Genomic DNA, 111,695 nt, shown 5'->3' with positions numbered 1-111,695 from the left:
TAGGCGAGGGCGACGACTGGCTCGACTGGCTCGCCGGTGACCGGCTCACCGATGCCGGGGCCCAGGATGCGGCGGCAGCGCTCGCTGCTGACAACGACTCGCAGGTCCGCGATTTCGGGCCGACCGAAGTGAACGGGTTCCCCGGGTACCGGGTTTCGGTCGAGACCAACTACACGGTGGGCGACTCCGTCATTCCTGGTACGGAGTCCCAGCACGCAAAGGCTGACGCCACTGCCGTCATCAAACCGCGCTGCGACGTCGCCCCGTCGAGCGATCCCGAGAAGGTCGTGGAATTCGATTGCGACGGCGGCGAATCCTTCGAGATCGACCCTGAGGACTTCGAGCTGGGCGATCTTCCGGACGCATCCGTTCTCTTCTCTGTCCACCTGGCCGACTGACAATCGATTGACGAGAGAGGGAAGCCGTAGCGATGAACATTCGGCGTACCGCGACGACCCGTAGGGCAATGACCGCTGTGGCGATCACGACTGGACTGGTCTTCACGGTGGCCGGCTGCGGCGGTGGCGACGGTGATGGCGACAAGTCCGAGAACAAGTCGACCTCCACATCATCCTCCGAGCAAGGCAAGGGCGACGATGGAGAGGGCGAGAGTGGACAGGCGCCCAAGACCGACGAGGTACTGGCTGAAGTCAAGGGTGAGGAGAGCATCACCCTGACGGTCACCTCCGCCGTTCGGGACGACGGCGGCTTCGTGACGGTCTCCGGCAAGGTGACGAACAACGGCGGCAGGTTCTGGGCGGCCGCCAACTGGCGTGGCGAGGAACGCGAGTTGAACAAGAACGGTTCGTCCGTGGCAGGTGCGAACCTGATCGACAACGCGGGCAAGAAGAAGTACCTCGTCCTCCGCGACACGCAGGGGCGATGCCTGTGCACCAAGTTCACGGGCGGCGTCAAGCCGAGCCAGACCGCGGAGTGGTACGCGCAGTTCCCCGCACCGCCGGAGGGCACCATCAAGGTCGACTTCCAGGTGGGCGCCATGCCCCCCGCCCCCATCGAGATCTCCGAGGGCGAGTGACCCATGACCCGCCACCTCCGCCTCGCGGGCGCCGCCACCCTGACGACCCTGGTCCTCTTCGCACCCCCGGCCCTCGCCGACGACGATCCCTCCGCCCCACCCGGCAGCACCACCACCTCCCCACCCCCCGAAGTCGACTCCAACAGTCCAGGACTGAAGCTTGCCGACGGCGCGACCCTCGCGCCCGCGAAGGTGCTTGACATCAAGTCCGTCGTCGAGGACCTCGGCGGCGAGGAGCGGCGCGAGGACACCAACACCGACGTGAAGTTCGCGCTGCAGGCGGAGGTCCTGTTCCCCAAGGACAGCTCGAAGCTGAACCCGGAGGCGAACGCCCGGATCCAGGCCATCGCGGAGGAGGCCGAGAACCAGAAGGCCACGGACGTCAGGGTGTTCGGCTTCACGGACAGCCTCGGCTCCTACAGCCACGGCAAGAAACTCTCCCGCGAACGCGCGGAAGCCGTGCACGACAAGCTGGCGAGCTACCTCGGCCCGGACGTCACGTTCTCCGTGCGCGGCTACAGCGAGGACTACCCGATCGCGGACAACAGCTCCGAGGAGGGCCGCAAGAAGAACCGCCGCGTCGAGGTCTCGTTCCCACGCGGAGCGGCAGGCACCCCGGACACCCCGGACACCCCGGAGACCGCGGACGCCCCGGAAGACGACGACGCCCCGGACACGGGGACCACCGGCTCGATGTGAGAATGCCTGGATGCTCAGTGACGACGAGTGGTCCCGGCTCCGGGACGGACTGCGGCTCGGGCAGGTCTTCACCGGCACCGTGGTCCGCGTACCGAAGCCCGGGGCGATCGGCGTGTTCGTGGATGTCGGGCTCCCCGTCGGCGGCTTCGTTGACGTGCTGCTCCTGCCGTACGACATCGCACGCTGGCCGTCGGAGGGCACGGTCGCCGCATTCGAGCTGTGGTGGGCGGACCCGGACCCCCGGCGGCAGCAGATCCGTCTGAAGCCCGCCGACCCCGCCTTCCTGCGCGAGGACTTCGACGAGCTCATGGCGAGCGTGCGCCCGAACTGGCCCTCGCTGATCGGGCACCCCCTCGATCACGGACGGAACACCTCGACTTCCTGAGGCGCGAGCGGGCGCCCCCGGAATCACAACCCCCGGAAAACCCTGATGTGCCCCCGCGCCCCCGATGTCACGATTGCCCCATGAACAGCACCACAGGCCAGACCCCCCGCACCTTCGAAGACCTCGTATCCGAAGCCGAGGCCGCGCCCACCGAAGGGTGGGACTTCTCCTGGTTCGAGGGCCGGGCCACCGAGGCGCGCCCCACCTGGCGGTACGCCGAGGCGATGGCGCGCCGTCTCGCCGCCGCCTCCGCGAGCCTCGACATCCAGACCGGCGGCGGCGAAGTGCTCGCCTCCGCCACCACGCTGCCCCCGCTCGCCGTCGCCACGGAAGGCTGGCCCGCGAACGTCGCGAAGGCCACAGCCCTGCTGCACCCGCGCGGCGTCGCGGTCGTCGCGTCGCCGGAGGACGCGCCGCTGCCGTTCGCCGACGGCGCGTTCGACCTGGTCACGAGCCGCCACCCGGTCAAGGCCCACTTCGACGAGATCGCCCGCGTGCTGCGCCCCGGCGGTGCGTACTTCGCCCAGCACGTCGGGCCCGCCAGCGTCTTCGAGGTCGTCGAGTACTTCCTCGGACCGCAGCCGGAGGAGGTCAGGAACGCCCGCCACCCGGAGCAGGAGCGCGCCGAGGCCGAGGCGGCGGGCCTCGAGGTGGCGGACCTGGAGGTGGAGCGGCTGCGGATCGAGTTCCACGACATCGGCGCGGTCGTCCACTTCCTCCGCAAGGTGGTGTGGATGGTGCCGGGCTTCACTGTGGAGGCGTACCGGCCGCGGCTGCGTGAGCTGCACGACCGGATCCAGGCGGAAGGCCCCTTCGTCGCCCACAGCACGCGGCACCTGTTCGACCTCCGCAAGCCGGTAGTGTCGAACAAGTGAGTGACCGGGGCAGCACCCGGGCAAGTGACCGTGCGAGCCAGGGGAGTTGACCGTGCCCAAGGACAGAGAGCCCTACGCCTGCGGGCTGGAAGCCGCGGTGGACGTCGTCGGCGGCAAGTGGAAGCCGATGATCCTCTGGGCGTTGCACTCGGGCACGACACTGCGCTTCGGTGAGCTCAAGCGGCACATCGTCGGTGTCAGCGAGAAGGTGCTGAGCCAGCAGCTGCGGGAGCTGGAGTCCGACGGCGTCGTGCACCGCGAGGTCTATCGCGAAGTGCCGCCGAAGGTCGAGTACTCGCTGACCGCCCTCGGCGAGTCCCTCAATACGGCCCTGATGCCCCTGGGGTTGTGGGGGGACCAGCACATGCAACAGGTGGTGGCGAACAAGGCGGCAGCCGACGGCAAGGCCGATAGCGCCGCTTAACCCGCCAACCAGGGCGTAATACTCAGAGCGGTCTCATGCCCCGTACCACGACATACGCGTGACATACCCCCCGAAACTGAATCCAAGATTCCGCATCGTTATCAATACTGGCTCGTTTCGCCTCCGGGCGTCACGTAAGTTCAGACCAAGGCTAATTCGCGTGAGCAAATCGCGCGTGCGGTGCCGCGCGGTGGAGGGGGCCGCGCGGCACCGCGAGCCGTCACTCCGCACCGCCCCCGGCGTCGCCCAAGACGATCCGCGCACCCCGGCGTACGCCCCACCGGGCCATCGCCCCGGCCTCCGCCTCGATCACATGCCTGGCCCGCAAACGCGGCAGCCCGAGGCGCCCGGGGCGCATCGTCCGGACGGACAGCACGCGCCACCCGCGGTCGAGATACGCCACATCAATGGCGAACCGCATCCGCACGGTGTGCACGCCGCGCGCCGGAGTCAGCAGAAGCGCCCCCGACACGCCCGTGCGCCCGAGCAGTCCCTTCCGTCGCGCCCGTGCCGAGTCCGCGATCTCCAGAGGGATGGCCGCCGGGGGCTCCGAGGGGGCCGTCGGCCCGGGGGTCGGCGGGGGAGCGGACACCTTCATCGTCGCCATGCCCGCGAAGTTAGCGGCCCGGCAGCCCGGGACGTCAAGCACGCGTCCCCGGCGGGGTCCCTCTTGGGGGTTACCGACTCGCCCGGCCGAAAAACGCCCTCGAACCCGCAATTCCGCCGGTAGAACGGGATCGCGCAGTCGTCGGCCGGTCTCGGAGAGTAGTTGTCGGGCGCCAATGCACCCAGCAGCACTTACGAAGGGTTATGGTGGAAACCCCCCCTCGGGCCGGTCCGTCTCCCCCCCACGGACCGGCCCGATTTTTTGTGCCACGGGCGCGAAAGATCCGGACGCCACCGGAAGATCGACATCCGGTTATCGTCAGGGACATGTCGAACCAATTCCCCCCACCCTCCGCTCCCCAGCCCGGCCAGCCGCCCCACCCCGGCCTCCCCACGTACAACGGCCCCGCCCAGGACCCCGCATCCGCATACGGGCAGGGCTACGGCCAGGCCTATGGCTACGGGCAGGGCCCGATGGGTCCGCCGCGGATGCCCGGCGTCGTCCGCGCCGCGCAGATCGTCATCTGGGTGCTCGCCGGTCTCACCGTCCTCGGCAGCGTCCTCCTGATAGCCATCTCCAACCCGGAGACCGCGGGCGCCGCGCTCGGCGTGAACGTCTGCCTCCTGGTCGCGGCCGGTATGGCCTTCCGCTTCGGCACCGCGGGCCACGGCATCCGCGTCACGTGCATCGTCCTGATGAGCGTGCAGATCCTCTTCGGGCTCGGCGGCGCGGCCTCGGGCAACCCGGGCGGCCTGCTGCCGCTGCTGGGCGCCATCGCCACGGTGATCCTGCTCTCGCAGAGCATCGCGGGCGCGTGGTTCAAGCGGCCGCGCGTCTGACGGAGCGCGAAGCATCCGGGCGGCGCGCGGCAGGCCCGGACATCCGGACAGCAGAGAGCCCCGGGCCGGAACACATCCGACCCGGGGCTCTCTCGCGTCGGCCCGCCGGGTCAGCCCCGCCCGGCCCAGATGTTGGTGCCGGGCGTCGACACCGCGAACGTGTCGATCGCGGACAGCTCGGCGTCCGTCAGCTTCGGGCCCGCCAGCGCCGCCACGTTCTCCTCCAGCTGCTTGACGCTGGAGGCGCCGATCAGCGCGGAGGTCATCCGCTCGTCGCGGAGCACCCAGTTGAGCGCGAGCTGGGCCAGGGACTGGCCGCGGTCCGCCGCGATGTCGTTCAGGCCGCCCAAGCGGCGTACGACCTCGTCGCTCAGGAGCCCCGGGTCGAGGGACTTGCCCTGCGTCGCGCGCGAGCCCTCCGGAATGCCCTTCAGGTACTTGTTCGTGAGCAGGCCCTGGGCGAGCGGCACGAAGGAGATGCAGCCCATACCGGCCGCCTCCAGGGTGTCGAGCAGCCCGTCGTCCTCGGTCCAGCGGTTGATCATCGAGTACGACGGCTGGTGGATGAGCGCGGGAACGCCCATCTCCCGCAGCAGGCGGGCCGCTTCGGCGGTCTGCTCGCTGTTGTACGACGACACGCCGACGTAGAGCGCCTTGCCCTGCTGCACGGCGGAGGCGAGGGCGCCCATCGTCTCCTCGAGCGGGGTGTCCGGGTCGAAGCGGTGGGAGTAGAAGATGTCTACGTAGTCGAGGCCCATCCGCTCAAGGGAGGCGTCGAGCGACGAGAGCAGGTACTTGCGGCTGCCCCACTCGCCGTACGGGCCGGGGTGCATCAGGTACCCCGCCTTGGTCGAGATGACCAGCTCGTCGCGGTGAGCGGCGAAGTCCTGTGCGAAGAGCTTGCCGAAGTTGAGCTCCGCCGAGCCGGGCGGGGGACCGTAGTTGTTCGCCAGGTCGAAGTGGGTGACGCCCAGGTCGAAGGCGCGGCGCAGGATCGCGCGCTGCGTGTCGAGGGCCTTGTCGTCGCCGAAGTTGTGCCAGAGACCGAGCGAGACGGCGGGCAGCTTCAGGCCGCTGCGGCCCGTACGCCGGTACTCCATCGAGTCGTACCGGTCCTGTGCCGCGCGATACATAGACGTGTCGTTCATGGGTACGAAGCTACTTCAGCAGCTTAGGGCCCGACTGTGGAGGGACGCTCGAGCGGCGGTAGGGTGTCGCCCTCGGGGTTGCTCTGGGCGCACCCCTTGAGGATCGCCATCTGCTGGAGGCTGACACACGTGAACCTGCGCGACCTGGTGTACGGACTTTACGCACGCCGGGTGGAAGGCCGCCTCGACCACGACCAGGTGCCCAAGCACATCGGGGTCATCCTCGACGGCAACCGCCGCTGGGCGAAGGCCGCGGGCGGGACCACCGCAGAGGGCCACCAGGCGGGCGCACACAAGATCGAGGAGTTCCTCGGCTGGTGCGCCGAGACGGATGTCGAAGTCGTCACACTGTGGATGCTCTCGACCGACAATTTCGACCGGCCCGAGGGCGAGATGAAGCCGCTCCTCGGCATCATCGAGGCCACCGTCCGCTCGCTCGTCGCCGACGGCCGCTGGCGTGTGCACCACGTCGGCGCGCTCGACCTGCTGCCGGCCCACACCCAGATGGTCATGAAGGAAGCGGAAGAGGCGACCCGCACCAACACCGGAATACTGGTCAACGTCGCCGTCGGCTACGGAGGCCGCCAGGAGATCGCCGACGCGGTCCGTTCGCTGCTCCTGGAGCGGGCGGAGAACGGCGTCAGCCTGGAGGAGGTCGCGGAGAACGTCGACATCGACCAGATCTCCAAGCACCTCTACACCAGCGGCCAGCCGGACCCCGATCTGGTGATCCGTACGAGTGGTGAGCAGCGTCTCTCCGGATTCATGCTCTGGCAGTCCGCTCACTCCGAGTACTACTTCTGCGAAGTCTTCTGGCCGGCCTTCCGAAAGGTCGATTTCCTGCGTGCGCTGCGTGATTACGCGGCCCGCCACCGCCGTTACGGGGGATGACTCCACAGCGCTCCTGAGGTCGGGGCCACCCAGAGTTAACCAACGCGTCGTCATATGCCCTGGCATGGCTGCGCATGTTCGAGGGAATACCCCTTCCAGGTCGACGTCCGAGCAGTATCCGACAGGGACGTCGTATCTCAGCGGGCGGCATGAGCCGTCCGCCCGGGAGGCCCTTTGCACCAGGACGACCGTGTGAACAGCGCGGGCGACGTGGAGGGCCGGTGCTCGGCCCGCGCATCGCGGCCCGCGACCGGTCCGGTTCACGCCCGCCGGATCGTCCCCGGGATCCCTCCCGTCGCTCCCCGACCTCATCCGAGGGGGTACGTCCTTCCGTGGTGACCAGCACAAAGCGCCGCATGCCCGACAGGCGCACCTACGTTCTCGACACCAGCGTCCTGCTGGCCGACCCGAACGCCCTGACCCGCTTCGACGAGCACGAAGTCGTGCTGCCGGTCGTCGTGGTGACGGAGTTGGAGGCCAAGCGGCACCATCCGGAGCTCGGCTACTTCGCCCGGCAGGCCCTGCGCCTGCTGGACGACTTCCGCATCCGGCACGGCCGCCTGGACGCCCCGATCCCCATCGGGGACCTGGGTGGCTCGCTGCGTGTCGAGCTCAACCACTCCGATCCCGGCGTGCTCCCGGCCGGCTACCGGTTGGGGGACAACGACTCACGGATTCTCGCCGTAGCACGCAATCTCCAGGCGGAGGGGTACGACGTCACGGTCGTGTCCAAGGACCTGCCGCTCAGAATCAAGGCGTCGTCGGTCGGTCTCCTCGCCGAGGAGTACCGGGCGGAGCTCGCCATCACGGACTCCGGCTGGACCGGAATGTCCGAACTGACCCTCTCCGGTGAGCAGGTCGACCTCCTCTTCGAGGAAGACACGCTGTATGTCCCCGAGGCGTCGGACCTGCCCGTACACACGGGGCTGACCATCCAGTCCGAGCGGGGCAAGGCCCTGGGCCGCGTCACGGCCCAGGGCAACGTCCGGCTCGTGCGCGGCGACCGGGAGGCCTTCGGGCTGAAGGGGCGGAGCGCGGAGCAGCGGGTCGCGCTCGATCTGCTCCTCGACCCGGACGTCGGCATCGTCTCGATGGGCGGCCGCGCGGGCACCGGCAAGTCGGCGCTGGCGCTCTGTGCGGGCCTGGAGGCCGTCCTGGAGCGCAGGCAGCACAAGAAGGTGATGGTCTTCAGGCCGCTGTACGCGGTGGGCGGGCAGGAGCTCGGCTATCTGCCCGGCACCGAGGCCGAGAAGATGGGCCCTTGGGCGCAGGCGGTCTTCGACACGCTCGGCTCGGTGGCGGGCAAGGAGGTCATCGAGGAGGTCACCGCGCGCGGGATGCTCGAAGTGCTCCCGCTCACCCACATCCGCGGGCGCTCGCTGCACGACGCGTTCGTGATCGTGGACGAGGCGCAATCCCTGGAGCGGAACGTCCTGTTGACCGTTCTGTCCCGAATCGGGGCGAACTCCCGGGTCGTACTGACCCATGACGTGGCCCAGCGCGACAACCTCCGTGTGGGGCGGTACGACGGGGTGGTTGCCGTCGTCGAGAAGCTGAAGGGGCATCCGCTCTTCGCGCACGTCACGCTCACGCGCTCGGAGCGGTCGCAGATCGCGGCCCTGGTGACCGAAATGCTGGAGGACGGTCACATCTGAGGCAGTTCACGGCAGTTGCACCACACGGGACGCCGTCCGGCAAAGCGAAGGAGCCTAGCCGGGCGGCGTCTTGCTGCACCCCTGTTTCCGAAAAACTCCTGGGGCAAACGAGGTGTGAGCTTTCCCACGCAACGGAGAATTGCCTTGCGGTGTCGAGCTGGGGCAGAGTCTGGGTCCTGTCAGGCCCCGCATGCGACACACGTGTACCCCCAGCGGTACGACAACTCGAGCACCACAGAACTTCATAGTGACCGTCGCATGCCGCCCGAGCACCACGCGGCGCTCCCACAACGGGAGTTGTCCACCGGGTCCGTGCCTCCCGTGACCGATCAACAGCGGAGGCCAGCGCCAGGGGCACGATTGCGTCCGCGAGGTCACCTATGCGGGCGATGCTGGAAGGAAACCGTGTGAGCCGGATTTCGGTCCGGGGATTCGCCGTGGCTTCTGCCACCGCGGTCACCACCGTCGGCGCTGTCGTGGGTGTTGCCTCGGGCGACACCCAGCCCTCGAACACGAACGACCTCGAGGCAGCGGCAAGCGACGCGACGCTCCTCGCAGACATACCCGCGGGCCAGCAGGCCCAGGTCCAGACCGCGTCCCTGACGCAGCAGGCCGACGCGCAGGCCATGGCCGCCGACACTGCCGCGAAGAAGACCGCCGCGGAGGAGGCCCGTAAACAGGCCGCCGCCTCGGCGATCGAGAAGCAGCAGGCCGCGGAGAAGGCCGAGGCCGCGCAGAAGGCCGCGGACAAGAAGGAGCGTGAGGAGAAGAAGGCCGAGACCAAGGCCAGCCGCTCCTCCAGCCGCGACGCCTCCAGCTTCGCGCCCCAGGGCTCTTACACGGTCTCTCAGGTCCAGGCGATGGCACGGCAGATGATCCCCGGGGATCAGTTCCAGTGCTTCAGCAACATCGTCAACCACGAGTCCACGTGGAACTACAAGGCGACGAACGCCTCTTCGGGTGCCTACGGCCTCGTCCAGGCGCTGCCCGGTTCCAAGATGGCCTCGGCCGGTTCCGACTGGCAGACCAACCCGGCCACACAGATCAAGTGGGGCCTCAACTACATGAACGACCGCTACGGAAGCCCGTGCGGAGCCTGGAGCTTCTGGCAGGCGAACAACTGGTACTAGGCCGCATTCCGGCCGTACCGCGCTCAACCTTGCGAGGCCCCTCACCGTCCTACGGTGAGGGGCCTCGCCCGTGTACGGTCGGTCCGGACAGCTCCAGGGGGGAGTGGTGGGGAAAGACGGGGGTAAGGGACGGATCATGTCGCGAGTGCCAGGGTGGCTCGGCCGGCTCGGCGCCGGACTGAGTGGAATGGGCGAGCGGTTGGACGAGCGCCGCGACAAGCAGGACCGGGCGGACGCCGACGAACCGCGGGCCGGATTGCGCGTACGGACGCGCGCCGATGCCGGCGATGCCGCCGATGATGACGCGCTCGACGCGTCCTTCGCCGAGGACGAGCGCGATGGCGCGGGGGAGCACGAGTACGTGCCACCGCCGCCCGCGTACGCGCCCGATGTGGCGGCCAGGCCCGACCCCGTGAACGCCGTGCCGTGGGGCATGCGCGTCGCGGCCGAGGCGGGCTGGCGGCTGCTCGTCCTCGCGGGCACCCTCTGGGTGCTGATGAAGGTCATCAGCGCGGTGCAGCTGGTGGTGCTCGCCTTCGTGGCGGCCCTGCTGATCACCGCGATGCTGCAGCCCACCGTGTCCCGGCTCAAGAAGCTCGGACTGCCACGGGGTCTGGCGACCGCGGTCACCGCGATCCTCGGCTTCGTCATCATGGGCCTGGTCGGCTGGTTCGTGGTGTGGCAGGTCATGGACAACGTCGACGAACTGTCGCGGCAGGTCCAGGACGGCATCGAGGATCTGCGCAAGTGGCTGCTCAACAGCCCCTTCCACGTGACCGAGGACCAGATCAACGACATCGCCAAGAGCCTGCGCGACGCGGTCGGCGCCAACACGGAGGAGCTCACCTCCGCGGGCCTCGAAGGCGTCACGGTGATCGTCGAGGCGATGACCGGCATCCTGCTCGCGATGTTCTCGACGCTCTTCCTGCTCTACGACGGCAAGCGCATCTGGCAGTGGACGCTGAAGCTGGTGCCCGCCGAGGCGCGACCGGGCATCGCGGGTGCGGGCCCCAGGGCCTGGCGCACGCTCACCGCGTACGTCCGCGGGACGGTGATAGTGGCTCTGATCGACGCCATCTTCATCGGGCTCGGCATCTACTTCCTAGGCGTGCCGATGGCCGTGCCGCTCGCCGTGTTCATCTTCCTGTTCGCGTTCATCCCGCTGGTCGGCGCCGTCGTCTCGGGCGCGCTCGCGGTGGTCGTCGCGCTGGTCACGCAGGGCGTGTTCACGGCGGTGATGGCGCTGGCGGTGGTGCTCGCGGTGCAGCAGATCGAGGGCCACATCCTGCAGCCGTTCATCCTCGGGCGTGCGGTGCGGGTGCACCCGCTGGCCGTGGTGCTCTCGGTGGCGGCGGGCGGCCTCGTGGCCGGGATCGGCGGTGCGGTGGTCGCCGTTCCGCTGGTCGCCGTCACGAACACGGTCGTCGGATATCTGCGGGCGTACTCCCGGGAGGCCGCGCTGAAACAGGCGCCGCAGCCGCGGGGCGCCACGGCGGTGGACGCGTCGCCGGTGAAGGCAGCGCCGGTGAACGAGCCGCCCGTGGACGCGGCGCCCGCGGAGCAGTCGAAGTAGGCAGGTCCCACCTAGAAGTAAGCAGGTCCCACCTACACGAAACGCCGGGCGGGCTGGATGTCATCCAGCCCGCCCGGCGTGTGCGGACGAACCCGGCGGAGCCGGTGATCGACGGTGCGGAGAACTACTCCGCGAGGTGTGCTTCGGAGTCCAGCGTGACGCCGACGGCCTGGATGACCGCAGCGATCTTGAAGGCCTCCTGGATCGTCTCGCGGTCGACACCGGCCTTGCGCAGGACCTGCTCGTGCGAGTCCAGGCACTGGCCGCAGCCGTTGATCGCGGAGACCGCGAGGGACCACAGCTCGAAGTCGACCTTCTCGACGCCCGGGTTGCCGATGACGTTCATCCGCAGACCGGCGCGCATCGTCCCGTACTCCGGGTCGGAGAGCAGGTGGCGCGTGCGGTAGAAGACGTTGTTCATCGCCATGACGGCGGCGGCCGACTTGGCGGCCGTGTACGCCTCGGGGGAGAGGTTCGCCTTCGCCTCGGGCTCGAGCTCGCGCAGCACCTTGGGGGAGCGGGACGCGATGGCGCAGGCCAGCACGGTGCCCCACAGCTGCTGCTGCGGCAGGTCGCTGTTGCCGATGACCGAACCGAGGTTCAGCTTCAGGTCCTTGGCGTAGTCCGGTACGGCGGACTTCAGTTCGTCGAGTGCCATGTCAGAAGGCTCCGTTCACTCGCCGGAGAGCAGCGCGACCGGGTCGAGGGTCTCGTCGCCCTTGCTCCAGTTGCAGGGGCAGAGCTCGTCGGTCTGCAGGGCGTCGAGGACCCGGAGGACCTCCTTGGGGTTACGGCCCACGGAACCGGCGGTCACCATCGTGAACTGGATCTCGTTGTTCTGGTCGACGATGAAGACGGCGCGCTGCGCGAAGCCGTCCTCGCCCTCGATGCCGAGGTCACGCATGAGCTCGTGCTTCGAGTCGGCCAGCATCGGGAAGGGCAGGTCGGTCAGGTCCGGGTGGTCCTTGCGCCAGGCGTGGTGCACGAACTCGGAGTCACCGGAGAAGCCGAGGACCTGGGCGTCACGGTCGGCGAACTCGTCGTTCAGCTTGCCGAACGCCGCGATCTCGGTCGGGCACACGAAGGTGAAGTCCTTGGGCCACGCGAAGACGATCTTCCACTTGCCCTCGTAGGTCTTGTGGTTGATCTGCTCGAACTCCTTGCCGGTCTCCAGGGAGACACAGGCAGTGAGGTCGAACTCGGGGAACTTGTCACCGACAGTGAGCACACGTACTCCTTGCAGCAAAGAAAATCCCTTTTGGGGAGTTTCCTGTGGGGTTGGACTGATGTCGATGGTGGCACAGGGTGCATTGATTAGGGAAATAGCTAGAGTGGGTCGTGTTGATCGGAGGTGGCTATCAGTGCGAGCCATAAATAGGGGCAAGCAGCCCAGCGGCAGACAGCCGAGCCTGGCGCAGCTGCGCGCCTTTTCCGCCGTGGCCGAGCATCTGCACTTCAGGGATGCCGCCTCGGCGATCGGCATGAGTCAGCCCGCCCTCTCGGGGGCCGTGGCCGCGCTGGAGGAGGCACTGGGTGTCAAGCTCCTGGAGCGGACCACCCGAAAGGTGCTGCTCTCGCCCGCGGGCGAGCGCCTCGCGATCCGGGTCGAGGCGGTGCTCGACGAGGTCGAGGCGCTGATGGAGGAGGCCGACGCCGTCAAGGCGCCGTTCACCGGGGCGCTGCGGCTCGGCGTGATCCCGACCGTCGCGCCCTATCTGCTGCCGACGGTGATCGCGCTGGTCCACGACAAGTACCCCGACCTGGACCTCCAGGTGCACGAGGAGCAGACCTCCTCGCTCCTCGAAGGGCTCACCGCCGGACGGCTCGACCTGCTGCTGCTCGCCGTGCCGCTCGGCATGCCCGGCGTCACCGAACTGCCGCTCTTCGACGAGGACTTCGTGCTCGTCACGCCCCTCGACCACTGGCTCGGCGGCCGCGAGGGCATCCCCCGCGAGGCGCTGAAGGAGCTGAACCTGCTGCTCCTCGACGAGGGCCACTGCCTGCGTGACCAGGCCCTCGACATCTGCCGGGAGGCGGGCCGGGCCGATGCCCCCGTCACCACGACCGCCGCCGGGCTCTCCACCCTCGTCCAGCTGGTCGCGGGCGGCCTCGGGGTGACGCTGCTGCCGCGCACGGCGGTGCGGGTCGAGACGACCCGCAGCAATCAGCTGCTCACCGGGTACTTCGCGGATCCCGCGCCCACCCGGCGGATCGCGCTCGCGATGCGGAGTGGCGCTGCGCGGGGTGCGGAGTACGCGGAGCTGGCCTCCGCCTTGAAGGAGGCGGTGCGGCCGTTGCCGGTGCGGATCGTGTGATCGATCCCGCACCGGCTCCCCGCCGCCTGCCGTGGGCCGTTCTCTGCCGCGGGCCGGTGGGGGTTGGTCGCGCAGTTCCCCGCGCCCCTTGGAGTTGTCCGGCCTCGCCTTCTCCGCGGGCCGGTGGGGGCTTGTCGCGCCCACGCGGCGGAGCCGCATATGTGACGGCCCCGCGCCCCTGAGTGCCCCTGCGGGGACCCAGGGGCACTCAGGGGACTCGGGAGTTACTCCGTGCGGAGGCCGTCCGGGCGCATCATCCGCCGCAGCGGCGGCAGGCTGAGCAGGGTCACGGCAAGGACCATCGCCGCGCCCGCGCCCGTCAGCGGCACGAACGACCACCAGTCGGTGACGCCCTTGTCGATCATGCGGGTCATCACCACGCCGAGGCCGAGGCCGCCGCCGATCGCGAGGGCGAGGCCCAGGGCGACCGGGATCGCCGTCTGCCACAGGAGCGACCAGCCCATCGACGAGCGGCGCGTGCCGAACGCGGTGAGGACCGCAAGGAGCCGCTTGCGCTCGCGCAGTTGCTCGATCATCGACACCAGCATGGACGCCGCGATCAGTGCCATCGTGGCGCTCGCGCCGATCTGCAGACCGCGCGAGATGGAGGCGTACTGCTTGTCGCGGTCGACCGCCTTCAGCGAGTCCACGCCGACGAAGGGACCGATCCGGGCCGCCGCGTTGCGCACGTACTCCTCGGCGTCCGGCTCCTTCGGGTCGAGCTTGACCCAGGAGGTCGTCGACGCGTCGTCCAGCTTCTTGATGTCGACGGCGCCGGGCGTGGCGAAGACGCCGTCGATCTTCCTGCCGGACGGGTTGTTCCTGGCATCGACGGTGGGCGTGCCCTTCGGCAGCGTCCACAGGACCGGCTTGGCGCCCTTGTTGAAGTCGGGGTCGGGCCCGACGTTGATCGGCTTGCCGGGGCGTGCGGTCTCGTCCACCCAGCTGTTCTGCTCCTTGCTGCCCGTGTGGACGACGAAGGTGTCGCCGTCCTTGCAGGAGTCGAGGTGCGCCAGCTCGCGCAGGGTCGCGCAGGTGCCGATGGTCAGCTCGGTGGTCGGCGTCAGGTCCCTGACCTTCTTGCCGCCGGGCCGGGTGACGTACGCCTGCACGGTCCCGACGACCTTGGTGACGCCCTTGGTCGCGGTGAAGTCGTCGATCATCCGCTGGGCGAGCGGACCGCTGGCGGTTCCGCTGCGGACCGTGAGCTGGGCGCGCGAGGTGTCCTGGCCCGTGAGCTGGTTGAAGTCGTCGTGCATGGACGCGAACATCATCTGCAGTGCCACCGCTCCCGCCACCGCGACGGTGATCCCGCTGACCGCGCGGGACGCCGTGCCGGTGGTCAGCTGCAGCCTGCGGACGGCGAGCTGCCAGGGCACGGGCCCCCCGCGCAGCCGTCCCACGACGGCCTCGACGAGCCAGGGCAGCAGCGCGCTGAGCCCGATCAGGGAGAGCGCCGAACCCACCGCGATCGCCGTCACGTTGACGGAGTCGTTCCCCATGTTGCGGTCGATGCGGCCGGAGAAGAGCAGGATGCCGATGCCGAGGACCGGCAGCACCACCCGCCACCACAGGCGGCGCTTGCGCTGCTTGCCGCCCCGGACCACCCCGAGCGGTTCGATGGCGACCGAGCGCAGCGAGATCAGTGTCACCAGGACCGCCGACACCGGCACGGCCACCGCGACCAGCACCGCGAGGCCCGCCGACGGCACCATGTCGGACGGATAGGCGCTGACGTTCGTCAGGTCGACCACGCCCACGAGCTGGCGGAGCAGCAGGAAGAGGACGGCGCCCGCGGCGAGCCCGAGGAGCGCGCCGAACAGCGCCTCACCGGCCGCGATCCTGCGTACCGCGCGGGCGTCCGCGCCGACCAGGCGCAGGGCCGCGAGCCGCCGGTCGCGCCGGTCGCCGCCGAACCGCACGGCCGTACCGATGAAGATCGCCACCGGGGTGAGCAGGACGACGCAGATCAGGACGACGAGTGCCATCAGGAACGGGTCGAGGGGCAGCGAGTTGTCCTGCCCGAAGCTCTCGACGCGGTAGTTGTTGCCCGTCGCGGTGATCTTGTCGCTGCCCACGTAGTAGTAGAGCTCGACCGGTGAGAGGAGGCCCGCCTTGCCGATGGTGCCGGTCACGCGGAAGTCGCTGAAGCGTTCCTTCAGCAGCTTGTTCGCCGGGTCGTCGAGCAGGTCGCGCATCGCGGGCGAGACGACCATCTCGTTGGGCCCGGGGATCTTGTCGAGTCCCGGCGGCAGCGCCGGGCTCTTGCCGTCGGCGCGCAGGAACAGGCCGGTCGGGCTCTTCCCCCGGAAGGTGGTGCCGGTGTTGCGCATGACCACCGTCGAGTCGCTCGCCTTGACCGGCTCGCCGTCGAAGGAGGAGTGCGGTGTGCGCGCGACCGACCGGTCGTCGCGGTTCTGGAGCATGTTCGGCACCGACGCGGCGCCGAGCAGCAGCGCGACGCCGAGGCCGACGCCGAGGGCGGTCAGGATCGTGCGGATCCAGCCCTCGCGGCCGCCGCCCGCCGCGAACCGCACGCCCATGCTCAGGTCGCGGATCCAGACACTCATACGATCCGCTCCATGTCACGGGACTTGCCGTCGCGCACGATGACCTCGCGGTCGGAGTAGGCGGCGACGCGGGTCTCGTGGGTCACCAGGACGACGGCCGCGTTGGTCGAGCGGGCCGCGTCGGTCAGGAGCTCCATGACGCGCTCGCCGTTGAGGGAGTCGAGGGCGCCGGTCGGCTCGTCGGCGAAGATCACGCGCGGGCTGGTGGCGAGCGCGCGGGCGACGGCGACGCGCTGGCCCTGGCCGCCGGAGACCTCGCCGGGCCGCTTGGCGGCGACGTCGTCGACCTCCAGGCGCGCCATCCAGGTGAGGGCGGTGGCCTCGGCCTCCTTGCGCTTGGCGCCGTTCAGCCGCAGCGGGAGCGCGACGTTCTCGACGCAGGTGAGCTCGGGCACGAGCTGGCCGAACTGGAAGACGAAGCCGAACTCGCTGCGGCGCAGGGCGCTCAGATCGGCGTCCGAGAGGCCGGTCAGCGAGCGGCCGTTGTACGTGATGGAGCCCTCGTCGGGGCGGACGATCCCCGCGAGGCAGTGCAGCAGGGTCGACTTTCCGGAGCCGGACGGACCCATGACGGCCACGACCTCGCCGGGATGGATGGAGAAGGCCGCGCCGTCGAGCGCGGTGGTCGGGCCGTACGCCTTGCGGAGTCCGTTGGCCACGAGAAGGGAACCTGCGGGGGTCATGCGGAGCGCACCTCCAGGGCGAGCTTGCCGAGGCGCGCGGCGGTGAGCTCCAGCCAGCGCAGATCGGCTTCGAGGTGGAACAGCGCGTGGTCGCAGATGAGCTGGTCGGCGAGGTCGCCCTTGCGCTTGCGGTCGGTGAGGATGCGCATCAGGCGCAGGTGTTCGGCGCGCTGTACGTCGAGGAGTTCGGCGGCGTCGCGTTCGGTGAGGAGCGCGAGGACGACCTTGGTGTAGAGGGTCGACTGGAGATAGGGCTCCGGCTTCTCCGGGGTGGCGAGCCAGCGCTGGACATCCGTGATCCCGGCTTCGGTGATCGCGTACCGCTTGCGCTCCGGGCCGCCGCCCGCCTCTATGCCGTCGACCTCGACGAGGCCGTTCTTCAGCAGGCGGGACATGGTCGAGTAGACCTGCCCGTAGTGCAGTGGCTTGTCGTGCCCGAACTTCTCGTCGAAGGCGCGCTTGAGGTCGTAGCCGTGTCGGGGGCCGGACTCCAGGAGTCCCAGAAGGGTGTGGCCAATGGACATGCGGAGCACTCTACACGGTGTGTATACGTGCTGTGTATACGCCTCGTGTATACGGCTGACGTGGAGCACACTTGTGCGATGACGAGCAACCTTCCAGGCCCTGGGATCGTCGGTTCCTAAGGGCAGGTGCTCATTGTCACGTCCGCAAAAGACCGGATCGGCAGGAGTTTGTCCCAGGGTGCGGTGTTAGCTTCATGAGCTGACTCGACGTACGCATGTTGACTAGACCGAAGCGGAGCACTCTCAGTCATGGGCCGAGCCGAAGAACGACAAGCGCGGCAGCGCGGCGCCCGCCGGGCAGCGCGCAAGCGCCCGTCCGGCGGCAAGCGCACCGGCATACGCCGCTTCTTCACCTGGAAGAAGATCCTCGGGACGTTCTTCGCGTTCTGTCTGCTCGGCATGCTCGGGTTCGTGGTGCTGTACCTCGTGGTGGACATACCCAAGGGCAACGCCGCGGCGAAGATGCAGAGCAACGTCTACAAGTACAGCAACGGCGACGTCATCGCGCGGACCGGCGACGTGAACCGCGAGATCGTCGACCTGGACAAGGTCCCCAAGGACGTCCAGAAGACCTTCGTCGCCGCCGAGAACAAGTCCTTCTACAAGGACGAGGGCATCGACTTCAAGGGCACCGCCCGCGGCGTCCTCAACACGGTGACCGGCAAGGGCAAGCAGGGCGGCTCGACGATCACCCAGCAGTACGTGAAGAACTACTACCTCAGCCAGGACCAGACCGTCAGCCGCAAGCTGAAGGAACTGGTCGTCTCGCTGAAGGTGGACCGCGAGAAGAGCAAGGACGACATCCTCGCGGGCTACATCAACACCAGCTATTACGGCCGCGGCGCCTACGGCATCCAGGCCGCCGCCCAGGCCTACTACAGCGTCGACGCCAAGGACCTGAACGTGCAGCAGGGCGCCTACCTCGCCGCGCTGCTCCAGGCCCCGAGCCAGTACGACTGGTCGTCCGCGACGCCGACCGGCCGCAAGCTCGTCAAGGCGCGCTGGAACTACGTCCTCGACAACATGGTCGAGGAGGACTGGCTGGACTCCGGCAGGCGTTCGGGGCTGAAGTTCCCGACGCCGCACGACCCCAAGGCACCGCCCGGCCGTGAGGGCCAGATCGGCTACCTCGTGGAGGAGGCCAAGCGCGAGGTCCTGCGCAACAGCAACCTCAGCGAGGCCGAGTTCGAGGCGGGCGGCTACACCGTCACCCTGAACATCGACCCCAAGAAGCAGAAGCAGCTCGAGAAGGCCGTCGACGCCAAGCTGAACGACAAGCTCGACCGCAAGAAGAGCAAGGCGGACGCCCGCGTCCAGGCGGGCGCCGCGTCCGTCGACCCCAAGACGGGCAAGGTCCTCGCCATGTACGGCGGCGAGGACTACGTGAAGCACTACACGAACAACGCCACGCGCCGCGACTACCAGTCGGCCTCCACCTTCAAGCCCCTCATCCTCGCCGCGGCCCTGGAGAACGGCTCGAAGACGCAGGAGGGCCTGCCGATCACCGCGAGCACGGTCTACGACGGCACCAGCAAGCGCCCGGTCAAGGGCGGCGACGTCGCCTTCTCGCCGCCGAACGAGGACAACGTCAACTACGGCGACGTCACCGTCCAGAAGGCGATGAACAAGTCCGTCAACTCCGTCTTCGCGCAGATGGGCGTCGACGTGGGCATGCCCAAGGTCATGGAGACGGCGGGCAAGCTCGGCATGGACGTCAAGGGCCTGCCCGCGGTGCCCGCCCAGACCCTCGGCTCCATGGGCGCGAGCCCGCTGGAGATGGCCGGTGTCTACGCCACGCTCGACAACCACGGCAAGAAGGTCACCCCGGCCCTGGTCGGCTCCGTCGAGCACAAGGACAACACGGTCGACCTGCCGGACCCGATCGGCGACCAGGTCGTCCAGCGCGGCACCGCCGACTCCATCACCTCGGTCCTGACCGGCGTGGTCGACGACGGCACCGGCCGCGCGGTGCGCAACTCCGCGCAGGACATCGCGGGCAAGACCGGTACCTCCGACGACAACAAGTCGGCCTGGTTCACCGGCTACACGCCGAAGCTCGTCACCTCGGTCGGCCTGTTCGGCGAGGGCGTCAAGGGCGATCAGGTGTCCATGAAGGGGGCGGGCGGCTTCAAGCGCATCAACGGCTCCGGCTTCCCCTCCGAGATCTGGGCGGCCTACACGTTCGACGCCATGGGCGCGCCCAGCTCGTTCGACCTCGACACGAACATGGGCGCCGCCATCGCGCCGGTCCCCGACCCGTCGTCGAGCGTCTCGAAGGAGCCGTCGAGCACTCCGACGGAGTCCGAGGACGACGACGAGCCGACGAAGAAGCCGACGAAGACGCCGACCGCGACGCCGACGCCGACCCCGACGCCGACTCCGACGCCGACCAAGACGACCCCGCCACCCACGACCGACCCGAACCCGACGGACTCCGACGGGCCGCCGGACGACCCGGAGGACGGCCTGTTCGGCAGGGACTGACCCGCAGGCTCCGTACGAAAGGAAGGCGCCCCGGACCATCGAGGTCCGGGGCGCCTTCGCGCGTATCGGAGGGGATGTGCCGGAGCGGGCCGGTCAGCTCCGGTTCAGTTCGAACCAGACGACCTTGCCGGTGCTCAGCCGCGTGGCACCCCAGCGCCGCGCCATCTTGTTGACCAGGTACAGGCCGCGGCCGCCCTCGTCCGTGGCACGCGCCTGCCGCAGCCGGGGCAGCTGCGGCACGTCGTCGCCGACCTCGCAGCGCAGCACGTCGGTGCGGAGCAGCCGCAGGGTGATCGGCCGCGACGCGTACCGCACGGCGTTCGTCACGACCTCGCTGAACAGCAGCTCCACGGAGTCGGTCATCTCCTCCAGACCCCAGCGCGCCAGTGCGCTGCGGGCCAGCCTGCGGGCCCGCGACGGCGTCGCGCTCTCCGGTTCCAGGAACCAGTACGCGACGTCGCTCGGCGCGATCCCGTCGAAGCGGGCGGCGAGCAGCGCGATGTCGTCGTCCCGGTCGCCGGGGCCGAGCATGTCGAGCACCTCGTCGCAGAGCGCCTCCAGGGGCGGCGGATGGTCCGGTCCCGTCAGCTGGGCGGTGGCGGCGAGCCGCTCGCGCAGCTGCTCTATGCCGGTCCACACGTCGCGCAGCCGGGACTCGACCAGACCGTCCGTGTAGAGGAGCAGCGTCGCGCCCGCGGGGGCGTCGAGCTCCACGGCCTCGAAGTCGACCCCGCCCACGCCGATGGGGGCGCCCGGCGGTACGCGCAGGACCTCCGCCCGGCCGCCCAGGTGCAGCAGGACGGGCGGCGGGTGCCCGGCGTTGGCGATGGTGATGCGGTGCGAGACCGGGTCGTACACCGCGTACAGGCAGGTGGCCATGCGGTCGGAGCCGAGCCGCTGGGCCTGCTCGTCCAGGTGGTGCAGGACCTCCTGGGGCGGCAGGTCGAGCCCGGCGAGGGTCTGTGCGGTCGTCCGCAGCTGGCCCATGATCGCCGCGGAGGTCATGGAGTGCCCCATGACGTCGCCGACGACCAGGGCGACCCGGCTGCCGGGCAGCGGGATGGCGTCGTACCAGTCGCCGCCGACCCGGGCGGTCTCGGCGGCCGGGAGATAGCGCGAGGCGAGCCGCACGCCGGTCGGGCGCGGCAGTGTCTCGGGGAGCATGGTGCGCTGCAGCTCGTCGGCGATGTACGCCTCGCGGCCGTACAGGACCGCTTTGTCGATGCCGAGCGCGCTGTGCGTGGCCAGCTGGGCGGCGACCAGCAGGTCGTCCGCCTCGAACGCGGGCCGGTCGGGGCGGCGCAGGAACACGGCCGCGCCGATCACCCTGCGGCGGCCCCGCAGCGGCGCAAGGATGCCCCGCTGTCCGCCCGGCAGGGTGCGCCCCTCGCCGAGCAGTTCGGGCAGTGCGGCGCGCGCCGCCGCCGAGTCGGCGAAGACCGGGCGCACCCCGCGCAGCACCTCGGCGAGCGCGCCACCGGGCTGCACCTCGCACAGCTCGGCGCTGCCCATGACATCCGTGATGTCCGTGATATCGGGCTGCACCACCTGCAGCGCGGGCAGGGTGCTGCCGCCGTCGGTGTCCGGCTCCTCGCCGCCCTCCTCGATGGAGCGCAGCCGGTCGGAGCGGCGCAGCCGGAGGACCAGCGGGCCCGTGGGCCGCTCGTCGCCGACCGGCAGCGGATCGCGCAGATAGACCAGGATCGCGTCGGAGAACGTCGGCACCGTCGCCCGGCACAGCCCCATCACGATCTCGTCGAGGTCGATGCCGCGGGCGATGCGCCGGGTCGCGGCGCCCACAAAGCGCAGCCGGTCGCCGTCACGCCGCATCGACACCGGCCCCGAACCCGGCGGCCTCGGCTGCCCGGAGCGCCGCTCCTCGCCGTCCGGCGGGCCCACGGGCCCGGGACCCGACTGCGCGGGCACGCCGCTGTCCGGCACGGGGCGCGGCCGGTGCGGGTCGGGCTCGGCGGCCGAGTGGGCGGAGTACGCGGAGGACTGGGAGTGCTCGCCGGACGGCGGCACGTGGGCGTCCGAGGGCACGTCGCCCGCGCGTGCCTGTGCCGCCGCGGCACTGCCGCCGCCGTCCCGCGTGGGTTCGGGGGAACGCAGCAGCGCCCCGCGGGGATCCGCGGGGGCGGTCGTCCTGGCAGCTGGTGCCTTGCGACCCTCGTGGGGGGTGAGGTGCTCCGTCACGCGTTTCGAATCCGTCCGTCCGGGGCTGCGCGCGGTGCGCGCCGTCCAGCGTTGCACGTTGCTCAGCCGCGTCGGCAGTGCAGAAAGACCTGATGCTCGGGTGGTGCGTCGGTGCTTGCGGGGGCGTACGAATACGTGTCCTCGCCGGTGATCTCGAAGCCCGCGTCCCGCACGACCTGCCGCAGTTCGTCCCGCAGGTAACCCGATACCCGGATTGTGTGCCCCAGGAACGGAATTGCCGCGTCATCCAGGTCCGCCTCGACCATGGACAGCTCCATCAGGCCGCCCGGCCGCAGCAGGCCGTGCAGCAGCCGCAGCGCTTCGGGGATCTCGGCGCGCGGCAGCATCAGGAGGGCGAAGAAGCACGCCACGCCGTCGAACCGGCCGACGCCGCCCGGCCCTTCGGCCCGGAGGTCGGCGATGTCGAGTTGCCGGAACTCGGCTGCCGGGACGTTCTTTCCCGCCAGCTCCAGCATGCCTTCCGAGATGTCCGTGCCGAGGACCGAGTGGCCGGATTCGGTCAGTTGCCTGGCGGTCGGAAGGCCGGTGCCGCAGCCCACGTCGAGGATGCGGGAACCGGCCGGAAGCGCCGCCGTGAGGTGGCGTCCCGCGGCCAGTTGGCCCTCCTTGTGGGGGAAGGCGTCGTCGTAGTGCTGCCCGATGGCGTCAAAGGCCTCGGCCTGGCCTCTGCGGTCCTCGCTCACGTTCTGCCGCCCCTCGATGACTTCCTGTCAGGCACCGTGCGGACGCACGGAGTTGCTGCTGTGCGCCCTTGCGGAGGACGATCCTACGTTTGAACCACGGGGGCGCATCAAGGGTCTCATGAGGACACATGCGCGGGCGTACGGTCCCAGTCATCCGGAAGGGGCGGTACGACCCAGGACGGATCGGGACGCCAGTGCTGCCAGCCGTCCGAAAACGGCGCCCCCCAGGCGTCGATCACGTCAAGTGCGGCCCGTCCCGCCGCGCGGACGTCAGCGGCCTTGCCCGCGCCCATCAGACCCGCCCTGCGGGCCTCGGCGAACTCGTCCTCGTCGTGCCAGCGCCAGCTGCGGTCCGGGCTCACGGAGATGTCCAGAAAGTGATCCTCGGAATCGACGCCACCGGACCAACGGGCGTGCGGTTCCTCCAGGTTCACGTACCAGCTCCTGAACTGCCAGCCGGGCTCCCAGAACAGCCAGACCGACCATGGATCGCCCGGCCGGGCCAGCTTGAGGACGCCGGTGCCGAACCAGTGGTCCCTGCGGACGGTGCGCGGCTTGGTGTAGCGGGTGGCCAGCGGCTCGTCGTGGACGGACGTGCCGTCGGCGAGCACCGGCTTCACGCACTCGGTGCCGGGTGCCATCCAGACGGCGAGCACCTCGTCGGTGTCCCGCACGACGGTGACGGGGCGACAGATGTGGACGCGGCTCCCGGAGTTCTCCCGGTACCGCCACAGGATGTGGTCCCCGGGCGCCCACCGCACCGCCCCGCCGCCGGTCGTCGTCTGCCCGTCGAGGTCTGTCATGCACAGATACTAGACGCCTGCCGGGACGGGGTACGGGGGTGCGGCCTAGGGATGCGTCATGCGCAGGACGTCCAGCGCCTCGTCCAGCTGCTCCAGGGTGAGGTCGCCCCGCTCGACGTAGCCGGACGCGAGGACGACCTCACGGATCGTCTTCCGTTCGGCGAGGGACTTCTTCGCGACCTTCGCCGCCTCCTCGTACCCGATGTACTTGTTCAGCGGCGTCACGACGGACGGCGACGACTCGGCGTACTCCCTGGCCCGCTCGCGATGGGCGGTGATGCCGTCGACGGTCCGGTCGGCCAGCAGGCGCGCCACGTTGGAGAGGAGCCGGACGGATTCCAGTACGTTCTTGGCGATCACCGGCAGCATGACGTTCAGCTCGAAGTTGCCCGCCGCGCCCGCCGCCGCGACCGTCGCGTCGTTCCCCGTGACCTGCGCGGCGACCATCAGCGCGGCCTCCGGGATGACCGGGTTGACCTTGCCGGGCATGATCGAGGAGCCGGGCTGCAGGTCCGGGAGGCTGATCTCGGCGAGGCCGGTCCGCGGTCCTGACGCCATCCACCGCAGGTCGTTCGCGATCTTCGTCAGGCCGACGCCGATCGTGCGGAGCTGCCCGCTGGTCTCGACGATGCCGTCCCGCGCGCCCTGCGCCTCGAAGTGGTCGCGCGCCTCGGTCAGCGGCAGCCCCGTGGCCCGTGCGACCTCGGCGATGACGGCCGCCGAGAAGCCGGGCGGGGTGTTGATGCCGGTGCCCACGGCTGTGCCGCCCAGCGGCAGTTCGGCGAGGCGGGGGAGCGAGGCGCGCAGCCGCTCGACGCCGTACCGCATCTGGGCCGCGTACCCGCCGAACTCCTGGCCGAGCGTCACCGGCGTCGCGTCCATGAGGTGCGTGCGGCCGGACTTCACCACGTCCGCGAACTCCTCGGCCTTGCGCTCCAGGGCGGCGGCGAGGTGTTCCAGGGCGGGGATCAGGTCGTTGCCGACCGCGCCCGTGGCCGCGATGTGGATCGAGGACGGGAAGACGTCGTTGGAGGACTGCGAGGCGTTGACGTGGTCGTTGGGGTGCACGTCGCGGCCGAGGCGCTCCGTCGCGAGCGTGGCGATGACCTCGTTGGTGTTCATGTTGGACGACGTGCCGGAGCCGGTCTGGAAGACGTCGACGGGGAAGTGGTCGTCCCAGCGTCCCTCGGCGACCTCGGCGGCGGCGCCCGCGATGGCCTCGGCGACGTCCTCGCCGAGCACCCCGAGCTCCGCGTTGACCTTGGCGGCGGCCGCCTTGATCCGGGCGAGGGCGGCGATGTGGGCGCGTTCCAGGACCTGCCCGGAGATGGGGAAGTTCTCCACCGCGCGCTGGGTCTGAGCGCGCCATTTGGCGTGCGCGGGGACCCGGACCTCGCCCATGGAGTCGTGCTCGATCCGGTACTCGCCGGTCCGGCCGTCGCTGGTGTCGCTGGTCATGCGCTGAACCTACCTCTCCGCTCAAACCCCGTAAAAAGTTGAGCACTTGTCTTGTTCCAGGTATTCCCAAGCCTGCTACTGACCAGTAAAAACCCTGGGTAACACCACACCGGGGAGGCGCAATGAAGCGCATCAGACGCAGCAGCGGCCGGGGTCGGCTGCGATGTTCGTTCGCGGCGGCCGCCGCGATGACGGTCGTGCTCGGCGCGGCCGCGGCCGCGCCCGCCCAGGCAGCAGACGGGAGCGGGGCGAAGGCGCCCGCCGCGACGCCCCTGTCGCCCGAGCTGGAGAAGGTCCGGGCGGCGGAGGCCACCAAGCTCTACGGCAGCCCGGCCGAGCGCCCCATGGCCGACCGCAAGACCGGCCTGATCTCGCTCGGCGACAGCGAGATCTCCGGAGAGGGCGTCGGCACGTACGAACCGGGCACGGACGGCCCCGACAACTGGTGCCACCGCTCGCCGGACGCCGCGATCCACCGCACCGGCATCCCGGCCGACGTGACGTACAACGTCGCCTGCTCGGGGGCGCAGACCGTCAACATCAAGATCGGCGGTCAGCAGCAGTACGCCGACGAGCTGGTGCAGAGCGACAACCTCGCCGTCAAGGCGCGCAACACGAAGATCAAGACGATCCTGCTCGTCATCGGCGCCAACGACGACCTCGACTTCTCCGGGGTGATGACGGACTGCGTCACCCGCTTCCTGCTCAGCCAGGGCGCGTGCGCGGGCAAGTACAACGACGGCTGGCAGGCGCGCGTCGACGGGCTCGTGCCCAAGGTCGAGCAGTCCATCCGCGACCTGAAGACCGTCATGAAGGACGCGGGCTACCAGGAGGGCGACTACAAGCTCGTCGCCATGGGCTATCCGAGCCCGATCGGCCCGGACTTCCGCGACAACCCCAAGTTCCCCGGCAAGCTGGCCTGCGGCGGGCTCGGCTACGACTCCGACACCGAGTGGGGCCGCAACTACGCGGTGCCCGCCTTCGGGGCCGGCATGCGCAAGGCCGCGCGGAACGCGGGCGCGATCTACCTCGACAACTCGCGGCTCTTCCACGGCCACGAGGTCTGCACCGAGGACACCTGGGCGCGCGGTCTCTACGTGGACCTGTCGAACCCGTTCCCGCCGGACTCCAACTCGGTGCGCCAGTCCTTCCACCCCAACGCCCGCGGTCACGCCGCCTTCGCCTCCTGCCTCACCCAGATCTACAACTCGGGGCAGCGGGAAGCCGGTTGTGCGGACCCGGCGAGCACGGGCAGCCCGAAGCTGTACGCGGGCGCCTGGGACGACGCGTACAAGCCCCTGAAGAACGAGGCCACCGGGACCTGTGCCGACGTCGACGCCTCGAAGAGCGGCAACGGAACCAAGGTCCAGGGCTGGGACTGCACCGGCAACCGCAACCAGACCTGGTGGTACGACGACGCCCAGCGGTCGCTGCACACCGGTCTGACACAGGACCGCTGCCTGGACGTGCCCGACAGCGCGTACAAGGAAGGCACCGCGGTCACGCTCTGGAACTGCCACGGAGGCGGCAACCAGAAGTTCGTCCGTGCGGCGGGGACCGTGCGGCCCGCCGCCGCGAACGGGCTCTGTCTGACGCTGGCGGGCGCCAAGGAGCCGGTGCGGCTGCAGAAGTGCACGGGGGCGGCGAACCAGCGGTTCGCCTGACCCCGGACATGAGTAGGGGCCCTCTCCAGGAGCGGAGAGGGCCCCTACGTAGTGCTACGCCAGGCCGGGACCCCGCACCGGGATGTGCGTGAACGTCGGCTCCGGAGCCGGGTTCTGGAAGAAGTCGTTGCCCTTGTCGTCGACGACGATGAAGGCAGGGAAGTCCTCGACCTCGATCTTCCAGACCGCCTCCATGCCGAGCTCCTCGTACTCGACGACCTCGACCTTCTTGATGCAGTCCTGCGCGAGGCGCGCGGCGGGGCCGCCGATCGAGCCCAGGTAGAAGCCGCTGTGCGCGTCGCACGCGTCGGTGACCTGCTTGGAGCGGTTGCCCTTGGCCAGCATCACCTTGGAGCCGCCCGCCGCCTGGAACTGCTCCACGTAGGAGTCCATCCGCCCGGCGGTGGTCGGCCCGAAGGAGCCGGACGCGTAACCCTCGGGGGTCTTCGCGGGGCCCGCGTAGTACACGGGGTGGTCCTTCAGGTACTGCGGCATCTCCTCGCCCGCGTCGAGCCGCTCCTTGATCTTGGCGTGCGCGATGTCGCGGGCCACGACCAGCGGTCCTGTGAGCGAGAGACGGGTCTTCACCGGGTGCTTGGTGAGCTCGGCGAGGATGTCGTCCATCGGCTGGTTGAGGTCGATCCTGACGACGTCCGCGGACTCGTCCAGGTGGGAGTCCTCGGTCTCCGGCAGGAAGCGCGCCGGGTCCGTCTCCAGCTGCTCAAGGAAGACGCCCTCGGCGGTGATCTTCGCGGTGGCCTGGCGGTCCGCCGAGCAGGAGACGGCGATGGCGACGGGCAGCGAGGCGCCGTGCCGCGGCAGGCGCACCACGCGCACGTCGTGGCAGAAGTACTTGCCGCCGAACTGCGCGCCGATGCCGATCTTCTGGGTGAGCTCGAAGACCTTCTCCTCCAGCTCCTTGTCCCGGAACCCGTGGCCGGTGGCGGAGCCCTCGGCGGGCAGCTCGTCCAGGTAGTGCGCGGAGGCGTACTTCGCGGTCTTCAGGGCGAACTCGGCGGACGTGCCGCCCACGACGATCGCCAGGTGGTACGGCGGGCACGCGGCGGTGCCCAGCGAGCGGATCTTCTCCTCCAGGAACTTCATCATGGAGGCCTCGTTCAGGACGGCCTTCGTCTCCTGGTAGAGGAACGACTTGTTGGCGGAGCCGCCGCCCTTGGCCATGAAGAGGAACTTGTAGGCGCCGCCGTCGGTCGCGTACAGCTCGATCTGGGCCGGAAGGTTGGAGCCGGTGTTCTTCTCCTCCCACATGTTCAGCGGAGCCATCTGCGAGTAGCGCAGGTTCAGCTTCGTGTACGCGTCGAAGATGCCCTTGGAGAGCGCCTTCTCGTCGCCGCCCTCCGTGAGGACGTTCTGGCCGCGCTTGCCCATGACGATGGCGGTGCCGGTGTCCTGGCACATCGGGAGCACACCGGCGGCGGCGATGTTGGCGTTCTTCAGCAGGTCCAGGGCGACGAACTTGTCGTTGCCGGACGCCTCGGGGTCGTCCACGATGCGCCGCAGCTGGGCCAGGTGCGCGGGCCGCAGGTAGTGCTGGATGTCGTGGATGGCCTCGGCGGCGAGCTTGCGCAGGGCCTCCGGGTCGACCTTGAGGAACGTCCGCCCGTCGGCCTCGAAGGTGGCGACACCCTCGGCGGTCACCAGCCGGTACGGCGTGGTGTCCTCTCCCAGGGGGAGCAGATCGGAGTACTCAAACTCTGGCATTACGGCCATTCCTCACTCGGCAGACAGCGGCGCGGCCTCCATTGGCGACGCGCCAACCAGCGTAGAGCGCGCGGACCCGGGCGGGTTTGTGAGGTAAGGCTCAGTAACTGCGAGCGGGTTGTCCACTGGGTTGTCCACCCGGTTGTCCACAGGGGTAGTCGCGATCTATCGCGTTTGGGTACGCTGCTCGCGTGGACCTCCAAAAGCAGCCCTCATCGCTCCGCGCCTCCGACGCCGACCGGGACCGCACCGCGGACATCCTCCGCGAGGCCCTGGCCGAGGGCCGCCTGACCGCCGAGGAGCACTCGGAGCGGATCGACGGGGTCTATGGCGCCAAGACCATGGCCGAGCTGGAGCCGCTGGTGCGGGACCTGCCCGCCGCGCACGAGCAGCCGACCGCCCGCCGCCGCGCCCCCGAGTCCGCACCGTCCAGGCCGTCCCCGGGCGTCGTCCCGCCGGTCGCGGACGAGAACCTCGTCGCGGTGCTGAGCAGTTCCGTGCGCCGCGGCCGCTGGCGCGTGGGCCGGCGCACCCATGCGTATGCCGTGTTCGGCAGCGTCGAGATCGACCTGAGCGAGGCGATCTTCGAGCAGCGCCAGGTGGTCATCAAGGCGTTTGCGATCTTCGGCTCGGTCGACGTCCGCGTCCCGGAGAACGTCTCGCTGAGAGGCAGCGGCACCGGCATCCTCGGGAGCTATGAGGTGGACACCCTCGACTCCGCCGATCACGACGCCCCGGTCGTCTTCGTGGACGGCACGGCGATCATGGGCAGCATCGAGGCCCGGCCCAAGCGCGGCAAGATCGTCCGCGATCTCCATCAGCAGCTGCGCAAACACCTCGGACGCTGAGAGCGCACGGACGGTTACGGGGAGGCCGGACTTCCGGACTCGGAACTCAGTGCATAGGCGCGCACACAGCGGGTAGAGCTTGCTGCATCGTCTCTCGCTCGCGAAGCCGTCGTCAGGAGTAGACCGTGCTGCAACCGTCGTCGCATCAGTCTCTGCAGGTAGCCGCTGTTCCGGCCCAGCGTGAGCCAGTGCGGGATCGGGACGATGACGCCCCGTGGCACACGGAGGCCGTGTGCCGCCGTGACGAGGCGGGCCTGTTCTTCGCCCCGTCCAAGGAACCGACCGCGGCCAGGCTGTCCCGCGAGGAAGCCGCCAAGCGCGTCTGTGCCCGCTGCCCCGTCATGGTCGAGTGCCGCGAGCACGCCCTCCTGCAGCCCGAGCCGTACGGCGTGTGGGGCGGCCTCACCGCCGCCGAGCGCCGCGTGGTCCTGGCCCGCCGCCGTCGGCGCGACCTGGAGCTGCAGAAGGCGGCGCACGCGGCGGGGATAGCGGCTGCGGGCTAGAGGCCTGCGTACGACGATGGGGGCGTCCCCCGCACGGGGCGCCCCCATCGACGTACGGACTGCTCACGGACTGCTCGGCGCTCGGTGCTACTTCGCGCGGTCGAAGTCGATCGCGCTGTACGCGCGCAGCTTCGAGAGCCGGTGGTCGGAGTCGATCTTGCGGATCGTGCCCGACTTGGAGCGCATGACCAGGGACGACGTCGACGCGGTCGCCGCGCGGTAGCGCACGCCCTGCAGCAGCTCGCCGTCGGTGATGCCGGTCGCGACGAAGAAGACGTTGTCGCCCTTGACCAGGTCGTCCGTGGAGAGCGTGCGGTCCAGGTCGTGGCCCGCGTCGATGGCCCGCTGGCGCTCCGCGTCGTCCTTGGGCCACAGCTTGCCCTGGATCACGCCGCCCAGGCACTTGATCGCGCAGGCCGAGATGATGCCCTCGGGGGTGCCGCCGATGCCCATGAGCAGGTCGACGCCCGTGCCTTCGCGGACGGCCATGACCGAGCCCGCGACGTCGCCGTCCGAGATGAACTTGATGCGGGCGCCGGTCTCGCGGATCTCCTTGACGATGCCCTCGTGCCGGGGGCGGTCCAGGATCATGACCGTGACGTCCTCGGGCGAGGAGTTCTTGGCCCTGGCGACGCGGCGGATGTTCACCGATGCGGGCGCGTTGATGTCCACGTAGTCCGCGGCCTCCGGGCCGGTGACCAGCTTGTCCATGTAGAACACGGCGGACGGGTCGAACATGGCCCCGCGGTCGGCGGCGGCGAGCACGGCGATCGCGTTCGGCTGGCCCTTCGCGGTCAGCGTCGTGCCGTCGATCGGGTCGACGGCGATGTCGACCTCGGCGCCGGTGCCGTCGCCGATGCGCTCTCCGTTGAAGAGCATCGGGGCTTCGTCCTTCTCACCCTCGCCGATGACGACGACGCCGTTCATCGAGACGGTGTGGACGAGGGTCCGCATGGCCCTGACAGCGGCGCCGTCCGCGCCGTTCTTGTCGCCGCGGCCGACCCAGCGGCCCGCGGCCATGGCGGCCGCCTCGGTGACCCGGACGAGCTCCAGGGCGAGGTTGCGGTCGGGAGCCTCGGGAGAAACCTCGAGCTCGGAGGGGAGATGATGCTCGGTCATCGGAGCGCACCTTTCTGCTTGATACGACGACGGCCGGATGAGGGATTGTGAACGACTCTATCCGTAGGCCGACAAAATGAGCAGAGGGCCCCACGCATGAGCGGCGGGGGCGGCCACGGCGAGACCGGGGGAAGGCGCGAACCCGGCGCCTGAGACCATGGGGGCGTGGCAGGAAGACAAGGCACTCAGACCGTCAAGAACATGCTGTGGTCGTTGGTGGTGATCGCACTCGCTGCGGGCGTGATCTACATCTTCATCCCGCACAACGAGTCCAAGAGCTCCGTGAAGCGGGTCGACTACCGCGTGGAGCTCCTGACGGCCCGCCGGGCCGCGGCCTATCCGGTGGCGGCGCCCGAGGGCCTGGCCAAGGCGTGGAAGCCGACGTCCGTGCGGTTCAACGGCGCCGACCACGACACCTGGCACCTGGGCTTCCTCGATCCGGACGAGGAGTACGTGGCGATCGAGCAGTCGACCGACAAGGCGCGCACCTTCATAAAGAAGGTCACGCACAACGCCACGAAGACCAAGGCCACCGAGGAGATCGGCGGCCGCACCTGGCAGCGCTACGAGGGCGACAAGTACGACGCCCTGGTGACCAGCGAGAAGGGTGCGACGACGGTGGTCACGGGCACGGCGTCCTTCGGGCAGCTGACGAAGATGGTCGAGTCGCTGAAGATGTCCTGATTCCGCAGACGCGCGAAGGGCCCCCGGCACTGTGCCGGGGGCCCTTCGCATGTCGCGTGAGCGGTGCGAGCGGGGTCGCTCAGACCAGCGGGGTCGCTCAGACCGTGGTGACGACGTCCTCGTAGGAGAGGCGCGGGGAGCGCGGGAACCAGGCGTCGTCGCCCGGCTTGCCGATGTTGACGATCATCAGCGGGGTGTGGTCGCCGTCCAGGAACTCCTTCTGGACGCCCGCGGCGTCGTAGCCCGTCATCGGACCGGCGGCCAGACCGGCGGCGCGCACGCCGACGATGAAGTACGCGGCCTGCAGCGAGGCGTTCAGCTGGGCGGCCTGCTCACGGACCGGGCGCTCCGTGAAGAAGGCGTCCTTGGCCTGCGGGAAGTGCGGGAACAGCGCGGGGAGCTCGTTGTGGAACTCGTTGTCCGCGGAGAGGATCGCGACGAGCGGCGCGGCGGCCGTCTTCGGGCGGTTGCCCTCGGCCATGTGCTGCACCAGGCGCTCGCGGGCCTCGGGGGAGCGGACCAGCGTGACGCGCAGCGGCGACTGGTTGAAGGCGGTCGGGCCGTACTTGACCAGGTCGTAGATCGCCTGGACCTGCTCGTCGGTGACCGGCTCGTCGGTGAAGGTGTTCGCGGTGCGGGCCTCACGGAAGAGCAGGTCCTGGGCGGCGGGGTCAAGTGCGAGAGACATGGATCAACCTTCTTGAACGTACGGGGTGTCTGCGAAACCCGTCACCGGGCCCGCGACTACGAGAGTACGCCGCCACTGTTCAACTTTCAATCAAAACTGGAGCTGCGTGATCCGGTTCACAAACCGCAGGTCAGCGCTGTTTTGCGGAGAGCGCCGCGGAATGCGGCCTCAGGAGTCGAGGTCGGCGTGCGTGCCCTCGCCGTGCTCGCCGTCCTCGCCCCCCAGCTCCGGGCCCGCCAGGGCCGCGTCGAGGCGGGCGCGGGCGCCGTCGAGCCACCGGCGGCAGATCTTCGCCAGCTCCTCGCCGCGCTCCCACAGTGCGAGCGACTCCTCCAGGGTGGTCCCGCCGGTCTCCAGTCGGCGCACCACCTCGATCAGCTCGTCCCGCGCCTGCTCGTAGCCGAGCGTGTCCGTGGCGCCGGTGGCGCCCGTGGAGTCCGCCGTCTCGTCCGTCTTGCTGGTCATGCGCCCACCCTAAATCTCGGCATTGTCGTCATTCTTTGCGGTTTCCGTTGCCGGTACCGCTCGTACGGTGAAGGTGCCCTCGGCGACGCGGGCCTGCAGCTCGTCGTCGGCGGTCACCTCCGCGGGCGCCCGGACGACCGTGCCGTCCGGCTTCTGCAGCACCGCGTACCCCCTCTGGAGGGTCGCGGCGGGGGAGAGGGCCACCACGCGCGCGTGGGTGTGCGTCAGCTCCGAGCCCGCCCGGTCGAGAAGGTGCCCGAGCGTGCGCCGACTGCGGTCGACGAGCGCGGCGACCTGCTCCTCGCGCTCCTCGACCATGCGGTGCGGGTGCTCCATGGAGGGGCGGCCCAGGGCGTGCGCGAGGCCGCGGGTCTCCCGGTCCAGGAAGGCGTCCATGCTGCGCCGGGCGCGGTCCCGGAGCCACTGCACGCGCTCGTACTCCTCGCCGACGTCCGGCACGACCTTCTTGGCGGCGTCGGTGGGCGTCGAGGCGCGCAGGTCCGCCACGTGGTCAAGGAGCGGATTGTCCGGCTCGTGGCCGATGGCGGACACGACCGGCGTACGGCACGCGGCCACCGCGCGCACCAGCTGCTCGTCCGAGAACGGCAGCAGGTCCTCCACGCTGCCGCCGCCCCGCGCCACGATGATCACGTCGACCCCGGCGTGCGCGTCGAGCTCCTGCACGGCCTGCACGACCTGGGGCACCGCGTGCACCCCCTGGACGGGGACGTTGCGCACCTCGAAGCGGACGGCGGGCCAGCGGTGCCGCGCGTTCTCCAGGACGTCGCGCTCGGCGGCCGACGCGCGTCCTGTGACCAGGCCGATGAGCTGCGGCAGGAAAGGCAGGGTCTTCTTGCGCTCGGGCGCGAAGAGGCCCTCCGCGCCCAGGTTCTTCTTCAACTGCTCGATCCGCGCGAGCAGCTCACCGACGCCGACCGGCTTTATCTCGGCGGCCCGCAGCGACAGCTGCCCCCGCCGCTCGTACCACTCGGGCTTGGCGCGTACGACGACGCGGGCGCCCTCGGACACGACGTCCGCCACCGCGTCGAACACCTGGCGGTAGCAGGTGACGCTCACCGAGATGTCGTGGGACGGGTCGCGCAGCGTCATGAAGACGACACCGGCGCCGGGCCTGCGGGACAGCTGCGTGATCTGCCCCTCGACCCAGACGGCACCGAGCCGGTCGATCCACCCACCGATGAGCCGCGACACCTCCCCGACGGGGATGGGCGCGTCCGGGGACGTGTTGAGAGCCATGCACCGAGCGTAACGGCCCCCACAGACAACCCCCGGCACGACCGGTACCCCCCATCCCCGCCACCACGAGCCCTCACCGAAACGGCGGCCGGAGGCGGGTCGCCGCTCAGGGGCGCGGGGAACTGCGCGAGCAACCACGGACGGACCCGCACCCGACAGACGACGACTCAGGGGCGCGGGGAACTGCGCGAACGGCCACAACGGACCCGCACCCGAGACGCGTCGTCAGTCCCCCACCCGTTCCCGCCCTCGCCCCCGCCCCTGCACCACCAGGACCACCAGCCCCACCGCCAGCCACACCGCACCGACCACCTGCGCCGAGCCCGACGCCTCCCAGATGACCGCCACCACGATCGCCGCGCCGAGCACCGGGACCAGCACGTGCCGCCACCAGCTGAAGCCGTCGTCGCGGTGGCGCAGCGCGAACCAGCCCACCACGCTCGCGTGCAGCAGCAGGAACGCGGTGAGCGCCCCGATGTCCACCACCGACACCAGGTGGTCCATGCCGTCGTCCCGCCGGGCCGCCCACACCGCGGCGACCATCGTGACCACGGCCGCACACAGGAGCGCGATCCGCGGCGTCCCGGAGTCCGTCTTCGAAAGGACCTTCGGCAGCCGCCGGTCCCGCGCCATCGCGAAGAGCAGCCGACCTGCCGCCGCCTGCCCCGCGAGCGCCGCGAAGGCCGCGCCGATCGCCTTGCTGACGGCCACCAGCTTGTGCAGCCACTCACCGGCCGCGGCCTCCGACGTGTCGTAGAAGGCGGTCCCCTGCTTGCCCGGATCCGCCGCGAGCTGGGCCGAGGACAGCGGCTCCAGGAGGGCCACCAGATACGTCTGGAGGATGAACAGGAAGCCCGCGAGCGCCAGACAGACAAGCACCGCCCGCGCAACCTTCGCCGAACCGCCCGTCACCTCCTCGGCGAAGGAGGCGATGGCGTCGAAGCCCAGGTACGACAGGACGGCGATGGACACCGCGCCCACCACCGCCGACAGCGCGAACGCGCCCTGCGAGCCGTCCCCGGTCAGCGGCGAGAGCCAGTCGCGCTCCGCCCCGTCCCTGGCCAGCACGGTCACCGCCGCCACGACGAAGACCAGCAGCACCACCACCTCCATGGCGAGCACCGCGAAGCCCACCCGCGCCGCCATCCGCACGCCCCACAGGTTCAGCGCGGTCGTGATGAGCACCGCGAGCGCCGTCCACACCCACCGGGACACCGACGGCACCAGCGAGTTCATGGCGATCCCGGAGAAGAGGTACGCGACCGCCGGAATGAGGAGGTAGTCGAGCATCGCCATCCACCCGGCGATGAATCCGGGGCCCTTCCCGAGCCCCGCGCGCGCGTAGGCGAACACGGAACCCGCCTGGGGGACCACCCGCACCATCTGCGCGTAACTGAATGCGGTGAACGCCATGGCGACCGTGGCGATCAGATAGACCAGCGCGACCGCGCCGTGCGACTTCGCGTCGAGGGTTCCGAAGACACCCACCGGCGCCATGGGGGCGATGAAGAGCAGTCCGTAGACCACGAGGTCACGGAAGCCGAGACTGCGCCGCAGCCCGTCACCCCCGTCACCGCCGTCACTCCCGGCGGGCTCGGCACCCTCGGCATGGGCTCCCGTACTGGCGGACTGTCCGGACATCGTGCCTCCGTAGACCGACGCGTAGATCAACGCAGGTCACCAGTGTCCCCAACCGGGCGATCTTTGACGCGCTGGATGCGGCCTTACGATGGTGGGCATGACTGCTACGCCTGGCTCCCGCCGTGTCCTGCTCGCCGCTCCCCGTGGCTACTGCGCGGGCGTGGACCGTGCCGTGATCGCCGTCGAGAAGGCCTTGGAGCAGTACGGGGCCCCGATTTACGTACGCCACGAGATCGTCCACAACAAGTACGTCGTGCAGACCCTTGAAAAGAAGGGCGCGATCTTCGTCGACCGGACGGCGGAGGTCCCCGAGGGCTCCATCGTCATGTTCTCCGCGCACGGCGTGGCCCCGACCGTCCACGCCGAGGCCGCCGAGCGCAAGCTCGCCACCATCGACGCGACGTGCCCGCTGGTCACGAAGGTCCACAAGGAAGCGGTCCGGTTCGCCAAGGACGACTTCGACATCCTCCTCATCGGGCACGAGGGCCACGAGGAAGTCATCGGTACGTCCGGTGAGGCGCCCGACCACATCACGCTGGTCGACGGCCCCGATGACGTCGCGAACGTCGAGGTCCGCGACCCGGACAAGGTCGTCTGGCTCTCCCAGACCACCCTCTCCGTGGACGAGACCATGGAGACCGTCGACGCTCTGAAGGGCAAGTTCCCGAACCTGCTCTCGCCGCCCAGCGACGACATCTGCTACGCCACGCAGAACCGTCAGATCGCGGTCAAGAAGCTCGCCGAGGACGCCGAGCTGGTCATCGTCGTCGGCTCCAAGAACTCCTCGAACTCCATTCGCATGGTCGAGGTCGCCCTCGACGCGGGCGCCGCCGCCTCGTACCTGGTCGACAACGCCGAGGAGATCGACGAGGCGTGGCTGGAGGGCGTGACCACGGTCGGCCTGACCTCGGGCGCTTCCGTGCCGGACGTGCTGGTGGACGGCGTCATCGAGTGGCTCGCCGAGCGGGGCTACGGCGACGTGGAGACCGTCAAGACGGCCGACGAGTCCATCACCTTCTCGCTCCCCAAGGAGCTCCGCAGGGACCTGCGCGCCGAGGCGGCCGAGCTGTCACAGGGCTGACCGCGCCGTACCGTGGGGGCCATGCAGATCTTCGGCGTGGACATCGGCGGATCCGGGATCAAGGGCGCACCCGTGGACCTGGACCGCGGAGAGCTGACCCAGGAGCGGCACAAGGTACTGACCCCGGACCCGGCCACGCCGGACGCCGTGGTCGACGTCGTCTGCGAGGTCGTCCGGCACTTCGGCTGGACGGGCCCGGTCGGCGCCACCTTCCCCGGGGTGATCACGAACGGCACGGCGCACACCGCGGCCAACGTGGACAAGAGCTGGATCGGCACGGACATCCGCAAGCTCGTCTCCGACCGGCTTGGCGGTGTCCCGGTCACCGTCCTGAACGACGCGGACGCGGCGGGCGTCGCCGAGATGCACTTCGGCGCGGGCCGCGGCCGTACCGGCACGGTCATCCTGCTCACCCTCGGCACGGGCATCGGCAGCGCGCTGTTCACCGGCGGCCATCTGGTCCCGAACACGGAGCTCGGCCACGTGGAGCTGCGCGGCCACGACGCGGAGAAGAAGGCCTCCTCCAAGGCGCGCGAGGACGAGGATCTGACCTGGGAGCACTGGGCGCGGCGCGTACAGAAGTACCTCGCGCACGTGGAGATGCTGTTCTCGCCCGAGCTGTTCATCATCGGCGGCGGCGTGAGCCGCAAGGCGCACAAGTTCCTGCCGCTCATCGAGGGCATCTCGGCGGAGATCGTCCCGGCCCAGCTGCAGAACAACGCGGGCATCGTGGGGGCGGCGATGGCGGCGGCGGACGAGTGACGCGTACGGCTGGGGACGGCTAGGCGGCAGGCAGCCGCTTCCCACGGCCGGGCCCCGCCCCACCCTTGCCCGGCCCACCCCGCGCCGGACCACCCCGCCCGGGTCGGCCCTGCCGCCGCAACACCATCAGCCGAATCTTCCGTACGGTCACGATGACCCCGGCGACGAGCGTCCCGCCGTACAGCCATCCGGCGTTCAGGGCGAGCGTCGTCACGAGCCCCATGAACTGACCGCTGAGCCCGCCCGTGCCCTCCGCCACGGGCAGCACCCCGGCGGCGAAGGCGATCGGTACGCCCACCGGGGCGGTGACGAGGTCGGCCGGGCGCACCCACAGGGCCGTCAGCGCGGCGACGGGCAGGAACAGCACGCCGTACGCGACGACGGAACCGCCCGCGACCAGGCGCAGCAGACAGGCGAGCAGGAACATCACCGCCGTGCAGAAGAGGCCGCTGCCGAGCCCCGTCAGGCGGGGGTTCGGAATGCGGCGCAGCGTCCGGTACAGCGGTGTCCTGCGCAGGGCCAGGACGAACGGTGGAACGGGACGGCGCGGACGGGGCGTCGCCCGGTACGTCGTGCCCGACGCGTCGGTCCGTCCCTGCGGGGGCAGCGGGGCGGGCCGGCGGGGCCGGGCCGGGGAGGCGGGCCTGGGGCCGGACTGAGGGGGACGCGTCCTGTGTTGCTCCACTGGACCAACCTAGGCGGGGCGCGGCGCCGAATCCGTCACGGGACACGCCCTTGAGCCGACCTTGGCCATGCGTTCGATGCGGAGGCGACGGGCAGGCGGGGGCGGCGGGCGCACGCCGTAGACTGGGGGATCGCCCCACGGTCACTACGGCCCTCCGGGCCGTCCACCCACAGCCCTCACGTACGGGAAGTCGCAACGTGTCGCTCACGATCGGAATCGTCGGTCTGCCGAATGTCGGCAAGTCGACCCTGTTCAACGCCCTGACCAAGAACGACGTGCTGGCGGCCAACTACCCGTTCGCCACGATCGAGCCCAACGTGGGCGTGGTCGGTGTCCCCGACACCCGCCTCACGAAACTGGCCGAGATCTTCTCCTCCCAGAAGGTCCTCCCGGCGACGGTCGACTTCGTCGACATCGCGGGCATCGTGCGCGGCGCGAGCGAGGGCGAGGGCCTCGGCAACAAGTTCCTCGCGAACATCCGCGAGTCGGACGCGATCTGCCAGGTCATCCGCGCCTTCAAGGACGAGAACGTCGTGCACGTCGACGGCAAGGTCTCGCCCAAGGACGACATCGAGACGATCAACACCGAGCTGATCCTCGCCGACCTCCAGACCATCGAGAAGGTCCTTCCCCGCCTCCAGAAGGAGTCGCGGATCAAGAAGGACATCGCCCCGAAGGTGAAGGCGGTCGAGGAGGCCAAGGAGATCCTGGAGAAGGGCGACACGCTCTTCTCCCAGGGCATCGTCCAGGGCTCGGGCAACGAGGAACTCCTCCACGACCTGCACCTCCTCACCACCAAGCCCTTCCTCTACGTCTTCAACGTGGACGAGGACGAGCTGACGGACGACGCGTTCAAGGCGGAGCAGAGTGCGCTGGTCGCCCCCGCGGAGGCGATCTTCCTCAACGCGAAGCTGGAGTCGGACCTCGCGGAACTGGACGAGGACGAGGCCCTCGAACTCCTCCAGTCGGTCGGCCAGGAAGAGCCCGGCCTCGCCACCCTCGCCCATGTAGGCTTCCGCACCCTCGGCCTCCAGACCTACCTCACGGCAGGCCCCAAGGAGTCCCGCGCCTGGACCATCAAGAAGGGCGCGACGGCCCCCGAGGCGGCCGGTGTCATCCACACCGACTTCCAGAAGGGCTTCATCAAGGCCGAGATCATCTCCTTCGCGGACCTGGTCGCGACGGGTTCCGTCGCGGAGGCCCGCTCGGCGGGCAAGGCGCGCATGGAGGGCAAGGAGTATGTGATGCAGGACGGGGATGTGGTGGAGTTCCGCTTCAACGTGTAGCGGCTGACATATCACCACGTCGCTGATCTGGCAAACATGCAGGTCAGAGAGGGTCCGACTCTTCGGGGTCGGGCCCTTAGTTTTTTCCCGTGCTGGGATGGTGCTGGGATAGCTGACCCCTCATCACCTGTCATCACCCCTGGTCATCCCTACCGTGCTGGGATCGTGCTGGGATGGGATGAGAACGCCCGTGCTGGGTTTCGGACAGTGATCTGACAGGTGCGCGGGGTGGGTGCCCAGAGGCTCCGTCTGCACGCTTTCTTCACGGCTCCGCGGCCTCCTGCGGAAACAAATCTGCACCCGCCCGACGTTGTCGATCTCCTAGCCGAGGAGGGGAAGGTGTCGGGCCTGAAGCTGTTCCACACGACGAATAGCGGCGTGACTGAGGTCACGCCGCGTCTTGCTGCGGTCGAGGCGGATGTGCAGGATCTTGTCGAGGCACACATGGAGGCGATGCTGGGCGTCACGTTCCTAGCGAGCGAGTACGTGATCGACTGTGTCGACGGCGGGCGCATCGACTCACTGGGGCTGGACGAGAACGGTGCGCCCGTGATCGTGGAGTACAAGCGGGGCACGGATGCCGGTGTCATCAACCAGGGCCTCTTCTACATGGCCTGGTTGATGAGCCACAAGGACGCCTTCCGGAGTCTGGTCCGCGACCGGCTCGGGGGGACGGCCGCGTCCCAGATCCTGTGGAGCGCACCGAGGCTGATCTGCGTGGCCGGCGACTTCACCCGCTACGACGCGCACGCCGTACGCGAGCACCGGCGCTCGATCGACCTGGTCCGCTACCGGTATTTCGGCAGCGACCACTTCGGTCTTGAGACCGTAGCCTCGGTCACCGGGCACTCGGCAGCGGCCAAGCGGGCACGCCGTGGCACGCCCGGGGCGCAGCCGGTTCGGCAGCAGGGCGGTGCGATCGACGAGCTGGCGGCAGCGGTCGACGAGGTCCTCGTCGGGCTGGGTGACGGCGTCACCCGGGTGCAGCGCAAGCAGTACCGCGCCTATCAGCGGCTGCGGAACTTCGCCTGCCTCATCCCGCCCCAGCAGACCAAGGTGCTGGTCTACCTGAAAGCGGACCCGACGGCGGTGGACCTGGTGCCTGACTTCACCCGGGACGTGACCGGGGTCGGTCACCACGGCACGGGAGACCTGGAGGTTCAGCTGCGCACCGAGCGGGACCTGGAGCGCGCTCAGGACCTGTTCCGGCTGAGCTACGCCGCGGCGTGACGTAGCAGGAAATGCGAGCCGTGTGGCGGTGACGTTAGGGATCGTCGCGGTGCTGCCTTTCGACGGGCGGTCAGGAAGTGGCGGTGGAGCTACAAGTATTCGGCGGATCCCCGGTTTCGGTAACCGGGGATCCGCCGCTATATTGACGCCGCTTTCCGCACAGCCGCGGTTCGGTTCGCGAGTGTTCTCGTCCTTCTGTCGAGGTTGGCTTCCTGTGCCGGCCGCAGCCTTTCCCCGGCGCGAGGGCGATCCCATTCGGGGGTTTGCTATCCACGGCGGGTGACTCCGCTGGCGCGGTGCCTATGGGGTGCCTGGCTGTGCCTCGGCGTCTGTGTCGGTCACCGACTGCGGACGGTCGTGGCCCGGGGCCAACGTGATCTCGACGTGCTTCGCCCGGAAGGACAGCGGGATCCCAGCGGCCTTCCGAGCGCGCCGGTACGTCAGGGCCCACCCCATCGCCTGCTTCGGCTTCTCACCAGTGTCCTGGTCAACGCGCCACCACAGCCAGCCGAAGGGGTGGGTCCGGGAGCTCTCAAAGGGAGCCATGAAGCAGTACACCGGCAGGTCGCTGCCCTTCGTCAGGAGCTTGCCCGTCTCCGGTATGGCCCCGAACTTGATCAGGTCCTGGCGTGTGTCGGCGCGCGCCGTCCTAGCGATCCCGCGGGCGACCGCCGCGACGAACCAGCCGACGGCCGCCGCCACGATGACGATGACCACGACCCATCCGGTGCTCATCGCGTCGAGCCCCCGCAGGGGACGAGGCGCAGGCCGGAGCGCCTGAGCCCGCCCGGTGCCACGGCGTCCGCGCTGGCGGAGTCGAGACCGGCGACGAGGGCTAGGGCGGGCTGCAGCTCCCTGACCGCGTTGGTGGCTGCGGCGCACGCCTCCTTCGCCTCGGCGTACTTCGGCCAGGCGCGCACGACAGCAGGTTCCGCGTACTGGCGGGACATCTCCGTGTTGCGGTCGGTGGCGTTGGGATCGAGGCCGAACCGCCCGTTGCAGTAGTCGGTCCACGAGGACCGCAGGCTCAGGAGCTGCCGCGCTGCGTGCAGCGCAGGCAGCAGCACCGGGACCAACGCGGAGCCCGGGGCGATGGCTGCAGTCAGACGGTGCAGAGCGGTGTGCACGGCGAGGCTGTCGTACACGGCCTCGGCGATACGGGGGTCAGGATCGCGCCCCGGGTGGTCGTCGACGAACGGTGTGCGGGTGGCCACTTGAAGGTGGGCGCAGTAGGCCAACTCCCGCTCGCCCACAGTCGGCTGCTGGTCCGGCATGACGTCCTACTTCACGGGTGCGGCGCGACGGGCCTTGTCGAGGTCGGTCTGAAGCTCGTCCGCCCGCTCGATCTCTGCGGTCAGCACGCGTACGCCCTCGGTGCTCCCGGCATCCTCGGCTGCGTCCCGCTTGCGGATCAGATCCACCTTGAGCGACTGGAGCGCCTTGTCCAGGTTTTCACCGTGCTGCGCAACAAATTGATCAGGTGTCATGGCCCGACCATAGCCGCCGGGGCTGTCCTGCCCAGAGGGAACAGCGAGACCGATCAAGGGGTAGTGCTGCTCCCGGGTCCGTCCTCGGCCGGTGCTGTTCGACGGTGACGCCCACGCCCCGGGCCGAGTGCCGGTCGGTCCCACTCCGCCGGGCGCTCCTGTGCGGGCTGCGGCGGGTACAGCACGCTCTTGGCCTCGGCGAGATTGCTGACCACGGCGACCGTCTCCCACTCGGTTCCGTTCCATTCCTGGATCACACGCGGTGCGTCGGGTTCGAGGTGTTGTCCGCGGTGCCGCCCTTCGGCGAGGGGGATTGCGCGCAGTTTGCCCTTCGAGGCATCTCGACGTTCCTCTCGCCGCCGCGCCCAGTCCTCCAGCGGTTCCTGCTCTTCGTGCATTTCAGCATCGTGGCGCAGAAGGGATGGCCGCTGCCACCGCCTTGCCCAGACGTCACCGGGACCGTGCCGAGCCGGCGCGAGGAGCTAGTTGTACGACAGAGTCGTTGCGGCTCAGGGCGTTCAGCCCCTGGGGCCGGGGCGGCGCCGGTTGGCGCGTGAGCCCGTTGGCCACCTCGAAGGCGACGTCCTGGAGTACCGATGCGGCGGCGCGGGGCGAGAAGTGGAGCACCCACTGAGGCGAGTTGGCGTCACCACCGCCCCGGAATGTCCAGGCGGGCAGTCCGCTGTGAGGGGCGTGGGCGGCGAAGGCGTCGAACTGGACGCTGATGGCGCGGTCTCCTGGGGCCTGCCAGCGGATCGCGCGGCCGTCGATGGTGTGCTTCCAGCCGGCGCCGGCCAGTGGGCGGGTGGCCTCACCGATGGTCGCTTCCGATATCTGGTTGCCTTCCGCGATCTCTACGGCGTCTGCGGAGGCGAGGCTGTCGAGGACTACCTGCATGATCTCCACGGGGACCGTGGTGCTCGCGGTGGCGTGCCACACGCGTTCACCGACCGGGCTCTCGTACGCGGCGATCTTCCACTGGGTGCCGGTGGGTTCGGCCTCGTGGATGAACTCGGCGCGTAGGACGAGGGATTCGTGGACGGCGTGGGTGGTGTCGTCGGACCAGGTGCGCCAGCATTCCCACTCTCCTTGCGACTCGAGGAAGTCCTTCAGGAGCGCTTCGTGGTCGTCGAGGCTTGCCGAGCCCGCCTCTGCCGGCTCGGCCATCGCCGGGGACGCCTGGGCGTCGGCCGCATAGGGCGTGGACGGGGTGCGTGCCTGCTCGGCGTCGCGTTCGGTGCTGGTGGCTGGGGCAGGGCCGTGGCGTACGGCATCGCCGTAGAGGCGCTCGAACTCGGCGATGGCCTTGACGGGGGTGTCGTACCGGCCGGCTTCTACGCGGAGGTGGTTTACACCGTGGAGGTGGATGCTCGGGCCGTCGCGGTAGGTACCGACGGCCACGGTGGTCCAACCGTCGTGGGCGTGCGCGTGGATGATCAGCCGGCCGGAGCGTATGTCGTCGTAGATCTGCTGGGCGTCGTTCGAGACCTCGCGGATCTCCTCACGCGAGCACCACGGCATGGGGTAGTTGGCCCAGGTCCATTCGGTGTCGATCTCTTCGCGCAGCTGCGGCGTGATGTCCACCGTGACGCCCTCGGCGCGCAGGGCGCGTGCGGCCAGTTCGGCGTAATGCGGCTCCTCGCGGTCGATGCGTGCCATGACCATCGTCGCGTCGTCGAGGGGCTCGAAGCCGTGGACGGCGAGCAGGGCTCGCACGGTGTGGGTGGGGGCGCCGGTGATGGTGGCGGTGACGGCGCCGGGGCGGCCGTCGAGCAGGTCGAGGCGGAGGTGCGGGTCTACTTCAGGGGGCGGCAATCTGTTCTCGTTTCACGGCTCCGGCCGGCGTGGGGCCGGCCGGAGCGGGTGGCTTCATCGGAGTGCTCGGGTGCTGACCGCGGTGGCTCGTGGCGGCGGGCCGGCGCGTGAGGCGGCTGGGCTGCGAGGTCGGGGAGCTGCCGGCGTAGGAGGGCTGGTGCTGCGGTGCCAGCGGGTGCGCAGGGCGGTGAGGTCGGCCAGGGCGCGGCGGCTCCCGGTGATCAGCTGGTGCGGGGTGTTGGCCGGGTCCTGGGCGTAGGCGGCGATACGGGTGCCGACATCGAAGGCGCGGGCCAGCAGGGCGCGTTGAAGGACTCGCTCACCCCAGTATTCGGGTGAGCCGACGGGGGTGGAGACCAGGTCGATGAGGTCGCCGGGGGCGAGGCCGTCCGTGAGGAGTCCGCGGTGCTGGGCTTCCCAGAGCACGGTGACGGGGTCCACGGGTTCCCCGTTGTGGGCCAGGGCGGTCAGGCACTGCCAGAGGGTGGCGTGCAGCGGCAGCGTGAAGTCGTCGGGCTGCAGCCAGCGCATGTTCTTCAGCTCTGCGGGGTGTGCGGTGGCCGTGGCGAGGACGAGGCGTTCCTCGTCGAGGGCTTCCTCGCCGCGGCGTCCGCCGAGGGTGCCCGGCACGGAAGTGCGCGGCAGGGAACCGGGGTGCGGGGCGAACTGTCCGGCGAGTGTGTCCAGGAACTGTCCGAGCGTGTCGGCCTGGGCCAGGGTGGTGGCGGCCGGGTTGGGCAAGGTGGCGTCGGTGGAGGTCTGGGCGAGGCGTTCGGCGTGCATGAGCAGCGTGCGCCGGGCGTGATCGGCTCGGATCATCCGCGCATACGTCGGCGCGTGTTTCGGCCAGGGGCATACCTGGATGAGGGTGTGGAGATAGGAGGCGGTGAGCCCGGGGGCGTTGGGGCGCGCTGCGTCGAGCACGGTGTTCAGCCAGGCGGGATCGGAGCGGTGGGCTTCCTGGGCGGGTGCCGGCACCGTACGCATGGCCTGAAAGAGGGCGCCGTGCGCGTGGTTGCCGAACTGGCCCGCGTCCAGGTCGCCGATCTCGGCGAGTCGGTGCGGGTCCAGAAGGAGTGCGCCGACCAGAGCCTGCTCGGCGTAGTGCACCGGCCGGGCCGGGGGAAGGTCGTCCAGGTCGTCTTCGTAAGGGTCGGTGGGCTGGGGCATCTAGGCGGCCAGGGCGAAGTCGTCGGGGTTCAGGGTCTTGTTGAGGTGCGGGGCCAGCAGGTGGGCTGCGAGGCGAGGCGGCACGGCATTGCCGATCTGGGAGAACTGCTGGCCCTTGTTGCCGGCCCAGCGGTAGTCGGCGGGGAAGGTCTGCAGGAGACCGGCCTCCTGGGCGGTGATCCGGATGGACTCCGGAGCCGTAGGCTCCTCGTCTGTGTCACTGGGAGCGGGTTCGGCAACCCAGACGCACTCGTTCGCACGATGGCCGAAGAACAACGTGCCGGCGGGCTCGTCGGCCCGTCGCACGGTCGCGTTCGCCTGGTTGTTGCTGCGCAGCGACCACGACCATCGAGGTGCTTCGCTGGCGCAGGCGGGAGCGGCGGACGGCCGCTTCTCCCTGGCTCCGTGCCGGGCGCTCTGCGGCTTCCAGGTCCCGCGGGCACGGGCGTCGGTGAGCGTCTTACGGGAGCCGGAAGGGAAAGGCTCGGGGCCACCGCCCGGTCCCCCGCCGGCGCACACGGTCGGCACGGGCCGGTCGGTGGCGCCCCATCCGAGGGCCTCGGCCATGGACACCCACTTCTGCCGGCCCGGCCCGAACAGTGACTCGGGCTCGGCTGCCTTGGCATGTGTGGGTGGCGGCGGCTCGGCGGTGCGGGTGCGCGAGGCCATCAGGATCGCTCGGCGCCGCGTCTGGGGGACGCCGTAGTCCGCCGCGTTCAGGATGCCGGTCCATACCGAGTAGCCCCAGCTGCGCAGGATCGCGGCGTACTGGCGCCACAGCGGCAGGACGTCGGGCACCTCCTCCATCGCGACCCATTCGGGTTGGCCGTGCTGGTGCAGGGCGTGCAGGTAGCGCATGGGCTCGGCGGCGAGCAGAGAGCGTTCGTCGCGGCAGGAGGCCAGCAGCTGTTCGCGGGTGTCGCGTCCGGTGGCGAGGTCGGCGACGGCTTGGTGGATGAGCGGCTGGTCGAGCAGGCCGAGGCGCTTGCCGGCCATCGACCACGCCTGGCAGGGCGGGCTGGCGATGAGCCCGGTGGTCTTCCCGAGGAACGGCCCCACCGGGTACATCGCCACGTCGGTCCGGATCGTCAACTGCCCCTGTCCGGCACGGGTTTTGCAGGCCCATTCGTCCCATTCCAGGCCGATGTCCCGTACGCCGAGTACGGCCAGTGCGTGGCTCCAGCCGCCGGGTCCCGCGAACAGGTCGAGCACGATCACGTGGCCAGCCCGAAGTCGTCCTGCGTGGCGGCGATTTCACCTCGGCAGGTCCAGGGAGAGCACCCGTCGGTTACGCCCTCTTCCAGCTGCTGCGTCGCTTCTTCGGCGTCGAGTTCCTGTTGGAGTGCGGCCCATTCGGCGGCGGTGACGTGGTCGATCGGGGCTTCGCTCAGCGGAATGCGGGAGCGGTGCAGGAATGCCTGTCCCAGCAGCCGGTTGCCGGTGGCGTTGGCGCGGGCGTTTCCCTTGCGGATGGCAGCGTCGAACTCCACCACGTCTGCCCACTCGGCAGGGGAGTTATCGCGAATATTTCGCCACTGGGCGTTGCCGTGAAATGGGCAACCAAGGCAGCTCGATTTCGGAGTGTCGGCCAATCCGAGCGAAGACAGGTAGCGGACGCAGTCGCTGCGCGACCAGCCCATGTCGATGAGGGGGTGCCGGTTGCGCATGTACTTCACGTCCGCGTCCTTGGCGCGGTGGAATTCATCCGTCGAGATGCCCACCCACTGCTCCACGAACACGTCTCGCGGAATGCGGGCAGGGTAGGGGTAGCCGAGGAGTTCGCGAACCTTTTTCTTGATCGGCTTAATCTTATATTCGCCTGTGCATTGCCTCCTGGTCATTCCTGCCTTGCCGTCTTGATTGAGAATGTAGAGCGGCATGGAGGCGAATCTGTGATCCGGGTCTAGCGCATCATTGCGAATGTTCCCGGACGTCACGCGCAGAATTGGTATGCCTGCCGGTTTCGCTATCTCCCGCTCCAGGCGGTCGAGATGGGAATACACGGAATTTGGTTCCCACCCTGTGTCAGCAAAAATGGCGTAGTCGACTCTGGGGAGAATTCCTTCGGCTGACAGGGCGAGCATGGCGCTGGATTGAATTCCGGCGCCGAGCGAGATCGATCGGAATACGGGGTTGTCGGAAATGAGGACGTCCTAGTGGTGAATGGGGCGCTGCGTTGTCCGTGGGCGGGGCGGTCAGCGGCGGGAGGTGGAGGCGCGCTGCGCGGCGGGTGCCGGCGGAGCCGGTGCCGTGGAGGGAGCGCGAGGTGCGGCGAAGGCGGGGCGTACTTCGTCGAGACCGGCCGCGAGGTCGCGGGCGGCGGCGGTGGCTGTACGCAGCCACTCCCAGATGGGAGCGGGGAGTTGGCGCCAGTGGGCGTTGTCGCGGGCCCATTCGAGGATCTCGGCGGCGTTGTGCAGCTGCTCGGCGAGCTGGGCCAGCACGGCGGGTTGCTGGTCGCCGTCGCGGGCGGTCGTCAGGGACTGCAGGAGTTCGTCGAGGGCGGTGGGCACCGGGCCCGGGTCGTCGGGTAGTCCGTAGAGCCGGGCGTGCAGGGACTGGGCGATGCCGGTCGCGGGGCCGCCACAGGAGCGGTGGTCGTAGCGCGGTGCGGCCAGGCGGCGCAGCGTGAAGTGGACGACGACGTCGCGGGGCGTGGCGTCGGGATGCACCTGTTTGGCTAGGGCGAGCGCGATGTCGTGCGCGGTGGGGGTGTCGGAGGTCGTGAGGGCTCCCAGGGCGTGGGGTGCGGGGTGTGGGGTGTGGTTCAGCGGGCCCGGCTGACGGCAGCCGCGCGCTGGGACGCTGAGGGGCGCCTGGTACTCAGGGCGGCGGACCGGGGGTGCGCGAAGGAGGCTGCGAGATCACGGCGCCCGGCCGGGCTCAGGTGCACGCGCTCGTCCACGAGCCATAGATGGCAGTCCTCGCGCGTGATCAGCCCGCGGTTTTCCAGGGCGCGGATGGTGCTGATGCTGAAGCGGACGCCCTCGCGGCGGTGGTAGGGCCGGCCATCGCTGATGGTCACTTCCCCGCGGGCGATGGCGTGCAGCGTGCTGCTCTGGGTGCGGGACAGTGCGAGCGGCTGGTGCTCGGGCAGGTAGCCGTAGTGGCGGCGTTCGGCAACGTACTGTTCGGCGGTCCCCACGGCGTCAAAGGCGCCGAGAGCGGTGAGTTCGGAAACGAGGGTGAAGCGCCGGCCGATTTCCTGTCGTGCGTCCTGCTCGCTCGGGACGGCCAGGAAGCCGTCGCCCAGCTCCATGGGCAGTCCTGCCTGCGCGTGGATGAGGATGTCCTCGGCGTCGATGAGGTGGTCGGCCGCGTCCGTGGCCAGGTGGGCGAGCTGACGGATCCGGGCGTACACGGCGCGGATGACGGGGCTGTGGTACATCGACTCCCTGTTGAGCGTGGTGACGATGTCCAGGGCCGAGTTGGCCAGCGCTTGGGCGCCGGCCGTCTGGGTGTTCAGGATGGTGGCGGACCGGTTCCCGTTGACCGCATGTCGCAGATGCAGGTCGTGGAAGCGGGTGAAGTCGGCTGCCAGGGCAAGGAGCTGCTCGGCCGGTTCAAGGGAGGCGGTCTTCTCGGGCAGGGGTGGCTCCGGGGCAGGGGGTGGTCAGCGGCGACGGGGGCGATCGAGCTGCGCGAGGGCGTGATCGAGGTGCGGACTGATCGCGGCCCCGCGGACCGGAGTGATCAGCTCGCTGTGCTCGTACCGTGTGCTGAGGGGCACGTCGGCGAAGGCCCGTTCCACCGCCGTGGTCGTGGCGAGATGGGCGAAGAAGTTGCCGACGAGGCCCTCGGGTACGTCGCGGGTGAAGGTGGCCAGCGGCTGCTTCTCGAAGAAGGCGTGCCAGGCCCGCCAGGCGATGTCCTCATCCGGCGTGTGGATGAGTTGGCAGTACCAGTCGGGCGACGTCAGGACGTGGTCCTCGGCCGTCCACAGGTGGAGCGCCGCGATCTGGTCCAGGGGCATGCCGGCGATCGGGATACGCTCGGCGTGCCGGGTATCGCCGAGCAGTTGCGGCAGCGCCTGGGTGACGGCGGCAACGGTCTCCAGGGGGGTTTGCCGACTGAACTGCACCTCCCAGTACGGCTCGTGGTGCGTGATCGTCCACCACTGGCCGAGGGGGGCAATGGGGTCGAAGTCGACGAACATGCTGCCGTCAGGGCTGGTGATCTGGACGTGTCCGGTGGCGACGTCGTGCTGCGTGGGCCAGCCGAAGAGGTGGATCAGCGGGCCGAGCGCGTCGGCGAGCCGGTCACCCGCGCCGGCCATATATCGCGGGGAGACCATGACCCGGTCGTCGGGGCCGTACGCGCTCACCGGTGGGCTCCCTGCGCGACCGCGGTCTTGGGTGGCGTGGCGACTGTGGTGCGCAGCGCGGCGTGGGCGCCCGGCCGGGTCAGGGCTTGCTGCCCCTGCTCGGTCACGGTGATCTTCTGGCCGATGACCAGCGACGTGCCGGTGTCGCGGGTGACGAGGCCGCGTTTGGCCAAGGCCCGGAAGGTGGCGATGGAGACCCGCGTGCCGTCGTCGGCGGCAACCCGGGTCACGCCCAGCCCCCGGGTCGTGCTCTCGTACAGACGGCCTCCGCCGTTCAGGGCGGTGAGGGCGTCGTGCTGGGCGGGAGTCAGTGCGGGGGCCGTTGTCCGCTGTACGACTGCCGGCTGGTCCTTCTGCGCGGCGGCCAGGTCCTCGGTGATGCCGTGGGCGAGGTAGTGGCAGCCGATGGCGCACAGGTCGAGCTGGTGGACGGCATCGTCGAGGTGGGCGTTCATCTGCGGGATGGCCTCGGCGTGACGGACGGTGCGCACCGCGTCGTCGTCCGCCGGGTATCCGGCGAACTGCGCGCCCTCGTATGGGTTGGCGAGCACCACGTGGGCCAGGTCGGTGCCGGCGAGCGAGGACGAGGACACGATGGAGGCCATCAGTTCCAGGCCGGCCCGGCTGCCGGCGACGCTCGTGTACGTGCTGTTGTCGAGCGCGGTCAGGCGCACCAGGGCGGTGGCGGTGAGGTCCTGCGCCTGCAGGAGCAGGGGGCTGACGTGGCGCAGCGCGTCCGTGCCGGGGGTGTAGGAGATGTCGCGCGCGCGCACCTTGAGGGCGTCGAAGTCGGATGCCAACTGCCTGAGCTGGCCGACTTGTTCATTCAGGTCGAGTGGGGGCGTGGGGATGGGAGGGCTCCTGTGAGGTTCAGCGGCTTTGAGAGGTGGCCTGCGCGGCGGCGGGCAGCGGGCGGGGTGTGGCGCCGGGCGTCGTGCGCGGCCCGGCAGGAGGCGCATCGATGACCGAGGCAAGCGCCGTGATGCCGGCCGAGGTGAGGCGTACGCGGTCCAGGGGCGTGCCGCCGACGTATGCGGCGCGCGCCGTGCCCGTCGCTCTCTCGGCCAGTCCTTTCGATTCCAGGGCGCGCAGGGTGCTCATCAGCACCTTGGGCTCGCGGGAGCGGGTGAACTCGCGCCCCAGGGAGCTGCTGGCCGTGACGTGTCCGCAGGCGATCTCGGCCAGGGCGGTGCGGTGCGCGGCACTGAGCTGACCGTCGGGTGCTGGTGCCGTGGCCCAGCGCCGCCGCCTGGTCTCGGAGGCCAGCGTCACGGCGCTGGTGACGGCGGCTTCCGGGGCCAGCGCGGTCAGTTCGCGCGCTGCGAGGGTGGTTAGGTCGATCGAGGCGTCGGCGAGGATGATGAGCTGCTTCAGTCGCATGATCACCTCGGTCAACTCCTCACTCTCATAGAGTCGTTCTCCTTGGATGGCCTTGACGGCGGCCCCGGTGGCGGCGACCAGGCGGTGCGCCGAGTTGGCGTATTCATCCGGCAGCGGTGCGCCGGCGGCATGCAGGAGGAGGTCGAGCGCGTCGTTGTGCTGGGTGTACTGGTCGGCCAGCTGGAGCAGCCGCTCAACGGGCGTCGGCGGTGGCGCGACCTCGAACAGCAGGTCCTCGGCGGGCGATTCGGTCATGCGCGAGACCGGTGCGACGGAGCGGGGGTGGAGGATGCCGCCGGCGTGGCGCCGGGCTTCGATACCTTCTCGGACGCGATCTGCGAGGCCGATACGAAGGATTCGAGGACCGCGGCAACGTCTGCGATGTGCCTGGTGCAGGCCAGTGCCTGCTGGTTGCTCGCGCGGTGGGTGATGGCCCGCAGCGTGACATCAGGGTCACTGTTGCCGCATTCGAGGCAGCAGCGACAGGCGGGGTCCCAGTCGTCGGGAACGTCGTGGATCAGTGGCATAGGGGGTCCAGATGGGCTGTCGGACGGTGAGCAGAGAGAGGAGGAGAAGGAGGGCGACTGCCTTACGCGGCGGGGCCGAAGTCGGACTGCTTGGGGGCGGCCTTGGCGATGGCGCGGGCGGTGATGCCCTTGGAAGCGCGGGCGGAGGCGGCGGAGAGTGCGTCGGCGCCGGGCTCGAGATACCAGGGGCGCAGGTCGAGCATCGCGGCGCGCAAGCCGGTGGCGAACGCGAGTGCGGTCCCCTTGGGCAGCGCGCGGATGGCATCGGCGGCCAGGATGCGTTCCTGCCGCATGGACACGGAGGTCGACTTGCCGGACTCCGAGGTCGAGGTGGAAGTCGTCTCGACGTCGTGGTCGCCGATCAGCCGGGAGAGCTTGTCGGCGAAGTCCGGGTCGTCGATACCCGAGCCGATGACCTTGATAGTGGAGGCGGACCACATGGCGTCCATGCCCGCGTCGCCCCACACCTTCTGGCCCTGCCGGTAGGACTGCAGGATGGTGATCGGGATGATGCCGCGCGAGCCCAGGTGGGAGTACAGGTCCGGCAAGTCGCTGATCTTGCAGACGTTGGCGGCCTCGTCGAGGATCGCGAGCATCGGCGGGTCCAGGCGCCCGCCGGCACGTTCGGCCTGCGCGGTCGCGGCCCGCATCACGCTGTCCGCGCACGCGGCGATCAGCGCCGAGGCCCCTCCGCCGCCGTCCTTCGACAGCAGGTAGAGCGTGTCCTTCGAGGTGACGAACGTCCTCGGCGTGAACTCCGGCACGTCCTTCTGGGGAGTCACCCAGGCGGCGATCTGCGTGTTCAGCAGGGCGGCGGCGTACTGGCGGGCCGTCTCGTAGATGCCGTCCCGTGTTTCGGGCGGGCCTTCCACGGTGCCCTTGAGCTGGGCGGCGACCGCCGCGAACTTGTGGTCGCGCAGGATGTCGAGCGGCGTGCGGTCGGCGGGGAAGGCGAGCCAGGCCATCACGTCGGTGATCGGCCGCTCGTCGAGCGCGGCGGCCAGGAACAACTGGCTCAGGATGTTGCTGCCGGCCTTCGACCAGAAATCGCCCTGCGCGGACGCGTCCACGCTCGCGGCGAGGAAGTGCCCGGCCAACCGTCCCGCGCCGTCCAGGGTCTTGGCGTCGGCCAAGGGGTTCCACCACATGGCCCGCTCCGCGTGGGCGATCTGCTGCGGGTCCATCGACCAGGTCCGGCCGACGGCGGCCCGCGCATCGAGCGTCGCGGTGTAGGCATCGCCTGCGGCCTTGTTCGAGGTGAGCAGGACCGGTCCAGGCGCACCCAGGATCGACGGGATCGCCAAGCTGGTCGTCTTGCCGGAACGGGGTGCCATGATCGCGACGGCGACGTCCTCGTACCCCATCCGCACCTCGTGCTTGGTGCCCTGGAGATTGCCGAGGAGGATGCCGGTGTCGGCCGCGGCGATGTGCTTGGCGTCCTTCAAACTCGGGCGCAGCGAGCGGGCCTTGTCGGTGATGGCCTTCGCCATCAGCGGCTCGATGTCCCGCTGCTTGGCCATGCCGGCGACGCGCTTCTTGCGTCCGCTGCCGCCGCCCCGGTACCGCTTGTAGAGCAGTGCGGCGGTGATGCCGAGCGCGACGAGGACGGCGCCGGGCAGGATGCGCGCGCCGATCAGAATGGACGTTTCGCTCAGGTCCGGCCACAGCTGGTCGGGGTGTAGGAGGGCCTGAACGGGCTGGTAGGGGGCCGTGGTGGAGTCTGTGGTCCAGGCGGTGAGATTGCCGCCGAGCCAGGCGAGGTTGGACAGGGGCACGGCGACGGCGATGGCGCCGAGGAGGACCTTGAACGCTATGTCGTAGCCGTCGGTGGACGAGGAGTTGGGCTGGGGCAAGGGCTGTTCCAGGTACGGGGGAGGAAAGGGGGCCGGTCGCGACGGACAGGTCAGCGCGTGCGGCCTCGCGCCGGTCCGGGCGGCACGGGGGCGACGCCGGTCATGCGGCGGTGCCGCTCGGCGAGGGCGCTGATGCGTCGCTCCAGAGCGAAGGCGACGTCCGTCGCGGGGACGTTGCGGGTGTCCACGGTCATGCGGTCGCGAGCCCAGCCCGGGATGCGGGGAGGGTCGCGCCTGATGGGCGCGGGGTCGGCGAGCGCCTGCGTCACGGCGGCGATCAGGTGAGGTGGCGTGGTGCCGGTGAACACGGCTCGCCAGATCGTTGGCTCCACGACGAACGGAGTGGTCTCGATCATCCACAGGTCGCTGCCGGGAGTTCCGACCTGCTCGACGCGAGTGATGCCGTCGGGGGCTGCGAGCCCGCCGAAGTGCTGGGGTGTTTCCCACCCCGCGTCCTGCAACGCCGTGAAGGGGTCGGGCGGAGCCGCGGGCGGCCCGGACGGGTCGGTTAGCGCGTCGGTGAAGGCGGCGATGATCTCGACGGGGGTGCGGCTTTGGAAGGTGGCCGCCCAGGCGGGCTGATCCGCGGTACGTGCATGGCGGATGGTCCACCAGTCCGGATCATCCGGACCGCCGGGGGTCAGACGCAGTTGCGTGAGCTGGTCCGGGCTGGTGAGCAGGACGCGCGGGATGAGCGGGTCATGCCCGTAGCTCCAGCCGGAGACCCGGTGCAGCGGCTGGGTGATCCAGCCGGGATCGCCGATGCCCGCGAGGGAGCGCGGGGCGATGAACGCCTGCTCGACGGTCTCACTCACGTCCCTCACCGCTGGACCCTGGACGGTGTGGCGGCGGCCTTGTGTACGGGCGCCGTCGCGCGCAGGGACAGCGCGGATGCGGTCGAGGGCCGCTGCGCGAGTGCGTTGACGGCGAAGAGCGCCTGGCCATGGATGGCCCACTGGTCGAGGTAGGACCAGGCTTCTGCGTAGCTCTCGGCGAGCGGTTCCTCGTACGCCTTCGTACCGGGTCGTGCGCTCTCGGGCAGCGCGGCCCGTTCCGCGAGCCAGTCGTCGTGGACCGCGTAGAGGTGCTGCGTGGCATCCCGGAGTTCTCGGACCTGCCAGGCGTAGCGCCGGGTCCGGTCGGAGGGCGACAGCTCGGCGAGTTGTCGCTCGGCGACATCCACGAGTTCGTCCGCGTGGTAGTACACCCGGCCGAACGCGAAGAGGGTGTCGGCGTCGCGTTGCTGCTGGCGACGGCCGTAGGCGTCCTCGTCGTGGGGCTGGAATGTCTCGGGGTCGGAGTGCTGGTCGGAGTAGTGGTCCCAGGCGGCGAGGATCTGCCGGCTGTGCCGCAGATAGATGGCGAGCTGACTCAGATAGAGCCGGTGGGCCGGGCTCCCCGGTTCGAGTGAAATGGTCAAAGAGGGCCTTTGGGCGGGCAGTTGTGATGGAGGGCGGAGTGCGGAGCGGCCGGAGCCGCTCCACACGGTCAGCGTCTGAGGGCCGCGGGCGTGGCCGACTCGGCGGCGGGGCCTGCCGGCGGCCGGGTGCTGGGTACGGCGCTGCGGCGGGCCTTGCGGGCGGCGGCCCGGCTGGCTGTCAGCCGTGCTTCGTGGGCGGCGGCGAGCTGTTCGCCCTGGGCGCCGCGTTCAACCTGCGTGACGAGGTGGTCATGCGGAACGTCGTAGCGACCGCGGGAGACAGGCGCGGGGTCGACGAGGGCCGTGGCGAATCCGGAGATCAGGTGGCGCGGGGTGCGGTCGTCGAAGTACCCGTGCCATAGCCGGTGGTGGCCGCCGAGGCCGGTGGGCAGCGCGACCTCGGCCTTCCAACTGAAGTAGTCGCTGGTTAGCGTCGCCGACCGCTCCATGATGGTGATGCCGTCCGGATGGTGGGCGCGCTCGTTGCCCCGTTCGTCGCACTCGTACGTCCAGCCTGCTGCCTGTAGCGTCGGCCAGATATCCGGCTCAGCCGGGGGCGGGGAGCGCAGGAGGGCGTCGGTGAATCCGGCGATGATCTCCACGGGTGTGTTGCCGCCGAAGGATGCGGACCAGAGCTGCGACGAGACCCGCCACCAGGAGCCGTACGCGTTTGGGGTGGGCTCCAGGACGAGGGTGTGCTGGTAGTCGGGGCTGCCCAGAACAACGTGGGGGAAGTCGGGGTCGCCGAAGTTCTTCCACCCGCCGGCCCGCAGAGCCTGGGTGACGTGGCGCGGGTCACCGGCTCCGGCGAGGTGGCGGGGCGTGGTGTCGCACCAGATCCGCGACCAGGGATCGTCGGCTGCGCTGGCGGTATGGGGACGTGTCACGGCGCCGAGGGACCGGCGGACTCAAGCGCGTAGCTGCTCAGGCGCTGTACGTCCCAATGCAGGACGTGCCAGTCGGTGGCCTCTTGGGCGGCTTCCCGAAGCCCGGCGACGATCAGGTGGATTTCGTCGCTCCTGGTCTTCGCCTCCTGGGCGATGAGGCGTGCGGCGTTGCGAAGGATGTCGCCGAGCAGGATGGGGACGCCGGTGTCCTCGTCGAGGAGGTCGGCGAGCAGCGGCAGCGCGTCGGATACGGACGGATTGGTGTGCAGGTAGTTCTGGACCTGGGCCAGGGTGCCGGTTGCCTGCGCGACGTCGTCGGCGCTGGGGGCGGAGGGGGTGGGCAATTTGCTCCTTGGATGGAAGTGACGGGGCCGCGTTCACCAGGGCCGGACTGGGCGCTGTCCCCTGGGTATGCGTGTGACGTCCGGGGAGAAGGTGCGGAACTGTTCGTCGAGTCCGTTGAAGCGATCTCTGAGGTCGGCAAGGTCGCTGTACGCGTCGCAGCAGAGATCCTGCAGATCGTTGGCGTAGGCGTCTTGGGCAGCGAAGTCGGCGCAGGTGGTTGCGATCACGTCGAATATCTGGGCGATGAGGTGGAGTGCACCGTGACTCCGGTCGACGATCGGTGTGAGGATGTTGGCGAGATCCTCGGGGCGTCCGGATCTGTCGATTTGCTGGCTGAGGCGCAGGAGTTCGGCGGTGAGGGTCTCAACGCCACCGGGCGGGAGGTCTTGGGACTGCGTCAAGGTGATGCACTTTCGATTGGGTGGCGGGCGGACGTGAGACAGCTGCGGATGCGTGCTCCGGCTTGGGCGTACGGACGGGGCGTACGGGCCCCGGGTCAGCGGTGTCGCTTGTGGCGAGCCGGTCCGGGGGGCGGCGGAGCTGGGGCGGGTGCGCCCGTGCCGGTGCGCTGAGCGGCTTCGAGGCGCCGAAGGTGCTGCAGGCGGTGTTGCTCCGGGGTGACGGAGCTGCGGCGGGAGTCGAGGAAGCCGAAGGCGTGCCGCGGCTCCTGCCCCTCCGAGCGCAGCAGCGGGGCGGGATCGGTGAGTGCGTCGATGAACCCGGTGAGTGCTGCGGGCGGAGCGGCTTCGTCGATGGACGCATTCCAGATCCACCGATGCCGCTTCTCAGTGAGCGGTATGGAGACCTGAACTGCCCAGCGGTGGATGGGTGTTTCGGCGAGTGAGGACTCACGGGACAGGTAGGCGGTCTCGTCCGGGGACAGTGCGGCCCGCTCCCTGCCGGCCAGTCGCATGGTCCACCCGCGGCTGGCTGCGAGGCGCCACAGCTCGGCCTCTTCCGGCCGTGGTCCTGTGCTGTTCAGCGCGTCGGTGAAGCCCGCGATGATCTCCACCGGGGTGTGGATGCCGAACTGGGCCGACCATGCATAGCGGTCTTGGGCCGGGTGGACGCGCCAGGACGACATGAACTCGTCCTCTTCGGGTTCCAGCGTGAGGTGCAACCGTCGGTCGGGGCTTTCCAGCAGGACATGCGGATAGCCCGGGACCGAGTGGTTGCTCCAGCCGGACGCGAGCAGATGCTCGGTCACGTGTCGGGGGTCGCCCCCGCCGGCCAGGTGGCGCGGCGCCACCTCGTCTAGCCAGCGGACGGCGTTGACGCGGTGCAGGGTGGGTCCGTTGACGCGGGAGTAGAAGCGTTCGTGGCTCACCGCATCCGCCCGGCCTTGGCGTACGGGCGGGCTCCGGGACCTTGAGGGCGTGCCCTGTTGCTGGCGAAGGTGTTGCTGGCCCAGGTGGCGGCGCGGGCTGCGGTGATCCGGGCCTGCTGCCATGCGCTGAGTTGCGAGGGCAGCACGGACACCGACGTGGTGCGGATCTTCTGCGAGGGCGGGACGTGGCCGAGGGGCCGCATCACCGGCTGCGGGTCGGCGAGTGCGGTGCTGAACGCCTGCACCAGATGCATCGGCGTGGTTGGCGTGAACGTCGCCTCCCATACCGTCCCGTGCTCGTTGCGGGCGCCGGCCCACCAGTGGGCCTGTCCGGGGGCGTCCTGGTGGAAGCGGACGACGGCGTCGCCGTCCGGACTGCGGGCCGTGAAGTGCTGTCCGCGCTCGGTTTCCCAGCCCTGTGCCTCAAGCGGCGCCCACACGTTGGGGGCGTGGGCGGAGCGCGGCCGGGTCAGTGCGTCGGTGAGGCCGGCCACGATCTCGACGGGGACCTGCCGGCCGAGCGTGGCGTGCCATGCCCCCTCTGTCCTCGTCTGCTTCCCGCTGATTGTCCAGCCGCCGGGCTGGGTGTACGGGTCGTACCCGATACGCATGGACTTGTCGGGGCTGTCGAACGCGACGGGACCGCCGGTCTTGGACTTGTCCTTCCAGCCTGAGGCGCGCAGGTACTCGGTGACGAAGCGCAGGTCGCCGCCGCCGGCGAGGTGGCGGGGTTCGACGAGGTAGTGCTGCTGGGCTTGCTGACCGGTGGGGCCCCAGCCGGCCCACTGCTTGTTCTTCTTCACCGGCGCCGCCGGAGAACCATCGCGGAGGCGACCGGCACTGTGGCCGGCTTGCTGGATGGAGGGGTGGGCGCGGCGACCTGCTTGATGGTGCCGGTGTGCTCGTTAAGGTCGACGCCCACGCTGTTGAGTTCGTTGGCGGCGCGGCCCAGCGCGAGCCAGACCTCGGGTGGCAGGATGCCGCGCTCGGAGTGGTTCTTCGCGAAACGCGAGCCGGTTCCGACGAGTTCGGTGACTTCGCCGAGGAGGCCGGTGTCGTAGTCCGGGACATTGGCGAGGATCTGGGCGGCTTCGTGCGGTGGGGCCAGGGCGAGGTGGCGGCGGAGCTGTCCGAGTTGGGCGGTGATGGCGTTGGCGAGCTGTATGGAGGGGAGGTTCGAGTCGGTCATGGGCCTCCTGAACAGGCCGGTTCGAGGTGCTAGTTGTGGTGGCGGATGCGGTAGCTGTCGACGAGGAGGAACATGTCGCGGCGGCGGGCTTCGTCGAGGGCTGCCTCGGGGCGTCCGCCGGCCAGCGGGTTGGTGCGCTCCTTGCTGCCGACGGTGACGGCACGTAGGTAGCGGCGGAACAGGGCGGTGACCAGGCGGGGTTTGCGGTCGGTGGTGATGGGCGGGGGCGTGCGGTCGGGCTCGTGAGTGACGGTGGACTCCTGGGGAGGGTGGGGCCGGCCCCGGTGGGCCGGGGCCGGCGACGGTCGGTCAGCGCGCACGGCGTGCTGGTGCGGCGGGTGGCGGTGGTGGTCGGTGTGCTGCTTGGTCGGCGAGTGCGGCGCGGTAGGCGGTGCCGCCGAAGAGGCCCGCGTCGATGTCGACTCGGTATCCGGCGCGGGCCAACAGGGGTGCGGCCCGGTCTGCCAGGGTCTTCATGGCGATCTCGTCCATCGCGTCGGGGACTTGATGCCAGACGTCGTCCGTTGCGCCGTGCCGGTCGAGTCCGAGGCTGTCGAGCAGGGCCAGGAGGTTCTCGGGGGCATCGGTGCGGGTGTCGACGAAGATCGTCCCGTCGCGGTGGTAGAGGGTGACGTCGACGTTGTAGTCATCGGCCAGGCTCACCGGCGGTGGACTCCTGCCGGACGGCCCGTGGCGGGCACTGCGGCTGTCGCGCTTGGCGGGGCTGGGGCGCGGTGGTCGCGCACAGCCGTGGCGGCGTCGGTGTAGGCGCCGGTGTCCCAGACATCATCGGAGATGTGGACCACATATCCGGCCTTGTGCAACCAGGGCACCGCATGGGTGGCGAGCTGCTTCTTGGCGTCCTCGTCGAGGTGGGCGGGTGCTTCGTGCCAGACGTAGACGGGCCCAGGGGTGGGCAGGGTCCGGCGCTCGAAGCCGAGGTTGTCGAGGAGGACGAGCAGCGGCTCGGGCGCGCCGGTCGGGGTGTCGGCGTGCACGGTGTCGGTGAGGGGCTTGCGGTAGATCGTGACGTCGGTGCCTTGGTCATCGGCACGGTTTCCCACGTGCGGTTACTCCTGTGCGGGTCAGGGCTATCGCCGTCGAGCAGACGGCGCGGACGAGGTGGCGGGCGGTGTGACGGGGGTGGTGTCCAGGGCGGGACGCGTCGGCGGATGACGCAGCACGGTGTCGATGCCCAGCGCGGACAGTCGTTCTCCGGCGGCGCGTACGGAGGCGGCCTGGTGGGCGGTGTCGTCGCCCGACAGGACCAGGACGGCTCGGGCCGTGTCGAGGACGAAGCCGTGGTCGGTGAGTACCTGGGTGACGTCGGCGCGGTCGGGCTCCTCGACCACGAGTGCGCCGTCCGACCAGGTCATGACCAGGCGTTCTGGCGCGGACGATGCTCGCGTGAGCTGCTCGGCGTTCTTGAAGACCTGGTGGGCCGCGACGTAGTAGCGGGGCAGGAGGTCGTGTGTGATGTTCTCGGCCGCGCTGAACGGGTCGGCGTCGACCGCGATTCCGTCGGGCTCGCGTACGCCACGGAATGCCTCGGCCGGTGTGTCGTCGGGGGCCAGCGCGGCGATGAGGTATCCCTCGGCGTGGCCGGGCTGTTCCGTGACGAACAGGCGTGATCCGTCGTGCCGTTGCAGCACGGCGTAGTGGTCCACGGGGTGCTTGGCCAGGGCTTCGGCGACCTCGTTCATGTCCCAGACCGCGTCGGTGAGGTGGTGGTGGCCGTTGAGGCCGCCGCGGTCCGGGTGGTAGGTGCTGGTCCAGGTCCCGGGCAGTTCGCCGGCGAGGACGGCAGCGAATGAGCCGAGGCTGGTGTCGGGGGTGGGGTCGTGCATGGGCTCCTCGGGAGGGAAGGGTGCGATCAGCGCCGCGGGTGTGCCGGTGCGGGTGCGGTGGGCGTGGGCACCGGGAAGGTTGGACCCGCAAGCGGCGGTCGCGCGGTGGTCGGCAGGGTGGCGGCTAGAGAATCGAGACTCTGCTGGATGCCGTACAGGCGGCGGGCGACCATCTCCAGTTGGTGCGCGTTGTCGCGGCTGTGCGCATCCGGCAGCTCTTCGAGCCGGTGGGCTGCGTGCTCGATGAGGCCACGAACCGTGGCCAGCGGCCCGGTGCGTTCCTCGGCGAGCCGGCGCAGCAGTACGGCGAACTGAGAGGCGGCATCGGCGGCGGCGGCATCCTCGACGCGGCGCCCCAGGAACCGGGCTTGCTGGACGGGTTGGTGCGGATCGGGGCCGGTACGGGGCGAGATGAGGCCCAGCTCGGCCTCGATGCGTCGGCTCTCGGCGGCCAGGAGCACGGGCAACCGGTGCGGCTGTGCGGTCCAGGTGTCGTCGGGCCGGATGAGGTTGGCGATCAGATCGAGGCGGCCGGGCTGCGCCTGCACGGCGATCCAGCGGCAACCGTGCTCGTCACCGGGGTGTTGGATGCCGGCGACGCGGGCGATCCGGTGGGCGATCTCGGTCCACTCGGGGCGAGTCAGCGCCCGGTCGTCCGGGTGCAGCCGCACGTCCGCGTGCCAGATGGCGCGGTGGTCGCCCTGCGGACTGACCGCGACAGGGTGGCGCCAGTTGGGGTCGCTCAGGTGCTCGGCGAACTCGGCGGTCGTCCAACTCTGCCCTTCGTCGAGGGGGGTGTAGACGTCGAGGTTGTTCCAGTGGGCGACCACCGTGTGGTCGGTCAGGGCCTCTCGGCCGCTGACCGGGCGACCGAGGGCCTCGGCGAGCGCCTCGCTGGCGCTGAGGTCGCGCGCTCCAATACGGATGATCATGTGGTGGGTTCCGGTCGGTGGGAGATGAGGAGGCTCAGATCGTGCGCCGTCGCGATCTGGACGCGTTCGCGTACCAGGTCGGCGTGAACGGCGAGTTCGCCGGGCGGCAGCAGTTCCAGGGCGTGGTCGATGGCGGTGAGGGCCTCGGGATACTGGCCCAGACTCCGCCGGGCCGAGGCCATGCGGAACAGGGCGATCGGATCGTCCAGCCCGCCCTCGGGGAGCAGCCCCACCAGGGCCAGCAGCATGGGTGCTCGGCCGGGAAGGAAGGTGCCCAGCCACACGCCGTGCAGCAGGACGTGCAGGGTCTTGGGGTGGCCGGGTGCGGCCACGAGGACCCGGTGCAGGACGGCGAGGCCGTCGGAGCGGGACTGCCCCAACCGCGAGAAGGCGTACAGGGCTTCGCTGTACGGGTCCTCGTTCAGCACACTCACCGGCACCTTGTTCATGAGGTCCTCGATGACGCTGCAGCGGAAGTCGTAGCGCAGCGTGCTGAGGTAGAGGTGCCGGTACGTCCGCCAGATCACCGGGTCCGGGCCGGCGTCGGTGACGTGCGCGGGGCTGAGCGTGACCAGCGCGCTGTTGCCGGCGGCGCGGGCCTGCCAGGCGACGTCGGCGCACACCTCGGCCGACTCCTGCCACGTCGCCTCTATCTCGCGCAAAGCCTCGGCGAGCAGCGTCGGCCACTCGCTCCGGGTGATCGCCTCGATGGCTGCTGAAGCGGCACCCGTCAGGGCTGCGGCGCGCTCCGAGCCGAGTATCTGTGTCACCGGCCGCCCCGGGCGTCGGCGACGTGCACCACCTGGTTGAGGTGGGTGGTCGAGTACCAGCCGCAGTCGACGTCCTCGTCGGCGTCGGCCAGCCGCGGGACTAGGTAAGTGCGCAGCGCCTGCTGGTAGATGAGGCAGTCCGGGCAGCGGCTGGAGAGGTGGACCAGGTAGCGCGGGTGCGCGGTGATGTAGGTGCGCGCGCCGCCGGCCGGGTCGTACAGGCGCCAGCCGTCCTCGTCGGTCGGGGTGTGCCATGAGGGTGTGACGACCTTGTACGCGTCGCCCCACAGTTCGCTGCCGGAGGTGCCCTTGAGGATGACGACCTGGTCACCGGGCCGGAAGTGGGAATGGGTGATGTCGCGGTCGGGGGTGACGATGTCACCTGGGGCGTGCGGATGGCGGGATGCGGGCACAGCAGGGTTCCTTCCACGAGGTGCGCGGGGAGTCGGTGGGAGGAACAAGGATCCGGACGATCCCCGGTTTCGGTAACCGGGGATCGTCGGGTATAAAGCCCCGCGTCCTAGCGGAACGGGTTCTCCGTCCCGATGTCCTCCGAGGCGGCGGCGTCAAGGAGTTCGGGCAGGTCAGAGCCCTCAGCGTCCCGCTGGTCGATCCACCATCCGGCGCGGGAGACCGTGCGGATCTTGTCTTCCAGGACGGCCCAATCGGCCTCGTCCCAGGTGCCCTCGCTCACCAGCACGCTGTACGCGGCGGCGACGAGTTGGTGACGGGAGCGCTCGCCCCAGTCGAGGGCCCGCTCGGGCCCTTCGAGCGGCGGCATCTCGAACTGCTTCGCCCACTCACGGGCAGCCTGCTGCTCCTCGGCGCGCTTGCCGGCGAGCCAGGCTTCCCTGGATTCCGTGTCGGCGTCGCGGGCGGCCTTCCAGCAGTCGGTGCAGTCGCGGCCTTCGAGCCAGCGGGCAAATCCAGCGCGCCGGTCAGCGGCCCGGTCGGACAGGTTGTGCGTCACTTCGTGTCCACAGCTGTGGACAATTTTCCAGGTCGTACGGACAGCCATATTCGGGGTGATCTCCTTGCGGTGGCGGGTAGTTCAGGGGTTCAGGGCGGGTCTGTGCGGTCGAGCGGACAGATGGTGGGGTCAGCGACGCGCGGCGTGGGCTGGCTCGCGGCGGTGCCGACCCCGGCGGCGTGCGGCACTTGAAACGGCGAGACGGCGGTGGTCTCGGGGACGCTTCCGCCTTCTGCGTCGTCTCAGCGGGTCCTGCGGATGGCGTCTGTGGCCGCCTTGGCGATGGCGGCTGGAGCGCTGGAGGGCTTCGGCAGGTGCAGCAAGGTGGTCCCCGGCAGGTGCTGGGACTTGGCGGTGAGGGTGAGCTGGAGTACGGCGCAGCCGGCGGTGGTGAGCTGCTTGACGCGGGTGACGGCTTGAGCGGTTTCGTCGCTGCCGTAGTGGGCGTCGGTGACGATCACGAGGAGGCGGCCGGCGCCGGGCCGGCTGAGTTCGAGGCCGTGGTCGAGTGCGTCGATGGCGTCGCCGAGGTTGTGGGCGCCGCCGTTGGCATCGAACGTCGTCACGCGCTCTGGTGCTCGGTGCGTGGGCCGGGTCAATGCGGTCAGGTGCTGGTCGTAGGCGATGGTGGCGGTCAGAGAGTCGGGGTCGGTCAGGGCTGCTGCGCGTGCCACGATCCAGGCAGCGGACGCGACCGGCGCGCAGGCGGCATGCATGGAACCGGAGACGTCCACGGCGATCCCCACACGCAGCGGCGGGGTAGGGGAGTTGCGGCGACGGGTGTGGGTGAAGGGTTCCGCGGTGGGGACCGACCCGGCCGCGCGCTGAGCGTCGCGGGCGAGGGCCTGGCGCATGTTGAGGCGGCCGGGCGGGGTGGGGCTGGTGGACCTCTCCTCGGTCCGCTCGCGGTAGGCGGCGGCACGCAGGGCACGGCTCAGGCGCGCGGCGGCACTCTGCTCGGCGGCGGTGGGCCTGCGGGTGCCGGTGACCGGGTTGCTGCGGGGCGCCGGTGTGCCGTCGGGGTTGACGGTGGCGCCACGGGCGTTGAAGACCGACTTGGCGGTGGCAGCGGCTTTGCGTCGCTGCCCGGCCCGCTGAGCGCGGTCCTGCGCCTGCGCCTTGGACCGCGTGGCCACGGCGTTGTCCGCTGCGGCCTGTGCCGCGAGGTCGGCGGCGTCAGTGGCGGCCGTGTTGTCCATGACAACCCCCACGGCGCCGGACAGTAGATCGGCAAGGTTCGCCGGCACTGGCCGGGCGGGGGCCGCGATGTCCAGAGCGTCGCACCAGTCTTGACCGTGCGCGAGCATGGTCGTCGCGTCGTGGTCAGCGCACTGGTGGGCTGCGGTCCAGATACGGGTGAGTGTGGCCAACAGGTCTGCGCCCAGCACCTTTTCGCACAGATCGGCGACGGCCCGGGTCTCGCCGGCGTCCAGGATGCCGACGTCACGGCGGCCGAGGATCAAGGCCGCCACGGAGGCGGCCTGCTCGATGCCCTGGAGGGTGGGGTGCGCGAGGTCGGGCATGACCAGGGTTCGTGCACTGGTGCGGAGGTACGTGCGGTCTGTGGGCCGCGTGATCAGGTGTGCGCCTTCGACCCGGCTCTCCTCCAGCAGCAGCGCGGCCTCAACGACACGCCGGTTCGCTCCGGCAGGCTCCGTCCAGACGGAGTGGGCCGCGTGCGCGGCCTCGTGGACGAACACTCCCCAGGCGGCGGGATACCGCTCCTCGTCGCCCACGATCCGCGGATGGATCTCGTGGGGCTTCAGCGGGGCGAACAGGCCGGCGTCGAACTCGACCTCGCCCAGCGTGGGGAAGTACGCGGCCGGTGCGCCGCTGCGCGTGCCGGGGCGGCAGGTGACGAGGAGGTCCTGGCGGCCGGAGAGGTCGACCAGCCGGTCGCCGAGTTCGGCTCCCACGCGCAGCCACGCGGCCGGGGAGGTGCGGGGTTGCGCGGGCGGGGCGCCGTCGTCGTCCCAGCGCGCGAGGTCGGCGTCGTCGTCCCGGGCGGTTGCGGGTGACTGGACGTGGTGGTGGGCGCTCATCGCGGGCGGCCCCGGTGTGCGGAACTGTTGCTCGGGGGCTGCCGGGCGGCCGTGGCGGGGAGCTGCTTGCCGAGGGTGAGGGGCGCGATCTTCTTTACGCCGGCAGCCTTGATGACGGCGTCGGCGACGGCGTCGCGATCTTCCACAGGTGCGATGCCGACGAGGTTCGCGAGCGCGGCGTTGGTGCCGAGGACGGCCTCGGTCTTCTGGTAGCTGAGCAGCTCGCGCAGTTGGGGGGCCCAGCCCAGCTCGCCGAGTTCGACCTGGCGGGCGAGGTTGCGGGCGACCCGGACCACCCGGGCATCGATCCTCAAGGCCAGGGCGAGGTCATAGTCCGTGCCGATCTGGATCTGCACGCTGAACCGGCTTGAGAGCGCCTCTGTCAACACCGCCCCGTGGACGCCGGGATTGTGGCCCGCCACCACGTAGAATCCCGGCTCGGCCTTGATGGTCTCGCCCTTGTGGGCCTTGACCTGGATCTGCCGGCGCCCGTCCATCGCGGGGTACAGCGCCGCCAGGACCTTCGGTGAGATCAAGGTGGCATCGTCGATCAGCAGGGCGCGGCCCTCGGTCATCGCGGTGACCAGCGGACCGTACTGGAACACGTAGCCTCCGCTGTCGGCCTGCGTGTACTCGCCGATCAAGTCGCCGACCGTGGTGTCGCCGTCACCGGCGACGGTGAGCAGGTCCGGGAACGCCGCCTCCACCAACGACGTTTTGCCGGTGCCCGGAGGGCCGTAGAGCAGCACCGGCACATCCGCGTCGCGCAGGCGATTCAGCGCCTCGACGTCGGGCAGATCGGCCAGCTCCCGGGGGTGGTAGAGCTGGCCCCCCGCGCGGCGGATCGGGCCGGTCTGCTTCGGCGTGGCAGCGGCGGGAGTGGTGGTGCGGGCCGTGGTCGGCTGGGCGCGGGGAGCGTGGGTGCCCGGTGGGCTGATCACAGCGCTCTGCGCGGCTGCTGCGGTTTTCGCGTTCGCGCGGAACTCCGGTTGTCCGGTTCCGCTTTGGTCGGCCTCGCCGCGTCGCACCAGGGTGAGGGCGGCGTTGCGGACGGCGCCGTGGGAGTGACCCAGCTGCCGGGCCATGTCCCCGATGGTGAGCGTGTCTGCGGGCCGGTCGGCCAGCAGTCGGGCCACCTTGGCCCGTAGTTCACCGCCTTTGGTGCGCGCCGGACTGGTAGGCGCTCCGGGTGTAGTCAAAACGAAAGTCCTTCAACAGGTGCGGGTACGGGCGGGGTTGGCGATGCGCTGGAGAGGCCGGCCGCTCTCGGAGCGGATCACGGACTGTGCCGACATCGGCGACCGGGCCAACCGGGGCGTACCGTCGGCGCTCACCGGCCGGCCGAGGGCTCGGTACAGGTGCAGGGGATGGCCGGCGACGAGCAGCTCGCTGGCTGCCGAGCAGGCTGGTGTGTCCGCTCTGTACCGGGTTCCGTCGCTCGGCAGGCGCAGCCTGGTGCTTCTTCGAAGCCGGACTGGAGCAGGACCCGCCGGGCCGCGGCGTTGTAGCCGGTGGTGGTGATCTCGCCGGTGATGGCGTGCCGGATCGGCATGAACGGCTCTGCTGGTGCGTCGGGCAAGGCGGAACTCCTATCGGTGGTGGCGGGCAGTTCAGGGGTCAAGGGCGGGGCTGCCCGGTCGGGCGGACAGATGGTGGGGTCAGCGACGCGCGGCGTGGGCTGGCCTGCGTCGGTGCCGACCCCGGCGGCGTGCGGCACTTGAAACGGCGAGACGGCGGCGGGCGCCGAGCAGCACCACCAGGCAGGCGAACGCCCCGGCGGTCGGGAGTGCGGCGATGAAGGGGTGCGTGGAGAGCGCACCCGCGAGCGCGGTGCCTGCGGCCTGGCCGGTGCCGACGGCGGCGATCAGCCAGGCGTACGCCTCGGTGCGGGTGCCGGCGGGCGCGAGTGCATCCACTGTGAGGAACGCGCTGGTGATCAGTGCGGTGAGGAAGAGGCCCGGCAGTGCCGTGAGGGCGGTCGCGGCGATCGGGCCGGGGTGAACGGCGAGCGGAACCCAGGCGAGCGCGAACAGGAATGCTGCGGTGCGGAGTTGGGTGCCCAGCTGGCCAGGTCGGCGAAGCCGGCCGTACAGGATGCCGCCTAGGAGGCTGCCGACGGACAGCGCGGCGGGGATGACTCCGGACAGCAGGGCCATGCCGTGCTGGTCGGCCATGGTCACGGCCCACACGTTCATCGCCCCCAGCGCGAAGCCGACTCCGCAGACGGCGAGGAACAGCAGCCGCAGCCCGCCGTGCTGCAGAGGCCCCAGGATCCCGCCCGTGTGCCTGTCCTGGGGCTGCCACTGTCTGGACGGTTCGGCGCTGAGTACCGCGCTCGCCCCGAGCAGCCCGAGTACCGCGGTGACCGTCATGGCTGCGCCGGGCCCCTGGAGGGCGGACAGTGCGGCGACCAGCGGCGGCCCGGCGACGTAGATCAGCCCCTGGGCACCGGTGTCGAGCGCGAGCGCGGCACGCCGCCGTTCCGGGTCCTTCAGCACGGCGCCCCACAGGGACCGCAGGTTGGCCTCCAGCGGCGGCGTGCTCAGCCCCGCGAGGACGACCAGCCCCGCTGCGAGCCCCGGCTGGGCGAGGGCGTCTGCGTACGGCAGCAGCAGGAGGCAGACCGTGGTGACCAGGACGGCGGCCGTTGTAACACCAGTCTGGCCGCGCCGGTCGACCATGCGTCCCAGCGCCGGCTGCCCGACGGCGCTCGCGAGCCCGTACAGCGCGCACAGCAGCCCGCCGGTCGCGAGCGATCCACCCTGCTCGGCGATCAACAAGAGGATCGCCACGGGGGCCATGCCGTTGGGCAGGCGACCGAGCAGAGTGCCCAGCAGCAGCCGGGCGACATGCCGCTCGGCGAGCAACGGCCGGGAGGCAGTGCAGTCCGGCGGGCAACTGGTGTCGGAGTTCAACGCGGGGATGCTTTCCGTGGGCTTCTGGCTGGGGTGAAAGGGAGGGCTAGCGGGTGCGTCCGGCGGCGACCGCTGCCGGAGGCTTCGGTGGCGTGGCGGCGGTGATGGCCGGGCGAGCGGGCACCTCGGCGGGCCTGACGGTGGCGGTGCGGACCACATCGAGCAGGTCTTCGCCGGATTCGAGCCACAGCGCCAGGGCCGCGTCCGTGCCGTCCGCCTCGGATCCGCCGTCGGTGTCGGCCGGGGCTCGAGCGAGGAGGATCTCGAAGCGGATGAGGACGGCCGTCTCGCTGGCGGCCAGGGGCTTGATGTCGGCCCGACGGGTGGCCGCGAGCAGGTAGGGCGCGTGGGTGAGGAACCGGTCCAGCGCGGCGTCCAGGTCCACTGCGTCCACGGTGCCGGGCTCGACGCCCCGCACCCAGTCGAGGTCCTGCTGCGCTTCGCGGATCCGGGACAGATGCACCAGCTGCTCGAACTCGGGCAGCAGACGCGAGCGCACGTCGGCAGCTGCCTCGCGAGCCGTGGCAGCACTTACCGTGCGTGGCCCGGCGCCGACCACGTTCAGATGGTCCGGCGACGGCATAAGGGTGCCGATCAAGTACCGGCCATCCCTGGGACGTTCCACCAGGAGGAGTTCGGTTCCTCCGACGTCGCGGAGAAAAGCCGCGCCGGGGGTGCGGTACGCGGGCTGCGTGGACAGCGCAGGGCCGGCCTCCCACACCCAGTCGAGGACGTCGGTGGGGATGACGCCGTCGGGATAGTGCTCGATGCTCACGTCCCACGGGCCGGGCAGGGCTGCGGCGACGGCGTGCGCGATGTCGCCGAAGTAGGGCCGCTCGCTGGTGATGACCTTGGCCTGGCAGTCCTGAGCGGTCTGATGGAGCCGGGTGAGCGCCTCGCGTGCGCTGGCGTGGTCATCGAGGGACAGCCGGTGGGCGTCGTCCCGGTGCTCCCGGGTGAACCCGGCCAACTCCAGTGCGGTCGTGGCCCATTGGTGCCGTTCCCCGCTGGGGAGCGCGACGATCGTGTTGCCGGAGCTGAGGTGGAGGGAGATGGCAGCGGAGGAAGTCAGGGCGGAGGGCCTTCGTGTCGAATCGGCGGTCAGCGCCGTTGCCGCCGCGGGGTGCCGGCGGGGGCGGACTGCGTGGTCATGGCGGTCGTCGTGCGGCGCGGTGCCGATGGCGCGGACGCGGCGGGCGGGACTGCGCGCAGATCGGGGTCGAGGTCGACGCGGTAGCGGGCGGCGCCGAGCATCTCGGCCGCCCACGTGGCGTGTTCGTTCTCCCAGGTGTGACCCAGGTCGAACGGCAGCCGAATCCAGACGCCCCGCAAGGTGGGGTAGGTGTCGAACCCGGCTCGCTTGAGGACGCTCGCGGCGAAGCCGTCGACCGGGCCCTCGACGTCGACTTCGCCGCCCTGACCGCGGGTGATGCGGATCGGATCGTCGCTCATCGGCTCCGTCCCTTCCCGACTGTCTGGGCATGCCCGCCCACCGGTACGGCGCCGGGCTGGGGCAGAAACCCGGGGAGCGTGGTGGTCGGGGCGCCGCGTTGCTGCGGTGAGCGGGTGGCGGCTGCCTGCGCGATGCGGTTGCGGCGCTCCATCAGCCCGTTGCGTACGGCCGGCCGGGGCGGAGAGGCGCTGCGCCCGGGGTCGAGGCTGTAGTCGGCGTGGACTTCAAAGCCGTGACGTCGAAGGTCGTGCACGGCCTGGCGGGTGCGGCGGATCCCGTCCTGCTCGGGGTTGGTGAGCCGGTACAGGCCCGGGGTGTCGGGGACCGGCTCGAACTGCTCGCGGACGAGGAACCAGTTCGCGAGGTGCGCGGGAATGTTCGCGGTGGCGGAGGCTACGAATCCGTGGTCTGGGTGGGCGCCGAAGCGGAAGTGGTCAGACAGAGGCGAATCCTTTCTGTGAGCGGTCAGCGGTGCGTCGTGGCGGCGCGGGGAGCGGGCAGCGGCGTGGGGCGGGCGGTGAGCATGCGCGGGCTCGCAGCGGACAGGGCCGCCTGCTCGTCTGGCGCGGCAGCGCGTGCCTGGCGCTCGAAGACGTCGCTGTCGGTGAGCCACGTCTCGATCGCGGGCAGCGCAGCCAGGCCGAGCTGTGCGCGGACGTGGCTCCACTCGTGGGTGTGCAGCGTCCGTGGGATCGCGTGCAGGTCGGAACTGAGGGTGTTGCTCTCGTGCCAGGCTTCCTCGCTGTCTGCGAGCGCGGCGCGCAGCCGGATCAGCGCCGCTGCATCCTCCGGCCACGGGGTAGTGGCCGGCTGGCATCGGGCGAGCAGCTCGGGGGCGTGTTCGAGAACAACGCGGTACGAGATCCAGGCGTGGTCGGCGAAGGCGCGTTCCATGCTGTCGATCAGTCGGCTGCTGAGCGGCACGCCGGCGGTGTAGCGGCCCGAACTCTTGATGAGCTGGAAGCTCTGGTGCTCCTCTCGAATGCGTTCCAGTGCTGACAGGACCGTGTTCAAGTCCCGGTGGTGCAGGGCGCGTTGGTAGGCGGGCAGGAACGTGTGCGTGATGGCGGACGCGGCCTGGTCGGGCTCGGCGGGCAGCACCATGCTGGGAGGCGTCGTGGGGTCATCACGGACGTCCTCCTTCTCGTGGTCGGTGAGTGCGCCGAGGAGATACCCGCTGGAGTGGCCGGGCCGCTCGACCAGCAGCAGCTCGGTGCCCTTTCCGTCCTTCAGCACGGACGCGTACGGGACGCGGTGGACTTCGAGAGCGCGATAGATCTCGCCGGCTTCCCAGAGTCCGTACCAGAGGTCTTCCTGCCACAGGGGGAGGCTGTAGATCTCCAGCTGCGCGCTCCAGGTGCCCGGCAGCCGGGCGGCGATGTCGGTGCCGATGTCGCCGAGGTAGCGCCGGGGGCTGGTGACGATGGTGGCGCCGTTTTCGTGGGCGTGGGCCACCAGGGTGCTGGCGGTGCGCCGGGCGGCTTGATCGTCGGCAAGGGACGCGGTGTACGCGCCGTTGGACAGGCGGCTGAATCCGGCAGCTTCGAGGGCCTGGTTGGCCTGTTCGTAGTTCTCGCCGGAGGCGATGCCGACGAGGCCCAGCGGCCGGCTGGTGCTGAGGATGATTTCGGTGGAGGAGGTGGGCATCAAGGTCCTGGTGGGTCGAGCCACAACGTCGTCCAGGCGGACGGGGCTCAGCGGGTCTTCGGGGCGCGCTTGGGCTCGGGGCTGCGCGCTGGTCCGTCGGGTGATGGCCGCGCCGCGGGAGGCCGAGGCGACGGGACGTGCGTGATGGTCACCAGGGGCACGACGGCTTTGGGGAACGGGAACGCCGTGGAGCGCAGGATGGGCCGGGGATCGAGGGTCTTGGCGACCACGGCATGCATGAGGAAGTCGGGTGCCTTCTGCGTGAACGAGATGTCCCACAGGTGACCGAGGTCGTCCGGGGAGGCGGCCACGTGCCAGGCGATGGCAGCGTCGCCGTGGATGGGCGGCGCCGATGAGTCCGGCGGCCGGCCGATCACGGCTGCCTGCCCGTCGCGGGAGATGAACCCGGAGAGTCCGGAAGACTCGAAGTGGTTCCAGGCGTCGATGTCGACCAACAGCTCGAACTGGCCGGGTTCGGCGCCGATTCCGTAGACGACGTGATCCGGGTCGGCTTCCAGTTCGGCTGCCAGGGTGCCGAGGAGTGTGGAGACGAACTCGACCGGCACGGCGCCGCGGACGCTCGTGCGCCATCGCTCGGACGCGTCTTCGTCGCTCCGGGCCGAGACCACCAGGTGGGGGCCTCGGCCCACGGCCGTCTGGTCGTGGCGGATGGTGACGCGCCGGCAGGGACTGGTCACGGTCAACGACGTGTTGTCCGTCTGCGCACTCCACCCTGCCTCCTCGGCGAAGACGCCCAGGAATTCGTGGTGGGTGGTGGGCAGGCTGGCGGCCAAGTAGCGGGGCGAGATGAGGACCTTCTGCGGGGGGCGGTCCTGAGCGGGGGTGTCGGGCATAGGTGCCTTTGGTGGGTAGGAGCGGGGCGGGGCGAGGGCCGTCTCAACTACGCGGCGGCTGCTGCTTCGCGGAGCGAGGCGGACGCGGCGCGCAGGCTGACACCAAATCGATGGGCGAAGGCCCGCGCCCTCTCCTCCAGCTGGTCGTATGAGTCCTGCGCGGTCATCTGCCCGGCGTGCTTGCGGTACCGGTAGACCGGCACGGGCAGCACGATGCCCGGGGCGAGACAGGTGACCGCGAGGGTGCAGTAGTCCTAATCCGTAGTTAGCGGCATTCCGCAGGGGCAGGTGCTTCTCGGGATGTTCGAGTACCAGACCGTGACATCTCGAGGCAGCCGGGCGGTCAACGCCTCACCGTAGATCGTGTGCGCGGTCTGGGTGCTCATGGCGGTGGCGGTCGCGTGGGCACCGTGCGAATGCCTTCAGTAGTCCAGGCGGCAACGCCTGTGGGCGAGATCGGTGGCGCTCGGCGCCTTCGTGGCCGCCACCGCCAAAGCGATGAATGGCCGTGGGATCGAGCGGATGTCTTGTTGGCACCAGACCCGCGAGGTCTCTTCGTAGAGGGACGGCGCTCGACACCCACAGTCGTCAACACTCATCGCTTGATCACTCGTTGGTGTTGGTGGTGCGAGCCGACCGCGCGGTGACCTCTTGTGATGCCCGAGCCCGTTGAGCTCCTGCATAGACCGGGGCCCGTGGGGTGAGCTGGTGCCACGAACGGCTACTGAGGTGGAGGACCGGCCGATGCGGCCGAGTCCTGGGATTAGGGCGCCGCGTGGTTCCAATTGTGCTCGTGACCAGCACAAACACCCGCACGCTTGGGGAGGAACACCGTGATCTACTGCGGAATCGACTGGGCGGAAAAAACGCACGACGTCGCTCTGGTCAACGACACCGGAGAGTTACTGGCCAAGCGGCACATCTCCGATGATGCCGCTGGCTACACCATCCTGTTGGACTTGCTCGCCGAGTACGGCGACACCGAGGACCACCCGATCCCGATCGCTATCGAGACCTCCCGCGGCCTGCTCGTCGCGGTGCTGCGGACCGGCAAACGCAAGGTCTACGCGATCAACCCGATGGCCGCCGCCCGCTACCGCGACCGCACGTCCGTCTCCCGCAAGAAGTCCGACCCCGGCGACGCCCTTGTGCTGGCGAACATCCTGCGCACCGATAGGCACGCCCACCGGCCCCTGCCGAACGACAGCGACCTCGGCCGCGCCATCGCCGTCCTCGCCCGTGCCCAACAGGACGCGCTCTGGAACCGGCAGCAGACCTCCAACCAGCTCCGATCTCTGCTCCGCGAGTACTACCCCGCCGCCCTGGATGCCTTCGCCACCTGGGCCAACGGGTTGTGCCGTCGAGAGGCCCGCGAGCTCCTCAAGACTGCCCCGACGCCGTCCCGCGCCGCTCGGCTGACCCGCACCCAGCTCCAGGCCGCGCTCAAGCGAGCCGGCCGCAAGCGGAACGTCGACGCCGAGGCCGACCGGATTCGCGAGGTCTTCCGCGCCGACTACGCCCATCAGCCGCCGCTGGTCGAGGACGCCCTGGGCAAGCAGATGCTCGCCCTCTTGATCCAGCTGGAAGCCGCCTGCGCCGCCGCCGACAACCTCGCCCAGGCGGTCGAGGAGTCTTTTCCCCAGCACCCGGACGCTGACGTGATCCTGAGCTTCCCCGGACTCGGCACCCAGCTCGGCGCCCGGGTGCTCGCCGAGATCGGCGACGACCACACCCGCTTCGCCGATGCCCGTGGCCTCAAGGCATACGCCGGTTCCTCGCCCGTCACCCGGGCCTCGGGCAAGAAGTCGTCCATCACCCGACGGTGGGTCAAGAACGACCGCCTCAACCACGCGGGCTATCTATGGGCCTTCGCCGCACTCCGGGCATCGGCTGGCGCCAACGCCCACTACCGACGGCGCCGCGAGGCCGGAGACTGGCACGCAGCCGCCCAGCGCAACCTCTTCAACCGCATGCTCGGCCAGCTCTACCACTGCCTCCAGGCAGGCGAACTGTTCGACGAGCAGACCGCATACCCCACCCCAATCGCCGCCGCCGCTTGACGAATTAGGGCGCTGAGGTGTCTCGCCCTGGACGAGCCCGCCCATGGGCGCCGCGCGCACCAGGTCGGTGCGGGCGAGGAGGGTGGTCGGGCCGAGCGGGATGGTGTCGCTGGGGTCCTTCCAGTACCGCCACACGTCTCCGGCCTCGTGCCGGCCCGGCGGCGTCGGGGGCCGCCACAGGCTCGTGGCCCCGTCGGGGTGGAGGTCCTGGCTGTATCCGGCGCACCAGCCGACCCCGGTCGCCTCCAGGGTGCGCAGCCGCAGTGCCATGGCCCAGTCGGTGAACTCATCATCATCGTCAGCCCAGTTGACGTACTCGGTGTCCACATCAGTGAGGGCGAAGTTGCGGGCGCAGGCCGCGCCGACCGGGCGCGGCAGGGCGAGGGTGCGTACGCGCGGGTCGGCAGCGAGAGCGGCGGGCAGTCGGGCGGGGTCGGCTCCGTCGAGGGCGACGACGGCCTGCCACGGCACGCTCTGGCGGCACAGGCTGGCGTGCATCGCCACGAGGAACGGCAGGCGTTCCGGGCGGAGTTGGGTGGCGATGACCACGGTGATCTTCGGGCGCGAGTGCGGGGGCAGCGGGTTCTCCGGGCGGGGTGACGGTCGGGGACGGTGCGGGATGGCCGGGGCTAGCGGCGGGCGGCCTTGCGGGGCGCCGGCGCGGACGCGGTCGTGGAAAGGCGCGGGGCGGTGCGCGGCGCAACGAGCGGCGCCGGCGTGTCCGGGTGCCACGCGCTCGGATTCGCCGTGACTCGGCTGCGCGGGTCGGTGTCCCACGCGACGACGGGACCGCGGTCGTACTCCTGCAGGGCGATCACCTCGATGCCGTGCGGGCGCAGGACGTACGCCCACTCCAGGTCGTCGGTGCCGTCCTGCGTGATCAGCTCACGCTCGGCCGGGCTGCCGTCCGAGCAGATCACGTTGGTCATCTGACGGCTGGGGTACTCGTCGCCCCCGGTCAGGGAGCGGCGCAGGGCGGCGGGAGCGCCGTCGAGGAGGTCGGTGCCCAGCTCCTCCCAGCCGTGTTCCACGTCGTCGATCAGGTGGCGGGCCATGGCCTCCAGGTCCCCGGCGAACCGGTACTGAAAGGCGGCCAGGAGCAGCGGGAGCTTGTTGTCGGGGTAGCCGTCGAAGTGGACGTACATGCCTGCGTAGCCGTCGGCGGTGGGACGGGCGATGACAGAGCGAGTGGACAGGTCGGTCTCCTGAAATGGGGCGGTCAGTGCGCGCGGGGACGTGTCGGCACTGCCACGATGGGCGACGGCGTGGGGCCGGGCGGCGCCGTGCGCGCGGTGGCCTTCGGCGGGATGCTGGCCGGGATCGGCCGGTCGGGCGCCCACAGGCTGGCGGTGTCACGGAACCGCGCGCGGGGGTCGGTGCCCCACGCGACGACCGGACCGCGGGCCGCGCCGGGCGCGCTGATCACTTCGATGCCCGCCGGGTGGAGGACGTAGCCCCAGCTCAGCTGGGACGCCGTTCGCTCGGTCCAGGTGAACGGGGGCAACGTCGGGTGAGCCGGGTACCGGCGGCCGGGTTCGTTACGTCCGCCGGCGAGGTGCGCGCGCAGCGAATCGGGTGCGCCGTCCAGGAGGTCGCTGCCGAGGAAGGACCAGCCCTCCGGCGCCTCGTCGATGAGGTACGCGGTCAGGGCGTCGGTGTCCCCGGCGAAGCGATGCTGGTGTGCGGCGAGCAGCAGGGGCAGGTGATGGCTGGGGTAGCCGTCCCAGTGGACGTAACTGCCGGCGTATCCGGTGCCGGTGGGACGGGCGATGACAGAACGAGTGGACAGAGGATCTTCCTGTCGTGGGCGGGGTCAGCGGGCGGATCGGCGCGCAGACGCAGGCGCAGGTGGCGCGGCAGGAGCCGCCGGAACGGCCCGCGGGGGCTGCGCGGATGCCGACCGGTTCGTGCTCCGGTAGATGCTGGCCAGGTGGTCCTCGCGCAAGTAGACGAGTCGATCACCGAGTGCTGACAGCTCCTTGGCGTGCTGGCGATAGCGCGCTGCGATGCCTGGTTCCTGGTTGTGCTCGCACCATTCGGCCGCGGTCTCCAGGAACGTGTGCAGCTCGCCGAGGCCACTGCGTCCGTCGCCGAGGACGGCCTGCGCAACGGTGTTCAACTCGGCTGCTGTACGTACCCGGTAGAGCTGACGGGTCCAGTCGATGATGCTCTGGCCAGCTTCTTCGTCGGGGAACGAGGTGCTGAGTTCCCGTGCGTCGTGGGCCGCCCAGCGATGCAGGTCGTCGGCGGTCGGCCGGTCGTGCCGATGGGCGGTGATTTGCTCGGTGGTGCGGCCGACGTTGTCGTACAGCTCGAAGTCGGGGTGTGGCAGGGACACGGGACTCCTCCCGGCTACGCGCGGTCCGTCGCCGCGGAGCCGACGGGCGGTCCGGCAGCGTCGGTGCGGGCGCACGTGTAGCCGATCAGGCGGGACGGGGCGGCCTTCGCGGGCACGGTGGCGGCGTCGGAGCAGACGAACGTGTACGTCACCGACGTGCGCGGGATGCCGTGCAGCCAGGCGTTGTCGTCCTTGTCGGGGTTGATCTGCAGTCCGGAGTGCGCGACGGCGTCGGTCTGCGTGTGCGTGTGGGCGAACAGCACCAGTGCGCCGCCGTCGCTGGTCTTCAGCGCGTAGGCGTCCTTGAACCGGTTGGTGCCCTCAGCGAAGACGGTGGTGCCCAGCTTCCCGAATTTGCGGGTGGTTTCGTCGTGGACCTTGATCTGCTGCTGGCGGGCCTTGGTCGGGTCGAAGACCTTGGTGCCGGTGTTCGTCCCGCCGGTCGCGAAGTTGTCGATCACCGCGGTGCGCAGCAGATTGGCGTCGGCCGCGAGCTGCTTGTTGCCGGTGGCGGCGACCGCGGTGGCGTAGCCGTCCTTGTCGAGGGCGATGTCCGGGAGCGTCGTGCTGTCGAGATCGACGACGGACACCAGCTCCCAGCGCTTGTCCTTCGGCTGCTCGGCGAAGACGGCGATGCGGCTCGGGTCCTTGCCCTGCTCGCCGGAGAGCGCGGCGGCGAACCAGCGGTTCTGGCCGGAGGTGAAGCGCGGGATGTACAGCTTCGCGCTGGAGGTGTCGTACGACCACGGCTTGTACGGCTTGCGGTCGGCCTGGGGCAGGCCCTCGGTCTCGGTGTAGTCGGAGACGGACATCGCGTACATCGGGCCGTCCTCGACGGTGTCGAGCAGGGTCCGGTCGCGCTGTGCGTTGGCCTCGTTGTTGATCTTCGAGTAGTTGGTGATGACGGCGCGGGCCTGCGCGTTACTGAGGGCGGGCACCGGCTTCGGCGCAGCGGGCGTGCTGGGGTTCTTCTTCGTGGACGGGGCGTCGTCGCTGCTGCAGGCGGTGGCGGCCCCGGTGAGCAGCGCGGCGCAGGCGAGCAGGGGAAGGACACGGCGGGCGGTGTGGATGGGTGTGCTCCAGGGTCTTGGTCGGGAAGGGATCAGCGGCTGCGGGAGGTAGCAGGGCTGGGCGGGGTGACAGGGATCGTGCTGGTCGTGCGGGGGCTGCGGCTCGGCGCAGTGGCGAGCCGATCGGCCTGCTGATGGAGCCGACCGCCGGCCTGGTTCATTCGGTGGCGCGTGTTGTCGATCCGGGCGTGCAGTTGGGAGCGCTCGGACTCGATGGCCGCGGTGCGCTGCGCGGAGCGGGGAAGAGAGCCGAGCTGGTGGAGGGCGCCGGCATGGGCGACGGCTTCGCCGAGGTCGGCCAGCGCCTGCCCAAGGGCGCCCACCGTGAGCGTGAGCTGGACGACCGTACGGCGGGTGACGTCGGGTTCCGGGTCGCGTCCGCGTCGCACGGTGCGTGCGGCGAAGGCTGCCGCGGTGGTGAGGTGGGTGATCAGTCCGGCGATGTCGCGAGTCCTGTCGTCGAGATCATCGAGGCTGTCCGCGCCGGAGTGCACCGCGTCGGTGAGCGGCAGTTCGTCGGCCGCACTGTGGATGCGCTCGGCCAGCGAGTGCAGCTGGCTGACCTGGTCGTAAGGGAAGGGCAGATGGACTCCTGGGAACGTGCGGCGGGTGACGGCGGTTAGCGGGTTCGGGGGCCTGGACGTCCGGTTAGCGGTACGGCAGGAGCGGGTGTCCCTGCGGGCGGGGACGCCCGCGTTCTCGTAGCAGCCGCTTGACCTGGTGGTGCACGGCGGCGAGCTGCTGGGCTCGGGGGTGAGCTGCTCGGCGCTGCGTCGGGAGCGCGGAAGTGGTGCGTGCCGCTGAGGAGGGAGGGGGTGCCGTCGAGTTCGTCGAGCCACTTGAGGAGCTTGGGCAGGTTCTTGTCGGGCCCGTACGCGAGGTAAGTGCCGTCGGCGCTGTCGCAGCCGAACCACTCGGCAATCCCCAGGCGGGACCGGGAGTTGACGCGGCCCATGTGCACGCCCTTGCCGAGGGCCTTCGCCTCGCGGGCCAGCCGTTCGGCTACCGGGCCGAGTTTCCATTCGGTCGATCCGGCCAGGAACAGGACGTCGAAGCTGTCCCAGGGCAGCAGCCCGGGTTGATCGCAGCCGTCCTGTGCCGCGAAGGCCGCGGGGACGCCCAGCTCACGGATGCGGGCCAGCCACGGCAGCGACTCGGTGAGGGTGCCGGCGGCGTCGAACGGCTGGTCCGGGGCGAGCGCCCACAGACAGCGATCCGGCCCGTACCGCTCGACGGTCCGCGACAGCCAGGCGAACCACGCCTGGGTGCCGGGCCAGTAGCGGCCCTTGCCGTCGCTGCCGAACTTCGAGTTGTCGCAGGCGTACAGGGCGCCCTCGGGGATGCGGCTGCCTTGCGCCGGGGTGGTCATACAGCCGAGACGTCCCGCGCTCATCGCGGCCCGTATGTCAGGCCCCGAGGGAGTGCCGAGGTAGCGCACGGTGCACCTCCCCGGCGCCGCCGCAGACCGTCACCCGGGCGAAGGCGCGGTTAATGGTGATGGCTGCGGTTTGCCGTGGTCACGGGTGGCGGCAACGTGGTCGTGGGCTCCGGAGCGGGCGCGGCTCGTGGCCGGGTTGCCGACCGGGAATGGGACATTGCGGCTGTCACCAGCTGGTAGGCGCTGATGACTTCTTTGAGGCGGTCGAGGGCATCGGCCCGGCGTGCGGCGAGGATGTCGATCTGCGTGCCGCTGTTCTGCAGGACGCCGAGCGAGTTGATCGACGTGTTCCCGGAGGCGGCGCGGGTCAGAGTGGAGGCCGCGCGCCGAGCGGTGCCGGTGAACTGCTCGTGCACGTAGTCCAAGTGGCGCGCGGCCGTGTGCAGCAGGTCGGCGAGGACCAGTTCGAGGCCGCCATTGTGACGGTGGCCGAGGGCTTGAGGCGAGGCGCCGAGCTTTTCGTGCACCATCCGGGAACCGGGGCCGGCGGATCGCGGAGGACTGGTTGGGTTTTCGATGAGGGCATCCGGGGATCGGGGACAGTGGATACGTCGCGACGGGTTGTCGCCGTCAGTTCGGCGGCGGCGCGGCGGCGATGCGGCGACTGTCCAGCAGCGAGGCGTTGATCTTGAACTGGTTGGCGGCGGTGCGGATCGCGGTGCGAGCGTGATCGAGGTCCCGCTGCAGGGCCGAGAGCAGCAACATCGGGGCTTTGACCTGCAGGTCTGCGGTTGGTGCAAAGACCTGATGGTGGTCGCTGATCTGGTCCATGGCCTGGGTCAGGTGGAGTTGAGCGAGTCCCAGGGGAGCTGCGCACTGGCGGATGGCAGTGGCGAGCATGAGGTGGTCATCGCCCTTGCCGTTAAAGCTGCTGACGAGGTCCCCCGCGATGCAGCCCAGTTCCCAGGTGACGTGTGTGAGCGCCGCATCGATCGTGTCGCTGATGAACTCCCCCTGTCCTTGGGCGACGGAGTACGACAGCTGGTCTGCGACCCTTTCGAGGCTCCGCGCCGTTGACCGGCAGTAGTCGGGGTTGGTCCTACGGATTTCATAAGGGTGGATGGAGGTGTCGTACATTCCTGTCCTGTGTAGATGTCAGAGACGGTCGTGACCTGCGATAAGGCGGGACTCACTGACCGTTTCAATGCATTCGGGCATCCGTGTCAAACAGTGCCAATTCATGTGCATGCAGGAGATGTTGGACGATGAAAGATCGTCCGGCGACCTTCCAGAGCCCTCGTCCGCGATTGAGGTGCGAGATCGCGTTGGCCTCCACCGACGTCAGCCCCAACAGTGCTGCGGCGGCCTGAAGTTGGTCCGTTTCCTGCCGGTAGATGATGCGCGTGGAGCAGTCGGCGAGCAGGCCCTCGGCGAGCGCCCGGCCGCGGGATCCGGCGTCGCCTGCGGTGAGCAGGTCGGACAGCCGGTGGATGACCATGAGGTTGGCGATGCCCAGGCCGCGGCTCAGCTTCCACTGGGACTGCATGCGCGCGAGCAGGCCGGGGTGGCGCATCAGGCGCCATGCCTCGTCGTAGACGATCCAGCGCCGGCCGCCGTTCGGGTCGGACAGCGCGGATTCCATCCACGCGGAGGCGCAGGTCATGGCGAGGACGAGGGCGGTGTCGTCGCCCGATCCGCCCAGCCGTGACAGGTCGATGGTCAGCATGGGCGAGTTGGGGTCGAAGGCCACGGTGGAGGGCGCATCGAACATGCCGGCGAGGTCGCCGTGCACGAGGCGGCGCATGGCGTGGGCGAGATCGCGGGAGGCGTCGCCGAGGCGGCCGGACATGACGCCGCCGACCCGGTCGAGTTCGTCGGGGTTGTTGAGGGTGGCGGCGATGTCGCCGAGCAGCGGGGTGCGCCCGCTCGCCGCGGCGCGGGCGACGACGGCGTCCAGGGCGACGTCGAGACCGGTGTGCTCCATCGGCAGCAGGTCCCGCCCGAGCACGGTGCGAGCCAGGGAACCGAGCAGCAGCAGGCGGCGCTTGCGGATCTCGCCCGCCCAGTCAGCCTCGGAGACGCTGTTGGGCCGCGGCGCTGCGTCCAGGGGGTTCAGCTTGCCGGGCAGTCCCGGGCCGAGGGCGATGGAGGTGCCGCCCAACGCCTGCGCCACGGGCGTCCATTCACCCTTCGGGTCACACGGGACATATACGCGGTAGCCGAAGGCGATGGACCGCAGCGCGAAGCTCTTGGCGAGGGCGGACTTGCCCTGCCCGATCACGCCGGCCAGCAGGACGTTCGGGTTGGTGAAGCCCTCGATCTTGCCGTACAGCGCGAACGGATCGAAACAAAAGGACGCCTCCGCGTGGACGTCGCGGCCGATGTAGATGCCCTCGGCGCCCAGGCCGCCCTCGGCGAGGAACGGGTACGCCCCGGAAGCGGTGGCCGTGGTCATACGGTGGGCAGGCAGCTTGATCTTGTTGTTGCGGGAGGAAGCGGGGCCGGGGCGTCCGGCCGGCGGGAAGATCGGCGTCGGCATCTCGTGCTCGGCCGCGCCGGTGCCGCTGGTGTGGGCGGCGGCTTCGGTGCGGGCCTTCGCGGCGGCCTCGGCGAGCTGTCGGCGGGCGGCCTTGCGCGAGGCGCGATCGGTGCCGTGCGGGGTGAACAGCGGGCTGGCGCTGGCGCGGCGGGCTCGGCGCGCGGGCCGGTGGCTCATGACGGGGTGGCTTTCACGTGACGGAGTTCAGGACGCATAGCGGCGGTCAGACGCGCGGGGAGGCGTTGAACAGAAGCGGCTTGCGGTAGCCCGCGCCGTCGCCGGACCAGTCCAATTCGATGTAGCCGTCCGCGAGGTACTGGTACCGTCCGGCGGCCTTGGTCTTGAGTGTTCCCGTCTCGTAGGAGCCGTTGCCGTTGCCGCTGCTGTGTTCGAGGGCGTGTTCCAGGTAGGTGTAGTCGGCGTACTTCACGACCGGGTCTGCACCGGCGGTGGACTTTTTGGTCTGCAGGTGGAAGCGGGCCTTGTTGAACGTGTAGCTGCTGTGCTGGTTGGCCGCGTAGGGGCCGTCCCAGACGACCTTGGCGGTGGTGTAGATGTAGCCGCCGCTCCGCTTGGCGCAGAGGGTGACGTCGAAGTCCCAGTTGTCGGAGTCGGGGCCGGTGTAGCTCGGGTCGTCGACCGTGTAACTGCTGGTCGTGCAGTGATAGCTGGCGGCGGAGGCCGGCGCGGCTGTGGCCAGGGCGGCGGTGCCGGCGAGCGTGGCGACGATGACGGCGGCGGAGGTGGAGCGCCTGAGCGTGCGCATGCAGGGCCTTTCGGTGGTGGGGACTACTGGACGCAGGTAGTGGTGCGGCCGGGTACCGGGGTGTTGAGGTCGGCCGGTGTGGTCTTGCGGCGTACGACGTGGCCGGCGGCGAGATGGCGCTGGCAGATGGTCAGGACGGGCGGTCCCTCGGGGAGGCGCTCGGGGTGGCATTCGATGCCGGTCGCGTCCGCCACGGGCAGGAGGTGGAAGGCGTCGTGGACCGCCGCGGTGGCCTGCCACAGCCGGGTATGGGCGGTGGCGAGTTGTCGGCCGGCGGCGGGGTGCGGGGGCCGGGTGGTCTCGGCGAGCTGGTCGAGCAGCTGGTGCAGCGCGGTCAGATGGGCATGCAGTACGTCGAGGTGCGCGCGGTCGCTGGCCGAGGCCGAGGGCTGAGCGCGAGCGGCGAGCGTGCGTGTGTGGTGGCGGATGCCGGCGCTGGCGGCCCGCAGGTACGGGTACGCGTCGCCGACGGGGATGGCAGAGGTCAAAGGGGAAAGGTTCCTTCCTGCCGCGGCGGCAGGACGTCGGCGGTCGGCCGGGTGCGGGGGTTACAGGGCGGTGCGGGCGAGGGGGAGGGCGCCGAGCGTGAACGCGTCGGGCTGTTGGAAGTTCAGGCGCCGCAGGTCGACTTGGGCGGTGACGGCGGCGGTCTCGATCTGTGCGCAGGCGGCGTCGAGGAGGGCGTCGGTCTCGGCGCTCACGGTGAGCAGTCCGGTCAGGGCGACGTCGGCGTGTCCGGCGATCAGCTGGCGCTCGCGGGTCTTGACGTCCGCGTACTCGACGGAGTCGGCTTCGGAGTCGACCTGTCCGCGTCGCGAGCGCTCGTTGGCGTCGGCGATGATCGCGGCCTTCTTGCGCTGTACGTCGCGCATCGCGGACTCGAGCCCCTGGGGGACGTATATAAGGGACAGGGTGCGGCGGACTCCGGCGGTGAACATCAGTCCGTGCAGGAAGCCGGCGCTCGTTTCGGTGCGTGGCCAGTCCTCGACCCAGTAGGTGGCGTGCCGGGCGGAGTCGGTGGCGAGCCGGTCGTACTCTTCGACCTGGACGACCGGGCCGGCGGCGGCCGGGTCGGCTTCGGCGCGCCCGGACTCCGACCACTGCTGCAGCGCGGAGAGCGCCTTGGGGTCGTAGGCGGTGCGGATGACGGCGGCGATCTCGCGGGCCGAGAGCCAGCCGGTCACCATCAGTCCGGCGCTGCGCGCGGCCTGGGCGATCGAGCTGGTGGTCTGCTCCATCACGGTGAAGGCGCCCGGAAGTCCGCCGCCGGCCTGGCTGATGAGGCGCTTGGCGGCCTTGAGGTCGAGGGAGATCGCCAGGTATGCCTCGTGCGGGGCGGCTGCCGGTCCGGCGGAGGCGACCAGTTCGCTGTAGACCTGTCCGGCCACCGGTGTCTCGGGGTGGCCCTGCTGGGTCCAGTGGCGGGCGAGGGTGTCGCCGCTGTCGGGGACGGTGCGCTCCAGGACCTGCACCGTGGCGACGTGCCCGGTCCGGGCGATGCCGGCCAAGGCCCGGCCCCACCCGGCGACGTTGTGGTTCTGGCTCGCCGGGTCGAGGAGCGCGAAGGCCCGGCTGGAGACGCGGGCGATGGCGGTCAGGGTCTGGTGGTGCGGGTCGTGGATGGCGGAGGCGCCGTTGGCGGAATCGCCGGGGGTGACCACCCGCAGGGAGGCGGCGGTGCCGGGCAGGTGCAGGACGCCGTCCTGGCGGGGGCGGGTGACGGGCCGGGCGAGCCACAGGGTCTGTCCGGTGCGGCGCCGCCGCGCGAAGCGCAGCACGATCGGCGCCCAGTCGATCAGCGAGCGGCCGTTACGCCGGATGGCGACCAGGGCGGCGACCGCGGCCCACAGTGGTGTCAGGGCGATGGCCCCGAGCAGTCCGGTGGATACCACCGTGCCCAGCAGGAGCGCCAACGCGCAGGAAACCAGGACGAGTTGTGGCAGAGAGAGGCCGAGCAGGATGCCGCGCCTGGAGCGGTGGGGGAATTTGACGGTGAGTGGTTGGACGGTGAGATCAGACAAGGGCCGTTCCGGGGGTGCGCGGGGGCGGTGGCCGGGGCGGCACGCGGCGAGTGGTGTGCAGCGCGTGCCGCCCCGGAGTCGGGCAGGGACTACAGGCCGGTGGGCGGGGGCGGCGGCGCGCCGGTCCCACTGGTGCCGGCCGAGTTCGATGCCGGCGGGGCGCCCTGCGGCGGTGGCGTGGAGGCGCCGCCGCCGGGCTGCGACATGAAGCCGCTGCCGCCGCTGGGCGCGGATGCGGAACCGCCGCCGCCTCCCGGCGGGCCGCCGACCTGGCCGCTGGTGTCGTCGCTGGGGCTGGTCGGGGGCGGCTGGACGGCCTTCTCCAGGCCGTTCTTGATCCCGTCGCCTCCGGAACCCGGAGAGCCTGGGCCTTCCTGGCCGCCGCCTCCTCCGGTGGGGTTGGCGGCGATGTCACCGGGGAAGCCGCCGCCAGCGGCCTCGGGTCCTGCGGCGCCCGCTCCGGCTGCCGCGCCGCCCGTTGCGGCGGTGGCGGCCATGGCGGCGGCCTTACGCCCCGCCTTCTCGGCGTGCTGCTTGGCGAGCTGGGCGCCGGCGCCACCGGCGCGGTGAATCGATTCTCCGTCGGTGCCCTCGGCCGCCCAGTGGACGAACTTGAAGGTGGCGTACGGGCAAAGCAACACCAAGACCATGACGACGATGCCTGCCATGACGTCGGCGAGCGCGCCCAGGCCGTCCTTGGCCTCCGTCTTACCCATGGCGGCGATGCCGAGCACGAAGATGATGGTCATCAGCAGCTTGCTGACGACGAGGGTGGCCGTCGCCTCGATCCAGCCGCGCCGCCATCGGCGGGCGACCTCCCAGCCGCCACCCGCCCCTGCGAAAACGGCGAGCGTGACCATGACCAAAATGCCCACTTTTCGAACCATCATGACGGCCCAGTACATGAAGGCGCCGACGGCGGCTCCGAGCCCGGCGAACACCGCGACCAGCCAGCCCAGGCCGGACAGCGCGCCGATCTGGGAGACCTTCACGATGCGGCGTACCGCAGATTCGATGGACAGGTGCGAGGCGGCGAACAGACCGTCACTCAACGCGTCGACGACCTCGATGGCGACCGTCGTCAGGGCAATGGCGGCGAACGCGAAGATCACGCCCGAGGCGGTGCCGGTGAACGCCTGGGCGAGGGCCTGTCCGTCGCGTTTGAAGGCGGCCCGCACGAGCTGTGCGCAGAACGTCCCGACCAGGATGACCAGGCCGATCGGTAGCAGCATCTCGTAGTTGTCGCGGAACCATCCGGCGTTCAGGTCGACCTTGGTGGTGGCGTTGACCGCCTTGGCGGCCAGGTCGGCCGCGGCGGCGGCAAGTTCGCCGGCACTCTTGGCCATCCAGTCGCCGATGGCCTTGCCGGGATCACTCGCGAAGTCGACGGCCTCGCCGACGGCGCAGAGTTTGTCAGCGAGAGGGAAGTCGCAGAAACCCAAGGGGAGTTGGCCTCCTTATCTGTCGGTGGGGTGGGTCACTGCGTGACGCTCGGGGCGATGGCGGCAAGGGTGCAGTCGTGGCTGGGCCGGCACTGCACGGCGAGGGTCACGGCGCGCTCCTCGGCTCCGCCGCCGCCCTTCTTCCACTCGATCTGCTGCTTGCCGTTGACCGTGACGACGTAGATGTACGCCTCGGTGATCGCGGACGGGTCCTCGGCGAGCGCCTGCTTGAACGCGCCGGGGTAGTGGCCTTCGGTGACGGTGGCACTGGCGTGCTGGTCCTGATCGGCCATGCGTGACCACAGCAGCGGGTCGGGTACCTGCCCGGAGACGGAGGCCCAGTCGGCGTACTTGGTCTCCTTGGTCATCCACGCCCGCATGCCCGCGAGTTGCTGGTCGCGGCTGGTGTCGCGGGTGTCGTACGACCAGAGCATCGCCGCCGCGGCCTTGGCGAAGGCGACCGGCTCGGCGATCTGCGGGGGCTTGGGCACCGACCCCGACCCGGCCGCGGGCTTCGGCGCGGCCTCGGAGGGCGAGGAACTGCCGTTCTGTGCAGGCGTGTTAGCGCTCTGGTGGTGTTCGCCGCGGCCGGTGAACCAGGCGGCGGTCGCGGCGACGGCGAGCAGCGCGGTGATGACCAGGGCGATGATCGCGACACGCTTGTTGGCGGACCAAGTCACGCCGTATCCGGACAGGGAGGGGAGTCGATTTGGCATCAGTGGACCTGCGACCCCAGGCCGGAGAAGAACGCCACGATTCCGTTCGCGGCGCCGAGGCCGAGCGCGGCGCCGGCCGCTACGACTGCGCCCTTCTTTCCGTTGGCCTCGGCCTGGTGGCCACCGGTGTGGTGGCCCCAGGCCCACACACCGAGGGAGACGGCCAGCGCACCGACGACGGCGATGATCCCGAACATGTTGATCGAGTTGACGACGTTCTTCAGCACGGCCAGGCCCGGGAGGCCGCCGCCCTTGGGCGAGATGCCTGGGTCGTAGGCGAGGAGGACGGCGGCGCGATCTGCGAGAGGTATGGGCATAGGTGTGGCGGGACTCCTTGCGTGCGCGGGCCGTGCAGGGGCCGGCGAAAAGGGAAAAGAGAGAGGGGAGGGGTGCGCTCGCGGCGCGTGAAGAGGGCCCGGCAGGGCGCGGCCCGGGAGGTGTCCGGGCGGCGCGCGGCGTCAGAGGACGCGGCGGACGGCCAAAACGTCCCAGTCCTTGATCGGCGTGATCCGGACCGGTTTCGATGTGCGCGGCGCCTCGATAACGAGGCCCTCGCCCATGTAAAGACCGACGTGTTCGGGCCGGGCCGCGGTGCCGCGGCTGAAGATCAGGTCACCGGGCTGGAGGTTCTTCGCCGAGACGGCCTTGCCCTCATTGACCTGTGTGTACGTGGTGCGGGTGAGCTTGACGTCGGCGTGCGCATACGCCTGCTGCATCAGCGAGCTGCAGTCGCAGCGCCCCATCGGGTCGGGGCCGTGGGAGTCGGTGCACGAGCCGCCCCACTGGTAGAGCGTGCCGAGCTGGTGCATGGCCCACTCGATGGCCTTTCGCGCCTTCGGGTCGGCATCCTTGGGGATCTTGTAGCCCTTCGGGACGCTGCCCTCGGGGATCCGCCCGAAGGAGGTGCCGTCCTTGTCCGGGGCGCACCCGCCGGCACTGGACTCGGTGTCCTTGTCCTTGGCCTCGTCCTTTGCGGACTCGTCCTTGTCGGCGTTCGGGAACGTGGCGGCGATGGCCTTCTGCAGCGCGGTGGCGAGGTCCTCCCACTGCGCGTACGCGTCCGGATAGCCGGACTTCTGGACGGCCTGGGCGGCTTGGGCGACCTTCATCTGCTGCCAGCCGTCGACCTTGAGTAGCGCCTTGTAGAAGCGCTCGGAGGCGTAGACCGGATCGCGGATCTGCTGCGCGGTTCCCCACCCTTGGCTGGGGCGCTGCTGAAAGAGGCCGAGGCTGTCCCGGTCTCCGGAGTTGAGGTTGCGCAGCCGCGATTCCTGCATCGCGGTGGCAATCGCGATGATCTGCCCCTTCTTGGGCACGTCGAGGCTGATGCCGGTGGCCACGATGGTCTGCGCGTTGGGGATCTGCTCGGCGGGAAGGTCCAGGCCCTGGATGTGGACGTCCTTGCCGTCCGCGCCGTCGAGGAGCTTGGTGACTTCCTTGGTCACCGCGGCAGTGTCGATGCCAGTCAGGCATCCGCTGAGGGCTGAGGTGGTCGTGGCTTCGCTGGAGGACGCCATCATCATGGCGGTGCCCGCGAGCAGGAGTGGGGAGAGGACGACGACGCCGATGCCGGCGGCTATGCCCTTCAATCCGGTCCGCCTCCCGGTAGGCGGTCACGGGCCGGCGGACGGATCGCGGGCAGGGGAGGGTAGAGCGATGTCACAGCGAGGTCCTTGGTGAAGTCCCGGCGGCGCGTGCGTCGTTGAGGAAAGGGCGCGACAGCCGGGTGGTGGGTAATTCGGGTGGCCCGGGTGCTGTTGCGAGTTGCCGCTCGCGCCGGCACAGGGCGTCGGGTCAGGTGTGCCAGGACATGGGGATACCTCCACGAAGGCAGGGGCGGGGATGTGCCATCGGCGGTGTTCGCCGGGCAGTTCCAAAACAGTAAGGGCGGATCCCCGGTTGCCGAAATCGTCTCCGATCAAGGCTCTATTTCGGGGTTTTCGGCGGCGATAGCGCTCAACCGGGGATCGTGGCCTACAGTTTTGGCTCCTCCCCTCGCCCCCTCACGTCGCAGACCGCGGAGCCGTCCGCCCGTATTCGGTCCTGTGGGGTCATCCAGGCGAGCTGGAGTGTCTCTCCCTCATCTCACACGACCCGAATTGGGGTATCTCTTTGCCTTTTTCCCTGCACCAGGGCGACGCGCTCAGCGTCCTCGCCGAGCTGCCGGACAACTGCGTCGACTCCGTCATCACCGACCCGCCGTACAACAGCGGCGGGCGGACAGCGAAGGAGCGCACCTCCCGGTCCGCGAAGCAGAAGTACACCTCCGCCGACGCCACTCACGAGCTGCCCGACTTCACCGGCGAGAACATGGATCAAAGGAGCTACGGCTTCTGGCTCACCCAGACCATGACCGAGGCGCACCGGCTCACCAAGGTCGGCGGCACCGCGTTGATCTTCACGGACTGGCGGCAGCTGCCGATCACCACGGACGCCATCCAGGCCGCCGGCTGGCTGTGGCGCGGTGTCCTCGCCTGGCACAAGCCGCAGGCGCGGCCCCAAAAGGGACGGTTTACGCAGAATTGTGAATTCATCGTCTGGGCGTCCAACGGCCCGATCGACGCGGCTCGCAACCCGGTCTACCTGCCGGGGCTCTACAGCGCTTCGCAGCCCAGCGGCAAGGCGCGCCAGCACATCACGCAGAAGCCCGTCTCGGTCATGCGTGAGCTCGTACAGATCGCCCCGGAGGGCGGCACCGTGCTCGACTTCACCTGCGGCTCCGGCTCGACCGGGGTCGCGGCACTGCTGGAGGGACGCGACTTCATCGGCGTCGAGAAGACCAAGCAGTACGCCGAGATCGCCGCCGACCGCCTCACCGAGGCGCTGCAACAGACCCTTTCTCAAGATGACTTGACGCTTGTCGTCTGAGGCTGACCCTGCCGCGCGGTGCGGCGTACGGCGCGTTTCGAGTGTGTTCACGTCGTGCCGCGCGCAGCGTTATAGCAGCGACGTCCCGGTTACCGAAACCGGGGATTCTCCGGATGGTTGGAGTCGCAATCGACGCCCTATGGCTGCGGCCCAAGGAGGCCCTTTTTCGTGCCTGAATCCATAAATCCCCCGGGGGACGCGGAGACGGATCCGGTCCGGACACCCGAAGACCCTCCCTCCTCGGAGGGCGGAGAGATGGAGCCGGTCCGGGTGCCGGACTCTCATCTGGCGAGCATGCAGGCGGACATGGTCAAACTGATGAATATTGCCGAGCAGCACAATCGCCAACTCGACGACCTCTCGGCCGCGCCACCGGCACCGGACTCGCCATTCGCTGCTTTTGGGCTGCCGGGCTTCGCGGGCCTGCCGCCCGCGTCGGCGCCACCCGAGCCGCGTCCGATCCTCGAGCTGGAGGACGAGGAGTACGAGGACGAACTCGACGCCTTGTCCGACTGGGTCGACGATTTCCTCCTGCGGGTCTACGGGGCGGAGGTCACCACTGCCGCGCCGTGGTGTGAGCAGTGGCAGGAGCACGAAGATGTCGTCGCCTGGCTGCACGCCCTGTGGCTGGCGTACCAGCAGCACAAGGACGCCGAAGCCGGATTGAGCGGCTTGTTCGTGTGGCACCGCGACTTCCTCACCCACGGCATGGCCACCGTCCGCGCGGCCGGCGGCTCGCTGTCCGCGTGCATGACCGACCCGGACCGGCCCGCGCACCGTCTGCTGCCCGGTCCCCGTCCCTCGAACCGAACCATTTCCGCGATCGAGGAGCCCGACGAGCCCGAGGAGCGCGGGGGCCACGAGGAGAGCGGCGAGCCGGGCCAGGCAAGCGGATGACCGACCGTGAGGATCGGCCGGCGTACGCCCTGTCCTTCGACCCCCGCGCCCTGACCGACCTCCTGCAAGCCCCCAGCGACATCCGAGACCTGGCACTCGCCCAGCTCCAGGACATCGTCAACGCCCGCCTACACGGCGCCAAACTCACCCGCGACCTCGCCGGATGCCGCAAGGTCTACTTCGATCACCGGGCGCAGTGGCGCATCGTCTACGCCCAGCGGCCGGCGCCCGCGAACTCCACGCACACCACCGAGATACACGTCGTGGCCATCCGCCCGCGAGCAGCGCACGACGTGTACGACACCGCCCGCGCCCGCCTCGGCATCCGTCGGCGCCCGCTGGGCGAGCGCACCCACGCGGCCCGCACCCGCTCGCCGCAGTTGGGCACCCGCCCGCCCGTCCCCAAGCCGGGACCACCGCCCTACGCGACCCCCGGCCTTCCCCAACCCGCACCGTCCCCGACCCAGAAGGGCCCCGTTCGTTGACGCAGTTCCCCACCCTGATCGACCAGGTCGCCGCCGCCGTACTGGCGCCGGCCCAGGTCACCGAGAATCCGCAGCACCGCGCCATCCTCGACACCTTCGTCGAGATCCAGGAACTCGACCGGCAGCTCGCCGAACTTGCGGAAGCCGAACTGCCCGGTGTCAGCCCCACCGAGCATCTGAACACCCTGACCGACCTGCTGGTCGAACGGATGGCAGCCGGTGCCGAGCTGAGCGCACTCCTGGTCACCTCCTGCTGCTGCGCCGCCGCGTACGAGGCCGATCCCTCGGCCGAGTACGAACCGCTGGACGACGAAGAGCGTTACTTCGAACCGGACTTCGACGACCTCGGCGGGTTGTACGACTTCGACGAGCCGGACGACTTCGACGACCTCCATGCGGACACGTGCGAAGAGTTCCTGTCCTGCCCCAGTCGCCCGCAGACGATCGTCCACGCCTGCCTCACCGTCTTCGAGGACGAGGGCGCCCCGGAGTACGTGAGCACCGCGGAGCTGGTCAAGCGCCTGCGGGATCTGCCCGGCCAGGCCGACGGGCGCTGGAGCTACGCCGACCTCACCCCGCTGCGGCTGGGTCTGCTCCTGCGCGGCTACGGAGTCCAGCCCTGCAAGCCGCGCGCGGCCGACGGAAGCCGCTACCGGGCCTACCGGCGATCCGACCTGCTGGCGGCCCGCCCGAGCTGCTCCTGCTGAGGCATCCCGCTCTCGCCCACACCCGGCGGGTGACGGAGGCGGACTGGGACCTGGTCGCCGCCCTCCACGCACAGTGCTCCGAGCAGAACCTGCTGCGCCGCTGGGGCCGCACCCGCATCACACCCCGCGACCTGTCCCGGCTCCTCACCCACGCGGAGTGCTGGATCGGGCTCGGCGCAGACGAGCGGCCTGTGGCCCTGGTCTGCGCCGGCCCCGTCACCCGGGAGCCGGGGGTCGTCGACCTCGGACTGCAGGTCGTCGACCACCGGCAGCGCCAGGGCATCGGCACGGCCTTGGCCCGCCAAGCCGCCCGCCTCGCCCGCGCACGCGGAGCCCACACCCTCTCCGCGTTCACCCAGGCATCCAACGCGCCCATGCTCCGGCTCCTCGACCGGCTCGGGGCGACGTCGCACACCCGCGACGGCCCGTACGTCGAGGTCCGACTCGCCCTGGACGCGCTCGCCCCGGACCCAGAAACCGCTCCGTCATGACCCGGCCCCCGCCCGACGGGGTGGTGCCCGCCGCCCTCGACCAGCGGATCGAGGCCGCCGTCGGATACGGCGTCGAGGAGCTGCGCCGGCACCGCGAGGGCGGACTCCTCGACGCCCCGCACGCCACCCTGGCCGACGCGCACCGCGACCTGGCCGCGGCCGAGCGGGACGTCACCTTCTACCGTGGCCGCCTCGCCCGCCTCGCATCCAGCGAACTCCCCGCGGACAAGACGCTGTTCGCCTCGATGCAGCGCGCCCTCGATCAGCTGGCGAAGGCCGCCGACGTACGCGATGCGAAGCAGACCGCCGCAGCCGCCGCGCTGGAGCCGATCGAGGCCGCAGCTCCCCGGCAGGCGCCACCGCAGCTCGCGACGACCGACGTCGCGGCCCTGCTCGCCATCGCCCAGGGCGCCAAGCTGCACGAGCACCTCGTCACCCACCGCCTCGCCGTAGCAACCCCCACGCGCACCCGGATCTCCTACGCCCAGCTCCAGCGCCTGGAGGCGATGGGCCTGGTGGAGCGCGACAGGGCGCATCCCGTGCAGGCCGGCCAGCCCGTGGCCCTCACCGCTATCGGCCGCGCCGCGCTGACCACACCCCGCCGCTCCTGCCCGCCCGGCACCACGCCCGCGCCTGTCCCGCCGGCCTTTCCTGCCGTTTCACGAATACGCCGCTGATCAGCGCATCCGTGCCATGCGCATGAAGCCGCAGGCGTCACCACTGAAAGCACCGATGTCCACATACGAACCCGATTTCCGCCTCGACGGATACGAAGCCGTCAACGAAGATGTCGCCGATCAGTTCTGGGGGCATATCGGCATCGAGCAGGACTCGATGACCGTCCTCGCCGAGCACCACAGCGCCGACGCCGAGCACAGCTTCTACCTGATGCACAACGGCGCCGTCACCTGGGGCATCCCCGGAGCCCCTCAGATCGTCGCCCTGCACCTCAAACGCGACCCGGTCGCGCGCACCTACCGTTTCGCCCACGAGGAACTCCCGCTGCCGGCCATGGCCCAGTCCTGGCTGATCGCCCGCGGCTGCCCCGAGGAGCAGATCCTCCTGCCCGACGGCATGGGCACCACCCCCGCGAACGAGGCCACCCGTGCCCTGGAGAAGCGACTGCGGCAAGACGGAGACCACTTCGCCCTGCTCATCAGTTACACCGACGACGACATGTCGGACCGGCCGCAGACCACCGTGATGCTCCGCGCCCTCGATGAGAAGGCGGCACTGCCCTTCCGCGTACTGCTCGAAGAGATCGACAGCACCGCATGGACACACACCCTGCGTGAAGGCGCCTTCCAAACCTTCGAGGCCGCCACGCAGTGGTGGGACGCGCACTGGGGCGGCGAGAAGCCGCCGCTGCCGACGGCCTCGCCGGCGACCCGGACCGCCCCTGCCGTCCCCGCCCTGCCGGCACACCACGCCCCGCCGCGCGGACCGAAACGCTGAACTCTCGCTAACAACAGCGCAGTTCGCTCGCCGACCGCATTCGGAAACCGCCTGCCGGATACACGGCGGCGCGGAAGGTAGCACGCAATCCCCGGTTACCGAAACCGGGGATTCTCCGGATTCTTGTTCTCAGCCCGAGCGGCACCCGCCCGGGTCCAATTCCGCATTCCGTTCCCCCATTCCATGGAGGTTAATTCCCCATGCGCGCCAGTCGCATAGCCATCTCAGCCACCGTCCTCGGTGCTCTCGCCCTCCCGCTCGCCTCCACCACCACCGCCAGCGCGGCCCCCACCATCGCCAGCTGCCCGGCTACCAAGCCGCTGCCCTACACGGTGCACACGAAGGCGGTGACGATCCGCTCCAAGGCCACCACCAAGTCCACGGCCGTCGGCGTGCTGTACCGAAGCCACAAGTTCACCGTCCACAAGAGCAGCGGGAACTGGCGCTACATCACCGACAGGACCACCGGCGTAAAGGGCTGGGTGTCCGGAACGTACGTCTACCGCGACGTCGCCATGTGCCTCGACTAACAGTCCGGCACCCCATTCCCCATTCCTCCGCAGGAATTACCGAAAGAAGGGAGATGCTCCGTGCTCGACGCCAGCGAAGACGTGATGGGCGTCATCACCGAGCGCATCGAGGAGCGGTTCCAGATGCCGCTCGCCGACCTGCTCCGAGCGGTGGAGGCGGCACCGCAGGCCAACCCCGAGGCCGCCACCGTCGTGCACTGGTACGGCCTGCTCGCCGAGACGCAGCAGGCGCTCGACACCGTCGAGGACGCGCTCGTCGAAGCACTGGGCACGCAGCCGGGCGACGTACTCGACGATCCCGTCATGGAATTGGCCCACCAGGTCAACGCCGCGGTCGCCTCCCGCGACGGCCGCGCCATGGTCGTGAAGTACCTCCTCGACCCCAACGCTCCCGGCAAGCGCGGACCCGGGGTATGGCGAGGTGCAGCCCCGGCCGCCCGCCGCGCTCCGGCCCTGCCCACCTCCCCGCCCACGCTGCCCAGCGTGCACAACACCGCGGTACGCGGGGTGACGCGGTGAGCGTCATCGACAAGGCCAGCAGCCGCGATGCGGCGCTGCAGAAAGCATTCGGCTCCGAAGTGTCCGAGCTGTACGCGCAGGCGGCCCGCGCCGAGGCCAACGCCGCACTCCAGCGGGCGCTGGAACTGCGCAGCTTCCTCGCCATCGCCGAGGAGCAGGTGGCCCGGGTCCGAGACCGTACTCACGCCGCGACGGGACCCGACGGGGACATGGACGCCCTGTCCGCCGAGGACCTGCGGTGGGACGCGGACTGGCTGGAGGCGGCTCTGGCCAGCCGGGACGGCTACACCACCGCACTCGACGAGCTGCTGCGCTCCATTCCGGCGCCGAACCAAGTAGTACCTGCACGCGCCGGGTTGAGCCCCAAGATCGCCGCCACCGCTCCGCCCGCCCCGGCCGCATCCCGCGCCGCGTCGATGCGGACCCGACATCCCTGAAAGCCCACCGATTGCCCCCACCCGACACCCCGTCCCCCGCCGTTTCCCAGCTCGTCGCCCAGCGCATCGAGGCGCTGTATGGACAGCCACTCGCTGAACTCGAAGCCCTCGCCGACGCGAACCCCGAGACCACGCTGCTCGCCGCCCTGACCAGCGCCCACAGCGACTTGGCCCTCGCCGAACGCAACATCGCCTTCCAGCTTCAGCGACTGCGTGAACTCACCGCCCCTGACCGGGAGATCGGCCGGTTCGCCGCCGGTCACATCCTCGACTGCGCCCGCCGCATCGCCGAGTCCGTCGCCACCCGCGACGCCTACGCCAAGAGCACCAGCGCGGTCCTGGGCGGCCTGCGCCGGGTGTCCGCCCCGGACACCCACCCGCCGGCTGCACCGCTCCCGGCCCCGCCGACGGCGACCACCTCCCGCACCCGCTGATCCACCTGTACCGCTTGAGGAGCCCCTTTCTTGGCCACCACCGCGCCGTCGCCCGCCACACCGAACGATCTCTTGGGCGTCACCAAGACCCTGGACCTGCTCGCTCCGCGCTGGAGCGTGTGGGTGCTGATGACCGTCTCCTCGAAGCCGCTGCGCTACGCCGAGTTCAAGCCGAGGCTGCCGTGGCTGGCGGACGGGCAGCTCCACCCCCGGCTGCGTCACCTCACCAACGCCGGCGTCATCGAGCGCACGGCCTACGCCCCGCGCCATGTCACCTACGGCCTCACGAGCCGCGGCGCCGCGCTGCTGCCCGTCCTCACGGTGATCGCGTCCTGGGGTGACACGTATCTGGAGAAGGAGTTGGTCGCCAACAAGCACACCGGAGGCATGGAGCCCGAGCGGATCGCGCCGGCCCAGAACATCGACGACGCCGTGGCGCTGCTCGCGCCGAGGCACGCCACTCCGATCCTGTTCTCCCTGCAGACCCGGGGCACCGCAACCGCCAAGACGCTGGCGGCCGAGGCCATGCCCGGCTACGGGCTGACCGCCGTCTACAAGCCGCTGGAACGCCTGGTCGCCGACGGCCTCGTCACCGCCAGCGGAACTGGCGGCTACCAGCTGACCGCGAGTGGCCGGGCGCTCGCCCCGGTCTTCGAGGCGATTTCCGCGTGGGCCACCGTACCTGCCCCCGAGGCCGATGCCCGTCGGTCACGGGGGCCGGGCGCCGCCCCGTCGCAGAACCGTTCCGGCCCGTGGGCAACCACCCCGACTCGTCTTCCTGCGCCCGCGGTTCCGGCTGCACCAGCGGCGCGTCCCGCACTGACCACCTCGCCCCCCGAAGGGCTGGCATGGAAGTCCGACGACCTCTTCTCCCACCAGATACCCGCCCGCCCGATCTCCCCGGCAGGAGGCCCGCGCCGATGAACCGCTCCCTGCCCCAGGCCCTCCTGCACGAACGCCGCGCGATCAGGACGCTGACCCTGCCGGCCTTGATCCGCCTGGTCACCGAGATCGACGACAACGGCCCCATCAGCCACCAGAAAGGCAGCCTGCAGAGCGCCTTCGGTGACCTCACCGCTGGCCAACTGCGCTACGCCATCGACGTTGCCCGCGACCTCGATTTCGTCCACGCCGACGAGCAAGCCCCCGACCGCTACCGCCTCACCCCCAGCGGCGAGGCCCTGGCCGAGGTGTACGACACCGCGGCCCGCTGGGCGCGCAAGCGTCAGTTCCCCGACACCAGCAGCGACTTCGTCACCCGCGTCCAGCACACCCTCCAGCTGTCGAGCCGCAGCCCGCAGGCGATCGGCTCGAGCCTGGAGCCGTCGGCACCGCACCAGGTCCTGGCCGAGTTTCTGCAGGCGTACCCCCGCGTCCAGCAGCACGCCGACGCCCGCTGCGCGCAGCCGCCGTCGGAAGCGGGGCGCGCTGCGTGAGATCCCGTGTCGGACCGCGGCATGCCCGCCGCCCGGTCCCCACCATGCTGCGCGGCATCTACCTGCCGCGCAGCATGGATGCCGGCGCGTTCGCCATGACCACGTACGGCATCCCCCTGCTGGTGCTCGCCACCACCAACTCCGCCACGCTGACCGGCCTCGCGTTCGCCCTGGAGTGGATCCCGCGGCTCGGCGCCTTCGCCCTCGCCGGGGCGATGACCGACCGCTACGGCACCACCCGCGTCTTCCGTCTCGCCTCCGCGATGCGTGCCGTCGTCGTCCTGGCCGCCGCGCTCGCACTACCCGAACTGCAGGGCGGCCTTGGCACCACGATCACCGTCATGGCGCTCGCCGCGTCCACCGGCGTGCTCACCGAGTTCTCCTACATCGCCGCCGAGACCGCGGGCGGCGTGGCCAGCCGGGCGGCCGGTGAGCGGGCCCACCGCGTGCAGTCCGTACTGCTCGGCATCGACCAGGTCGGCACCCTGGCCGGCCCCGCCCTCGCCGGACTCCTCCTGGAGCGGGTCGGGGCATCCGGGATGCTGACCACGATCGCCGCCTTCTCCCTGCTCGCCTGCGCGTTCGCTCCCCGGCAGTACACCCGGCAGCCGACTGCCGCCTCGGAGTCCGTCCTCAAGGGGCTCCACACCGGCTGGATCACGCTCAAGTCGCTCCCCGCGCTGGCCTGGCTGATCACTGGGCTGACCTTGTCGAACCTGGCTGTGGGCCTGCTCCAGGCCGCGGCCCCGGTGATCGTGGTCAAAAAGTTCGGACACTCCAGCGCCGATGTGGGCGTGGTCTGGTCGGTTGCCGCCGCCGCAACGCTGGCCACGGTCGCCGTCTGCCGACGCGCCATCGACCGGTGGGGTCTATGGCCGGTCGGCGCCCTCTCCGCCGCCATCGCCGCCAGCGCATGCCTGGCCGTCTCACTGACCCACACCTACACCGCCTACCTCGTGCTGATCGCGGTTCTCATGGCCAGCGAGGGCGGCATGACCGTCGTGCTGCGCACCCTGCGCTCGCACCTCATCCCGGCCGCGGTCTTCGGCAGCACCCTCTCGCTGACGATCCTCCTGCTCCTGCTGCCCTTCCCGGTGGCCGGCCTCCTCATTGCCGCTGTACCCGCGACCCAACTCGGCCACGTGATCACCGGCTGCGCCGTCCTCCAGGCCCTTGGCCTGTTCATTGCCTTCGCGCGTCTGCGCACCCTGCCCGGCCTGCGCGCCTCCTTCGCCTGATCCGCCGGCTGCCGCCCGCCCGTTCACCTTGGAGATCCAACCGATGCCCACGACCCATGCCCCGGCGACCCCGGCCGTACTGCCGGTGTTTCGTCCCTCGCTCCGTGCCGGTTCCCGCCCCACGCTCGCCGACCGGTTCCTGGCCTACGACGCGGAGCACCCGTACGTCTACCGGGCCCTGGAGCGGCTGACAGCCGAGCGGATAGCCGCCGGCGCCACCCGCATCGGACTCAAGGGCCTCTTCGAAGAACTGCGGTGGCGGCTGCCCCAGGGCATGCGCGGCCTCAACAACAACTACACCGCCCTGTATGCGCGCAAGTTGATCGAGGACCACCCCCAGTGGGCGAGCGCCTTCGAGCTGCGCCGCCGCCGCACCCCCTGAGCCCGCGCGCGTCATCTATCAACGTCCTCTCCGCCAGACCTACTTGGAGCGCCCTTGCCCTCTCGCACCATCCTCGTCGTGACGACCTCCGGCTCGGAGGCGCAGGCATACCGCGGCTACTGCCTCGAAAGCGTCGCAGCCTCCTACAACATCGTCCTGATCACTCCCGGCGAGCCCACGTGGGAACGGGAGTTCATCAGCGACTACGAGGTCGCCGACCCCAACGACGCCCAGGCACTCGCCGCGGCCGGGCGGGCACTGACCGCCCGCCACCAGCTGGCCGGCGTGGCGACGTGGACCGAGTGGTACCTCACCCAGACCGCCCGCCTCGCCCGCCAGCTCAGCCTGCCCACGAACAGCCCGGAGGTGATGGAAGCCGCCCGCAACAAGGCCACCGCCCGGACCCTGTTCGCCCGCCACGGCGTGCCCTCGGCCTCCTCCATGACCGCCCGCACACTGCTGGAAGCGGCGCTCGCCGCCGAGACCATCGGCTACCCCGTCGTCCTCAAGCCCGCCGCCCGCGCCGCCAGCATCGGCGTCATCCGCGTGAACCGTGCGGAGGAGCTCCCCGCCGGTTTCGAGTTCGCCTCGGCCGGCGCCCGCGAGGGCATCGAAAGCACCCACGTCCTGGTGGAGGAGTACCTCGACGGCCCGGAGGTGAGCGTCGAGTGCGTCACGCACCGCGGCCACACCACGGCGGTCGCCGTCACCCGCAAGACGCTCGGCGACCCGCCGTTCTTCGAAGAGGTCGCCCACTACGTCGACGCATCCGATCCACTGCTCGCCTCCGTCGCCCCCGTAGCCGCAGCAGCCGTCAAGGCGCTCGGCATCACCGACGGCGTCCAGCACGTCGAGATGCGGCTGGTGAACGGGCGCCCGCGCCTGGTCGAGGTCAACGCACGCATCGGCGGCGACATGATCGGCCATCTCGTGAGCCTGGCCACCGGCATCGACCTGGCCCGCGCCGCCGCCGACGTCGCCTGCGGACACACCCCCGACCTCACACCCACACGCAACGGCGCAGCAGCGATCCGGCTGATCTACCCCGCCTACTCCGGCACCCTCACCAAGCGCCGCCTCGACGACACCTTCCCCTGGCTCGAGCGCGTGAGCTTCCAGCGCGACGTCGGCGACCACCTCGTCCTGCCACAGGACGGCGGCGACATGTTCACCGCCCGCATCGGCTTCCTGATCACCACCGGCCCCAGCGCAGAGATCGCCAAGAACCGCTCCACCGAGGCGTACCGGCACCTGTCCGTCCAGGTCACCCCCGCCTAGACCGCCCAGCTCGTACCCATCACCCCGCCGCCCCCGGTTCCCATGCCGCTTCACGTCCGCCGCACCGCTCCCCGCCGGGCGCCCGCGCTGACCACCCGCAGCGTTCCGCGCTGGAGCACCACGACCACCCCGTCGGCAGTCCTGCCCGCCCACAGCTCCGTCCCCCGCCGCTGACTGCCCTGACGCCCTTCGTCTGAGAGAAGCGATTTGGCCCTGCACGCTCAGCAGTTCTTCGATGACGTCCTCGAACTGCCCTTTCACCAGTACGCCGTCGTCGGCGACGCCCTGTACGCTTCCCCGCAGCCGAATTCGCCGCTGCGGCTGCGGATCGACTTCGCCCCAACCATCCGCCAGGGCGAGTACGACGGACTGCGCCTGCGCGTTGTCCACCCCGAGCAGGGCGTCCTCGACTCCGCGCTCCTTCGCTTCGCCGACCACGGCACCTTCGAGCGCCGCGATGGGGCCCGCGATCTGGCGGTCGGCCGCGACGGCTACGCCGTCATCCGCGACTGGCACGCCCACAGCACCCTGCCGCCGTGGCACGGCGCGGACGGCGCCGGCCTGCGCACCGCGATCGAGCAGTACGCCCACTTCTGGATCCCCGGGCCCGCGGCAGCCCGCCCGGCAGCCCGCCCTGTTGCCCAACCCACAGCCACCACCGGGTCCTCGCTCCGCAGCCGCTGACCGCCCACCTCGTCACGGAGTTCCGCATGTCCCCGCCTCGCTGGTTCCCCTCCCACCACCGGCCGCCGCCGTCGACCGCTGCCCCCGGCCCGCCACCGCCGCCGGGCCCGAACGGGTTCTGGATCACCGACCCGGACTTCCGCGACCGGCTGCACAGCGCGACGCTGACCCTCCTCGACATCGTTCAGGACTGCCTCAACGATGACGTCCCGCTCACCGAGATCCTCGACGGCGCCCGCGACCACGCCGAGCACATGCTCGGCGTCCCCAGCACCTACGGCGTCCTCGTCGAAGCCGAAGCCGCCGCGCAGATCGTCCAGGCCGCCGGCCTGGACGCCGGATCCCCCTTCGGCCTGGCCGTCGCCCAGGGGCTGGCCGGCATCGCCCAGCTGCCCTTAGAGCAGCAACAGCACCTCGTCCGCGCCGCCGCCCGCCGCTACGCGATCACCGCACCCTCCCGGTCGGCGACTGGACCGCCCGCTTCACCCCCGCGCCCGGCGCCGGGCCGCACCCGCTGAACCATGACCCGCTTGCCCGCCTTGCCCAATCCCGCCTGTATCCCTTGGAGAGTTCCTTCTTGCGTATCCGCACCGCTCGCATCCTCCCGGCCGCCGTTGCCGTCGCTGCCACGGTGACCGGCTCCCTGTCCTGGGCCCCGACCGCCTTGGCCCAGAGCACCGACCCCACCCCGTCCGCATCCACATCCTCGACTCCGCGCAACGCGGCCGAGCCGGAGACCGGCGGCGTGGCCATCCTGAAGAAGGATCCCGGCGGCGACGTGCTCGCCGGCGCGGCCTTCGCCCTCTTCGACTCCGCGGGCAAGGAAGCCGCCAACGGCAAGACCGACGCCCAGGGCAAGCTCGCCTTCAAGGACCTCGCGCCGGGCGTCTACCGGCTCAAGGAGGTCTCCAGCGGCAGCAACCTGCACGACACGGTCGACGACCAGGACGTCATCGTCACCCCCGGCACGGACACGCCGCTCACGATCGTCGACCCCTTCAAGGACGCCTCGGTCCTTCTGAAGGCCAAGGACGACAAGAGCGGCAAGCTGCTCGCCGGATCCACCGTCAACATCGGCAGCGGCGACAAGACCCTCCTAACACTGACCACCGGCCCCGACGGCACCGCCACCGGCAAGCTGCCCGTCAACTCCCGTACCGGCACCGACTTCTGGGTCAAGCAAGTCAAGGCACCCGCCGGCTACGACCTCTACAAGCCCTCGAAGGAGTTCAAAGCCAAGCCGGGCGATCCGGTGACGGTCACCACCACCAACGCCAAGACGGCGACCTCCCCGCCGCCGACGGAGAAGCCGACCGACAAGCCCACCGACAAGCCCTCCCCGGGCAAGCCCGGTAAGGACGAGGACACTCCGTCCCCGTCCGCCTCCGGAAGTCCGAGCGCTGATGAGACCGCATCGAGCACGGCCGCTCCCGCTCCCGAGGGCTCGCTCGCGCACACAGGCGCCGACGCCACCCCGTGGCTGATCGGTGGCGCCGGACTGTTGCTCGCAGCCGGTGGCGGGGCGCTAATTGCCGCACGCCGCCGCGCCGACGAGTCCAACGACAGCTAGCCCGACCCACTCAAATACAGGAAGCCCCCGGAATCCGTGCGATTCCGGGGGTTTTGTCGTGCCTGCCGAGCTGATTCCCCTTCGTTGCGCCTCCGATCTAATGAGAACGGAAGATCATCGCCAGCAGCCGCTCGGCGCGGGCCCTGACCTGCGGCTCGGGATGCACCATCGCGGCTGCGATCAATACTGCAACCAGGGAAAAGAAGGGGCCATAAGCAGCTACAGTCGCATTTATTTCCATGCAGGTGAGACTAGCGCAGGTGTCGAATTCGCTAATTTCCCCGCATGAGGGAAGTGTGTCAAATTATATGGATCGAATTCCATGAGGTGCCCTGGTCAGGCGTCTATGTATTCGGATCTCGCCCGCGCCTAGCCGGATTGCATCATGTGGCGCACGTCACTTAAGTCCAGCCGCGTTTGCCTGTGTTGTGGGCAACGGCAAGCGCCTCGCCCGACACGTGCGGGGAGGGGCTACGAGCCGTCCGCGCCTGTCTCGCTGGCATCCGGAAACAGCTGCGCCGCTCGCTGCCTGGCGGCTTCTACGGCCGTCTTACGGCAGATATTTAGGCGGGTCAGCAGTCCATGCGCCGACTCGGATGTGATCGGGTCGAGGAGGTCGCGCGTGCGAGCCGTATCCCAGCCGGCCATCCGTAGGGCGGTCTCGACTAGGAGCTGCGTCTCCTTGGCGGGACACTCGAAGAGGTCATCGCCAGCGGCAACGGCAGCGATGAGCCGGTCGCGGATAGTGCGGGCGTTCTCCCACGCGAGCCAGATCCCATCCTGCAAGTCGTGAGCGCTTCCCGGCTGGACTCGCAGCGACAGCGGCGGATAGGCCAAGACCAGTGCGGTCGCTGCGTGCCAGTCCCTCGCGGGTGCGCTCACCGCGGCCTCGTTGATGAATCGAACGCGAAGCCAGTATCCGGCCGATTCTCGTGAGTTGGCTTCCCTCTTCTGGGCCTCGCAGTCCGGGCACAGGGGTGGTCCGGCATGTCTGCGGCTGGGCTTCCAGGAGCGACTCGTCCGCAGAAGGCCGGTGCCGCAGGTGGCACACGCAATGCCCGATGGGGCAGGGCCAATGGCGACCAGCATCTCGTTGACGTGCATTCTGGCGGCCTCCGCCAATGCGCGGGAGCTGATGCCGCGTTGCTGCCAGTAGACGTGTCGCAGCACAGCGATCAGGGACGGGTCACGGTCGCTCTCTGCCTCGTCGCGCAGGCGTGCGACCTCATCAAGGACAGCTTGTTTCGCGAGATCGAGCCGTCGTTGGCTCTCTGAAGCCGCGACTTCCGCGTCTGTGAAGTCACGAATCGAATTCTCCACTTGAGCCAATTGGTCCGGTCGGCTGCCCTCAATCATGATCTGAGCGTACGCAGACTCCGGGCCAGATAGCGGACTAGTGATCGACGTCTCGGCGCCTCGTCCGGATCTGGCGTCGCCTTCTGCGGAGGGGCGATCCTGTCAGGCTCCAGTCCGATCTTGTCCGGGTGGACGCATGCGGGCATTGTCTCGCCGTGGGTATAGCGGTGCCCGTCATCCGGATGGAACGGGCACTCCCAGGACGGCCGGTTGTAGACCACGAACTGGTCACGTGGGTACCGGATGGCTGGGCAGATCCCGCAGACAGGCCGCTTCAGGTCCTCGCGGTCCGGATCGATGTACGGCGGTCCGGCGGGTTCTGGGATTTCCATACCTGTCAGAGGGTAGCGGGCCCGTCTCGCCGAGTAGCCCGAATCGCGGCCGGCGGGCGCCCAGGGTGGCAGTTCGCCGGTGGCAGACGAGGAAGATCCCCAAAGGACTGGTGGACGCCGCGACAGCATGTCAACCTGAACGACCTTCCGGAAAATCCCAGGTCAGAGAGGTGATGCTGTGGCATTGGATGCGGCGCAACCCGGGTTCGCCACTACGGTCGCGGCCCTGCGGCTCCGCTCCTGGAAGCTCGGCGCCGGCCAGGCGATGGACGTGATCGACCAGTTCGCGCAGGCCGATTTCACCCACATCGTCGACGACCGTGCCGACGTGCACGTCAGCTCGCGCGACGGCCGGTTCTACCTCGGCTATTTCCCGAACGGCCGGCCCGGCGGCGCCGACGAGGACTGGGTGACCGGTGAGGGCTGGGTCATCGCGGTGACCGGTACCGCGAAGGTCCCCGGCTACCGCATCGCCTTCTCCACGGATACGCCGGCGGAGATCGTCGCCGATGCGGTGGCCCGGATCCTGTCCACCTCTCGGCCCCTGTGACGGGCACGTCCGCCCTCCCTATACATGCGCCCCGCGTACCCTGCCCCTGCTCGCGCGGATTCGTCCGCTACCGCTAGGAGAACGCCTTGGACCCGCACTCGCCCGAGATGACCGTCGGCGACATCATCGACGCACTGTCCGCCTTCGACCGTGACACCCCCGCCCGTCTCGCCATCAACCCCTTCTTCCCCATGGCCCACCGCCTGGGCGGCGTGGAGAAGTCGGTGGACGAGAACGGCCGGCCGATGGTCTACATCGCCGAGTCGCCGGAGGCCGAGCAGTTCGGCCCACTGCCGCCCGCCGTGGCCGTCGCCCTGGCCTGGCAGGGGCCGATCGATGCACCCCCGCGCCGCCGGCGCGGCGCCACCAGGCCGAACGACGGCCACTGACCCACCCTCGACCTGACGGAGGCGCCCCTGCACCCGCACCACCCCATCGATCCTTCCCACCCCGTCTCGCCCGACCCGACGTATTGGGTCGCCCCGCGCCACCTGGCCGGCGACGACGGCGTCCTCGCCGAGCGGATCGGCGACACCCTGACCGACCTCAGCTGGCGCATGTGGCCGACGTCCCGCAGCTCCCTGCTGTACGTGAGCCCCGACGGCCTGCGCGGCGCCGAGTGGATCCTCGCCTCCTACCCCTTCGAGCTGGGCGGCCTGCCGGTCGCCTGGCAGATGTCGGCCCGCCCGCACCCGGAGTCGGCGCTCACCGAGTGGAACGCGTACTTCACCGCCGGCGTACCGCACGAGGCGCTCACCGATTTCCTGATCGCGCTCGACGCGAGCGACACCCCCGATGCCGGGCTCGAGAACGCCGAGGCGGTACTGACCGCGCTCACTGCTCGCGGGTGGCTGCGCGACGTGGACCGTCCGCGTACCACCGCCACGGACCCGGGCTTCTCCACAAACGTCTCGCTGGAGATTCTGCCGCCGCTCATCCACGACGCCGACCCCCGCGATGACCTTCTGGGGTGGCAGGCGTGGGCGGAGCCCGTACTGGGGGCTCCGTACCTGTGGTGTGCGAGCTTCAGCGCGAGCGCCCCGCACGAGCTGGTTTCGGCCTTCGCCTCCTCGCTCGCCGCCCCCGGTCCGGTACTGCGCCGCACGCTGCCGCAGGGCGCGGAGGACCGCCTCACCGTCGTCCGCCGTGGCTGACGACGCTGTCCTTGGCCCTGACCCGCACGGCCTGTGCGCCGTGCGGGTCTGACTACTCCTTCCCCCTCGTCCCATGGAGGTTCCTTGCCCCTGCCGTTGATCCGGCTCGCCATCGACCGCACGAACGGCACCGCCCACCAGGGGGTCCTGCTCGGTACCGGACCATGGACGGCGTGCGCCACGCGCTCGCCCGACCTGGCACCCATCGCGCACACCACGGCGCACTCCCAGTGCCAGAGCTGTACGCGCGCCGTCCTCGTCCTCACCACGCTGCCGCACATGAGCGGTGAACCCGCCTTCCGGCCGGGCGCCGGCACCGGGAGAAGTGCGGTCGCGCACCGCCCTGTTCCCGGGCATCTGCTCGGCTACTGCGGCAAGCCGCTCGACGACCGGCCCTCGGCCGCGCGCCGCGTGTGCGCCAACTGCACCGATCTCAGCGACGCCCTCGACCGCCTGCGGGCCGCGGCGGGCGAGCTGCTGCTTCCCGACGGGGAGCTGTGTCATGTCGACGACAGCGTGTTGTGGGCGCCGAGCGGCCGGGGCAACCTCGTCACCGGGCATCGCCGCGATGTACTGCTCGACCGGTCCTGGTGCGGACAGCGAGTGTCGGGCCCCAACCCTGTCGCTCCCAACGAGTGCGCGCCGTGCCACAGGATCTGGCAGGAGGCCGAGGTCACGCGCCAGACGTACACGCTTCCCCGGATGCGCGAGCTGGCGCGCTGGTGGCACCAGCGACGGGAACTCGATGTGTTCGACGACCGGGCCGGCGCCCTGCGGCAGGGCGACGCCTATACCCTCTCCGGCTGCGAGGAGACCCATCACGTCGTGGCCACAGCCGACCGTACCCGCGGAAGTCACACGGATCTCGTCGCCTACCTTCCCGTCGCGGACCGGCTCGTCGATGTCCGCATATGGCGCGAGCGCCTGGTGGCCATTGAGCGGCCTGAGTTCATCCCGGTCGTGAAACTCTCAGCCCCCTAAGCGAATTACGCACATACGATCCAATTACCTTGCCCGGCAGGCCATTTCGGCCTGTCGGGCTATTGGTGTATGCGTTCGTGTCGTCAGCCAAACATGCCGCCCATTCGCCACGGCAGCGCTGTTGTGCGCCGTAGGGTGGAGTCCGCTGTCTGCTCGATGGATCGGAGAACGCGGTGAAACGCGAACGGGCCACGTCACTGCTCCAGGAGATGCTCACCCGTCTCGATCGGAGCGAGCGGCCGGTGGACCTAATTGACGCCGTGCACGTCTTTGGTTCGTACGCTCGCGGCGCGATGGAGCCCGCAGACGTGGATGTGGCCGTCACCCACCATGTCGACCCCGACTTCAGCGCGGAAGTGGTCGGCGACATCATGTACGGCCGCGACCCGATGGCCCCCATGAAACGTGCGCTCAAGGGCAACAAGCGGGGCATCCAGTTTCAGTTCAATCAGAATGATGCGCTCACCGGCATGGGGACCGAACTGGCCCTGCTGTGGCAGCGGGGCGACACACTCGCCCAGGCGCAAGAACGCCTCGCCACGCTGGTTGCGGACCCGCAGGCCGGCCGGGCTGAACGCGACCACATGATCGAGCAGTTCGATGGACTGGACAAGTGGATCCCTCGTCCGGTGCGTGTCGATCTCGTGTCCCTGGTCGACGCCGGTGCCATCGAAATTCGCCGTGTGGAACTGGCCGACGCCCAGCCCGGACACCCCGCTGCTGTGGCTGTGCTCGACCGCTGGGCCGAGACCAGCCCGCTCCGCCGAGCCGCAGCCGCCGCCCTGCACCACGCCGAATCCACCGGACACGATCCGCACACCCTGTGGCTGCAGGGGCAGACGGTCGGCATGCCCTGGACGCCCGACTTCCGGGGCACCCTGTGGATCAGCTTCGGCTGGCGGCACTTCAACGAAATCACCTACCGGCTGCGCGACGGGCTGCAATGGCTAGAGGTCATCCGCCCCACCCGCACGCAGCCGCTGCACGCCCTTCTTCTCACCGTGCTAGATGCGGACCGGCTCCCTAACCACTGATGTGCCGCCGTCGGAGGCGCTGTACGTGTCGCGGCCTGCTGCGGGGACACACGTACCCGCCCCCGCGGCCTCGTCCGTGTCCGCCAAGCAGAAAGCCCCTGTCGCGAACGGCCTTTTGCGACAGGGGCCTTGATCATCCGCGCTACTTCGGGGCGCGCACCTTGGCGAGCGCCTTGTCCAGGTGGGCGTCCACGAGGCCCGGCGAGCCGGAGACGATCACCAGGACGTTGCCGGTGCGGATCGCCGTCTGCTTGACGACGCTGCGCTGCCCGCCGGCGGAGAAGGTGAGCAGCTGGCTCCACTGTTCGTCGCCGAGGTCCGGCGCGGCCGACTTCTCGGTGCCCATGTCGACGACCGTGCTCCCCGAAGCCACCTGGTACGAGGGGCAGGAGAGCATCGCGTCGAAGACCTTGCCGATGCCCTTGGAGAGCTTCGCCGGGTTGTCGCTGTACAGCTCCTCGGCCACCTCGGAGGAGCTGCTGCCGGTGTAGGCGAATGACGCCTTCGCCTTGCGGGCGAAGTCGAGACCTGAGCCGGTGGCCGTGTGGCCGCCGAGCTTCTCCAGCGCCGGGCAGCCGATGACGGTCACGTCGTCGTTGCGCCGCGGGGTCTCGGGCTTGCGGGTGTAGCCCTCGCCCAGGTCGCTCTCGTTCAGCAGCCGATGGTTCAGCTGAGCCGATGACAGCGGCGCGGATATCGAGGGCGTGCTGTTGCCCCGGTGTGCGGGGGCGGAGGTGTCAGCGGGCTCGTCATGGCTGGCGCAGCCGGTGAGGGCCAGGACAGTGCAGACGGTGCTGAGGCCGAGGGCGGTCGTGGTGGAGCGGCGCATGCGGAAACCCCTTGGTGATGCGAGACGGATGGTCTGACCGGGTCGGCCCTCCGGGTGCCGACGAACGCAGGGGTGGGGGAAGGGGTTTCGCGTTTTCAGTGGCCGAGGTGGCGCAGGCCGTCTTCGAGGGTGGGGTGGAAGTGGTCGACCGGACCGGAGTTGCGGTTGTACCAGGCGCTGTCGAGCCGGGTCTCGTGTGCCTCGTGGCCGGCCTCGCAGCGCAGCCAGACCGAGTCGTCGTGCATGTTGAAGACGATCCAGTTCCGGTACGCGCCGCAGTGGCAGGCGTGGACTTCGCCGTCGATGACGAGCGGCAGGTCCCAGCGCATCATGAAGCCCGAGACATCCTGGCGGCACGGGGCCTGGAACTCCGGCGGCAGGAAGTCGGGCACCACCGTGGTGTCGTCCGGCGCGGCCGGGGCCGGCGCAGCGACCGGGGCGGGAGCCTCGGGCCACTCGGTGTGCATGGCCAGCAGCGCCTGGCCGGCACGCTGGGCTTCACGGAATTCTCGGTCCGCTCGGTTGCGTCGGAACATGCCGTCTCCATCTCTGTCGTCTCGCCTGCACGAGGAGAGTGCCGCAAGTCCCTGACCTGCTGCAACTCTAAGATTGTTGAATTCAACGGGAGTTGGCGGGGCGCTCCTTGTTCTTCGTCGGACGCTTCGTGGCGGGGCGGGTTGCCGTGGGCGCGGTGGTGGTGTGCTCGGGCAGGGTGGATGCGTCGGCGGGCAGGTCGGCGATGCGCCGCAGTCGCCACACGAGGACGTCGCTGATCGACTCGGCAGTGCCCAGTTCCCGTCGCTCGGCGGCCTCGGCCAGGAGCGCGGCCGGGTCGTGTCCGGCGCGCTCGACGTCGGCGAGGGTGGAGGCCAGCGCGTACCAGCCCGGCTCGGCGAGGACCTGCTCGGCCAGCTCCGGCACCGCCTGGCGCAGATGGGCCGTCTGCTTGCGCTGCAGGGGCAGGGACATGCGCCGGCCACGGTCGCGCATGACGCCCAGGTACATCGGTGCTGCGGCCTGGTAGGCGGCGCGAAGGTGTTCGGCGGCCTGGCGGGCAGCGGCGGCCTGCTGGGCGTGCCCCTTCATCGCGTGCCAGTGGGCGGCGGCGGTGACCAGGAAGAACACCATGTCGATCAGCATGGCGGTGGTGGCACCGTCCTCCACGCGCCCGAGTGCCGGCCCGCCCTGGACGAGGTCTCGGGCAGCTTTCCGCAGACCGCGGGCGTGCTTGCGCTCGGCCCGGATGTGGGAGCGGGTGGCCCGCTCGAACACGAAGGCAGCGTCTCGCAGTTCCTGTCGGGTGTTCGCTGCCGAGGTCTTGGCGAGCGCGTCGAGGACCTCACCGCCCGCGGCGATCAGGGCAGAAATCTGCCCGTCCTCACCTTGGTCGATGATGAGTACGGCCTGCCAGGACGCCGTCGTCGCTTGGCGGCGCGCGTCCGAGGGCCGGATGCGATCCGACCCGGAGGAGCGGTCTGTGGCGGCGTCCTGGGCGGGGTCGGAAGCGTTGCCCGCCCAGCGTTCGCGGATGCGGGGCAGGGAGAGGTCGGGCGCGAGGGTGGAGCCCGAATAGTAGATCGGCTCCTGGTCCTCGTTGCGGTCGTCGGACAGCGCGACCTTGTAGCCGAGCAGATCACCGGAGGGCGCGACACGCTGGTCGACCAGGAGGCCGGCGGCGGTCAGACGGTCGAAGAACTCCTCCTCGCTGGCGACGCCGGCGGCAGCGCGGCGCACCGTCTCACGCAGCTCCTCGCGTGGCGTGCGTTCCCTGCCCTGGCGGTTGGCTTTGTGGCGTTCGGCGCTGCTCGGGCGTTTGGCGGCGGTTCCGTCGCCGGTGTTCACCCGCCGTAGTCCGTAGTCGATTTCGATCTGCCGGGCTTCCGCCTGGGCACGGGCGCCATCGCGGCGGATGCGGGCCTGGCGGCCGTCGTGGCGGACGACGGTGGCGATGATGTGGATGTGGTCGTCGGCATGGCGGACGGCCGCCCAGCGGCAGGCGGCGTCGTCGCCATCGGGGGCGATGCCGGTGGCGGAGACCATGCGGCGCGCGATGGCGGCCCACTGCTCGTCGCTGAGGATCGGGTCTTCGGGGGCAGCGCGTACGGACAGGTGCCATACGTGCTCGGCGGGCCTCTCGCTTTCGGGCAAGGCCATAACGGGCTGGTCGAGCAGGATCTGCAGTTCGTGCAGCGTCGCCTTGAGGTCGGCGCTGCGGCCGGGATCGGGTGCCAGGCTGTCCCACGCGGCGACGAGGTGAGGGTCGATGTGCTCCTCGGCGTCACCGGGCCCGTACAGGTAATTGAGTAGGCCGAAAGTCTTGTCGCCCATGGGGTTGACCGAGGGAATCATGCCGCCGGACGCTCGCTGTCCAAGTAGTGCTGGATGAACCCGTGTACCTCCAGGCGAACCTCGTCGACAGCCTCAAGGACCGCTCGGGCCTGCGGCGCCAACTCGTCTCGGTTCAGGGCTGCCGCAACCTGGTTGAGGTTGTTGCCAATCCGGCTCAGCGCGGGGCCCAGGGCAAACAGCCGACGCTTCATCTCGCGTTGGTCGGCGATCTCAGCTTCTGTACGGGTGAGATCGCGAGCCGCGCTGAGTGCGGCATGGGCTAGATAGTTGGCGATGCTCATGCTGCAGGTGGCGGCGGCTTTGACGAGGAGCTGGTACTCGTCGTCGTTCATGCGGCAGCTCGGCTGGTGCTTGCGCTTCTTCTCGTTGCGCTGGCGTTCGCGCTGCTGAACGTGGGGCTTTGGCATCGCGGCGTGGGTGCAGTCGGTGCTGTGGCAGGAGTGGCTCTTCCCCGCTTCAGGATGCGAGCCGCCCTCGGTCGCATCCTGACGGATCGGCGCCCCCTGGTGCCGATCCGCTCCCGCCACCCCAGGGGCGGGAGACGCAAGAGCATTGCTCCCACCGGGAGCAATGCTCTTGCACCAACTTGCTCCCGCTGAGGTCGAGTTGGACTCCGGCTCATCGGGCGTGGGAGTGGGGTTTGTCGTCGAGTTCGTCATCGGGTGTCGTTCCTCGTGGTGCGGATGCGGTGCTGGATCTCGGCGGCCAGTTCGACCATGGCGGTCGCGCCGTCTAGAACCCGGACGGGCGATTCGGGGCGCTGCTGGACGAGCCACTGGCCGGTGGGGGCCAGGACGGCTGCGTTCAGCATCTGGTGGCGCACGAGGACCTCCGCCCAGGCGCCGGCCTCGGCGATCGACGGGACGTGTGTGCGCGGGTGGCGAGCAGAAATGGGGACTCCTTCGTGGCAGGAGCGGTGGCCCGACCGAGGCCGGGCCACCATGCGGAATGCGGAGTCAGGCGCTTGACCTGCTCCTTTGCAGGAGTCAGCCGCACTCGCGGCAGCGGTCGAGGTGCGTGTTCAGGGCCCGCGCCATGTTCCGCTTCACCGTGACGGCGTTCTTCGCGCTGGTCTTCGCCGGCGCGGACCCCTGGTGGCGCTCGGCGTGGGCGCTCAGGATGCTGGCGTCGCGCTCGAAGCCCGCCTTGATGGTGGCGAACCGGTGGCAGGTCTTCATCGGGTGCTCCTTGCCTCGGCGCGCAGCCGCTCCAGCACCGGCGTCAAGCTCTCGTTCCGACCGCCCGGGAGTCCCAGGTCGCGATAGATCTCGCGCAGCTGAGGCCGGTTGATAGAGGCGTTTCCGTCCCGTTCCAACTTGGCTGTGACGTGCGGACGGACGAGCTTGACCAGTTGCGCGGTGCTCAGCTTCTTGCGCTGCCGGCCTTTGGGCTTCCCACCGCCTGGCCTACTGCGCTGCGCCTTTGTCCTGCGACGTCCGGGGACGGTGTGGGGACGGTCGCGGTCGGTTTCGGTCCCCGTTTCGGGGACGGTGTGGGGACGGTCGCGGTCGGTTTCGGTCCCCGTTTCGGGGACGGTGTGGGGACGGTCGCGGTCGGTTTCGGTCCCCGTTTCGGGGACGG

125 protein-coding genes and 3 pseudogenes are annotated in these 111,695 nt (G+C 70.1%); 47 read left to right on the top strand and 81 right to left on the bottom strand.

Translation table 11 applies throughout. The features are described from left to right. Positions 1–176: 176 nt before the first annotated feature. The 6 genes from ABZV77_RS06075 (at position 177) to ABZV77_RS06050 (ending at position 3,419) form a co-directional block, all read left to right on the top strand. Entirely contained in the window at positions 177–398 is a 222-nt protein-coding gene (locus ABZV77_RS06075) for a hypothetical protein (RefSeq protein ID WP_356252431.1), read from the top strand. Positions 399–430: 32 nt separating this feature from the next. Beyond that, positions 431–1,036 carry a hypothetical protein gene (locus ABZV77_RS06070; protein ID WP_356250810.1) on the top strand — a complete coding sequence of 202 codons (606 nt, stop codon included), beginning with the start codon at positions 431–433 and terminating at the stop codon, positions 1,034–1,036. Between the two features lie 3 nt (positions 1,037–1,039). Beyond that, positions 1,040–1,735: an OmpA family protein gene (locus tag ABZV77_RS06065; protein WP_356250807.1), complete on the top strand. Its 696-nt coding sequence runs from the start codon at positions 1,040–1,042 to the stop codon at positions 1,733–1,735. A 10-nt stretch (positions 1,736–1,745) separates the two neighbouring features. Further along, entirely contained in the window at positions 1,746–2,120 is a 375-nt protein-coding gene (locus ABZV77_RS06060; RefSeq protein ID WP_356250805.1) for a hypothetical protein, read from the top strand. Positions 2,121–2,200: 80 nt separating this feature from the next. Then, positions 2,201–2,995: a class I SAM-dependent methyltransferase gene (locus ABZV77_RS06055; RefSeq protein ID WP_356250802.1), complete on the top strand. Its 795-nt coding sequence runs from the start codon at positions 2,201–2,203 to the stop codon at positions 2,993–2,995. Between the two features lie 52 nt (positions 2,996–3,047). Then, positions 3,048–3,419 (top strand): helix-turn-helix domain-containing protein, encoded by a 372-nt coding sequence (locus tag ABZV77_RS06050; RefSeq protein WP_356250799.1) that lies wholly within the window; start codon positions 3,048–3,050, stop codon positions 3,417–3,419. A 220-nt stretch (positions 3,420–3,639) separates the two neighbouring features. Here the strand turns inward: ABZV77_RS06050 and ABZV77_RS06045 are convergent, their stop codons facing one another. Continuing rightward, a complete protein-coding gene (locus tag ABZV77_RS06045; RefSeq protein ID WP_356252318.1) occupies positions 3,640–4,017 on the bottom strand; it encodes a DUF192 domain-containing protein in 378 nt (125 codons plus the stop codon). Between the two features lie 335 nt (positions 4,018–4,352). On the opposite strand from ABZV77_RS06045, the gene ABZV77_RS06040 reads away from it, so the two are divergent. Continuing rightward, complete coding sequence (locus ABZV77_RS06040; protein WP_356250796.1) at positions 4,353–4,865, top strand: hypothetical protein; 513 nt, start codon at positions 4,353–4,355, stop codon at positions 4,863–4,865. Between the two features lie 110 nt (positions 4,866–4,975). Here the strand turns inward: ABZV77_RS06040 and mgrA are convergent, their stop codons facing one another. Continuing rightward, positions 4,976–6,013, bottom strand: coding sequence for an L-glyceraldehyde 3-phosphate reductase (gene mgrA / locus ABZV77_RS06035; RefSeq protein WP_356250793.1), 1,038 nt, complete (start codon positions 6,011–6,013; stop codon positions 4,976–4,978). Between the two features lie 129 nt (positions 6,014–6,142). Here mgrA and ABZV77_RS06030 point away from each other — a divergent pair, with 129 nt between their 5' ends. The 4 genes from ABZV77_RS06030 to ABZV77_RS06015 all read left to right on the top strand — a co-directional run bounded on the left by ABZV77_RS06030 (position 6,143) and on the right by ABZV77_RS06015 (position 11,262). Beyond that, positions 6,143–6,904 (top strand): isoprenyl transferase, encoded by a 762-nt coding sequence (locus ABZV77_RS06030; protein WP_356250790.1) that lies wholly within the window; start codon positions 6,143–6,145, stop codon positions 6,902–6,904. A 332-nt stretch (positions 6,905–7,236) separates the two neighbouring features. Further along, on the top strand, positions 7,237–8,559 hold the full coding sequence (locus tag ABZV77_RS06025; RefSeq protein WP_356250787.1) for a PhoH family protein: 1,323 nt from the start codon (positions 7,237–7,239) through the stop codon (positions 8,557–8,559). A 389-nt stretch (positions 8,560–8,948) separates the two neighbouring features. Then, complete coding sequence (locus tag ABZV77_RS06020; RefSeq protein ID WP_356250785.1) at positions 8,949–9,689, top strand: transglycosylase SLT domain-containing protein; 741 nt, start codon at positions 8,949–8,951, stop codon at positions 9,687–9,689. Between the two features lie 136 nt (positions 9,690–9,825). Next, positions 9,826–11,262, top strand: coding sequence for an AI-2E family transporter (locus ABZV77_RS06015; RefSeq protein WP_356250782.1), 1,437 nt, complete (start codon positions 9,826–9,828; stop codon positions 11,260–11,262). A 124-nt stretch (positions 11,263–11,386) separates the two neighbouring features. Here ABZV77_RS06015 and ABZV77_RS06010 read toward each other — a convergent pair whose 3' ends face one another. Continuing rightward, on the bottom strand, positions 11,387–11,920 hold the full coding sequence (locus ABZV77_RS06010) for an alkyl hydroperoxide reductase (RefSeq protein WP_055568864.1): 534 nt from the start codon (positions 11,918–11,920) through the stop codon (positions 11,387–11,389). A 15-nt stretch (positions 11,921–11,935) separates the two neighbouring features. Next, entirely contained in the window at positions 11,936–12,490 is a 555-nt protein-coding gene (locus ABZV77_RS06005) for a peroxiredoxin (protein WP_164321132.1), read from the bottom strand. Between the two features lie 142 nt (positions 12,491–12,632). Here ABZV77_RS06005 and ABZV77_RS06000 point away from each other — a divergent pair, with 142 nt between their 5' ends. Continuing rightward, on the top strand, positions 12,633–13,577 hold the full coding sequence (locus ABZV77_RS06000) for a hydrogen peroxide-inducible genes activator (protein ID WP_356252315.1): 945 nt from the start codon (positions 12,633–12,635) through the stop codon (positions 13,575–13,577). Between the two features lie 224 nt (positions 13,578–13,801). On the opposite strand, the gene ABZV77_RS05995 is transcribed toward ABZV77_RS06000, so the two are convergent. The 3 genes from ABZV77_RS05995 to ABZV77_RS05985 are packed head-to-tail and all read right to left on the bottom strand — an operon-like array spanning position 13,802 to position 17,354. Beyond that, positions 13,802–16,147, bottom strand: coding sequence for an FtsX-like permease family protein (locus tag ABZV77_RS05995; RefSeq protein ID WP_356250779.1), 2,346 nt, complete (start codon positions 16,145–16,147; stop codon positions 13,802–13,804). After that, the gene (locus tag ABZV77_RS05990) at positions 16,144–16,830 is read right to left on the bottom strand and encodes an ABC transporter ATP-binding protein (protein WP_356250777.1); all 687 of its coding nucleotides are present in this window, start codon (positions 16,828–16,830) and stop codon (positions 16,144–16,146) included. Before ABZV77_RS05990 ends, ABZV77_RS05995 begins: the two co-directional genes overlap by 4 nt. Continuing rightward, on the bottom strand, positions 16,827–17,354 hold the full coding sequence (locus ABZV77_RS05985; protein ID WP_150185977.1) for a PadR family transcriptional regulator: 528 nt from the start codon (positions 17,352–17,354) through the stop codon (positions 16,827–16,829). Before ABZV77_RS05985 ends, ABZV77_RS05990 begins: the two co-directional genes overlap by 4 nt. Positions 17,355–17,603: 249 nt before the next feature. On the opposite strand from ABZV77_RS05985, the gene ABZV77_RS05980 reads away from it, so the two are divergent. After that, positions 17,604–19,838, top strand: coding sequence for a transglycosylase domain-containing protein (locus ABZV77_RS05980; protein ID WP_356250775.1), 2,235 nt, complete (start codon positions 17,604–17,606; stop codon positions 19,836–19,838). A 93-nt stretch (positions 19,839–19,931) separates the two neighbouring features. On the opposite strand, the gene ABZV77_RS05975 is transcribed toward ABZV77_RS05980, so the two are convergent. The 4 genes from ABZV77_RS05975 to ABZV77_RS05960 all read right to left on the bottom strand — a co-directional run bounded on the left by ABZV77_RS05975 (position 19,932) and on the right by ABZV77_RS05960 (position 24,999). Further along, positions 19,932–22,034 carry an ATP-binding SpoIIE family protein phosphatase gene (locus ABZV77_RS05975; RefSeq protein ID WP_356250773.1) on the bottom strand — a complete coding sequence of 701 codons (2,103 nt, stop codon included), beginning with the start codon at positions 22,032–22,034 and terminating at the stop codon, positions 19,932–19,934. Between the two features lie 62 nt (positions 22,035–22,096). Beyond that, positions 22,097–22,738 (bottom strand): class I SAM-dependent methyltransferase, encoded by a 642-nt coding sequence (locus ABZV77_RS05970; protein WP_356250771.1) that lies wholly within the window; start codon positions 22,736–22,738, stop codon positions 22,097–22,099. Positions 22,739–22,854: 116 nt separating this feature from the next. Further along, complete coding sequence (locus ABZV77_RS05965; protein WP_356250770.1) at positions 22,855–23,541, bottom strand: DUF402 domain-containing protein; 687 nt, start codon at positions 23,539–23,541, stop codon at positions 22,855–22,857. Between the two features lie 45 nt (positions 23,542–23,586). Further along, the gene (locus ABZV77_RS05960; protein WP_356250768.1) at positions 23,587–24,999 is read right to left on the bottom strand and encodes a class II fumarate hydratase; all 1,413 of its coding nucleotides are present in this window, start codon (positions 24,997–24,999) and stop codon (positions 23,587–23,589) included. A 122-nt stretch (positions 25,000–25,121) separates the two neighbouring features. Between ABZV77_RS05960 and ABZV77_RS05955 the strand changes: the two genes are divergently transcribed. Beyond that, entirely contained in the window at positions 25,122–26,663 is a 1,542-nt protein-coding gene (locus ABZV77_RS05955) for a ricin-type beta-trefoil lectin domain protein (RefSeq protein WP_356250766.1), read from the top strand. A gap of 54 nt (positions 26,664–26,717) precedes the next feature. On the opposite strand, the gene ABZV77_RS05950 is transcribed toward ABZV77_RS05955, so the two are convergent. Continuing rightward, the gene (locus tag ABZV77_RS05950; protein WP_356250764.1) at positions 26,718–28,394 is read right to left on the bottom strand and encodes a fumarate hydratase; all 1,677 of its coding nucleotides are present in this window, start codon (positions 28,392–28,394) and stop codon (positions 26,718–26,720) included. A 182-nt stretch (positions 28,395–28,576) separates the two neighbouring features. On the opposite strand from ABZV77_RS05950, the gene ABZV77_RS05945 reads away from it, so the two are divergent. Both ABZV77_RS05945 and ABZV77_RS05940 read left to right on the top strand, forming a co-directional pair. Next, complete coding sequence (locus ABZV77_RS05945) at positions 28,577–29,233, top strand: DUF1707 domain-containing protein (RefSeq protein WP_356250762.1); 657 nt, start codon at positions 28,577–28,579, stop codon at positions 29,231–29,233. Positions 29,234–29,358: 125 nt separating this feature from the next. Continuing rightward, entirely contained in the window at positions 29,359–29,736 is a 378-nt protein-coding gene (locus ABZV77_RS05940) for a WhiB family transcriptional regulator (protein ID WP_356250760.1), read from the top strand. Positions 29,737–29,823: 87 nt separating this feature from the next. On the opposite strand, the gene glpX is transcribed toward ABZV77_RS05940, so the two are convergent. Further along, the gene (gene glpX / locus ABZV77_RS05935) at positions 29,824–30,855 is read right to left on the bottom strand and encodes a class II fructose-bisphosphatase (protein ID WP_356250758.1); all 1,032 of its coding nucleotides are present in this window, start codon (positions 30,853–30,855) and stop codon (positions 29,824–29,826) included. 165 nt (positions 30,856–31,020) lie between these two features. On the opposite strand from glpX, the gene ABZV77_RS05930 reads away from it, so the two are divergent. Then, positions 31,021–31,539, top strand: coding sequence for a DUF4245 domain-containing protein (locus ABZV77_RS05930; protein ID WP_356250756.1), 519 nt, complete (start codon positions 31,021–31,023; stop codon positions 31,537–31,539). A 97-nt stretch (positions 31,540–31,636) separates the two neighbouring features. Here ABZV77_RS05930 and ABZV77_RS05925 read toward each other — a convergent pair whose 3' ends face one another. The 4 genes from ABZV77_RS05925 to ABZV77_RS05910 form a co-directional block, all read right to left on the bottom strand. Beyond that, positions 31,637–32,227, bottom strand: a complete 591-nt coding sequence (locus ABZV77_RS05925; protein ID WP_356250754.1) for a malonic semialdehyde reductase — start codon at positions 32,225–32,227, stop codon at positions 31,637–31,639. Between the two features lie 168 nt (positions 32,228–32,395). Beyond that, positions 32,396–32,692: an exodeoxyribonuclease VII small subunit gene (locus ABZV77_RS05920; RefSeq protein ID WP_356250752.1), complete on the bottom strand. Its 297-nt coding sequence runs from the start codon at positions 32,690–32,692 to the stop codon at positions 32,396–32,398. A 9-nt stretch (positions 32,693–32,701) separates the two neighbouring features. After that, positions 32,702–33,949, bottom strand: a complete 1,248-nt coding sequence (gene xseA, locus ABZV77_RS05915; RefSeq protein WP_356250750.1) for an exodeoxyribonuclease VII large subunit — start codon at positions 33,947–33,949, stop codon at positions 32,702–32,704. Positions 33,950–34,174: 225 nt separating this feature from the next. Continuing rightward, positions 34,175–35,590 carry an APC family permease gene (locus ABZV77_RS05910; RefSeq protein WP_356250748.1) on the bottom strand — a complete coding sequence of 472 codons (1,416 nt, stop codon included), beginning with the start codon at positions 35,588–35,590 and terminating at the stop codon, positions 34,175–34,177. An 88-nt stretch (positions 35,591–35,678) separates the two neighbouring features. Here ABZV77_RS05910 and ABZV77_RS05905 point away from each other — a divergent pair, with 88 nt between their 5' ends. Further along, positions 35,679–36,671 (top strand): 4-hydroxy-3-methylbut-2-enyl diphosphate reductase, encoded by a 993-nt coding sequence (locus ABZV77_RS05905; protein WP_356250746.1) that lies wholly within the window; start codon positions 35,679–35,681, stop codon positions 36,669–36,671. Between the two features lie 21 nt (positions 36,672–36,692). Further along, positions 36,693–37,433: a polyphosphate--glucose phosphotransferase gene (ppgK, locus tag ABZV77_RS05900; protein ID WP_356250744.1), complete on the top strand. Its 741-nt coding sequence runs from the start codon at positions 36,693–36,695 to the stop codon at positions 37,431–37,433. Positions 37,434–37,452: 19 nt separating this feature from the next. Here ppgK and ABZV77_RS05895 read toward each other — a convergent pair whose 3' ends face one another. Further along, a complete protein-coding gene (locus ABZV77_RS05895) occupies positions 37,453–38,118 on the bottom strand; it encodes a DUF6542 domain-containing protein (protein ID WP_356250743.1) in 666 nt (221 codons plus the stop codon). A 197-nt stretch (positions 38,119–38,315) separates the two neighbouring features. Here ABZV77_RS05895 and ychF point away from each other — a divergent pair, with 197 nt between their 5' ends. Together ychF and ABZV77_RS05885 are read left to right on the top strand one after the other, a co-directional pair. Then, a complete protein-coding gene (ychF, locus tag ABZV77_RS05890; RefSeq protein WP_356250741.1) occupies positions 38,316–39,404 on the top strand; it encodes a redox-regulated ATPase YchF in 1,089 nt (362 codons plus the stop codon). A gap of 339 nt (positions 39,405–39,743) precedes the next feature. Continuing rightward, the gene (locus ABZV77_RS05885; RefSeq protein ID WP_356250739.1) at positions 39,744–40,634 is read left to right on the top strand and encodes a DUF5655 domain-containing protein; all 891 of its coding nucleotides are present in this window, start codon (positions 39,744–39,746) and stop codon (positions 40,632–40,634) included. 300 nt (positions 40,635–40,934) lie between these two features. On the opposite strand, the gene ABZV77_RS05880 is transcribed toward ABZV77_RS05885, so the two are convergent. The 39 genes and pseudogenes from ABZV77_RS05880 to ABZV77_RS05690 form a co-directional block, all read right to left on the bottom strand. Continuing rightward, positions 40,935–41,369, bottom strand: a complete 435-nt coding sequence (locus ABZV77_RS05880) for a hypothetical protein (RefSeq protein ID WP_356250737.1) — start codon at positions 41,367–41,369, stop codon at positions 40,935–40,937. Next, on the bottom strand, positions 41,366–41,908 hold the full coding sequence (locus tag ABZV77_RS05875) for a hypothetical protein (protein ID WP_356250735.1): 543 nt from the start codon (positions 41,906–41,908) through the stop codon (positions 41,366–41,368). Before ABZV77_RS05875 ends, ABZV77_RS05880 begins: the two co-directional genes overlap by 4 nt. A gap of 6 nt (positions 41,909–41,914) precedes the next feature. Beyond that, positions 41,915–42,121, bottom strand: coding sequence for a hypothetical protein (locus tag ABZV77_RS05870; protein WP_356250733.1), 207 nt, complete (start codon positions 42,119–42,121; stop codon positions 41,915–41,917). Positions 42,122–42,174: 53 nt separating this feature from the next. After that, a complete protein-coding gene (locus tag ABZV77_RS05865) occupies positions 42,175–42,519 on the bottom strand; it encodes a DUF6087 family protein (RefSeq protein WP_356250732.1) in 345 nt (114 codons plus the stop codon). Positions 42,520–42,571: 52 nt separating this feature from the next. Next, positions 42,572–43,936, bottom strand: a complete 1,365-nt coding sequence (locus ABZV77_RS05860; RefSeq protein WP_356250730.1) for a DUF317 domain-containing protein — start codon at positions 43,934–43,936, stop codon at positions 42,572–42,574. A 54-nt stretch (positions 43,937–43,990) separates the two neighbouring features. Then, a complete protein-coding gene (locus ABZV77_RS05855) occupies positions 43,991–45,106 on the bottom strand; it encodes a DnaB-like helicase N-terminal domain-containing protein (RefSeq protein WP_356250728.1) in 1,116 nt (371 codons plus the stop codon). Beyond that, positions 45,107–46,324 carry a DNA cytosine methyltransferase gene (locus tag ABZV77_RS05850; RefSeq protein WP_356250726.1) on the bottom strand — a complete coding sequence of 406 codons (1,218 nt, stop codon included), beginning with the start codon at positions 46,322–46,324 and terminating at the stop codon, positions 45,107–45,109. Further along, positions 46,321–47,190: a hypothetical protein gene (locus ABZV77_RS05845; protein ID WP_356250724.1), complete on the bottom strand. Its 870-nt coding sequence runs from the start codon at positions 47,188–47,190 to the stop codon at positions 46,321–46,323. Before ABZV77_RS05845 ends, ABZV77_RS05850 begins: the two co-directional genes overlap by 4 nt. Before the next feature lie 111 nt (positions 47,191–47,301). Continuing rightward, a complete protein-coding gene (locus ABZV77_RS05840) occupies positions 47,302–47,778 on the bottom strand; it encodes a hypothetical protein (RefSeq protein WP_356250722.1) in 477 nt (158 codons plus the stop codon). A 95-nt stretch (positions 47,779–47,873) separates the two neighbouring features. Further along, a complete protein-coding gene (locus ABZV77_RS05835; RefSeq protein WP_356250720.1) occupies positions 47,874–48,494 on the bottom strand; it encodes a hypothetical protein in 621 nt (206 codons plus the stop codon). Between the two features lie 225 nt (positions 48,495–48,719). Further along, positions 48,720–49,430: a DUF317 domain-containing protein gene (locus ABZV77_RS05830; protein WP_356250719.1), complete on the bottom strand. Its 711-nt coding sequence runs from the start codon at positions 49,428–49,430 to the stop codon at positions 48,720–48,722. Beyond that, on the bottom strand, positions 49,427–50,230 hold the full coding sequence (locus ABZV77_RS05825) for a hypothetical protein (RefSeq protein ID WP_356250717.1): 804 nt from the start codon (positions 50,228–50,230) through the stop codon (positions 49,427–49,429). The genes ABZV77_RS05830 and ABZV77_RS05825 overlap by 4 nt, the downstream gene beginning before the upstream one ends. 70 nt (positions 50,231–50,300) lie before the next feature. Next, positions 50,301–51,065, bottom strand: coding sequence for a hypothetical protein (locus ABZV77_RS05820; protein ID WP_356250715.1), 765 nt, complete (start codon positions 51,063–51,065; stop codon positions 50,301–50,303). A gap of 334 nt (positions 51,066–51,399) precedes the next feature. Next, a complete protein-coding gene (locus tag ABZV77_RS05815; RefSeq protein ID WP_356250714.1) occupies positions 51,400–53,190 on the bottom strand; it encodes a TraM recognition domain-containing protein in 1,791 nt (596 codons plus the stop codon). Positions 53,191–53,240: 50 nt separating this feature from the next. Continuing rightward, the gene (locus tag ABZV77_RS05810) at positions 53,241–54,005 is read right to left on the bottom strand and encodes a DUF317 domain-containing protein (protein ID WP_356250712.1); all 765 of its coding nucleotides are present in this window, start codon (positions 54,003–54,005) and stop codon (positions 53,241–53,243) included. A gap of 5 nt (positions 54,006–54,010) precedes the next feature. Further along, positions 54,011–54,610 (bottom strand): hypothetical protein, encoded by a 600-nt coding sequence (locus tag ABZV77_RS05805; protein WP_356250710.1) that lies wholly within the window; start codon positions 54,608–54,610, stop codon positions 54,011–54,013. Between the two features lie 68 nt (positions 54,611–54,678). Then, positions 54,679–55,497, bottom strand: coding sequence for a DUF317 domain-containing protein (locus tag ABZV77_RS05800; protein WP_356250708.1), 819 nt, complete (start codon positions 55,495–55,497; stop codon positions 54,679–54,681). Beyond that, positions 55,494–55,841: a hypothetical protein gene (locus ABZV77_RS05795; protein WP_356250707.1), complete on the bottom strand. Its 348-nt coding sequence runs from the start codon at positions 55,839–55,841 to the stop codon at positions 55,494–55,496. The genes ABZV77_RS05800 and ABZV77_RS05795 overlap by 4 nt, the downstream gene beginning before the upstream one ends. Positions 55,842–55,874: 33 nt before the next feature. Beyond that, positions 55,875–56,243 carry a hypothetical protein gene (locus ABZV77_RS05790; RefSeq protein ID WP_356250705.1) on the bottom strand — a complete coding sequence of 123 codons (369 nt, stop codon included), beginning with the start codon at positions 56,241–56,243 and terminating at the stop codon, positions 55,875–55,877. Between the two features lie 95 nt (positions 56,244–56,338). Beyond that, positions 56,339–57,169, bottom strand: coding sequence for a DUF317 domain-containing protein (locus tag ABZV77_RS05785; RefSeq protein ID WP_356250703.1), 831 nt, complete (start codon positions 57,167–57,169; stop codon positions 56,339–56,341). After that, entirely contained in the window at positions 57,166–57,972 is an 807-nt protein-coding gene (locus ABZV77_RS05780) for a DUF317 domain-containing protein (protein WP_356250701.1), read from the bottom strand. The genes ABZV77_RS05785 and ABZV77_RS05780 overlap by 4 nt, the downstream gene beginning before the upstream one ends. Beyond that, a complete protein-coding gene (locus tag ABZV77_RS05775; protein ID WP_356250699.1) occupies positions 57,969–58,358 on the bottom strand; it encodes a hypothetical protein in 390 nt (129 codons plus the stop codon). The genes ABZV77_RS05780 and ABZV77_RS05775 overlap by 4 nt, the downstream gene beginning before the upstream one ends. 29 nt (positions 58,359–58,387) lie before the next feature. After that, a complete protein-coding gene (locus ABZV77_RS05770) occupies positions 58,388–58,678 on the bottom strand; it encodes a hypothetical protein (protein WP_356250697.1) in 291 nt (96 codons plus the stop codon). Next, positions 58,668–59,021 (bottom strand): hypothetical protein, encoded by a 354-nt coding sequence (locus ABZV77_RS05765; protein WP_356250695.1) that lies wholly within the window; start codon positions 59,019–59,021, stop codon positions 58,668–58,670. Before ABZV77_RS05765 ends, ABZV77_RS05770 begins: the two co-directional genes overlap by 11 nt. After that, entirely contained in the window at positions 59,018–59,422 is a 405-nt protein-coding gene (locus ABZV77_RS05760) for a hypothetical protein (protein WP_356250693.1), read from the bottom strand. Before ABZV77_RS05760 ends, ABZV77_RS05765 begins: the two co-directional genes overlap by 4 nt. Positions 59,423–59,449: 27 nt before the next feature. Then, on the bottom strand, positions 59,450–60,205 hold the full coding sequence (locus ABZV77_RS05755; RefSeq protein WP_356250691.1) for a hypothetical protein: 756 nt from the start codon (positions 60,203–60,205) through the stop codon (positions 59,450–59,452). A gap of 26 nt (positions 60,206–60,231) precedes the next feature. Beyond that, a complete protein-coding gene (locus ABZV77_RS05750) occupies positions 60,232–61,137 on the bottom strand; it encodes a hypothetical protein (RefSeq protein WP_356250689.1) in 906 nt (301 codons plus the stop codon). Further along, positions 61,134–61,907 carry a tetratricopeptide repeat protein gene (locus ABZV77_RS05745; RefSeq protein ID WP_356250687.1) on the bottom strand — a complete coding sequence of 258 codons (774 nt, stop codon included), beginning with the start codon at positions 61,905–61,907 and terminating at the stop codon, positions 61,134–61,136. Before ABZV77_RS05745 ends, ABZV77_RS05750 begins: the two co-directional genes overlap by 4 nt. Continuing rightward, entirely contained in the window at positions 61,904–62,320 is a 417-nt protein-coding gene (locus tag ABZV77_RS05740) for a hypothetical protein (protein ID WP_356250685.1), read from the bottom strand. The genes ABZV77_RS05745 and ABZV77_RS05740 overlap by 4 nt, the downstream gene beginning before the upstream one ends. A 107-nt stretch (positions 62,321–62,427) precedes the next feature. Next, positions 62,428–62,877, bottom strand: a complete 450-nt coding sequence (locus ABZV77_RS05735) for a hypothetical protein (RefSeq protein ID WP_356250683.1) — start codon at positions 62,875–62,877, stop codon at positions 62,428–62,430. A 242-nt stretch (positions 62,878–63,119) separates the two neighbouring features. After that, positions 63,120–64,919, bottom strand: a complete 1,800-nt coding sequence (locus ABZV77_RS05730) for a hypothetical protein (protein ID WP_356250681.1) — start codon at positions 64,917–64,919, stop codon at positions 63,120–63,122. Next, the gene (locus ABZV77_RS05725) at positions 64,916–66,055 is read right to left on the bottom strand and encodes an AAA family ATPase (RefSeq protein ID WP_356250679.1); all 1,140 of its coding nucleotides are present in this window, start codon (positions 66,053–66,055) and stop codon (positions 64,916–64,918) included. The genes ABZV77_RS05730 and ABZV77_RS05725 overlap by 4 nt, the downstream gene beginning before the upstream one ends. 194 nt (positions 66,056–66,249) lie before the next feature. After that, entirely contained in the window at positions 66,250–66,471 is a 222-nt protein-coding gene (locus ABZV77_RS05720; RefSeq protein ID WP_356252312.1) for a hypothetical protein, read from the bottom strand. A 106-nt stretch (positions 66,472–66,577) separates the two neighbouring features. Then, positions 66,578–67,834, bottom strand: a complete 1,257-nt coding sequence (locus ABZV77_RS05715) for an MFS transporter (RefSeq protein ID WP_356250677.1) — start codon at positions 67,832–67,834, stop codon at positions 66,578–66,580. Between the two features lie 46 nt (positions 67,835–67,880). Continuing rightward, positions 67,881–68,804, bottom strand: coding sequence for a hypothetical protein (locus ABZV77_RS05710; RefSeq protein WP_356250675.1), 924 nt, complete (start codon positions 68,802–68,804; stop codon positions 67,881–67,883). A 131-nt stretch (positions 68,805–68,935) separates the two neighbouring features. Beyond that, complete coding sequence (locus ABZV77_RS05705; protein ID WP_356250674.1) at positions 68,936–69,286, bottom strand: hypothetical protein; 351 nt, start codon at positions 69,284–69,286, stop codon at positions 68,936–68,938. 466 nt (positions 69,287–69,752) lie between these two features. After that, a complete protein-coding gene (locus ABZV77_RS05700; RefSeq protein ID WP_356250672.1) occupies positions 69,753–70,934 on the bottom strand; it encodes a hypothetical protein in 1,182 nt (393 codons plus the stop codon). A gap of 47 nt (positions 70,935–70,981) precedes the next feature. Beyond that, positions 70,982–71,788, bottom strand: a complete 807-nt coding sequence (locus tag ABZV77_RS05695) for a DUF317 domain-containing protein (protein WP_356250670.1) — start codon at positions 71,786–71,788, stop codon at positions 70,982–70,984. A gap of 47 nt (positions 71,789–71,835) precedes the next feature. Beyond that, positions 71,836–72,042 (bottom strand): annotated as a pseudogene (locus tag ABZV77_RS05690) (glycosyltransferase); the annotation flags it as partial. 579 nt (positions 72,043–72,621) lie between these two features. Here ABZV77_RS05690 and ABZV77_RS05685 point away from each other — a divergent pair. Further along, on the top strand, positions 72,622–73,848 hold the full coding sequence (locus ABZV77_RS05685) for an IS110 family transposase (RefSeq protein WP_356250668.1): 1,227 nt from the start codon (positions 72,622–72,624) through the stop codon (positions 73,846–73,848). 21 nt (positions 73,849–73,869) lie between these two features. Here the strand turns inward: ABZV77_RS05685 and ABZV77_RS05680 are convergent. The 4 genes and pseudogenes from ABZV77_RS05680 to ABZV77_RS05665 all read right to left on the bottom strand — a co-directional run. Beyond that, positions 73,870–74,397, bottom strand: a pseudogene (locus ABZV77_RS05680) (glycosyltransferase); the annotation flags it as partial. An 80-nt stretch (positions 74,398–74,477) separates the two neighbouring features. Beyond that, a complete protein-coding gene (locus ABZV77_RS05675; RefSeq protein WP_356250666.1) occupies positions 74,478–75,188 on the bottom strand; it encodes a hypothetical protein in 711 nt (236 codons plus the stop codon). A 473-nt stretch (positions 75,189–75,661) separates the two neighbouring features. Beyond that, the gene (locus tag ABZV77_RS05670) at positions 75,662–76,186 is read right to left on the bottom strand and encodes a hypothetical protein (protein WP_356250664.1); all 525 of its coding nucleotides are present in this window, start codon (positions 76,184–76,186) and stop codon (positions 75,662–75,664) included. Between the two features lie 14 nt (positions 76,187–76,200). After that, entirely contained in the window at positions 76,201–77,124 is a 924-nt protein-coding gene (locus ABZV77_RS05665) for a hypothetical protein (protein ID WP_356250662.1), read from the bottom strand. Between the two features lie 296 nt (positions 77,125–77,420). On the opposite strand from ABZV77_RS05665, the gene ABZV77_RS05660 reads away from it, so the two are divergent. Then, positions 77,421–77,879: a hypothetical protein gene (locus tag ABZV77_RS05660; protein ID WP_356250660.1), complete on the top strand. Its 459-nt coding sequence runs from the start codon at positions 77,421–77,423 to the stop codon at positions 77,877–77,879. On the opposite strand, the gene ABZV77_RS05655 is transcribed toward ABZV77_RS05660, so the two are convergent. From ABZV77_RS05655 to ABZV77_RS05605, 11 genes are all read right to left on the bottom strand, one after another. Then, complete coding sequence (locus tag ABZV77_RS05655; RefSeq protein ID WP_356250658.1) at positions 77,876–78,649, bottom strand: hypothetical protein; 774 nt, start codon at positions 78,647–78,649, stop codon at positions 77,876–77,878. The two genes, ABZV77_RS05660 and ABZV77_RS05655, sit on opposite strands and share 4 nt — an antisense overlap. 95 nt (positions 78,650–78,744) lie before the next feature. After that, positions 78,745–79,164, bottom strand: a complete 420-nt coding sequence (locus tag ABZV77_RS05650; protein ID WP_356250657.1) for a hypothetical protein — start codon at positions 79,162–79,164, stop codon at positions 78,745–78,747. A 100-nt stretch (positions 79,165–79,264) separates the two neighbouring features. Further along, positions 79,265–79,771 (bottom strand): hypothetical protein, encoded by a 507-nt coding sequence (locus tag ABZV77_RS05645; RefSeq protein ID WP_356250655.1) that lies wholly within the window; start codon positions 79,769–79,771, stop codon positions 79,265–79,267. Positions 79,772–79,835: 64 nt separating this feature from the next. After that, positions 79,836–81,350: an ATP-binding protein gene (locus ABZV77_RS05640; RefSeq protein WP_356250653.1), complete on the bottom strand. Its 1,515-nt coding sequence runs from the start codon at positions 81,348–81,350 to the stop codon at positions 79,836–79,838. A gap of 46 nt (positions 81,351–81,396) precedes the next feature. After that, positions 81,397–81,939, bottom strand: a complete 543-nt coding sequence (locus ABZV77_RS05635; RefSeq protein ID WP_356250652.1) for a hypothetical protein — start codon at positions 81,937–81,939, stop codon at positions 81,397–81,399. 23 nt (positions 81,940–81,962) lie between these two features. Next, positions 81,963–82,427 (bottom strand): DUF6238 family protein, encoded by a 465-nt coding sequence (locus ABZV77_RS05630; protein WP_356250650.1) that lies wholly within the window; start codon positions 82,425–82,427, stop codon positions 81,963–81,965. A gap of 60 nt (positions 82,428–82,487) precedes the next feature. Then, positions 82,488–83,960: an SCO6880 family protein gene (locus tag ABZV77_RS05625; protein ID WP_356250648.1), complete on the bottom strand. Its 1,473-nt coding sequence runs from the start codon at positions 83,958–83,960 to the stop codon at positions 82,488–82,490. Between the two features lie 89 nt (positions 83,961–84,049). Then, positions 84,050–85,402 carry an ATP-binding protein gene (locus ABZV77_RS05620; protein ID WP_356250646.1) on the bottom strand — a complete coding sequence of 451 codons (1,353 nt, stop codon included), beginning with the start codon at positions 85,400–85,402 and terminating at the stop codon, positions 84,050–84,052. A gap of 35 nt (positions 85,403–85,437) precedes the next feature. Then, positions 85,438–86,118 carry a hypothetical protein gene (locus ABZV77_RS05615; protein WP_356250644.1) on the bottom strand — a complete coding sequence of 227 codons (681 nt, stop codon included), beginning with the start codon at positions 86,116–86,118 and terminating at the stop codon, positions 85,438–85,440. After that, complete coding sequence (locus ABZV77_RS05610; RefSeq protein ID WP_356250642.1) at positions 86,118–86,435, bottom strand: DUF6112 family protein; 318 nt, start codon at positions 86,433–86,435, stop codon at positions 86,118–86,120. The genes ABZV77_RS05615 and ABZV77_RS05610 overlap by 1 nt, the downstream gene beginning before the upstream one ends. A 141-nt stretch (positions 86,436–86,576) precedes the next feature. Next, a complete protein-coding gene (locus ABZV77_RS05605; RefSeq protein WP_356250640.1) occupies positions 86,577–87,707 on the bottom strand; it encodes a C40 family peptidase in 1,131 nt (376 codons plus the stop codon). Positions 87,708–88,230: 523 nt separating this feature from the next. On the opposite strand from ABZV77_RS05605, the gene ABZV77_RS05600 reads away from it, so the two are divergent. The 19 genes from ABZV77_RS05600 (at position 88,231) to ABZV77_RS05510 (ending at position 101,529) form a co-directional block, all read left to right on the top strand. Continuing rightward, entirely contained in the window at positions 88,231–88,986 is a 756-nt protein-coding gene (locus ABZV77_RS05600; protein ID WP_356250638.1) for a site-specific DNA-methyltransferase, read from the top strand. Between the two features lie 294 nt (positions 88,987–89,280). After that, entirely contained in the window at positions 89,281–89,883 is a 603-nt protein-coding gene (locus ABZV77_RS05595; RefSeq protein ID WP_356250636.1) for a DUF4913 domain-containing protein, read from the top strand. After that, positions 89,880–90,368 carry a hypothetical protein gene (locus tag ABZV77_RS05590; protein ID WP_356250634.1) on the top strand — a complete coding sequence of 163 codons (489 nt, stop codon included), beginning with the start codon at positions 89,880–89,882 and terminating at the stop codon, positions 90,366–90,368. Before ABZV77_RS05595 ends, ABZV77_RS05590 begins: the two co-directional genes overlap by 4 nt. Continuing rightward, positions 90,365–91,075, top strand: a complete 711-nt coding sequence (locus ABZV77_RS05585) for a DUF3631 domain-containing protein (protein WP_356250632.1) — start codon at positions 90,365–90,367, stop codon at positions 91,073–91,075. The genes ABZV77_RS05590 and ABZV77_RS05585 overlap by 4 nt, the downstream gene beginning before the upstream one ends. 29 nt (positions 91,076–91,104) lie before the next feature. Continuing rightward, positions 91,105–91,566 carry a GNAT family N-acetyltransferase gene (locus ABZV77_RS05580; RefSeq protein ID WP_356250630.1) on the top strand — a complete coding sequence of 154 codons (462 nt, stop codon included), beginning with the start codon at positions 91,105–91,107 and terminating at the stop codon, positions 91,564–91,566. Beyond that, entirely contained in the window at positions 91,563–92,243 is a 681-nt protein-coding gene (locus ABZV77_RS05575) for a hypothetical protein (protein WP_356250628.1), read from the top strand. Before ABZV77_RS05580 ends, ABZV77_RS05575 begins: the two co-directional genes overlap by 4 nt. A 55-nt stretch (positions 92,244–92,298) precedes the next feature. Beyond that, positions 92,299–93,021 carry a hypothetical protein gene (locus tag ABZV77_RS05570; RefSeq protein WP_356250626.1) on the top strand — a complete coding sequence of 241 codons (723 nt, stop codon included), beginning with the start codon at positions 92,299–92,301 and terminating at the stop codon, positions 93,019–93,021. A 200-nt stretch (positions 93,022–93,221) separates the two neighbouring features. After that, the gene (locus ABZV77_RS05565; protein WP_356250624.1) at positions 93,222–93,551 is read left to right on the top strand and encodes an SH3 domain-containing protein; all 330 of its coding nucleotides are present in this window, start codon (positions 93,222–93,224) and stop codon (positions 93,549–93,551) included. A gap of 60 nt (positions 93,552–93,611) precedes the next feature. Next, complete coding sequence (locus ABZV77_RS05560) at positions 93,612–94,070, top strand: hypothetical protein (RefSeq protein ID WP_356250622.1); 459 nt, start codon at positions 93,612–93,614, stop codon at positions 94,068–94,070. After that, the gene (locus tag ABZV77_RS05555) at positions 94,067–94,507 is read left to right on the top strand and encodes a hypothetical protein (RefSeq protein WP_356250620.1); all 441 of its coding nucleotides are present in this window, start codon (positions 94,067–94,069) and stop codon (positions 94,505–94,507) included. Before ABZV77_RS05560 ends, ABZV77_RS05555 begins: the two co-directional genes overlap by 4 nt. 11 nt (positions 94,508–94,518) lie before the next feature. Next, positions 94,519–94,941, top strand: coding sequence for a hypothetical protein (locus ABZV77_RS05550; protein WP_356250618.1), 423 nt, complete (start codon positions 94,519–94,521; stop codon positions 94,939–94,941). Between the two features lie 30 nt (positions 94,942–94,971). After that, positions 94,972–95,865 carry a winged helix-turn-helix transcriptional regulator gene (locus tag ABZV77_RS05545; protein ID WP_356250616.1) on the top strand — a complete coding sequence of 298 codons (894 nt, stop codon included), beginning with the start codon at positions 94,972–94,974 and terminating at the stop codon, positions 95,863–95,865. Continuing rightward, the gene (locus ABZV77_RS05540) at positions 95,862–96,377 is read left to right on the top strand and encodes a hypothetical protein (RefSeq protein WP_356250614.1); all 516 of its coding nucleotides are present in this window, start codon (positions 95,862–95,864) and stop codon (positions 96,375–96,377) included. The genes ABZV77_RS05545 and ABZV77_RS05540 overlap by 4 nt, the downstream gene beginning before the upstream one ends. After that, entirely contained in the window at positions 96,374–97,615 is a 1,242-nt protein-coding gene (locus ABZV77_RS05535) for an MFS transporter (RefSeq protein WP_356250612.1), read from the top strand. Before ABZV77_RS05540 ends, ABZV77_RS05535 begins: the two co-directional genes overlap by 4 nt. Before the next feature lie 43 nt (positions 97,616–97,658). After that, positions 97,659–97,997 carry a hypothetical protein gene (locus tag ABZV77_RS05530; protein WP_356250610.1) on the top strand — a complete coding sequence of 113 codons (339 nt, stop codon included), beginning with the start codon at positions 97,659–97,661 and terminating at the stop codon, positions 97,995–97,997. Positions 97,998–98,051: 54 nt separating this feature from the next. Continuing rightward, entirely contained in the window at positions 98,052–99,275 is a 1,224-nt protein-coding gene (locus ABZV77_RS05525; protein ID WP_356250608.1) for an ATP-grasp domain-containing protein, read from the top strand. 207 nt (positions 99,276–99,482) lie between these two features. After that, positions 99,483–99,959: a hypothetical protein gene (locus ABZV77_RS05520; RefSeq protein WP_356250606.1), complete on the top strand. Its 477-nt coding sequence runs from the start codon at positions 99,483–99,485 to the stop codon at positions 99,957–99,959. Positions 99,960–99,985: 26 nt separating this feature from the next. Continuing rightward, positions 99,986–100,477 (top strand): hypothetical protein, encoded by a 492-nt coding sequence (locus ABZV77_RS05515; protein WP_356250604.1) that lies wholly within the window; start codon positions 99,986–99,988, stop codon positions 100,475–100,477. Between the two features lie 59 nt (positions 100,478–100,536). Continuing rightward, positions 100,537–101,529, top strand: a complete 993-nt coding sequence (locus ABZV77_RS05510) for a SpaA isopeptide-forming pilin-related protein (RefSeq protein ID WP_356250602.1) — start codon at positions 100,537–100,539, stop codon at positions 101,527–101,529. 97 nt (positions 101,530–101,626) lie between these two features. On the opposite strand, the gene ABZV77_RS05505 is transcribed toward ABZV77_RS05510, so the two are convergent. Continuing rightward, on the bottom strand, positions 101,627–101,770 hold the full coding sequence (locus ABZV77_RS05505; RefSeq protein WP_356250600.1) for a hypothetical protein: 144 nt from the start codon (positions 101,768–101,770) through the stop codon (positions 101,627–101,629). Positions 101,771–102,000: 230 nt separating this feature from the next. Beyond that, entirely contained in the window at positions 102,001–102,885 is an 885-nt protein-coding gene (locus tag ABZV77_RS05500; RefSeq protein WP_356250599.1) for a hypothetical protein, read from the bottom strand. A gap of 510 nt (positions 102,886–103,395) precedes the next feature. Here ABZV77_RS05500 and ABZV77_RS05495 point away from each other — a divergent pair. The 5 genes from ABZV77_RS05495 (at position 103,396) to ABZV77_RS05475 (ending at position 106,936) form a co-directional block, all read left to right on the top strand. Then, positions 103,396–103,767 carry a DUF317 domain-containing protein gene (locus ABZV77_RS05495; protein ID WP_356250597.1) on the top strand — a complete coding sequence of 124 codons (372 nt, stop codon included), beginning with the start codon at positions 103,396–103,398 and terminating at the stop codon, positions 103,765–103,767. 107 nt (positions 103,768–103,874) lie between these two features. After that, positions 103,875–104,156, top strand: a complete 282-nt coding sequence (locus ABZV77_RS05490) for a hypothetical protein (protein WP_356252309.1) — start codon at positions 103,875–103,877, stop codon at positions 104,154–104,156. A gap of 45 nt (positions 104,157–104,201) precedes the next feature. Continuing rightward, on the top strand, positions 104,202–104,921 hold the full coding sequence (locus ABZV77_RS05485) for a DUF317 domain-containing protein (RefSeq protein WP_356252306.1): 720 nt from the start codon (positions 104,202–104,204) through the stop codon (positions 104,919–104,921). An 84-nt stretch (positions 104,922–105,005) separates the two neighbouring features. Then, positions 105,006–105,902 carry a hypothetical protein gene (locus tag ABZV77_RS05480; protein ID WP_356250595.1) on the top strand — a complete coding sequence of 299 codons (897 nt, stop codon included), beginning with the start codon at positions 105,006–105,008 and terminating at the stop codon, positions 105,900–105,902. A gap of 173 nt (positions 105,903–106,075) precedes the next feature. Beyond that, positions 106,076–106,936, top strand: a complete 861-nt coding sequence (locus tag ABZV77_RS05475; RefSeq protein WP_356250593.1) for a hypothetical protein — start codon at positions 106,076–106,078, stop codon at positions 106,934–106,936. 142 nt (positions 106,937–107,078) lie between these two features. Here the strand turns inward: ABZV77_RS05475 and ABZV77_RS05470 are convergent, their stop codons facing one another. The 7 genes and pseudogenes from ABZV77_RS05470 to ABZV77_RS05440 all read right to left on the bottom strand — a co-directional run. Further along, positions 107,079–107,765: a hypothetical protein gene (locus ABZV77_RS05470; protein WP_356250591.1), complete on the bottom strand. Its 687-nt coding sequence runs from the start codon at positions 107,763–107,765 to the stop codon at positions 107,079–107,081. 95 nt (positions 107,766–107,860) lie between these two features. Next, positions 107,861–108,301, bottom strand: coding sequence for a hypothetical protein (locus tag ABZV77_RS05465; RefSeq protein ID WP_356250589.1), 441 nt, complete (start codon positions 108,299–108,301; stop codon positions 107,861–107,863). Between the two features lie 82 nt (positions 108,302–108,383). Further along, positions 108,384–110,114: a relaxase/mobilization nuclease domain-containing protein gene (locus tag ABZV77_RS05460; RefSeq protein ID WP_356250587.1), complete on the bottom strand. Its 1,731-nt coding sequence runs from the start codon at positions 110,112–110,114 to the stop codon at positions 108,384–108,386. Beyond that, on the bottom strand, positions 110,111–110,521 hold the full coding sequence (gene mobC, locus ABZV77_RS05455) for a plasmid mobilization relaxosome protein MobC (protein ID WP_356250585.1): 411 nt from the start codon (positions 110,519–110,521) through the stop codon (positions 110,111–110,113). Before mobC ends, ABZV77_RS05460 begins: the two co-directional genes overlap by 4 nt. A gap of 248 nt (positions 110,522–110,769) precedes the next feature. Further along, entirely contained in the window at positions 110,770–110,937 is a 168-nt protein-coding gene (locus tag ABZV77_RS05450) for a hypothetical protein (RefSeq protein WP_356250583.1), read from the bottom strand. A 163-nt stretch (positions 110,938–111,100) separates the two neighbouring features. After that, a complete protein-coding gene (locus tag ABZV77_RS05445) occupies positions 111,101–111,292 on the bottom strand; it encodes a hypothetical protein (protein ID WP_356250581.1) in 192 nt (63 codons plus the stop codon). Then, positions 111,289–111,695, bottom strand: a pseudogene (locus ABZV77_RS05440) (hypothetical protein); the annotation flags it as partial. The pseudogene ABZV77_RS05440 and the gene ABZV77_RS05445, both read right to left, overlap by 4 nt.

This window comes from Streptomyces sp. NPDC004732 (assembly GCF_040609235.1).
GTDB lineage: Bacteria > Actinomycetota > Actinomycetes > Streptomycetales > Streptomycetaceae > Streptomyces.
Note: the sequence above shows the minus strand (reverse complement) of the source record. Positions and strands in the feature narration are given on the sequence as shown.

Excerpts from the sequence above, each read along its gene's own strand:
- ABZV77_RS05565 (WP_356250624.1), top strand. The coding sequence starts at position 93,222 with ATGCGCGCCAGTCGCATAGCCATCTCAGCCACCGTCCTCGGTGCTCTC.
- glpX (WP_356250758.1), bottom strand. The coding sequence starts at position 30,855 with ATGACCGAGCATCATCTCCCCTCCGAGCTCGAGGTTTCTCCCGAGGCT.
- ABZV77_RS05775 (WP_356250699.1), bottom strand. The coding sequence starts at position 58,358 with ATGACCGACTCGAACCTCCCCTCCATACAGCTCGCCAACGCCATCACC.
- ABZV77_RS05655 (WP_356250658.1), bottom strand. The coding sequence starts at position 78,649 with ATGAGCGCGGGACGTCTCGGCTGTATGACCACCCCGGCGCAAGGCAGC.
- ABZV77_RS05870 (WP_356250733.1), bottom strand. The coding sequence starts at position 42,121 with ATGACACCTGATCAATTTGTTGCGCAGCACGGTGAAAACCTGGACAAG.
- ABZV77_RS05650 (WP_356250657.1), bottom strand. The coding sequence starts at position 79,164 with ATGGTGCACGAAAAGCTCGGCGCCTCGCCTCAAGCCCTCGGCCACCGT.
- mgrA (WP_356250793.1), bottom strand. The coding sequence starts at position 6,013 with ATGAACGACACGTCTATGTATCGCGCGGCACAGGACCGGTACGACTCG.
- ABZV77_RS05635 (WP_356250652.1), bottom strand. The coding sequence starts at position 81,939 with ATGCGCACGCTCAGGCGCTCCACCTCCGCCGCCGTCATCGTCGCCACG.
- ABZV77_RS05905 (WP_356250746.1), top strand. The coding sequence starts at position 35,679 with ATGGTGGGCATGACTGCTACGCCTGGCTCCCGCCGTGTCCTGCTCGCC.
- ABZV77_RS05925 (WP_356250754.1), bottom strand. The coding sequence starts at position 32,227 with ATGTCTCTCGCACTTGACCCCGCCGCCCAGGACCTGCTCTTCCGTGAG.
- ABZV77_RS06010 (WP_055568864.1), bottom strand. The coding sequence starts at position 11,920 with ATGGCACTCGACGAACTGAAGTCCGCCGTACCGGACTACGCCAAGGAC.
- ABZV77_RS05750 (WP_356250689.1), bottom strand. The coding sequence starts at position 61,137 with ATGATCATCCGTATTGGAGCGCGCGACCTCAGCGCCAGCGAGGCGCTC.
- ABZV77_RS05700 (WP_356250672.1), bottom strand. The coding sequence starts at position 70,934 with ATGCCCACCTCCTCCACCGAAATCATCCTCAGCACCAGCCGGCCGCTG.
- ABZV77_RS05955 (WP_356250766.1), top strand. The coding sequence starts at position 25,122 with ATGAAGCGCATCAGACGCAGCAGCGGCCGGGGTCGGCTGCGATGTTCG.
- ABZV77_RS05995 (WP_356250779.1), bottom strand. The coding sequence starts at position 16,147 with ATGAGTGTCTGGATCCGCGACCTGAGCATGGGCGTGCGGTTCGCGGCG.
- mobC (WP_356250585.1), bottom strand. The coding sequence starts at position 110,521 with ATGCCAAAGCCCCACGTTCAGCAGCGCGAACGCCAGCGCAACGAGAAG.
- ABZV77_RS05705 (WP_356250674.1), bottom strand. The coding sequence starts at position 69,286 with ATGAGCGACGATCCGATCCGCATCACCCGCGGTCAGGGCGGCGAAGTC.
- ABZV77_RS05960 (WP_356250768.1), bottom strand. The coding sequence starts at position 24,999 with ATGACCAGCGACACCAGCGACGGCCGGACCGGCGAGTACCGGATCGAG.
- ABZV77_RS05505 (WP_356250600.1), bottom strand. The coding sequence starts at position 101,770 with ATGGAAATAAATGCGACTGTAGCTGCTTATGGCCCCTTCTTTTCCCTG.
- ABZV77_RS06055 (WP_356250802.1), top strand. The coding sequence starts at position 2,201 with ATGAACAGCACCACAGGCCAGACCCCCCGCACCTTCGAAGACCTCGTA.
- ABZV77_RS05570 (WP_356250626.1), top strand. The coding sequence starts at position 92,299 with ATGTCCACATACGAACCCGATTTCCGCCTCGACGGATACGAAGCCGTC.
- ABZV77_RS06045 (WP_356252318.1), bottom strand. The coding sequence starts at position 4,017 with ATGAAGGTGTCCGCTCCCCCGCCGACCCCCGGGCCGACGGCCCCCTCG.
- ABZV77_RS05595 (WP_356250636.1), top strand. The coding sequence starts at position 89,281 with ATGCAGGCGGACATGGTCAAACTGATGAATATTGCCGAGCAGCACAAT.
- ABZV77_RS06070 (WP_356250810.1), top strand. The coding sequence starts at position 431 with ATGAACATTCGGCGTACCGCGACGACCCGTAGGGCAATGACCGCTGTG.
- ABZV77_RS05755 (WP_356250691.1), bottom strand. The coding sequence starts at position 60,205 with ATGCACGACCCCACCCCCGACACCAGCCTCGGCTCATTCGCTGCCGTC.
- ABZV77_RS05645 (WP_356250655.1), bottom strand. The coding sequence starts at position 79,771 with ATGTACGACACCTCCATCCACCCTTATGAAATCCGTAGGACCAACCCC.
- ABZV77_RS05875 (WP_356250735.1), bottom strand. The coding sequence starts at position 41,908 with ATGCCGGACCAGCAGCCGACTGTGGGCGAGCGGGAGTTGGCCTACTGC.
- ABZV77_RS05865 (WP_356250732.1), bottom strand. The coding sequence starts at position 42,519 with ATGCACGAAGAGCAGGAACCGCTGGAGGACTGGGCGCGGCGGCGAGAG.
- ABZV77_RS05575 (WP_356250628.1), top strand. The coding sequence starts at position 91,563 with ATGACCCGGCCCCCGCCCGACGGGGTGGTGCCCGCCGCCCTCGACCAG.
- ABZV77_RS05835 (WP_356250720.1), bottom strand. The coding sequence starts at position 48,494 with ATGTACCACAGCCCCGTCATCCGCGCCGTGTACGCCCGGATCCGTCAG.
- ABZV77_RS05855 (WP_356250728.1), bottom strand. The coding sequence starts at position 45,106 with ATGCCCCAGCCCACCGACCCTTACGAAGACGACCTGGACGACCTTCCC.
- xseA (WP_356250750.1), bottom strand. The coding sequence starts at position 33,949 with ATGGCTCTCAACACGTCCCCGGACGCGCCCATCCCCGTCGGGGAGGTG.
- ABZV77_RS06020 (WP_356250785.1), top strand. The coding sequence starts at position 8,949 with ATGCTGGAAGGAAACCGTGTGAGCCGGATTTCGGTCCGGGGATTCGCC.
- ABZV77_RS05730 (WP_356250681.1), bottom strand. The coding sequence starts at position 64,919 with ATGAGCGCCCACCACCACGTCCAGTCACCCGCAACCGCCCGGGACGAC.
- ABZV77_RS06060 (WP_356250805.1), top strand. The coding sequence starts at position 1,746 with ATGCTCAGTGACGACGAGTGGTCCCGGCTCCGGGACGGACTGCGGCTC.
- ABZV77_RS05540 (WP_356250614.1), top strand. The coding sequence starts at position 95,862 with ATGAACCGCTCCCTGCCCCAGGCCCTCCTGCACGAACGCCGCGCGATC.
- ABZV77_RS05845 (WP_356250724.1), bottom strand. The coding sequence starts at position 47,190 with ATGCTCGCCCTGTCAGCCGAAGGAATTCTCCCCAGAGTCGACTACGCC.
- ABZV77_RS05500 (WP_356250599.1), bottom strand. The coding sequence starts at position 102,885 with ATGATTGAGGGCAGCCGACCGGACCAATTGGCTCAAGTGGAGAATTCG.
- ABZV77_RS05460 (WP_356250587.1), bottom strand. The coding sequence starts at position 110,114 with ATGATTCCCTCGGTCAACCCCATGGGCGACAAGACTTTCGGCCTACTC.
- ABZV77_RS05470 (WP_356250591.1), bottom strand. The coding sequence starts at position 107,765 with ATGCGCCGCTCCACCACGACCGCCCTCGGCCTCAGCACCGTCTGCACT.
- ABZV77_RS05445 (WP_356250581.1), bottom strand. The coding sequence starts at position 111,292 with ATGAAGACCTGCCACCGGTTCGCCACCATCAAGGCGGGCTTCGAGCGC.
- ABZV77_RS05965 (WP_356250770.1), bottom strand. The coding sequence starts at position 23,541 with ATGACAGACCTCGACGGGCAGACGACGACCGGCGGCGGGGCGGTGCGG.
- ABZV77_RS05910 (WP_356250748.1), bottom strand. The coding sequence starts at position 35,590 with ATGTCCGGACAGTCCGCCAGTACGGGAGCCCATGCCGAGGGTGCCGAG.
- ABZV77_RS05590 (WP_356250634.1), top strand. The coding sequence starts at position 89,880 with ATGACCGACCGTGAGGATCGGCCGGCGTACGCCCTGTCCTTCGACCCC.
- ABZV77_RS05990 (WP_356250777.1), bottom strand. The coding sequence starts at position 16,830 with ATGACCCCCGCAGGTTCCCTTCTCGTGGCCAACGGACTCCGCAAGGCG.
- ABZV77_RS05490 (WP_356252309.1), top strand. The coding sequence starts at position 103,875 with ATGACCGTCGGCGACATCATCGACGCACTGTCCGCCTTCGACCGTGAC.
- ppgK (WP_356250744.1), top strand. The coding sequence starts at position 36,693 with ATGCAGATCTTCGGCGTGGACATCGGCGGATCCGGGATCAAGGGCGCA.
- ABZV77_RS06065 (WP_356250807.1), top strand. The coding sequence starts at position 1,040 with ATGACCCGCCACCTCCGCCTCGCGGGCGCCGCCACCCTGACGACCCTG.
- ABZV77_RS05980 (WP_356250775.1), top strand. The coding sequence starts at position 17,604 with ATGGGCCGAGCCGAAGAACGACAAGCGCGGCAGCGCGGCGCCCGCCGG.
- ABZV77_RS05615 (WP_356250644.1), bottom strand. The coding sequence starts at position 86,118 with ATGCCAAATCGACTCCCCTCCCTGTCCGGATACGGCGTGACTTGGTCC.
- ABZV77_RS05640 (WP_356250653.1), bottom strand. The coding sequence starts at position 81,350 with ATGAGCCACCGGCCCGCGCGCCGAGCCCGCCGCGCCAGCGCCAGCCCG.
- ABZV77_RS05530 (WP_356250610.1), top strand. The coding sequence starts at position 97,659 with ATGCCCACGACCCATGCCCCGGCGACCCCGGCCGTACTGCCGGTGTTT.
- ABZV77_RS05820 (WP_356250715.1), bottom strand. The coding sequence starts at position 51,065 with ATGACCGAATCGCCCGCCGAGGACCTGCTGTTCGAGGTCGCGCCACCG.
- ABZV77_RS05720 (WP_356252312.1), bottom strand. The coding sequence starts at position 66,471 with ATGCCGATCCGGCACGCCATCACCGGCGAGATCACCACCACCGGCTAC.
- ABZV77_RS05610 (WP_356250642.1), bottom strand. The coding sequence starts at position 86,435 with ATGCCCATACCTCTCGCAGATCGCGCCGCCGTCCTCCTCGCCTACGAC.
- ABZV77_RS06040 (WP_356250796.1), top strand. The coding sequence starts at position 4,353 with ATGTCGAACCAATTCCCCCCACCCTCCGCTCCCCAGCCCGGCCAGCCG.
- ABZV77_RS05465 (WP_356250589.1), bottom strand. The coding sequence starts at position 108,301 with ATGTTCCGACGCAACCGAGCGGACCGAGAATTCCGTGAAGCCCAGCGT.
- ABZV77_RS06015 (WP_356250782.1), top strand. The coding sequence starts at position 9,826 with ATGTCGCGAGTGCCAGGGTGGCTCGGCCGGCTCGGCGCCGGACTGAGT.
- ABZV77_RS05950 (WP_356250764.1), bottom strand. The coding sequence starts at position 28,394 with ATGGCCGTAATGCCAGAGTTTGAGTACTCCGATCTGCTCCCCCTGGGA.
- ABZV77_RS05695 (WP_356250670.1), bottom strand. The coding sequence starts at position 71,788 with ATGCCCGACACCCCCGCTCAGGACCGCCCCCCGCAGAAGGTCCTCATC.
- ABZV77_RS05880 (WP_356250737.1), bottom strand. The coding sequence starts at position 41,369 with ATGAGCACCGGATGGGTCGTGGTCATCGTCATCGTGGCGGCGGCCGTC.
- ABZV77_RS05985 (WP_150185977.1), bottom strand. The coding sequence starts at position 17,354 with ATGTCCATTGGCCACACCCTTCTGGGACTCCTGGAGTCCGGCCCCCGA.
- ABZV77_RS05515 (WP_356250604.1), top strand. The coding sequence starts at position 99,986 with ATGTCCCCGCCTCGCTGGTTCCCCTCCCACCACCGGCCGCCGCCGTCG.
- ABZV77_RS05920 (WP_356250752.1), bottom strand. The coding sequence starts at position 32,692 with ATGACCAGCAAGACGGACGAGACGGCGGACTCCACGGGCGCCACCGGC.